The 110,676-nt window shown below is 73.4% G+C and carries 107 protein-coding genes and 7 tRNA genes (1 of these 114 running past the window's edge); 35 read left to right on the forward strand and 79 right to left on the reverse strand.

Annotated elements, in window-relative coordinates:
- Positions 1-71: 71 nt before the first annotated feature.
- The 3 genes from AC07B0_RS29590 to AC07B0_RS29600 all read left to right on the forward strand — a co-directional run bounded on the left by AC07B0_RS29590 (position 72) and on the right by AC07B0_RS29600 (position 4,630).
- Positions 72-2,276, forward strand: a complete 2,205-nt coding sequence (locus AC07B0_RS29590; protein ID WP_356880397.1) for an elongation factor G-like protein EF-G2 — start codon at positions 72-74, stop codon at positions 2,274-2,276.
- 221 nt (positions 2,277-2,497) lie between these two features.
- Positions 2,498-4,177, forward strand: coding sequence for a hypothetical protein (locus tag AC07B0_RS29595; RefSeq protein WP_356880399.1), 1,680 nt, complete (start codon positions 2,498-2,500; stop codon positions 4,175-4,177).
- Positions 4,178-4,228: 51 nt separating this feature from the next.
- Positions 4,229-4,630, forward strand: coding sequence for a DnaJ family domain-containing protein (locus AC07B0_RS29600; protein WP_356880401.1), 402 nt, complete (start codon positions 4,229-4,231; stop codon positions 4,628-4,630).
- Positions 4,631-4,639: 9 nt separating this feature from the next.
- Here the strand turns inward: AC07B0_RS29600 and AC07B0_RS29605 are convergent, their stop codons facing one another.
- Together AC07B0_RS29605 and thrS are read right to left on the reverse strand one after the other, a co-directional pair.
- Complete coding sequence (locus AC07B0_RS29605) at positions 4,640-5,200, reverse strand: HIT family protein (protein ID WP_356880403.1); 561 nt, start codon at positions 5,198-5,200, stop codon at positions 4,640-4,642.
- 80 nt (positions 5,201-5,280) lie between these two features.
- The gene (gene thrS, locus AC07B0_RS29610; protein ID WP_467294449.1) at positions 5,281-7,257 is read right to left on the reverse strand and encodes a threonine--tRNA ligase; all 1,977 of its coding nucleotides are present in this window, start codon (positions 7,255-7,257) and stop codon (positions 5,281-5,283) included.
- Positions 7,258-7,464: 207 nt separating this feature from the next.
- On the opposite strand from thrS, the gene AC07B0_RS29615 reads away from it, so the two are divergent.
- Positions 7,465-7,971, forward strand: a complete 507-nt coding sequence (locus tag AC07B0_RS29615) for a GNAT family N-acetyltransferase (RefSeq protein ID WP_469385013.1) — start codon at positions 7,465-7,467, stop codon at positions 7,969-7,971.
- Between the two features lie 331 nt (positions 7,972-8,302).
- Here the strand turns inward: AC07B0_RS29615 and AC07B0_RS29620 are convergent, their stop codons facing one another.
- Both AC07B0_RS29620 and AC07B0_RS29625 read right to left on the reverse strand, forming a co-directional pair.
- Positions 8,303-9,526, reverse strand: a complete 1,224-nt coding sequence (locus tag AC07B0_RS29620; protein WP_356880067.1) for a hypothetical protein — start codon at positions 9,524-9,526, stop codon at positions 8,303-8,305.
- Positions 9,526-10,104: a DUF4365 domain-containing protein gene (locus AC07B0_RS29625; RefSeq protein ID WP_356880069.1), complete on the reverse strand. Its 579-nt coding sequence runs from the start codon at positions 10,102-10,104 to the stop codon at positions 9,526-9,528. The genes AC07B0_RS29620 and AC07B0_RS29625 overlap by 1 nt, the downstream gene beginning before the upstream one ends.
- A 220-nt stretch (positions 10,105-10,324) precedes the next feature.
- On the opposite strand from AC07B0_RS29625, the gene AC07B0_RS29630 reads away from it, so the two are divergent.
- On the forward strand, positions 10,325-11,050 hold the full coding sequence (locus AC07B0_RS29630) for a 3'-5' exonuclease (RefSeq protein WP_356880071.1): 726 nt from the start codon (positions 10,325-10,327) through the stop codon (positions 11,048-11,050).
- A 59-nt stretch (positions 11,051-11,109) separates the two neighbouring features.
- On the opposite strand, the gene AC07B0_RS29635 is transcribed toward AC07B0_RS29630, so the two are convergent.
- A tRNA-Val gene (locus AC07B0_RS29635) sits at positions 11,110-11,181 on the reverse strand.
- Between the two features lie 38 nt (positions 11,182-11,219).
- A complete protein-coding gene (locus tag AC07B0_RS29640) occupies positions 11,220-11,693 on the reverse strand; it encodes an SRPBCC family protein (protein WP_356880073.1) in 474 nt (157 codons plus the stop codon).
- Between the two features lie 129 nt (positions 11,694-11,822).
- Between AC07B0_RS29640 and AC07B0_RS29645 the strand changes: the two genes are divergently transcribed.
- Complete coding sequence (locus AC07B0_RS29645; RefSeq protein ID WP_478899296.1) at positions 11,823-14,165, forward strand: SCO7613 C-terminal domain-containing membrane protein; 2,343 nt, start codon at positions 11,823-11,825, stop codon at positions 14,163-14,165.
- A gap of 106 nt (positions 14,166-14,271) precedes the next feature.
- Here AC07B0_RS29645 and AC07B0_RS29650 read toward each other — a convergent pair.
- Both AC07B0_RS29650 and AC07B0_RS29655 read right to left on the reverse strand, forming a co-directional pair.
- A tRNA-Val gene (locus AC07B0_RS29650) sits at positions 14,272-14,343 on the reverse strand.
- 66 nt (positions 14,344-14,409) lie between these two features.
- Entirely contained in the window at positions 14,410-14,868 is a 459-nt protein-coding gene (locus tag AC07B0_RS29655; protein WP_356880077.1) for a TIGR02611 family protein, read from the reverse strand.
- A 177-nt stretch (positions 14,869-15,045) separates the two neighbouring features.
- Here AC07B0_RS29655 and AC07B0_RS29660 point away from each other — a divergent pair, with 177 nt between their 5' ends.
- On the forward strand, positions 15,046-15,459 hold the full coding sequence (locus AC07B0_RS29660; RefSeq protein WP_030011909.1) for an SsgA family sporulation/cell division regulator: 414 nt from the start codon (positions 15,046-15,048) through the stop codon (positions 15,457-15,459).
- 238 nt (positions 15,460-15,697) lie between these two features.
- The gene (locus AC07B0_RS29665) at positions 15,698-16,324 is read left to right on the forward strand and encodes a CGNR zinc finger domain-containing protein (RefSeq protein WP_469383811.1); all 627 of its coding nucleotides are present in this window, start codon (positions 15,698-15,700) and stop codon (positions 16,322-16,324) included.
- Here AC07B0_RS29665 and AC07B0_RS29670 read toward each other — a convergent pair.
- Positions 16,265-16,465: a hypothetical protein gene (locus AC07B0_RS29670; protein ID WP_467294742.1), complete on the reverse strand. Its 201-nt coding sequence runs from the start codon at positions 16,463-16,465 to the stop codon at positions 16,265-16,267. The two genes, AC07B0_RS29665 and AC07B0_RS29670, sit on opposite strands and share 60 nt — an antisense overlap.
- 143 nt (positions 16,466-16,608) lie before the next feature.
- On the reverse strand, positions 16,609-17,067 hold the full coding sequence (locus AC07B0_RS29675) for a hypothetical protein (RefSeq protein WP_469383814.1): 459 nt from the start codon (positions 17,065-17,067) through the stop codon (positions 16,609-16,611).
- A gap of 204 nt (positions 17,068-17,271) precedes the next feature.
- On the opposite strand from AC07B0_RS29675, the gene AC07B0_RS29680 reads away from it, so the two are divergent.
- Complete coding sequence (locus AC07B0_RS29680) at positions 17,272-17,766, forward strand: DsbA family protein (RefSeq protein ID WP_467294461.1); 495 nt, start codon at positions 17,272-17,274, stop codon at positions 17,764-17,766.
- A 5-nt stretch (positions 17,767-17,771) separates the two neighbouring features.
- Here the strand turns inward: AC07B0_RS29680 and AC07B0_RS29685 are convergent, their stop codons facing one another.
- Genes AC07B0_RS29685 through AC07B0_RS29695 form a run of 3 tightly spaced genes read right to left on the reverse strand, consistent with a single transcriptional unit; the run spans position 17,772 to position 20,511 of the window.
- Entirely contained in the window at positions 17,772-18,596 is an 825-nt protein-coding gene (locus AC07B0_RS29685) for a GNAT family N-acetyltransferase (RefSeq protein ID WP_356880085.1), read from the reverse strand.
- Positions 18,597-18,628: 32 nt separating this feature from the next.
- Positions 18,629-19,447 carry an aminotransferase class IV gene (locus tag AC07B0_RS29690; protein WP_478899299.1) on the reverse strand — a complete coding sequence of 273 codons (819 nt, stop codon included), beginning with the start codon at positions 19,445-19,447 and terminating at the stop codon, positions 18,629-18,631.
- Entirely contained in the window at positions 19,444-20,511 is a 1,068-nt protein-coding gene (locus AC07B0_RS29695) for a chorismate-binding protein (protein ID WP_478899300.1), read from the reverse strand. The genes AC07B0_RS29690 and AC07B0_RS29695 overlap by 4 nt, the downstream gene beginning before the upstream one ends.
- A 181-nt stretch (positions 20,512-20,692) precedes the next feature.
- Here AC07B0_RS29695 and AC07B0_RS29700 point away from each other — a divergent pair.
- The 5 genes from AC07B0_RS29700 (at position 20,693) to AC07B0_RS29720 (ending at position 21,176) form a co-directional block, all read left to right on the forward strand.
- A tRNA-Gly gene (locus tag AC07B0_RS29700) sits at positions 20,693-20,765 on the forward strand.
- Positions 20,766-20,806: 41 nt separating this feature from the next.
- Positions 20,807-20,880, forward strand: a tRNA-Cys gene (locus AC07B0_RS29705).
- 1 nt (position 20,881) lies between these two features.
- Positions 20,882-20,953, forward strand: a tRNA-Val gene (locus tag AC07B0_RS29710).
- Between the two features lie 19 nt (positions 20,954-20,972).
- Positions 20,973-21,044 (forward strand) — tRNA-Val (locus AC07B0_RS29715).
- A 60-nt stretch (positions 21,045-21,104) separates the two neighbouring features.
- A tRNA-Val gene (locus AC07B0_RS29720) sits at positions 21,105-21,176 on the forward strand.
- 64 nt (positions 21,177-21,240) lie between these two features.
- Here AC07B0_RS29720 and AC07B0_RS29725 read toward each other — a convergent pair.
- The 3 genes from AC07B0_RS29725 to AC07B0_RS29735 form a co-directional block, all read right to left on the reverse strand.
- Positions 21,241-21,549 carry a TFIIB-type zinc ribbon-containing protein gene (locus tag AC07B0_RS29725; protein WP_356880091.1) on the reverse strand — a complete coding sequence of 103 codons (309 nt, stop codon included), beginning with the start codon at positions 21,547-21,549 and terminating at the stop codon, positions 21,241-21,243.
- Positions 21,550-21,614: 65 nt separating this feature from the next.
- The gene (locus AC07B0_RS29730; RefSeq protein ID WP_356880093.1) at positions 21,615-22,652 is read right to left on the reverse strand and encodes a phosphotransferase; all 1,038 of its coding nucleotides are present in this window, start codon (positions 22,650-22,652) and stop codon (positions 21,615-21,617) included.
- A gap of 287 nt (positions 22,653-22,939) precedes the next feature.
- Positions 22,940-23,125 carry a hypothetical protein gene (locus tag AC07B0_RS29735; RefSeq protein ID WP_356880095.1) on the reverse strand — a complete coding sequence of 62 codons (186 nt, stop codon included), beginning with the start codon at positions 23,123-23,125 and terminating at the stop codon, positions 22,940-22,942.
- 549 nt (positions 23,126-23,674) lie between these two features.
- Between AC07B0_RS29735 and AC07B0_RS29740 the strand changes: the two genes are divergently transcribed.
- Entirely contained in the window at positions 23,675-24,841 is a 1,167-nt protein-coding gene (locus tag AC07B0_RS29740; protein WP_356880097.1) for a serine/threonine-protein kinase, read from the forward strand.
- Positions 24,842-24,893: 52 nt separating this feature from the next.
- On the opposite strand, the gene AC07B0_RS29745 is transcribed toward AC07B0_RS29740, so the two are convergent.
- The 9 genes from AC07B0_RS29745 to AC07B0_RS29785 form a co-directional block, all read right to left on the reverse strand.
- Positions 24,894-25,709 (reverse strand): TrmH family RNA methyltransferase, encoded by an 816-nt coding sequence (locus AC07B0_RS29745; protein WP_356880099.1) that lies wholly within the window; start codon positions 25,707-25,709, stop codon positions 24,894-24,896.
- Between the two features lie 42 nt (positions 25,710-25,751).
- Positions 25,752-27,035 carry a uroporphyrinogen-III C-methyltransferase gene (cobA, locus tag AC07B0_RS29750; RefSeq protein ID WP_356880101.1) on the reverse strand — a complete coding sequence of 428 codons (1,284 nt, stop codon included), beginning with the start codon at positions 27,033-27,035 and terminating at the stop codon, positions 25,752-25,754.
- Positions 27,036-27,530: 495 nt separating this feature from the next.
- On the reverse strand, positions 27,531-30,941 hold the full coding sequence (gene cobT / locus AC07B0_RS29755; protein WP_478899302.1) for a nicotinate-nucleotide--dimethylbenzimidazole phosphoribosyltransferase: 3,411 nt from the start codon (positions 30,939-30,941) through the stop codon (positions 27,531-27,533).
- A gap of 237 nt (positions 30,942-31,178) precedes the next feature.
- A complete protein-coding gene (gene cbiE, locus AC07B0_RS29760; RefSeq protein ID WP_356880105.1) occupies positions 31,179-32,402 on the reverse strand; it encodes a precorrin-6y C5,15-methyltransferase (decarboxylating) subunit CbiE in 1,224 nt (407 codons plus the stop codon).
- 79 nt (positions 32,403-32,481) lie between these two features.
- Entirely contained in the window at positions 32,482-33,198 is a 717-nt protein-coding gene (locus tag AC07B0_RS29765; protein WP_356880107.1) for a GNAT family N-acetyltransferase, read from the reverse strand.
- Positions 33,199-33,428: 230 nt separating this feature from the next.
- Positions 33,429-34,298: a MetQ/NlpA family ABC transporter substrate-binding protein gene (locus AC07B0_RS29770; protein WP_356880109.1), complete on the reverse strand. Its 870-nt coding sequence runs from the start codon at positions 34,296-34,298 to the stop codon at positions 33,429-33,431.
- A gap of 103 nt (positions 34,299-34,401) precedes the next feature.
- Positions 34,402-35,070: a methionine ABC transporter permease gene (locus AC07B0_RS29775; RefSeq protein WP_356880111.1), complete on the reverse strand. Its 669-nt coding sequence runs from the start codon at positions 35,068-35,070 to the stop codon at positions 34,402-34,404.
- The gene (locus AC07B0_RS29780; RefSeq protein WP_356880113.1) at positions 35,067-36,131 is read right to left on the reverse strand and encodes a methionine ABC transporter ATP-binding protein; all 1,065 of its coding nucleotides are present in this window, start codon (positions 36,129-36,131) and stop codon (positions 35,067-35,069) included. The genes AC07B0_RS29775 and AC07B0_RS29780 overlap by 4 nt, the downstream gene beginning before the upstream one ends.
- Before the next feature lie 393 nt (positions 36,132-36,524).
- Entirely contained in the window at positions 36,525-37,172 is a 648-nt protein-coding gene (locus tag AC07B0_RS29785) for an HAD-IA family hydrolase (RefSeq protein WP_356880115.1), read from the reverse strand.
- Positions 37,173-37,240: 68 nt separating this feature from the next.
- Between AC07B0_RS29785 and AC07B0_RS29790 the strand changes: the two genes are divergently transcribed.
- Entirely contained in the window at positions 37,241-37,609 is a 369-nt protein-coding gene (locus AC07B0_RS29790; protein ID WP_356880117.1) for a hypothetical protein, read from the forward strand.
- On the forward strand, positions 37,602-38,024 hold the full coding sequence (locus AC07B0_RS29795) for a hypothetical protein (protein ID WP_356880119.1): 423 nt from the start codon (positions 37,602-37,604) through the stop codon (positions 38,022-38,024). The genes AC07B0_RS29790 and AC07B0_RS29795 overlap by 8 nt, the downstream gene beginning before the upstream one ends.
- A gap of 54 nt (positions 38,025-38,078) precedes the next feature.
- On the opposite strand, the gene AC07B0_RS29800 is transcribed toward AC07B0_RS29795, so the two are convergent.
- The 3 genes from AC07B0_RS29800 to AC07B0_RS29810 form a co-directional block, all read right to left on the reverse strand.
- Positions 38,079-38,585 (reverse strand): GNAT family N-acetyltransferase, encoded by a 507-nt coding sequence (locus tag AC07B0_RS29800; protein WP_356880121.1) that lies wholly within the window; start codon positions 38,583-38,585, stop codon positions 38,079-38,081.
- Positions 38,586-38,622: 37 nt separating this feature from the next.
- Positions 38,623-39,165 (reverse strand): sigma-70 family RNA polymerase sigma factor, encoded by a 543-nt coding sequence (locus tag AC07B0_RS29805; protein ID WP_478899303.1) that lies wholly within the window; start codon positions 39,163-39,165, stop codon positions 38,623-38,625.
- A gap of 73 nt (positions 39,166-39,238) precedes the next feature.
- Positions 39,239-40,411: a glycerophosphodiester phosphodiesterase gene (locus tag AC07B0_RS29810; protein WP_478899304.1), complete on the reverse strand. Its 1,173-nt coding sequence runs from the start codon at positions 40,409-40,411 to the stop codon at positions 39,239-39,241.
- A gap of 300 nt (positions 40,412-40,711) precedes the next feature.
- Between AC07B0_RS29810 and AC07B0_RS29815 the strand changes: the two genes are divergently transcribed.
- Entirely contained in the window at positions 40,712-41,341 is a 630-nt protein-coding gene (locus AC07B0_RS29815; protein ID WP_356880127.1) for a lysophospholipid acyltransferase family protein, read from the forward strand.
- Positions 41,342-41,348: 7 nt separating this feature from the next.
- On the opposite strand, the gene AC07B0_RS29820 is transcribed toward AC07B0_RS29815, so the two are convergent.
- From AC07B0_RS29820 to AC07B0_RS29830, 3 genes are all read right to left on the reverse strand, one after another.
- A complete protein-coding gene (locus AC07B0_RS29820) occupies positions 41,349-42,833 on the reverse strand; it encodes a membrane-associated oxidoreductase (protein ID WP_478899305.1) in 1,485 nt (494 codons plus the stop codon).
- 77 nt (positions 42,834-42,910) lie between these two features.
- Positions 42,911-44,455: an MFS transporter gene (locus AC07B0_RS29825; protein WP_356880131.1), complete on the reverse strand. Its 1,545-nt coding sequence runs from the start codon at positions 44,453-44,455 to the stop codon at positions 42,911-42,913.
- The gene (locus AC07B0_RS29830) at positions 44,455-45,003 is read right to left on the reverse strand and encodes a TetR/AcrR family transcriptional regulator (RefSeq protein ID WP_356880133.1); all 549 of its coding nucleotides are present in this window, start codon (positions 45,001-45,003) and stop codon (positions 44,455-44,457) included. The genes AC07B0_RS29825 and AC07B0_RS29830 overlap by 1 nt, the downstream gene beginning before the upstream one ends.
- Before the next feature lie 89 nt (positions 45,004-45,092).
- Between AC07B0_RS29830 and AC07B0_RS29835 the strand changes: the two genes are divergently transcribed.
- Both AC07B0_RS29835 and AC07B0_RS29840 read left to right on the forward strand, forming a co-directional pair.
- Positions 45,093-45,608: an HAD domain-containing protein gene (locus AC07B0_RS29835; RefSeq protein WP_469383844.1), complete on the forward strand. Its 516-nt coding sequence runs from the start codon at positions 45,093-45,095 to the stop codon at positions 45,606-45,608.
- A gap of 233 nt (positions 45,609-45,841) precedes the next feature.
- Positions 45,842-46,261, forward strand: a complete 420-nt coding sequence (locus tag AC07B0_RS29840) for a hypothetical protein (RefSeq protein WP_356880137.1) — start codon at positions 45,842-45,844, stop codon at positions 46,259-46,261.
- Between the two features lie 66 nt (positions 46,262-46,327).
- Here AC07B0_RS29840 and argH read toward each other — a convergent pair whose 3' ends face one another.
- The gene (argH, locus tag AC07B0_RS29845; RefSeq protein WP_356880139.1) at positions 46,328-47,755 is read right to left on the reverse strand and encodes an argininosuccinate lyase; all 1,428 of its coding nucleotides are present in this window, start codon (positions 47,753-47,755) and stop codon (positions 46,328-46,330) included.
- 290 nt (positions 47,756-48,045) lie between these two features.
- Here argH and AC07B0_RS29850 point away from each other — a divergent pair, with 290 nt between their 5' ends.
- Complete coding sequence (locus AC07B0_RS29850) at positions 48,046-48,741, forward strand: L,D-transpeptidase family protein (RefSeq protein WP_478866612.1); 696 nt, start codon at positions 48,046-48,048, stop codon at positions 48,739-48,741.
- Between the two features lie 19 nt (positions 48,742-48,760).
- On the opposite strand, the gene AC07B0_RS29855 is transcribed toward AC07B0_RS29850, so the two are convergent.
- The 9 genes from AC07B0_RS29855 to AC07B0_RS29895 form a co-directional block, all read right to left on the reverse strand.
- On the reverse strand, positions 48,761-49,297 hold the full coding sequence (locus AC07B0_RS29855; RefSeq protein ID WP_356880141.1) for an arginine repressor: 537 nt from the start codon (positions 49,295-49,297) through the stop codon (positions 48,761-48,763).
- A 7-nt stretch (positions 49,298-49,304) separates the two neighbouring features.
- A complete protein-coding gene (locus AC07B0_RS29860) occupies positions 49,305-50,516 on the reverse strand; it encodes an acetylornithine transaminase (RefSeq protein ID WP_469383849.1) in 1,212 nt (403 codons plus the stop codon).
- On the reverse strand, positions 50,513-51,445 hold the full coding sequence (gene argB, locus AC07B0_RS29865) for an acetylglutamate kinase (RefSeq protein WP_356880145.1): 933 nt from the start codon (positions 51,443-51,445) through the stop codon (positions 50,513-50,515). Before argB ends, AC07B0_RS29860 begins: the two co-directional genes overlap by 4 nt.
- Positions 51,442-52,614, reverse strand: a complete 1,173-nt coding sequence (gene argJ / locus AC07B0_RS29870) for a bifunctional glutamate N-acetyltransferase/amino-acid acetyltransferase ArgJ (protein WP_356880147.1) — start codon at positions 52,612-52,614, stop codon at positions 51,442-51,444. Before argJ ends, argB begins: the two co-directional genes overlap by 4 nt.
- On the reverse strand, positions 52,611-52,733 hold the full coding sequence (locus AC07B0_RS29875; RefSeq protein WP_356880149.1) for a hypothetical protein: 123 nt from the start codon (positions 52,731-52,733) through the stop codon (positions 52,611-52,613). Before AC07B0_RS29875 ends, argJ begins: the two co-directional genes overlap by 4 nt.
- Complete coding sequence (gene argC / locus AC07B0_RS29880) at positions 52,730-53,758, reverse strand: N-acetyl-gamma-glutamyl-phosphate reductase (RefSeq protein ID WP_356880151.1); 1,029 nt, start codon at positions 53,756-53,758, stop codon at positions 52,730-52,732. Before argC ends, AC07B0_RS29875 begins: the two co-directional genes overlap by 4 nt.
- A gap of 67 nt (positions 53,759-53,825) precedes the next feature.
- The gene (locus tag AC07B0_RS29885) at positions 53,826-54,638 is read right to left on the reverse strand and encodes an MBL fold metallo-hydrolase (protein WP_469383853.1); all 813 of its coding nucleotides are present in this window, start codon (positions 54,636-54,638) and stop codon (positions 53,826-53,828) included.
- Positions 54,639-54,780: 142 nt separating this feature from the next.
- A complete protein-coding gene (locus tag AC07B0_RS29890) occupies positions 54,781-55,593 on the reverse strand; it encodes an SGNH/GDSL hydrolase family protein (RefSeq protein WP_478899306.1) in 813 nt (270 codons plus the stop codon).
- Positions 55,580-56,158 (reverse strand): PadR family transcriptional regulator, encoded by a 579-nt coding sequence (locus AC07B0_RS29895; RefSeq protein WP_356880157.1) that lies wholly within the window; start codon positions 56,156-56,158, stop codon positions 55,580-55,582. The genes AC07B0_RS29890 and AC07B0_RS29895 overlap by 14 nt, the downstream gene beginning before the upstream one ends.
- An 89-nt stretch (positions 56,159-56,247) precedes the next feature.
- Between AC07B0_RS29895 and AC07B0_RS29900 the strand changes: the two genes are divergently transcribed.
- A complete protein-coding gene (locus AC07B0_RS29900; protein ID WP_356880159.1) occupies positions 56,248-56,682 on the forward strand; it encodes a nuclear transport factor 2 family protein in 435 nt (144 codons plus the stop codon).
- Positions 56,683-56,774: 92 nt separating this feature from the next.
- Here the strand turns inward: AC07B0_RS29900 and AC07B0_RS29905 are convergent, their stop codons facing one another.
- Positions 56,775-57,230: a hypothetical protein gene (locus AC07B0_RS29905; RefSeq protein WP_478899307.1), complete on the reverse strand. Its 456-nt coding sequence runs from the start codon at positions 57,228-57,230 to the stop codon at positions 56,775-56,777.
- 184 nt (positions 57,231-57,414) lie between these two features.
- Here AC07B0_RS29905 and AC07B0_RS29910 point away from each other — a divergent pair, with 184 nt between their 5' ends.
- On the forward strand, positions 57,415-57,981 hold the full coding sequence (locus AC07B0_RS29910; RefSeq protein ID WP_356880163.1) for a chitin binding peritrophin-A domain-containing protein: 567 nt from the start codon (positions 57,415-57,417) through the stop codon (positions 57,979-57,981).
- On the opposite strand, the gene AC07B0_RS29915 is transcribed toward AC07B0_RS29910, so the two are convergent.
- Entirely contained in the window at positions 57,939-58,751 is an 813-nt protein-coding gene (locus AC07B0_RS29915; RefSeq protein ID WP_478866596.1) for an N-acetyltransferase, read from the reverse strand. The two genes, AC07B0_RS29910 and AC07B0_RS29915, sit on opposite strands and share 43 nt — an antisense overlap.
- A 52-nt stretch (positions 58,752-58,803) precedes the next feature.
- Positions 58,804-60,453 carry an aminotransferase-like domain-containing protein gene (locus AC07B0_RS29920; RefSeq protein WP_478899309.1) on the reverse strand — a complete coding sequence of 550 codons (1,650 nt, stop codon included), beginning with the start codon at positions 60,451-60,453 and terminating at the stop codon, positions 58,804-58,806.
- On the opposite strand from AC07B0_RS29920, the gene AC07B0_RS29925 reads away from it, so the two are divergent.
- A complete protein-coding gene (locus tag AC07B0_RS29925; RefSeq protein ID WP_478899329.1) occupies positions 60,437-61,240 on the forward strand; it encodes a DMT family transporter in 804 nt (267 codons plus the stop codon). The genes AC07B0_RS29920 and AC07B0_RS29925 overlap by 17 nt on opposite strands.
- 61 nt (positions 61,241-61,301) lie before the next feature.
- Positions 61,302-61,502 carry a DUF1918 domain-containing protein gene (locus tag AC07B0_RS29930; protein ID WP_356880170.1) on the forward strand — a complete coding sequence of 67 codons (201 nt, stop codon included), beginning with the start codon at positions 61,302-61,304 and terminating at the stop codon, positions 61,500-61,502.
- A 15-nt stretch (positions 61,503-61,517) separates the two neighbouring features.
- On the opposite strand, the gene AC07B0_RS29935 is transcribed toward AC07B0_RS29930, so the two are convergent.
- Complete coding sequence (locus AC07B0_RS29935; protein WP_469383895.1) at positions 61,518-62,783, reverse strand: glycoside hydrolase family 10-like protein; 1,266 nt, start codon at positions 62,781-62,783, stop codon at positions 61,518-61,520.
- 155 nt (positions 62,784-62,938) lie between these two features.
- On the opposite strand from AC07B0_RS29935, the gene AC07B0_RS29940 reads away from it, so the two are divergent.
- Positions 62,939-63,841, forward strand: a complete 903-nt coding sequence (locus tag AC07B0_RS29940) for a 3-hydroxybutyryl-CoA dehydrogenase (protein WP_478899311.1) — start codon at positions 62,939-62,941, stop codon at positions 63,839-63,841.
- On the opposite strand, the gene AC07B0_RS29945 is transcribed toward AC07B0_RS29940, so the two are convergent.
- From AC07B0_RS29945 to infC, 10 genes are all read right to left on the reverse strand, one after another.
- Positions 63,826-64,386, reverse strand: a complete 561-nt coding sequence (locus AC07B0_RS29945; RefSeq protein WP_467294512.1) for an NUDIX hydrolase — start codon at positions 64,384-64,386, stop codon at positions 63,826-63,828. The genes AC07B0_RS29940 and AC07B0_RS29945 overlap by 16 nt on opposite strands.
- A 53-nt stretch (positions 64,387-64,439) precedes the next feature.
- Positions 64,440-65,777, reverse strand: coding sequence for a transcriptional regulator (locus AC07B0_RS29950; protein ID WP_478866598.1), 1,338 nt, complete (start codon positions 65,775-65,777; stop codon positions 64,440-64,442).
- 388 nt (positions 65,778-66,165) lie between these two features.
- A complete protein-coding gene (locus AC07B0_RS29955; protein ID WP_356880178.1) occupies positions 66,166-67,251 on the reverse strand; it encodes a PP2C family protein-serine/threonine phosphatase in 1,086 nt (361 codons plus the stop codon).
- A 184-nt stretch (positions 67,252-67,435) separates the two neighbouring features.
- The gene (gene pheT, locus AC07B0_RS29960; protein WP_356880180.1) at positions 67,436-69,964 is read right to left on the reverse strand and encodes a phenylalanine--tRNA ligase subunit beta; all 2,529 of its coding nucleotides are present in this window, start codon (positions 69,962-69,964) and stop codon (positions 67,436-67,438) included.
- Positions 69,964-71,091, reverse strand: a complete 1,128-nt coding sequence (gene pheS, locus AC07B0_RS29965; RefSeq protein ID WP_356880182.1) for a phenylalanine--tRNA ligase subunit alpha — start codon at positions 71,089-71,091, stop codon at positions 69,964-69,966. Before pheS ends, pheT begins: the two co-directional genes overlap by 1 nt.
- Before the next feature lie 152 nt (positions 71,092-71,243).
- Positions 71,244-72,455, reverse strand: a complete 1,212-nt coding sequence (locus tag AC07B0_RS29970) for a sensor histidine kinase (RefSeq protein WP_356880184.1) — start codon at positions 72,453-72,455, stop codon at positions 71,244-71,246.
- A gap of 55 nt (positions 72,456-72,510) precedes the next feature.
- Positions 72,511-73,368, reverse strand: coding sequence for a TrmH family RNA methyltransferase (locus AC07B0_RS29975; protein ID WP_356880186.1), 858 nt, complete (start codon positions 73,366-73,368; stop codon positions 72,511-72,513).
- 111 nt (positions 73,369-73,479) lie between these two features.
- Entirely contained in the window at positions 73,480-73,866 is a 387-nt protein-coding gene (gene rplT, locus AC07B0_RS29980; RefSeq protein WP_007263143.1) for a 50S ribosomal protein L20, read from the reverse strand.
- Positions 73,867-73,967: 101 nt separating this feature from the next.
- Positions 73,968-74,162, reverse strand: a complete 195-nt coding sequence (gene rpmI, locus AC07B0_RS29985; protein ID WP_030387121.1) for a 50S ribosomal protein L35 — start codon at positions 74,160-74,162, stop codon at positions 73,968-73,970.
- A gap of 104 nt (positions 74,163-74,266) precedes the next feature.
- On the reverse strand, positions 74,267-74,977 hold the full coding sequence (infC, locus tag AC07B0_RS29990) for a translation initiation factor IF-3 (RefSeq protein ID WP_356880191.1): 711 nt from the start codon (positions 74,975-74,977) through the stop codon (positions 74,267-74,269).
- Between the two features lie 322 nt (positions 74,978-75,299).
- On the opposite strand from infC, the gene AC07B0_RS29995 reads away from it, so the two are divergent.
- Positions 75,300-75,689, forward strand: coding sequence for a DUF1844 domain-containing protein (locus AC07B0_RS29995; protein ID WP_356880187.1), 390 nt, complete (start codon positions 75,300-75,302; stop codon positions 75,687-75,689).
- A gap of 338 nt (positions 75,690-76,027) precedes the next feature.
- On the opposite strand, the gene AC07B0_RS30000 is transcribed toward AC07B0_RS29995, so the two are convergent.
- From AC07B0_RS30000 to AC07B0_RS30010, 3 genes are read right to left on the reverse strand one after another with little or no spacing between them, the layout of a single operon-like run.
- Positions 76,028-76,774, reverse strand: a complete 747-nt coding sequence (locus tag AC07B0_RS30000) for an SseB family protein (protein ID WP_356881615.1) — start codon at positions 76,772-76,774, stop codon at positions 76,028-76,030.
- Positions 76,775-76,776: 2 nt separating this feature from the next.
- On the reverse strand, positions 76,777-78,015 hold the full coding sequence (gene mycP / locus AC07B0_RS30005) for a type VII secretion-associated serine protease mycosin (RefSeq protein WP_478899313.1): 1,239 nt from the start codon (positions 78,013-78,015) through the stop codon (positions 76,777-76,779).
- Positions 78,012-78,833: a hypothetical protein gene (locus tag AC07B0_RS30010; RefSeq protein WP_469384855.1), complete on the reverse strand. Its 822-nt coding sequence runs from the start codon at positions 78,831-78,833 to the stop codon at positions 78,012-78,014. The genes mycP and AC07B0_RS30010 overlap by 4 nt, the downstream gene beginning before the upstream one ends.
- Before the next feature lie 144 nt (positions 78,834-78,977).
- Between AC07B0_RS30010 and AC07B0_RS30015 the strand changes: the two genes are divergently transcribed.
- Positions 78,978-80,171 (forward strand): amino acid deaminase/aldolase, encoded by a 1,194-nt coding sequence (locus AC07B0_RS30015; protein ID WP_356881621.1) that lies wholly within the window; start codon positions 78,978-78,980, stop codon positions 80,169-80,171.
- A gap of 49 nt (positions 80,172-80,220) precedes the next feature.
- Here AC07B0_RS30015 and AC07B0_RS30020 read toward each other — a convergent pair whose 3' ends face one another.
- The 4 genes from AC07B0_RS30020 to AC07B0_RS30035 all read right to left on the reverse strand — a co-directional run bounded on the left by AC07B0_RS30020 (position 80,221) and on the right by AC07B0_RS30035 (position 85,241).
- On the reverse strand, positions 80,221-81,516 hold the full coding sequence (locus tag AC07B0_RS30020) for a haloacid dehalogenase-like hydrolase (RefSeq protein WP_478899315.1): 1,296 nt from the start codon (positions 81,514-81,516) through the stop codon (positions 80,221-80,223).
- A gap of 131 nt (positions 81,517-81,647) precedes the next feature.
- Positions 81,648-82,433 carry a 3-oxoacyl-ACP reductase gene (locus AC07B0_RS30025; protein WP_356881626.1) on the reverse strand — a complete coding sequence of 262 codons (786 nt, stop codon included), beginning with the start codon at positions 82,431-82,433 and terminating at the stop codon, positions 81,648-81,650.
- Positions 82,434-82,438: 5 nt separating this feature from the next.
- Positions 82,439-83,818: an aldehyde dehydrogenase family protein gene (locus AC07B0_RS30030; protein ID WP_478866603.1), complete on the reverse strand. Its 1,380-nt coding sequence runs from the start codon at positions 83,816-83,818 to the stop codon at positions 82,439-82,441.
- A 49-nt stretch (positions 83,819-83,867) separates the two neighbouring features.
- Positions 83,868-85,241, reverse strand: a complete 1,374-nt coding sequence (locus AC07B0_RS30035; protein WP_356881630.1) for a glutamine synthetase family protein — start codon at positions 85,239-85,241, stop codon at positions 83,868-83,870.
- A gap of 77 nt (positions 85,242-85,318) precedes the next feature.
- On the opposite strand from AC07B0_RS30035, the gene AC07B0_RS30040 reads away from it, so the two are divergent.
- The 3 genes from AC07B0_RS30040 (at position 85,319) to AC07B0_RS30050 (ending at position 88,604) form a co-directional block, all read left to right on the forward strand.
- Positions 85,319-86,065, forward strand: a complete 747-nt coding sequence (locus AC07B0_RS30040; protein WP_356881631.1) for a FadR/GntR family transcriptional regulator — start codon at positions 85,319-85,321, stop codon at positions 86,063-86,065.
- 197 nt (positions 86,066-86,262) lie between these two features.
- Positions 86,263-87,741, forward strand: a complete 1,479-nt coding sequence (eat, locus tag AC07B0_RS30045; RefSeq protein WP_356881634.1) for an ethanolamine permease — start codon at positions 86,263-86,265, stop codon at positions 87,739-87,741.
- Between the two features lie 128 nt (positions 87,742-87,869).
- Positions 87,870-88,604: a gamma-glutamyl-gamma-aminobutyrate hydrolase family protein gene (locus tag AC07B0_RS30050; RefSeq protein ID WP_478899316.1), complete on the forward strand. Its 735-nt coding sequence runs from the start codon at positions 87,870-87,872 to the stop codon at positions 88,602-88,604.
- Positions 88,605-88,711: 107 nt separating this feature from the next.
- Here the strand turns inward: AC07B0_RS30050 and AC07B0_RS30055 are convergent, their stop codons facing one another.
- Positions 88,712-89,635, reverse strand: a complete 924-nt coding sequence (locus tag AC07B0_RS30055) for a LysR family transcriptional regulator (RefSeq protein ID WP_356881638.1) — start codon at positions 89,633-89,635, stop codon at positions 88,712-88,714.
- Between the two features lie 70 nt (positions 89,636-89,705).
- On the opposite strand from AC07B0_RS30055, the gene AC07B0_RS30060 reads away from it, so the two are divergent.
- Positions 89,706-90,836, forward strand: a complete 1,131-nt coding sequence (locus tag AC07B0_RS30060) for a TDT family transporter (RefSeq protein WP_356881640.1) — start codon at positions 89,706-89,708, stop codon at positions 90,834-90,836.
- 28 nt (positions 90,837-90,864) lie between these two features.
- Here the strand turns inward: AC07B0_RS30060 and AC07B0_RS30065 are convergent, their stop codons facing one another.
- From AC07B0_RS30065 to AC07B0_RS30075, 3 genes are all read right to left on the reverse strand, one after another.
- Positions 90,865-91,584 carry a helical backbone metal receptor gene (locus AC07B0_RS30065; protein ID WP_478899318.1) on the reverse strand — a complete coding sequence of 240 codons (720 nt, stop codon included), beginning with the start codon at positions 91,582-91,584 and terminating at the stop codon, positions 90,865-90,867.
- 4 nt (positions 91,585-91,588) lie between these two features.
- Positions 91,589-92,137 (reverse strand): helix-turn-helix domain-containing protein, encoded by a 549-nt coding sequence (locus AC07B0_RS30070; protein ID WP_356881697.1) that lies wholly within the window; start codon positions 92,135-92,137, stop codon positions 91,589-91,591.
- A 240-nt stretch (positions 92,138-92,377) separates the two neighbouring features.
- Positions 92,378-94,360: a Dyp-type peroxidase gene (locus tag AC07B0_RS30075; RefSeq protein WP_478899319.1), complete on the reverse strand. Its 1,983-nt coding sequence runs from the start codon at positions 94,358-94,360 to the stop codon at positions 92,378-92,380.
- 374 nt (positions 94,361-94,734) lie between these two features.
- On the opposite strand from AC07B0_RS30075, the gene AC07B0_RS30080 reads away from it, so the two are divergent.
- From AC07B0_RS30080 to AC07B0_RS30090, 3 genes are all read left to right on the forward strand, one after another.
- Entirely contained in the window at positions 94,735-95,640 is a 906-nt protein-coding gene (locus AC07B0_RS30080; protein ID WP_467294727.1) for a 5'-3' exonuclease, read from the forward strand.
- Positions 95,641-95,689: 49 nt separating this feature from the next.
- Complete coding sequence (locus AC07B0_RS30085) at positions 95,690-96,538, forward strand: siderophore-interacting protein (RefSeq protein ID WP_478899321.1); 849 nt, start codon at positions 95,690-95,692, stop codon at positions 96,536-96,538.
- A gap of 230 nt (positions 96,539-96,768) precedes the next feature.
- A complete protein-coding gene (locus tag AC07B0_RS30090; RefSeq protein WP_478899323.1) occupies positions 96,769-97,749 on the forward strand; it encodes a pseudouridine synthase in 981 nt (326 codons plus the stop codon).
- A 170-nt stretch (positions 97,750-97,919) separates the two neighbouring features.
- On the opposite strand, the gene AC07B0_RS30095 is transcribed toward AC07B0_RS30090, so the two are convergent.
- The 13 genes from AC07B0_RS30095 to AC07B0_RS30155 all read right to left on the reverse strand — a co-directional run.
- Positions 97,920-98,576 carry a TetR/AcrR family transcriptional regulator gene (locus AC07B0_RS30095; protein ID WP_356881648.1) on the reverse strand — a complete coding sequence of 219 codons (657 nt, stop codon included), beginning with the start codon at positions 98,574-98,576 and terminating at the stop codon, positions 97,920-97,922.
- A gap of 90 nt (positions 98,577-98,666) precedes the next feature.
- Positions 98,667-101,519: a DEAD/DEAH box helicase gene (locus tag AC07B0_RS30100; RefSeq protein WP_469384668.1), complete on the reverse strand. Its 2,853-nt coding sequence runs from the start codon at positions 101,517-101,519 to the stop codon at positions 98,667-98,669.
- Between the two features lie 46 nt (positions 101,520-101,565).
- Positions 101,566-102,453 (reverse strand): diacylglycerol kinase, encoded by an 888-nt coding sequence (locus AC07B0_RS30105; RefSeq protein ID WP_467294548.1) that lies wholly within the window; start codon positions 102,451-102,453, stop codon positions 101,566-101,568.
- Positions 102,454-102,470: 17 nt separating this feature from the next.
- Complete coding sequence (gene tatC, locus AC07B0_RS30110; protein ID WP_356881654.1) at positions 102,471-103,427, reverse strand: twin-arginine translocase subunit TatC; 957 nt, start codon at positions 103,425-103,427, stop codon at positions 102,471-102,473.
- 56 nt (positions 103,428-103,483) lie between these two features.
- A complete protein-coding gene (gene tatA / locus AC07B0_RS30115; RefSeq protein ID WP_356881656.1) occupies positions 103,484-103,780 on the reverse strand; it encodes a Sec-independent protein translocase subunit TatA in 297 nt (98 codons plus the stop codon).
- A 220-nt stretch (positions 103,781-104,000) separates the two neighbouring features.
- On the reverse strand, positions 104,001-104,201 hold the full coding sequence (locus tag AC07B0_RS30120; RefSeq protein ID WP_356881658.1) for a hypothetical protein: 201 nt from the start codon (positions 104,199-104,201) through the stop codon (positions 104,001-104,003).
- Between the two features lie 22 nt (positions 104,202-104,223).
- Positions 104,224-104,508: a hypothetical protein gene (locus AC07B0_RS30125; RefSeq protein ID WP_356881660.1), complete on the reverse strand. Its 285-nt coding sequence runs from the start codon at positions 104,506-104,508 to the stop codon at positions 104,224-104,226.
- Positions 104,509-104,523: 15 nt separating this feature from the next.
- Positions 104,524-105,492 (reverse strand): helix-turn-helix transcriptional regulator, encoded by a 969-nt coding sequence (locus AC07B0_RS30130; protein WP_356881662.1) that lies wholly within the window; start codon positions 105,490-105,492, stop codon positions 104,524-104,526.
- Positions 105,493-105,535: 43 nt separating this feature from the next.
- The gene (locus tag AC07B0_RS30135) at positions 105,536-106,492 is read right to left on the reverse strand and encodes a helix-turn-helix transcriptional regulator (RefSeq protein ID WP_356881664.1); all 957 of its coding nucleotides are present in this window, start codon (positions 106,490-106,492) and stop codon (positions 105,536-105,538) included.
- Between the two features lie 126 nt (positions 106,493-106,618).
- Positions 106,619-107,014, reverse strand: coding sequence for an FKBP-type peptidyl-prolyl cis-trans isomerase (locus tag AC07B0_RS30140; RefSeq protein WP_356881666.1), 396 nt, complete (start codon positions 107,012-107,014; stop codon positions 106,619-106,621).
- A 28-nt stretch (positions 107,015-107,042) separates the two neighbouring features.
- Complete coding sequence (locus AC07B0_RS30145) at positions 107,043-107,981, reverse strand: FKBP-type peptidyl-prolyl cis-trans isomerase (RefSeq protein WP_356881668.1); 939 nt, start codon at positions 107,979-107,981, stop codon at positions 107,043-107,045.
- A 134-nt stretch (positions 107,982-108,115) separates the two neighbouring features.
- Positions 108,116-109,477, reverse strand: coding sequence for a Pup--protein ligase (gene pafA / locus AC07B0_RS30150; RefSeq protein WP_356881670.1), 1,362 nt, complete (start codon positions 109,475-109,477; stop codon positions 108,116-108,118).
- A gap of 58 nt (positions 109,478-109,535) precedes the next feature.
- Positions 109,536-110,676: the 3' portion of an MFS transporter gene (locus AC07B0_RS30155; RefSeq protein ID WP_356881672.1), read on the reverse strand. The gene runs 158 nt beyond the window's last position; only the last 1,141 of its 1,299 coding nucleotides appear in the window; its start codon lies beyond the right edge, outside the window; the stop codon is at positions 109,536-109,538.

Genomic DNA, 110,676 nt, shown 5'->3' on the forward strand with positions numbered 1-110,676 from the left:
TGTGACGCCGGTGCAAAGCTCGAAGGACCCCGATCATCCTCCTCACCGCGACACCGGGAGGCACGAGCACCATGGGAGCCACATCACACACAGCCGGGGCCGCCGGCAGGGCACTGACGGCCGACCGCCCCGCTTCCGTACGGAACGTCGTGCTGGTCGGCCACAGCGGCGCCGGCAAGACCACGCTCGTCGAGGCCCTGGCCCTGACCTCCGGGGCCGTGAACAGGGCCGGACGGGTCGAGGACGGCACCTCCGTCTCCGACTACGACGAGATCGAGCAGCGGCGCCACCGGTCCGTCCAGCTCTCGCTGGTCCCCGTCGAATGGGCCGGAATCAAGATCAACATCTTGGACACCCCCGGATACGCCGATTTCGTCGGTGAGCTCAGGGCCGGTCTGCGCGCCGCGGACGCGGCCCTCTTCGTCGTCTCCGCCTCCGACGGCATCGACGGCGCCACCCGCATGGTCTGGGACGAGTGCGAGGCCGTCGGCATGCCGCGCGCCATCGTCGTCACCCACTTGGAGGCAGCCCGCGCCGATTACACGCAGATGACCACCGTCTGCGGGGAGATCTTCGGCGCCGAGGACCCGGACGCCGTCATACCGCTCTACCTGCCCCTGCACGGCCCCGCGGGCGCCGACGGCCACGCCCCGGTCACCGGCCTGCTGGGGCTGCTCTCCCGGCGCGTCTACGACTACTCCTCGGGCGAGCGCGCCGACCGCGACCCGGACCCGGCGGAGCTCGCCCTCATCGAGTCCGCCCGCTCCCGCCTCATCGAGGGGATCATCGCCGAGAGCGAGGACGAGAGCCTCATGGACCGCTACCTCGGCGGCGAGGACATCGACCTGAAGACCCTGGTCGACGACCTGGAGCGGGCCGTCGCCCGCGGCACCTTCCACCCCGTCCTGATGGCCGCCCCCGCGCCCGACGGCGCCCGCCAGGGCCTCGGGACGGTGGAACTCCTCGAACTGATCACGGGCGGCTTCCCCACCCCCCTGGAACGCGCCCCGCTCACCGTCACCTCCCCCGACGGCTCCCCCCGCCCCGCCGCCACCTGCGATCCCGCCGGGCCGCTGCTCGCCGAGGTCGTCAAGACCTCCTCCGACCCGTACGTCGGCCGCGTCTCCCTCGTCCGCGTCTTCTCCGGCACCCTGCGCCCGGAGCAGACCGTGCACGTCAGCGGCCACGGCCTCGCGGACCGCGGCCACGAGGACCACGACCTCGACGAACGCACCGGCACCCTCACCGCCCCCTTCGGCAAGCAGCAGCGCGCCCTCGGCCAGTGCATCGCCGGCGACCTCGCCTGCGTGGCCAAGCTCACCCGCGCCGAGACCGGGGACACCCTCTCCGCCAAGGACTCCCCGCTCCTGATGGAGCCCTGGCAGATGCCCGAGCCGCTGCTCCCCCTCGCCATCGAGGCCCACAGCAAGGCCGACGAGGACAAGCTCTCCCAGGGGCTGGCCCGCCTCGTCGCCGAGGACCCGACCATGCGGCTGGAGCAGAACCCGCACACCCACCAGCTCGTGCTGTGGTGCCTCGGCGAAGCCCACCAGGACGTCGCGCTGGAGCGGCTGCGGAGCCGGTACGGAGTCCAGGTCGACCCCGTCGCGCACAAGGTGAGCCTGCGCGAGACCTTCGGGGCCAAGGCGGCCGGGCGCGGCCGTCACGTCAAGCAGTCCGGCGGCCACGGCCAGTTCGCGATCTGCGAGATCGAGGTCGAACCGCTGCCGCCCGGCAGCGGCATCGAGTTCGTCGACAAGGTCGTCGGCGGATCCGTCCCCCGCCAGTTCATCCCGTCCGTGGAGAAGGGCGTCCGCGCCCAGGCCGCCCGGGGACTGGCGGCCGGCTATCCCCTGGTCGACGTACGGATCGTCCTGCGCGACGGCAAGGCCCACTCCGTGGACTCCTCCGACGCCGCCTTCCAGACCGCGGGCGCCCTCGCCCTGCGCGAGGCCGCCGCCGGCACCCCGATCCACCTCCTGGAGCCCGTCGCGGAACTGGACGTCCTGGTCCCGGACGAGTACGTCGGCCCGGTCATGAGCGACCTCGCGGGACGCCGGGGCCGCGTCGTCGGCACCGAACAGGCCGGCTCCGGCCGGACCCGGGTGCGCGCCGAGATCCCGGAGATCGAGATCGACCGGTACGCCGTGGAACTGCGCTCGGTGTCGCACGGTACGGGCCGCTTCACGCGGGCGTACGCCCGGCACGAACCGATGCCCGCCCACATCGCGGACAAGGTGCGCGAACAGGCCGAGAAGGGAAGCCAACTGACATAGCGCCAGGGCGGCCGCCCACCCAACCCGCTTGCGGTGGGCGGTATTTCCCTGTCCCATGACCACGGGGCGATGTCCGCCGATAGGCTCTTCGGCGCGACAATGAGCACATCACGGGGCGCGGCGCGCGGCACGACACGCGGGCCCGGCACGAAGTACGGCACGAAGTACGGCGCGCGGTACGGCACGGCAAAGAGCACAGTGGCACGGCGATGGGGGCAGCGGTGGCGGACGACGGATTCGACTTCAGGCCCGGAGCACAGATTCCTCTGCAGGGGGGCGGCGGCCAGACCGCGGCGACCAACGCGCTCGCCTCCGCCGCGTACCGCGACGGCGGCAAGGACACCAAGCTGTCCTCCATACTCGGGGCCAACAGCGAGCTGCACCCGGCCTCGGTGAAGGACCCGAAGATCTCCCTCTTCGAACCCAGCCTCGGCGAGGCCTTCTGCCGGGCCGTCGAGGCCCGCACCCTCGGCGCCGGCCGCAAGCCCCTCATCCAGTCGTTCGGCGCCGACCCGCAGACCGTCGTCGAGCACTGTCTGGCCGCCTCGCACATCCGCAGGGAACGCGACCGCCGGCTGCGCATGATCATGCTGGTCTGCGGGGTGCTCTTCCTGCCCGGGCTGCTGCTGTGGCTGGGCCTGTTCCAGCTCCGCAAGATGCTGGCCAAGAAGGAGGGCCGGGGGAGCTCCTGGCTGGGGACCGTCCTGCTCGTCGGTGTCGCCGCCTTCGCCGCGGTCCTCGTGTACCGGATCGTCTACCGGCAGCCGGACAGCGGCTTCCTGGAGCTGTACCTGCTCGGCTCCCTCGTCGCCCCCGTCCTCGGCTGGTACCTGGCGCGCCGGATCTGCGAGCGGACCGCCGCCGACCTGCGCTCCCGCTGGGACGGCCTGCTCGGCGGGGGCGGCGTCGCCGCCAAGATCCCCGACGCGGTGCCGGGAAACCCCGACGAGAAGGCCCGCGAGGACCTGCGCCACCAGCTGGCGAAGCTGACCGCCGAGGACCGCAGCAACTCGGTCTTCTACGCCGGCCCCAAGGGCATCCTCGGCATGGGCACCCGCTGGGGCAGCTGGCAGATGGCCGAGGAGCTGACCCCGGCGACCGAGGGCCACGAGATCCACCCCTTCCGCAGCTGGGACGTCATACGCGCGATCGACACCCAGCTCCGCAAGCTGGAGCGCGGCCCGCTGCACACCGGCGGCTTCCCGGCCGCCTCCATCCAGCACTGGATCGTCACCCCCGTCGGGGAGGGCGCGGGCGAGGTCGCCCGGCCGACCGGCGAGTCCGTCGACACCTTCCTGGTCAAGCCGCACGAGATCACCCGGATCTGCAACGAGCAGCAGTTCAGCGCCGGCAACCGGCACTACCTGGGCATCCAGTACCCGCTCTGGGACGGCCAGCTCGTCATCACGATGCTGGTCACCGTGACCGTGCTCTACAAGACCCTGCGCGTCGACGTCACCGCGCACGCCCTCGGCCCGGTCCACGGCCTGTTCACCACCAAGTCCAAGGCCCCGGTGGTGGAGGTCCCGAAGTCGGTGCGCTTCTGGGAGACCGTCGAGCGCCCGCTCCCGCTCGTCGACGCGTCCGAGGTCGTACGCCTGGCCGTGCGCGCCCCCCTGACCTGGTACCCGCCGCTGCTGGAGTACTTCGGCGGCAAGCTGGTCCTGCCCGAGCCGTTCGGCCTGCGGCACGTCTGGGCGGGTTCCATGTGGCGCCACCGCTTCATGGCGGACGACGCCCTGCGCACGGTGGCGCCGGTCCTGCGGTCCGTGCACGCGGCGACCTTCAAGGTGCTGGAGGAGAACGGCGTCGACACCGACCGCTTCACGAACCGCTCCTCGATCATGAGCGGCCTCATCCAGGAGCCGTCCCCGCGCAAGGCCGACGTCTACGACGCGTAGGTACGCTGGAGGAACCCCCGCCGGTGGGCGGGGCGGCCCGGAGGAGGGACCGTGACCGAGCGCAAACCGCCCGGCGTCAGCTTCGAGTCGTTCGTGGACCGGCAGATCCAGGAGGCCGCCGCCCGCGGGGACTTCGAGAAGCTCCCGGGCTGGGGCAAGCCGCTGGCATCGCTCGACGCGCCGTACGACGAGCTGTGGTGGATCAAGGGCAAGATGCACCGCGAGGGGTTCGCCGCCCTGCCCCCGGCGCTCGCGCTGCGCAAGGAGGCCGAGGACGCCCTGGAGACGGCGCTGGCGGCCCGCTCCGAGCGTCAGGTGCGGGCGGTCCTCACGGAGATCAACGAGAAGATCGCCGCGGCCCTGCGCATGCCCCCGCCGGGCCCGCCCCTGAACCTCACCGAGTACGACGTCGAGGCCGTACTGGCCGACTGGCGGGCCGCCCGTCCTGCCTAGCCGTCCTGGCTAGTCGACCGGCCAGGCGTCCGCGAGCATCTGGCGGGTGTCCGCGAGGAGTTGCGGCAGCACCTTGGTGTGCCCGACGACCGGCATGAAGTTCGTGTCCCCGCCCCAGCGGGGCACGATGTGCTGGTGCAGGTGCGCGGCGATGCCGGCCCCGGCGGCCGCGCCCTGGTTCATGCCGATGTTGAACCCGTGCGCACCGGAAGCCTTGCGCAGCGCGGCCATGGCCCGCTTCGTCAGGTCCGCGAGCTCGGCGGTCTCGGGCCCGTCGAGCTCCGTGTAGTCGGCGACGTGCCGGTACGGGACGACCATGAGGTGGCCGCCGTTGTACGGGTAGAGGTTCAGCACGGCGTAGACGTGCTTGCCCCGCGCGACGACCAGCCCGTCCTGGTCGGACATCTCCGGAATCCCGCAGAAGGGACAGCCGTCCCCGGCCTCCGGGCCGGTCGGCTTGTTCTCCCCCTGGATGTAGGCCATCCGGTGGGGCGTCCACAGACGCTGGAACGCGTCCTGCGTGCCCACACCGATCTGCTGCTCCGGCTCAATCGTCATGGGATGCAGCATATGACCTCGCCCGCGCGTACGAGGAAGGCCCCCGGAAAGTGATCACTTTCCGGGGGCCCGCCGTGCCGTGCGGCCCGGGATCAGACCTGGACGCGGTCGGCGACGACCTTGGCCAGCTTGGCCAGCGCCTCGTCCTTGGCGATGCCGTTCTCCTGCGAACCGTCGCGGTAGCGGAAGGAGACGGTGCCCGCGGCCATGTCCTCGTCACCGACGATGATCATGAACGGGACCTTGAGCTTCTGGTGGTTGCGGATCTTCTTCTGCATGCGGTCGGAGGAGGCGTCCACCTCGACCCGCAGACCCTGCTTCTTCGCCGCGGCGGCGAACTCCTGGAGGTACTCGACGTGCCCGTCGCCGATCGGGATGCCGACGGCCTGGACCGGGGCGAGCCACGGCGGCATGGCGCCCGCGTAGTGCTCCAGCAGCACCGCGAAGAACCGCTCGATCGAGCCGAACAGCGCACGGTGGATCATGACCGGCCGCTGGCGCGAGCCGTCCGGGCCGGTGTACTCCAGGTCGAAGCGCTCCGGCAGGTTGAAGTCGAGCTGGACGGTCGACATCTGCCAGGTACGGCCGATGGCGTCCCGCGCCTGCACCGAGATCTTCGGGCCGTAGAAGGCCGCGCCGCCCGGGTCGGGGGTCAGCGGGAGGCCCTGCTTCTCGGCGACCTGCTGGAGGACGGCGGTGGCCTCCTCCCACACCTCGTCCGAGCCGACGAACTTCTCCGGGTCCTTGGTGGACAGCTCCAGGTAGAAGTCGGTCAGGCCGTAGTCGCGCAGCAGGTTCAGCACGAAGGTGAGCGTGCGGTCGAGCTCCTCCGCCATCTGCTCACGGGTGCAGTAGATGTGCGCGTCGTCCTGGGTGAAGCCCCGGGCGCGGGTCAGGCCGTGCACGACGCCCGACTTCTCGTACCGGTACACGGTGCCGAACTCGAAGAGGCGCAGCGGCAGTTCGCGGTAGGAGCGGCCGCGCGCGTCGAAGATCAGGTTGTGCATCGGGCAGTTCATGGGCTTGAGGTAGTAGTCGGTACCACCGTCGAGCTGCATGGGGGGGTACATGCCCTCCGCGTACCAGTCCAGGTGGCCGCTCTTCTCGAAGAGGGCGCCCTTGGTGGCGTGCGGGGAGTAGACGAACTCGTAGCCCTCCTCCTCGTGCCGGCGGCGCGAGTAGTCCTCCATGACCCGGCGGATGATGCCGCCGCGCGGGTGGAAGACGGCGAGGCCGGAGCCGATCTCGTCCGGGATGGAGAAGAGGTCGAGCTCGTTGCCGAGCTTGCGGTGGTCGCGCTTCTCGGCCTCGGCGAGGAAGTCGAGGTGGGCCTTCAGCTCCTCCTTCGAGGGCCAGGCGGTGCCGTAGATGCGCTGGAGCATCGGGTTCTTCTCGCTGCCGCGCCAGTAGGCGGCCGCGTTGCGCATCAGCTTGAACGCCGGGATGTTGCGGGTGGTCGGCAGGTGGGGGCCCCGGCAGAGGTCCTTCCAGCACAGCTCGCCGGTCTTGGCGTCCAGGTTGTCGTAGATGGTCAGCTCGCCGCCGCCCACCTCGACGTTCGCGCCGTCGTCGGTCGACGCGGAGCCCTTGATGCCGATGAGCTCCAGCTTGTACGGCTCGTCGGCGAGCTCCTCGCGGGCGGCCTCGTCGGAGACCACGCGGCGGGCGAACTTCTGCCCGCGCTTCTGGATCTCCTGCATCTTCTTCTCGATGACCTTGAGGTCTTCGGGGGTGAAGGGCTTGGCGACGTCGAAGTCGTAGTAGAAGCCGTCCCGGACCGGCGGGCCGATGCCCAGCTTGGCCTCGGGGAAGAGCTCCTGCACGGCCTGCGCCATGACGTGCGCGGTCGAGTGGCGCAGGATGTTCAGGCCGTCCTCGGAGGAGATCTCCACCGGTTCGACGGTCTCGCCGTCCTTCACCTCGTACGCGAGGTCCTTCAGCTCACCCGCGATGCGCGCGGCGACGATGGTGCGCTCGCCGGCGAAGAGCTCGGCCGCCGTAGTGCCCGTGGCCACCACGCGCTCGTCCCGCTCGGAATCGCGTTGGATGATCACACGGACGTCTGACACCGGTCTCTCCTGACTCAGGGGGTGCGCGAGCGATCACTGCGCTCGTGAATCGTACCGAGCCGAGGGGCCGCGCCGCGAAACGGTTACCGGGCGGGGCGCATCCCCGGGCCCCGGCCCGCCCGGGCCCGCCGCCCGCATGGGTAGCGTGGGCCCCCGCCCCTTCCGTACCGGCGGCCTTGTCCGGCCCTCCCCCCGAAGGAATCCCGCATGCCGAGCCCGCCCGTCCGTCCGCTCGTCCGTCCGCTGGACCTGGCCGACGAGGCCACCGCCGCGGCGGTGCACCGGATCGGCCGCGCCTCCTACGCGGTGGAAGCGGCCCTGATCGGCTTCGACGGCATCCCCGCGCTGCGCGAGGACCTCCAGGAGATGCGGGACCGTCCGCTCCGCTGGCTCGGGGCCGTGTCCGGCGGCGGTGAGATCGCGGGCTTCCTCGCCTGGGCCGAGGAGGACGGCGGCGGCATCGGCGTCGACCGGCTGTGCGTGGACCCGGCGTGGTTCCGCCGGGGCGTCGCCTCCCTGCTGATGCGCCACCTCCTCGCGGAGTCCTTCCCGGAGCGCGCCGTCGAGGTGAGCACCGGCGCGGCGAACGCCCCGGCGGTGGCCCTGTACGAGGGCCTCGGCTTCCTCCGGGGCGAGGACTTCTCCCCGGTCCCGGGCCTGCGCATGGCGCACTTCACCCGCCCCGCGCCCACGGGGCGGGAGGAAGCGTCCTAGGGCCTGTCGTCAAACTCCCGTCTGCCCCGCGACGCCTGGCACGCGCTCTCGCCGCACCGGGCGAAAGCCAAGTACGTCCAGTACGCGGGCTTCCGCCCGGCGCACCGAGAGCACGCACCAGACGCCGCAGGGCCGCCCTCCGGGCGACGACGGGAGTTTGACGACAGGCCCTAGTGCCGTGACCGGAAAGGTCCACCGGGTCGCGACGCCCGGCACGGCACCTCTCCGCGTTGTCGGACCACGGAGGTACGTCCAGTACGAGCCGCGGCCCTCCGCCTTGAGATGCACCGCACCGGACGCCGCGACCCGGCAAACCTTCCCGGCCACGGCACTAGTCGTCCGAGGGCAGTACGTCCTCCGGGTCGAAGGCCGAGTCCAGGGACTTCATCAGCCGGTCCCGCTCGACCTCGTCCAGCGGGACCGGCGTCACGTCCGTGGCGTCGGTGAGCCGGCGGAAGCCGCCGCGCCGCTGGAGGCGGCCGCTGACCCGGACCGGGAGGCCGACCAGGTGGGCGTGGCCCGCGATCCGGTACGCCTCCTCGTCGAGCGCGGCCCGTACGTACGGCACCTCCGCGCCGGACAGCACGCGCAGCCGTACGGTGCCCCCTCCCCCGGCGGCGGAGCGGCGCATCCGCACCACGGCCCCGGCGACGCGGACGGCGACGGCCGGCTCGTCCCGGGTGTAGCGGTCGGCGGCCTCGCGCAACACCGGCAGGTCGCCCGGCGAGAACTCGACCGGCTCGGGCCGGGCCGCGCACCCGGCCGGGACCCCGGCCGCCGGCGCCCAGGCCAGTGCGATCCGCACCCCTTCCGATCCCCGCACCAGGGCGATGAGGGCGTCGGCGAGCTCCCGGCTGACCCCCGCCGCGACGGCCGCGTCGAAGGCCTCCATGCCTCCGGTGGCCCGGCGGTAGTCCACGGCCTCGCGGGCCGCGTGCAGGGCGTGGTGCAGCCGGGTCACCGGGCCGCGGCCGCCGCCGACCGGGACGTAGGCGGTGAGCCTGCGCCCGCCCGGGGAGGGCCCCACCAGCACCCCGTCCAGGGTGCGTTCGGCCTGGGCGCGGTGGCGGGCCCCGTAGTACCCGGCCCGGGCGCGGTCGGCGAGGGCTCCGGCGAGCAGCATCCGGCGGGCGGCCGAGCGCAGCTGCTCCTGCACGGTCCAGACGGCCTCGCCCTGGCGGCCGTAGGGGCCCTCGGGGATGATCTCGCGTTCCCAGCGGACCTCGTCGCTGGGCACGCTCAGGCCGAACAGCACCTCCCGCGCGGACGGCAGGGCGCTGCGCGAGAGCGCGGTCAGCGCCTCCTCCAGGAGGTCGGAGCAGTCGGGGAAGGCCCGGTTCTCGGGGACGAGCAGGCTGGTCCCGACGACGCCCGGCGCGTGGGCGGGGGGCGGGGTCCAGCGTCCGTAGCGGCCCGCCGCGCCGCCGCGCCGCAGCCAGCCGTGGCGGCGCAGCAGCGCGCCGAGCACCTGGGGGTCGACCTGGGCGGGATCGGGAGCGCCCGGTTCCGGCTCCGGGGACGACAGCGGTTCGAGGTGCGGTGACTGCCGGTTCATCAGGGTGTCCCTCCCGACCCGACCCGGGTCATGATCTCGCACAGGGCCCGGTCGTCGAAGATCCGCGTGGTCGGGATCCGCACGGTGGTCCGGCGCCTGCCGGTCACGGGGGTTCCGGCGAGGTTGGTCCAGTAGCAGCAGTGCCTGAGGTCGAGCCGGTCGTGTCCGGCGCTGAGCCACTGCTCGCGTTCCCTCGGTACGAGCATCACGACGAGGATCTTGGGGACGGCGACGGGCGTGCGGGCCAGCTTCACCAGGTGCTCGTTGTCGAGGGTGAAGCCGAAGGTGGCGCCGGCGGGCCTCGGCGGTACCTGGTAGGTCGCCTTCAGCTGCACCTTGACGGTCACCTCGTCGTCGACGACGTGTTCGGGCGCGCCGTGGCTGACGTGCCAGTCGATTCCGTTGTCCGGGAAGGGCTGGGACAGCGAGCAGCCGGCGGCGGCCGCGACGGCGTGGAGGTAGCCCACCTGGAGGGTCTCCATGCAGGCGGTGGTGGCGAGTGTGCCGCGCAGCGGTCCGGTCTGCGGACCGGTCCGCGTCTGCAGCACCCCGCCCGGTTCGGGCTGTGCGAGCGCCATGGCCGGCTCCCCATGCCTTCCGGGCCCTGCCGTGAGTGGTGTGGGGTGACGACCGGTCATGTGTACGGCCCCCCTGTGGAGTTGTTGCCGCACCCGGGGGGCCGCAAACGGCGTACGGGGCAAACAGCCCGGGTATCACGGATTCGGGCGGGGGTGGCACGCTCCGAGGCGACGGCGCCCGGGTGCTCCCCATCTGCCGACCGGGGACGAGGAGTTCGCCATGACGCGCTGGTACGAGGGCCCGCTGGCCGCATTCGACACGGAGACGACCGGAGTGGACGTCGAGCAGGACCGGATCGTGTCCGCCGCGCTCGTCGTGCAGGAGTGTGCGGGGGGCCGGGTCCGCACCACCCGATGGCTCGTCAATCCCGGCGTCCCGGTACCTCCGGGAGCGACGGAAGTGCACGGGCTGACCGATGAGCACCTCCAGCGCAACGGCCGCTGGCCGGCGCCGGTGGTGGAGGAGATAGCCCGCGCGCTGGGCGAGCAGCAGGTGGCGGGGCGGCCGGTGGTGGTGATGAACGCGCCGTTCGACCTGACGCTGCTGGACCGGGAGTTGCGCCGGCACCGGGCGTCGTCGCTGGCGCGGTACCTGGACAACAGGCCGCTGACGGTGCTGGATCCGCGGGTGCTGGACAAGCACCTGGACCGCTACCGCAAGGGCCGTCGCACGCTGACGGACCTGTGCGCGCACTACGGGATAGAGCTGGAGGGCGCGCACGACGCGTCGGTGGACGCGCTGGCTTCGCTGGAGCTCGTCCGGGCGGTCGGGCGCAGGTTCGCGGGGCGGCTGGAGCGGCTGACGCCGGCCGAACTGCACACGCTGCAGGCGGTGTGGCACGCGGCACAGGCGCGGGGCCTCCAGGCGTGGTTCGCCCGGCAGGGCACTCCGGAGTCGGTGGATCCGCACTGGCCGCTGCGTCCGGAGCTGAACCAGGCCGCGTAGTGCGGGACCCCGTACATGCGGAAGGCCGGTCCGTCATCAGACGGACCGGCCTGTCCCGGTGGGCGATACTGGGATCGAACCAGTGACCCCTTCGGTGTGAACGAAGTGCTCTCCCGCTGAGCTAATCGCCCGGGAACGGACTGAACAATACAAGAGGCGCGGGGTCTGTTCAAACCGCTTCCGGTCCGGCCGTCAGGCGGGCCGCGAGACCGCGCCGCCCGGCCCGCATCATCAGGGCGTGGTTGAGCCGGAACAGCGGCCGCCCGGGCACGGCGAACCTGCGCAGCAGGGGCGCCCGTACGTCGACCTCCTGCTCGTACAGCGCCCGGGTGCGGGCGGCCGCGGGCCCGCCGCGCGGGCGTACGGTCCACCGCGCCCAGCCGTCGATGTCCCCGCGCAGGGCCACCTCCAGCACGCCCCGGGCCGGGTCGCGGAGCAGGCCGGTGAGGCTGACGCGGATGCCGTACGGGAGGGCCGAGCGGATCAGGGCGGTGCCGGTGCCCTCGCCGGCAGGTTCGACCCGGCGGACCTGGGGCCACCAGGCGGGGTACTGCCCGGGGTCCTCCAGCAGGGAGAAGACCAGGGCGGGCGGGGCGTCGAGGTCCCACACGCTGCGGAAGCGGTAGTGCGTCCAGCGCTGCATGGCACCAGTGTGGCGCGCCGGGCGGCGCCGTGCGGGCGGTTCGGCGGAGCGCGCCCCTCCCGTGTACTCAGGACGATCTGAGTACGCCCGCCCATGTCCTGATGCCGTGACGGGCGCCACACTCCGCTTATGAACACCCCCCTGTCGCCGGCCGAGGAGCTGGCGCTCATCGACCAAGAGCTGGTCCAACTCGACGCCCGGCGGCTGTACTTGCTGTCCCGGCGGGACTGGCTGCTGCGCGTCCTGCTCCACCCGGTGCCGAGCGGGGCCGTGCCGCCCGGCTTCCCGCCCGCGTCCGCGCCGAAGGCGGCCGCGCCGCGCAGCGCCCAGAACGTGCTGCTGACGCTGGGCGCGGTGCTGCTGGCGGTGGCCGCGCTGGCCTTCACCCTGGTCAGCTGGGGCTCTCTCGGGATCGCCGGGCGCTCGGTGGTGCTGGCCGTGGTGACGGGGGCCGCGCTGGCGGCGCCGGTGGCGCTGCTGCGCCGGGGGCTGCGCTCCACCGCGGAGTCGGTGGCGGCGGTGGGGCTGCTGCTGACGGTGCTCGACGCGTACGCGCTGCACGCGGCCGGGCTGCCGGGGGTCGACGGCGTCGCGTACGCGGCCGGCGCGACGGCGGCGCTGGCGGCGCTGTGGGCGGGCTACGGGTCGGCGCTGGCCCGGCTGCGGCTGCCGCTGCCCGTCGCGGTGCTGGCCGCGCAGCTGCCGTTGCCGCTGGCCGCCTACGCGGCGGGGGCGGGCCCGGTCGGGGGTGGCTGGGCGGTACTGGCGACGGCCGCGCTGGACGGCGGGCTCGCGGTGGCGGTGACCCGGCGTCCGGTGCGGGTGACCGCCTGGGTGACGGCGGCGGTGGCGGGCGCGATCGCGCTGCTGACGGGGCTGGCGGTGTCCCTGGACGAGCCCGGGGCGGCGGGTCCCGCGCTGCTGCTGGCCGCGGGGGCCGCCCTGGGCGTGGCGGTGGCCTGGCGCGAGCGGCGGGCTTCGGCGGCCGCGCTCGTGGGCGGCCTGGCCGCGGTGGCGGCGGCCGGGTCGCTGGTTCCGGCCGGACACGCGGCCCGGGGGGACATGTGGCCGGTGGTGGTGCACCTCGTGGCGGCGCTGCCGCTGCTGGCGGCCGTACGGGCGGCCGACCTCCCGGAGCAGGTCCGGCGCGGCCTGCTCCGGGCGGGGGCGGCGGTGGCCGCCCTGGCGGCGGTGACGGCGGTGCCGGCGGCCGGGTCGGTGCTGGCCTCGCGGGCCGGGGTGCTGGACGAGGTCTGGGCGCCGACGACCCCCGCCTCCGGTGCGGCGGGGGCCGGGGCGGCGCTCGCGGTGGTGCTGCTGCTGGTGGCGGGGGCGGGCTGGTGGCTGGCCCGGGAGCTGCCGCGCCGGGAGGCGGCGGTGGTGGCCGTGGTGGCCGGCTGGGCGGGGCTGTTCACGGCGCCGCTGCTGCTGGGCCCGCCGGTGCCGGTGGTGCTGGCGGCGCAGCTCGCGGTGACGGCGGCGGCCGGGGTGCTCGCGCTGCGGGCTCCGGAGCGTGCCGTGGGGTGCGCGGCCGCGGTGTGCGCGGCAGCCGGGGCGCTGAACGTGTCCGTGGCCGCCCTGGACGGCCGCGTGGCCACCTTCGCGGTGTTCGGGCTGCTGGGGGCCGGGGCGGCGCTGGGAGCGGCGTACGGGCGCGCCTGGGTGCCCGTACGGGCCGGTGCGGCGGCGCTGGCCGTCGGGTACGGGGCGGCGCTCGCGCTGTCGCTGGCGGCCCTGGCCGGGCTCGCGGTGTCCTGGCAGGGGGTGGCGGTACTGGCGGCTCCGGCGGCGGCCCTGGCGGCGGCGCCGCGGCTGGGTCCGGTGCGGGTGGCGGCGGAGGCCGCCGCGGCGGCCTCCGGGGTCGTGGCCGTGGTCCTCGCGGCCGGTGATCCGCCGGTGCTGGCGCTGGTCCTCGCGCTGGGCGGGGTGCTGTGCGCGGGGGCGGCGCTGCGGGCGGACCGGCGTCCGCTGGGCTGGGCGGCCGGGGCGCTGTTCGTGGCGGCGTCCTGGGTGCGGCTGGCCGCTTCGGGGGTGGGCGAGCCGGAGGCGTACACCCTGCCGGTGTCGGTGCTGGCGCTGGCGGTGGGCTTCCTGCGGCGCCGCAGGGATCCGGCGGCCTCCTCCTGGACGGCGTACGGGCCGGGGCTGGGGGCGACCCTGCTGCCGAGCCTGGCCGCCGCCTGGGCCGACGCCCACTGGCTGCGCCCGCTGCTGCTGGGCCTGGCGGCGCTGGCGCTGACCCTGGCCGGCGCGCACCGGCGGCTCCAGGCTCCGCTGCTGCTGGGCGGCGCCACGCTGGCGGCGGTGGCCCTGCACGAGCTGGCCCCGTACGTGGTGCAGGTCGTCGGGGCGCTGCCGCGCTGGCTGCCGCCGGCCCTGGCGGGCCTGCTGCTGCTGGCGGTGGGGGCGACGTACGAGAAGCGGCTGCGTGACGCCCGGCGGCTGCGGGCGGCGCTGGGCAGGCTCCACTGAGGCACGGGTCCGGGGCCGGGAGCGGCGGAAACGCCGGGAGTGCCGGAAACGGGGGAAACGCCGAGGGCCCGGAGACTCTTTCGAGTCTCCGGGCCCTCGGTCCGGGTGGGCGATACTGGGTTCGAACCAGTGACCCCTTCGGTGTGAACGAAGTGCTCTCCCACTGAGCTAATCGCCCGGACGCACCGCAAACATTACCGCATGTCAGCGGTGCTCCAGGACCATGCCCGCCGGGCCGGTCCGGTCACTGGTCCTTGAGGTTCCAGGGCAGCGTGAGCCCGTACTTCCACAGGTAGAAGCCGATCAGCGCACCGGCGATGACGAGGCCGACGCTGGTCAGGATGATGTTGCGGCGCCGGACCTTGGGGTCGAGCGCCTTCTGCGCGGCCTCGCTGACCTTGCGCTTGGTCCAGCGCAGGACGAGGTGGGCCCAGGCGAACTCGGTGGCCCAGATCGCCAGGCCGGCGAAGATCGCCACCCAGCCGGGTCCGGGCAGGACCAGCATGGCGATGCCGGCGCCGATGACGGCCAGGCCGACGATGAAGACGCCGACCTGCCAGCTCAGGTGGAGGCTGCGGTTGGCCTTGATGAAGGCGGGCGCCTTCGACACGTGCGGCGCCTCTTCCGGCACGTGCGGCGTTCCTTCGGCGGGCGTCCCGCCGGTCGCGGACTCATTGGTCTCGCGGTCACTCCCCGTATTCATGCCGCCGAATCTACCGGAGGCCGAAGCACACGTGAACGCCGCTTTGGATCCGCCGTCCGAGGGACCCAGAGGTCCGCAAAACGGTCAGAGGGGTTTACAACGCCACCGTAGGTGGCATGTCGATTTCGCCGACGTGCGAATCCCCGAGCGCACACTGAGCGAAAGGCCCTGGCGCTTATGAACACCACGGTCAGCTGCGAGCTGCACCTGCGCCTCGTTGTGTCGAGCGAGTCCTCACTGCCTGTTCCCGCGGGCCTGCGGTATGACACGGCCGACCCCTACGCCGTGCACGCCACCTTCCACACCGGCGCCGAGGAGACGGTCGAATGGGTATTCGCCCGCGACCTCCTCGCTGAGGGCCTCCACCGGCCCACCGGAACCGGCGACGTCCGCGTCTGGCCGTCCCGCAGCCACGGCCAGGGCGTTGTCTGCATCGCCCTGAGCTCACCGGAGGGAGAAGCACTGCTCGAAGCCCCCGCACGAGCACTCGAATCGTTCCTCAAGCGGACGGACGCCGCGGTTCCACCCGGGACCGAGCACCGGCACTTCGACCTCGACAAGGAGCTCTCCCACATCCTGGCCGAAAGCTGAGCCAGGCCTACAGCCGCTCGACACCGTCCGACTCGGGGCGACGGTGTGGGTCGGACAACCACATACGGTCGTGCCGGCGCTGTTCTCGCGGAAGCCAACCGCGAGGGCGGCGCCGACGCGCTTGCGGCTCGGGCGCGGCCCGATCCTCCCGGTAACCCCTTGCGGGGAGGCGCTAGAGTCGGCCACCAGCGGCGGCGGCCGACCGTCGCGGCAGGCCCGGCCTTCAGGGAGCGACCCCGTGCAGATCCCCCACGACACCCGTCGCGCGCTCGACGTCGTCGTCGCGCTGGTGAACACCGCGGCCGAACCGGACCAGCCCGACGGCCTCTCGGACATCGGCGCGCTGCGCGGCTTCGTCCAGGAGTACGCGATCAGCGACGTCGGCGAGCTCGGCGTCCGCGACCTCGCCGGCGTCCGGACCGTGCGCGGCAAGTTCGCCCAGGTCTTCGCGGCACCGAACCCCCGTGCGGCGTCCGTACTGATCAACGAGCTGGTCGCCACGGCCGGCACCACCCCGCAGCTGACCGACCACGACGGCTACGACTGGCACGTGCACTACTTCGCGCCGGGCGCCTCGGTGGGCGACCACCTGGCGGCCGACGGCGGCATGGCCCTGGCCTTCATCGTGGTCTCCGGCGAGCAGGAGCGGCTGCGGCGGTGCGAGGCGCCCGACTGCCGGCGGGCCTTCGTGGACCTGTCGCGGAACCGGTCGCGCCGCTACTGCGACAGCCGGACCTGCGGGAACCGGCTGCACGTGGCCGCGTACCGGGCGCGCCGCAAGGAGGCGGACGCCCACCCCGAGGCCTCAGAGCAGGAACAGGTCGTGCACGGCGGCGAGCAGCAGCAGGGTCCCGATCACCCCTAGGAAGATCATCAAGGGGGGCTGGGAAAGGGCGAACAGACAACCGCGCCCTTCCTCGGCGAGGGGGGCCTCGGCGACGGGGGCGGGAGCCGGCGGATCGCCCGGCGATGTTTCGAGCATGTCGGGGCGATGATCGCGCAGCACGCCCCGAATCTGCCCCCAACACGCCAGTACGGACGCGTCAGTTCGCCCGCACTCGTCAGTTCAGGTGGTTCCCGGGCGCTTCTCCCCCGGCGGGGACCCCGCTTCCGCTACGGCGGCCGGCCGCGGACCCGCGCGGGCCCGTGTCAGATGCCGTGCTTCTTGAGGATCGCCTCGATGTCGGAGAAGTCGTCCGCCGGAGCGGCCGCGGCCGGTCGGGCCTGCGGCGCCGGGCGGGAGCCGGATCCGAGGGAGGGCGCGGAGGCCGTGGGGGCGACCGCGTCGCGGCCCCGTCGGCCCTTGGCCGCCTTCGGAGCCCCGGCGGCCGCGGCTTCGGGGTCCTTGCCGAGGCGGCGGCGCTCGACGGTCCGCGTGGTCACGAAGAGCAGCCAGGCCAGGCCCAGCAGCCCGAAGCCGATCCAGACGGACGGCTTGAAGACCATCCCCGACACCCAGCCCACGACACCGGTCAGCACCAGCCCGGCCGGCACCAGCGCGTACGCGGCGATGCGCGTGGCGGTCAGGAACCGCCTGCGGTACGCGGTGACGGCCGCGATGCCCAGGCCGGACGCTGACACCGCGGAACATATGGTCTCGGCAAGCATGCGGTCCTCCGGCGGTGGTCGGACGGGCGGTCTGTCCCCTCCATCCTGCACCGCCCACCGCCGCCCCGGCCATGCCCGGCACGCCGCACCGCCCGATCTCCGGGACATCTCCGGGTCCGGCCTCCTCCCCAGGGTCCAGTGCGCGGGGCCCCGGGGCACCGGTCCGGTTCGGGTGCGCGGGTGCGGGGCTGGGAGACTGTCCCCATGACCGATTCCGTGATCCTCGACGTCTGGTGCGAACTCCAGTGCCCGGACTGCCACAGCGCCCTGGACGACGTACGGGCCCTGCGCGCCCGCTACGGCGACCGGCTGGACATCCGGCTGCGCCACTTCCCGCTGGAGAAGCACAAGCACGCCTTCGCCGCGGCGCAGGCCGCCGAGGAGGCCGTGGAGCAGGGCCGGGGCTGGCCGTACGCGGAGGCGGTACTGGCGCGGACCGCCGAGCTCGCCGAACGGGGCGAGGCGCTGCTCCTCGACGTGGCGCGTGAACTCGGTCTGGACGCGGAGGAGTTCGACACGGCCCTGATCGACGGCCGGCACATCCTGATCGTCGACGCCGACCAGGCCGAGGGCAAGGCCATCGGCGTCACCGGCACCCCCACCTACGTGATCGACGGCGAGCGCCTCGACGGGGGCAAGAGCCAGGAGGGCCTGCGCGCCCGCATCGAGGAGATCGCCGACCGGCTGCTCGCGGGCTGACCGGCCTAGATCAGTTCCTTGGCGAGGTTGGAGGACGTGGTCCGGTAGCCCAGGGACTCGTACAGCCGCAGGGCCGGGGTGTTGGCGGTGAAGACGTGCAGCGCCAGGACCCGGTGGCCCGCCGCGAGCGCGGCGCGTTCCGCCAGGAGCATCAGGTCCCGCCCGTGGCCGCGGCCCCGGTACCCCTCGGAGACCTCGACGTCGAAGACGTACGCGTTCCCGTCGCGCTGGGCGACCCACACCTGGCCGACGGGGGTGCCGGCCGCCTCCAGGACGTTCAGGCTGGCGCCGGGGGTGTCCAGGCCGCGCGGGAGCTGTTCGTCGTGGTCGGCGGCCGACTTGCGGGCCGCGGCCTCGGGCGTCAGGCCCCGGCCGACCCAGGTCGCGGCGTACGCCTCCCGGGCGCGGGCGATCCAGACCTCGTACTCGGCCGCCGTCATGGGGCGGCCGAGTACTCCGGCGGGGAGGGCCGGGGGCCCGTCCGGGAGCTCCTTGGCCATGTTGCGGCTGTATTCGGCGTACCCGAGGGCCGCGGCCAGCCGCAGTCCGCCCGCCGAGCCGGCCGGGACGGCGATCCGTACCTGTCGGCAGCCCCAGCCGCGCAGCACCTCCTCGGCGGCGAGCGCGGCGACCGTCGCCCGGCCGCGGCCGCGGTCCGGCGCGTCGATGGCCAGGTCCCGGATCTCGCCGACCGTCGGCCCGAAGGGCGTGTCGGCGGCGATCAGGAGCGCCCCGACGCGCCTGCTGTTCACGCGGACCTCGTAGGGGCGCGAGCGCGCGCCGCCCTCGCTCTGCTGAAGCGGCCCGCTCGGCCGCAGGGTGGTGGTCATCGTCGAGTTCTACCCGCCCCGCGGCCCCGTGGCTACGGGTCGAGGTCCGAGGCCGCGCGCTCGTCGAAGACCCGCATCGCCTTGGCGGTCACGGGGCCGGGGGCGCCGAGGACGCGCCCGTCGATCCGGTGGACGCCCTGGACGTCGCGCAGGGTGGAGGTGAGGAAGACCTCCTCGGCGCGTTCCAGTACGTCGAAGGGGAGGTCGCTCTCCTTGGCCCCGGTCCATTCCACGGCGAGGGCCCGGGTGATCCCGGCGAGGCAGCCGGAGGCCACGGGCGGGGTGTGCAGTTCGCCGTCGAGGACGACGAAGACGTTGGAGCCGGTGCCCTCGCAGAGCTGTCCGACGGTGTTGGCGAAGAGGGCCTCGGAGGCTTCCTCCTGGTGCGCGCGGGCCAGGGCGACCACGTTCTCCGCGTAGGAGGTGGTCTTCAGGCCGGCCAGCGGGGAGCGCTCGTTGCGGACCCAGGGGACGGTGACGACCGCGGTGGTGTCGGGGCGGCGGGTGGTGCCGCCGAGGGCGACGACCAGGGTGGGGCCGGTCTCGCCGCGGTCGGAGCCGAGCGGGGACAGGCCGCCGGTGTAGGTGATCCGCAGCCGGCCGAGCGGCACGGGGTTGGCCTCCAGCACGGCGGCGCAGGCGCGGCGGACCTCGTCGAGGTCCGGGTCGGGCAGGCCGAGACCGCGGGCGGAGCGGGTCAGCCGGTCGAGGTGGCGGGTGAGGGCGAAGGCCCGGCCGTCCTGGGCCTTGAGCGTCTCGAAGACGCCGTCGCCCACGGTCAGTCCGTGGTCCAGTACGGACACCTTGGCGTCCTCGGCGTCCCGCAGTGCTCCGTCGAGCCAGATCCTCACCGTACGGTCCCTCCACTCAGGTCGTGCGTCTCGTGTCTGCCCGACGCTACCGCGAGCAGCCGGGCGGCCTTCAGCTCCGTCTCGGCCCATTCGCGGTCGGGGTCGGACCCCCAGGTGATCCCCGCCCCGGTGCCGAAGCACAGCCGGGGTCCGCCGGGGGCCTCGCGGTCGATCCAGAACGTACGGATGCCCACGGCGAGCCCCGCGGTCCGCCGGTCGGCGTCGACCCAGCCGATGCCGCCGCAGTAGGGGCCGCGCGGGGCCGTCTCCAGTTCCTCGATGATCCGCAGCGCGGAGGACTTGGGGGCGCCGGTGACCGAGCCGGGCGGGAAGGTGGCGGCCAGCAGCTCGGGCCAGCCGGCGCCGTCGGCGAGTTCGCCGCTGACGGTGGAGACGAGGTGGACCAGACCGGGGTGCTCCTCCACGGCGCACAGCTCGGGGACGGTGACGGACCCGGTGGCGCAGACCCGGCCGAGGTCGTTGCGGACGAGGTCCACGATCATGACGTTCTCGGCGTGGTCCTTGGGGAGCAGGTCGGCGGCGGTGCGGCCGGTGCCCTTGATCGGTCCGGACGCGACGCGCGAACCGGAGCGGCTGAGGTAGAGCTCCGGGGAGGCGGTGGCGATCTCCACGCCGCGCGCCGGCAGCCGAATCGTTCCGGCATAGGGGGCCGGGTTGCCGCGCGCCAGGAGGCTCGTCAGGGCGTCGACGTCGGCGGCGCCCGGGTCGGGCAGCGGAGCGGACATCACGCGGCAGAGGTTGGCCTGGTAGACCTCCCCGGCCGCGATGTACTCGCGGATCCTGCGGACGCCGGTGACGTACGCGGCGCGGTCGAGGGAGGAGGACCAGTCGTCGGGATCGGGCCCGGACCAGGCGCCGGGCACGGGCGGGGGCACGGGATCGGGGCGTATGTCCCCGAAGCGCGCGCAGACCAGCCGCCCCTCGAAGTCGGCGGCCACCGCCCAGAACCCGGTGGAGTCGAGGGCGGAGGGGTCACTGGTGACGTCGCGGAGGTCGGTCGCGAGGAGGCCGCCGAAGCGGGCCAGGGGAGGCAGGTCGTGCACGGCTGCGAGTCTATGACCGGTGACGCGATGGCGCCGGTGAGGTGACGGACGGGTGACCGGCGGTGATCGTGCGGCAGCACGCTGCGGAAACGCGTTTTTGAGCTGGCCCGGGAATCCGCTAGAGTTCAACACGTCGCCAGGGAGCGAAGGGGCCGAAACCCCGGAGCGAACACGGTGACCTGCGGACGTAGCTCAGTTGGTAGAGCACCACCTTGCCAAGGTGGATGTCGCGAGTTCGAGTCTCGTCGTCCGCTCGAAGTGGGGGATTTCTTCCCGAGAACCCCCGCAGCTCCATGGTGGAGTGGCCGAGAGGCGAGGCAACGGCCTGCAAAGCCGTCTACACGGGTTCAAATCCCGTCTCCACCTCCAAGGACGATTAGCTCAGCGGGAGAGCGCTTCCCTGACACGGAAGAGGTCACTGGTTCAATCCCAGTATCGTCCACTGATCCGCAAGGATCCCCGCGCGATTAGCTCAGCGGGAGAGCGCTTCCCTGACACGGAAGAGGTCACTGGTTCAATCCCAGTATCGCGCACGCAGTTCATTGCATGACTTGTAGTACTGTTTGACCCGCGGCGTTCGAGCCGTGGAGCCCGCGCGATTAGCTCAGCGGGAGAGCGCTTCCCTGACACGGAAGAGGTCACTGGTTCAATCCCAGTATCGCGCACAGTCCGGAAGCCCCGGCCGTCTCGACGGTCGGGGCTTCCGCGTGTTCCGGCGGCGCCTGGGCCTCAGGACGAGAACAGCATCCGGCCGAAGCCGCCCTTGTGGTGGCCGTGGTGACCGTGGTGGCCGTGCCCGCCGTGCTGCGGAGCTCCCCAGGCGGGCGCCGGGGCGGCGTGCGGGGCCGGGTAAGGGGCCGGCGGCGCGGCGGGCGGGGGAACCTGCCCGTACTGGGCCGTGTACTGGGACTCCAGGCGGGTCAGCGCCTCCAGCTCGCCGTAGTCGAGGAAGATGCCGCGGCAGCCGCTGCACTGCTCTATCTGGACGCCGTTGCGGTTGTACGTGTGCATCATCGCGTGACACTTCGGACACTGCATGACCGGATCAACTCCTCGCCGTTCGCGTCGACACCGGATGCATGCCCGGTGGCGTGGCCCTCACCCTACGACGGGGGGTGCGGAGCCAACTCGGGCGGGAGAGTGGCGATTCGGGCACAGGACTCCACCATCAGCCGCTCCGCCCCGTCGAGCGGACGCCGTGCCGTCGCCGCCTTGGACAGGGCGAGGGCCGCGCCCTGCACGGTCAGCGCCCGCGCGGCGAGGTCGAGTTCCGGCCAGGGGTCGGTGCCGGGCGGCCCGGCGGCCGGGCCGCCCGCGGCGCGGTAGGCGTCGAGGAAGCGCAGCCACGCCTCCGGTGCGAGCAGCCCCGCCGCGTACCAGGCCGCGGGGCGGGCCAGGTCCCAGGCGGGGGTGCCGAGGCCGAGGTCGTCCACGTCGATGAGCCGCCAGGGGCCGACCGGGGCGGGGTGGCGCACGAGCTGCCCGAGGTGGAGGTCGCCGTGGCACAGCGCCCCGCCGGGCGGAGCCACCGCCTCGCCCCGGGCCCATCGGGGCAGGGTCGCGGCGGCGGCCAGGACGGCCCGGGCGGCCCGGGGGTGTTCCGGCGGGGGGTGCGGCAGCGCCACGGCGGGCACGGGCGGGCGGGGGTGTTCGCGTGGGTCCGGCACGGGGTGCGGGGGCGCGGCCCCGGGCTCGGTGCGGTGGGCGGCCGGGAGGGCCCGGGTCAGGCGGCGCAGGGCCCGGGCCAGTTTGGCCGGGCCGCGCATCGGGGGGACCGGGCCGGGGACGGCGTCCGGCGGGGTGCGGTGCAGTGCCGCGAGCAGCCGGGCGGCGGCCTCCCAGGGGGCGTCCTCGGGGCGCTCCGGGTCCACGGGGGTCCCGTAGGGCCAGAGCGAGACGGGGCGGCCCTGGAGGGATCCGGTCCGCAGCGGGGGCAGCAGCACCCCGGCCAGCGCGTCGGCGCCGGCGATCCGCAGCCGCAGCGCGAGGGCCTCCCCGTCGGCGTCCCCGGCGTGGGCCTTGGCCACGGTGTCCCCGCAGCGCACCACGGTGCCGTCGCGCCGGTCGGCGAGGAGTTCGTACGGCCGTCCGCTCGCGCCGGAGCCCCAGGCCGCGAGCGCGGCGGGCAGTGCGGGGGTCATGCGGCGGCCCGTTGCGCGCGGGTCGCGGGAGCGCCCGTCCGTACGGCCGTGAAACCGCCCGGCGTCGCGTACCGGATCATCGCGCCCCCCTTCTCCCACCTGGAGGGTACGGGGCTCCCCCGGCATTCCGCCGTCGGCCGGGCGGGTACGACAAAGGGTGCTGCCCGTCCGGCTCCCCAGCCGTACGGGCAACACCCTTCACCTGCCGTCCGTCGCGCCCCCGTCCCCACGGGGTTCGACAGGCCGATGTCCCGGCCCGGGCCGCTCTCCCGGGCCTGGTGCGCCGCTCAGCGCCCCAGCATCACGCCCACGGACGACGCCTGTGCCGCCACCTGATCGAATCCTCCGAAGACGAAGAGCAGGAGGGCGGCCAGGGGGAGCACCATGGCCGCGGCCACCAGCGGGTGACGCGTACCGGACTCATGGCCGTTGAACGCGAATGCCTTGCGTCCCTGCCGTGCGATGTCCGCCATGGTCCTCTCCCTGTCGTTTGGCAGCGGCGGGTTTGACCTCGGGGGACGAGTGCGCCACCCGCCGCTTGTCTTCAACACTAGGCGGGCGGAAGGCCCCTGGCCTCATGCCCTCGTACCCATTGCCGGGCCTCCGGGAGGATGACGTCCCCGCCCCCGACTACTCCCCTGGGTGGAGACCGCTCCCCCGATGTGGGGGTCTTCCCGGAGGGGATGACCGGAGGGTAGTGACTTCGCTCACTTCCGTCACTCCCCGCGCACGCGTGTCCTCGTACCGGGCGTTGACGCGCCCCTGCGGCCGTTCGGGCGGAAGCGGACCGCGCCCGGCCGCCCGGAAGGACCGGCGAGGTGCCAATCGCCTTGCCGCGAGGGCCCTTTGGGGAATGACACGGGTTCGGGACAAAGACTGCCCGATCGGGCGGATGAACCCCCAAGTGGCCTGCCCCGTACTGACAATCGAATCCTGCGGCGAGGGCGCGGCCTCTGAGCGCACATGGCGGATGGTCCGTAAGCTGTGCCAGGTCAACAGGACGACCGGTCAGCGGGGTGGACATGGCGATGATGCGGCTCCGGCGCGAGGACCCGCGTGTCGTCGGCTCGTTCAGACTGCACCGGCGGCTCGGCGCCGGCGGCATGGGCGTGGTCTACCTGGGCTCCGACCGGCGCGGACAGCGCGTCGCCCTGAAGGTGATCCGGCCCGATCTGGCCGAGGACCAGGAGTTCCGCTCGCGCTTCGCGCGCGAGGTGTCCGCCGCCCGGCGGATCCGCGGCGGGTGCACGGCCCGGCTGGTGGCCGCCGACCTGGACGCCGAGCGGCCGTGGTTCGCCACCCAGTACGTCCCCGGCCCCTCGCTGCACGACAAGGTGGCCGAGGAGGGCCCGCTGACGGCCGCGCAGATCGCCGCCATCGGCGCGGCGCTGTCCGAGGGCCTGGTCGCCGTGCACGAGGCGGGGGTGGTCCACCGGGACCTCAAGCCCTCGAACATCCTGCTGTCCCCCAAGGGGCCGCGGATCATCGACTTCGGCATCGCGTGGGCCACCGGTGCGAGCACCCTCACGCACGTGGGCACCGCCGTCGGCTCCCCCGGCTTCCTCGCGCCCGAGCAGGTGCGCGGCGCCGCCGTCACCCCGGCCACGGACGTCTTCGCGCTCGGCGCCACCCTCGCCTACGCGGCCACCGCCGATTCGCCGTTCGGGCACGGCAGTTCCGAGGTCATGCTCTACCGCGTGGTCCACGAGGAGGCGCACCTCCAGGGGGTGCCGGACGCCCTCGCGCCGCTGGTGTCGGCCTGCCTGGCCAAGGACCCGGAGGACCGGCCCACGACCCTCCAGCTGTCGATGCGGCTGAAGGAGATCGCCGCCCGCGAGGCGCAGGGGCTGGGCGACGGCCGGCCGCCGGCGCAGCGCGCCCGGGCGGAGCGGCCGACGGGACGGCTGGCCGACGAGTACGCCGAGCAGCGCACGGAGCGCCGTACGGGAGGCGGTACGCCCACGCCCCGCGCGCAGGCCCCGCACAGCGGGCCGCACTCGCGGCCCTCGTCCCCGCGGAACCCCGGGTCCACGGCGGGGCGCACGGGCGGGCGTCAGGCGCCGCGGACGACCGGGGCGGGACGGCGGCCTTCGCGGCCGGATCCGAAGCTGATGCGCCAGCGGCTGATCGTGTTCGTCGTGGTGACGCTCATCGTGGCCCTGGGCATCGCCCTCGCGCAGCGGCTCTGAGCGCTTGCGTGCGGACCGGTCCGGGCCGGTCCGCACGGGTGGAACGCGCGCTCTACGCGCGGCCGGCGCCGGCCACCGCGTAGAAGGCGACGGCCGCGGCCGCGCCCACGTTGAGCGAGTCGACGCCGTGCGCCATGGGGATGCGCACCCATTCGTCGGCCGCGACCAGGGCCTGCGTGGACAGGCCGTCGCCCTCGGCGCCGAGCATGAGCGCGACCCGGTCCAGGGACTTCGGTGCGGCCTCGTCGATGGGTGAGGCCTTCTCGTGCGGGGTGAGGGCGAGCAGCTTGAAGCCCGCTTCGCGCACCGAGTCCAGGCTCTTGGGCCAGGCGTCGAGGCGGGCGTAGGGGACGGAGAACACGGCGCCCATGGAGACCTTCACCGAGCGGCGGTAGAGCGGGTCCGCGCAGTCCGGGGACAGCAGGACGGCGTCCATGCCGAGGGCGGCGGCGCTGCGGAAGATGGCGCCGATGTTGGTGTGGTCGTTGACGGCCTCCATGACGGCCACGCGGCGGGCCGAGGAGAGCAGTTCCTCGGCCGTGGGCAGGGGCTTGCGCTGCATGGAGGCGAGGGCGCCGCGGTGCACGTGGTAGCCGGTGACGCGTTCGGCGAGCTCCGGGGTGACGGCGTAGACGGGGGCGGGGAGCTCGTCGATGACGTCGCGCATGACGTCGACCCACTTGGCGGAGAGCAGCATCGAGCGCATCTCGTACCCGGCGTCCTTGGCCCGTCTGATGACCTTCTCGCCCTCGGCGATGAACAGGCCTTCCGCGGGCTCGCGCCGACGGCGGAGTTCGACGTCGGTCAGGCCCGTGTAGTCGCGCAGGCGCGGGTCGTCGGGATCCTCGACGGTGATGAGATCAGCCACAGGGTGATACTGCCTTGTCCTGGGTGTGGTGCCAACGGCCTGTCAGGCGCCGGCGGTGGGGACTGCGGGGGTGGTGGGGGTTCCGGGGGTGGGCGTACCGGGCGTTCCGGGGGTGCCCACGCGGACGACCTCGCCGATCACGATGACCGCGGGCGGGCGGACCTCCTCGGCGCGGACGGTCGCGCCGACGGTGGCCAGGGTGGCGTCCACCCGGCGCTGGGTGGCCGTGGTGCCCTCCTGGATCACCGCCACCGGGGTGTCGGCGGAGCGGCCGTGGCGGACGAGGGCCTCGGCGATCAGGCCGATCTTGTCGACGCCCATCAGGATCACCAGCGTGCCGGTGAGCTTGGCGAGGGAGGCCCAGTCCACGAGGGAACGCTCGTCGTCGGGGCCCACATGGCCGCTGACCACGGTGAACTCGTGCGCGACGCCGCGGTGGGTGACCGGGATGCCGGCCGCGCCGGGCACGGAGATGGAGCTGGAGATCCCGGGGACGACGGTGCACGCGATGCCCGCCTCGGCGAGGGCCTGGAGCTCCTCCATGCCGCGGCCGAAGACGTACGGGTCCCCGCCCTTGAGCCGGACCACGGCCTTGCCGGCCTTGGCGTGCTCGATCAGGGCGTTGTTGATGGCCTCCTGGGCCATGAACCGGCCGTACGGGATCTTCGCGGCGTCGATGACCTCGACGTGCGGGGGGAGTTCGTCGAGGAGGTCGCGGGGGCCGAGCCGGTCGGCGATCACGACGTCGGCCTCGGCGAGCAGGCGGCGGCCGCGGACGGTGATCAGGTCCGGGTCGCCGGGGCCGCCGCCGACGAGGGCGACGCCGGGGGTGTTCTTGTGGCGGTGGGCGGGGGCGACGAGGGAGCCGTCGCGCAGGCCCTCGACGATGGCGTCCCGGACGGCGGCGGAACGACGCGGGTCGTTGCCGGTGAGCACGGCGACGGTGACGCCCTCGACGCGGCCGGTGGCCGGGGTCCAGGCGGTGGCGGCCTCGGCGTCGTCGGCGCGCACGCACCAGACGCGCTTGGCCTCGGCCTCGGCGGAGGCCAGGTCGTTGGCCTCGCGGTCCCGGGTGGCGATGAGGGCGTACCAGGTGTCGGTGAGGTCGCCGTCCTGGTAGCGGCGGCGCTCCCAGCGGATCTCGCCGGTCTCCGCCATCGCGTCCACGGAGGGGGTCGCGGAGGGGGAGATGAGCAGGACGTCGGCGCCGGACGCGATGAGGGCGGGCAGTCGGCGCTGGGCGACCTGGCCGCCGCCGATGACGACGACGCGGCGCCCGGCCAGGCGGAGACCTACGGGATAGGCGGGGTGTGCCGGGTTTGCCATGGCGGTTGCGGCTCCTGGTGCGGCGGGTCTGGGCTGGTGGAGCCGCTGCTGCGCTGGAGCGGCTTGACGGGTGTGAGGTGCGGGTTTCCTCCGTCCGGGACCACGATACGACCCGGCGGGGGCGGGGGGCTCGGGGGGCGGGGGGCTGCGGGTGCGCCGGGGGCGGGGGGATGCGGGGGCTGCGGGTGGGGCCGGGGTCGGGGACGGGGTGGGGTGTCGTCCGGGACGGGCATGATTTATGGCGCCCCGTCCGGAGTGTGTTGCCGGTCGGGACAGGGCGCCAACAAATCACGTTTTAGTCCCGGACGACACCCCACCCCGTCCCCGACCCCGACCCCGGCCCGCAGAACGCTGCCACGGACCCCGTGAAGCGGCCTCCGTGCAGCGGCCTCCGTGGGCGACCGGTCGTCCGGGCCCCGGGCGCTCGGCCCGACTGCGATCGAGGCGCGGGGGTGGGCCCCAGGGGCTGTCCTGGGGCCGGGGGCCGGGGGGTGGCTACTTCTCGGTGACGCCCGCCGAGTCGAAGGTGGCCACCTCGTGCATCGCGCGGGCCGCGCTCTGGACCAGGGGGAGGGCCAGCAGCGCGCCGGTGCCCTCGCCGAGGCGGAGGTCCAGGTCGACCAGCGGGCGCAGGCCGAGCTTGTTCAGGGCGGCGACGTGACCCGGCTCCGCGCTGCGGTGGCCCGCGATGCAGGCGGAGAGGGACTCGGGGGCGATGGCGCGGGCCACCAGGGCGGCCGCGCCGGCGCTCACGCCGTCCAGGATGACCGGCGTGCGGAGGGAGGCTCCGCCGAGGAGCAGGCCGACGATCGCCGCGTGCTCCAGGCCGCCGATGGCCGCCAGGACGCCGATCGGGTCCGCCGGGTCGGGCTGGTGGAGTTCCAGGGCGCGGCGTACGACCTCGACCTTGCGGGCGTGGGTCTCGTCGTTGATTCCGGTGCCGCGGCCGGTGACCTCCGCCGGGTCGACGCCGGTGAAGACCGAGATCAGGGCGGCGGAGACCGTGGTGTTCGCGATGCCCATCTCGCCGGTGAGGAGCGCCTTGTTGCCGGCGGCGACGAGGTCGCGGGCCGTCTCGATGCCGACCTCGATGGCCGCGACCGCTTCCTCGCGGGTCATCGCGGGGCCGACGGACAGGTCGGCCGTGCCGGGGCGGACCTTGCGCGGGAGGAGGCCGGTGGTGGCGGGCAGGTCGCCCGCCACGCCGACGTCGATGACGCAGACCTCGGCGCCGACCTGGTTGGCGAAGGCGTTGCAGACGGCTCCGCCGCCCAGGAAGTTCGCGACCATCTGGGTCGTGACCTCCTGCGGCCACGGGGTGACGCCCTGGGCGTGGACGCCGTGGTCACCGGCGAAGATCGCGACGGCGGCGGGCTCCGGGATCGGCGGCGGGCAGACCCGGGAGAGACCGGACAGCTGGGCGGAGATGATCTCCAGCATGCCGAGGGCCCCGGCGGGCTTGGTCATGCGCTTCTGCCGCTCCCACGCCTCGCCGAGCGCCTTCGCGTCGAGCGGGCGGATGCTGGCGACGGTCTCCGAGAGGAGGTCGTGCGGCTCCTCGCCGGGCAGCGCGCGGCGTCCGTACGTCTCCTCGTGGACGACCCAGGACAGCGGGCGGCGCTGGGACCAGCCGGCCTGCGCGAGCTCGGGCTCCTCGGGGAACTCGTCGACGTAGCCGACGCACAGGTACGCGACGACCTCCAGGTGCTCCGGGAGGCCGAGGGCGCGGACCATCTCGCGCTCGTCGAAGAAGCTGACCCAGCCGACGCCGAGGCCTTCGGCGCGGGCGGCGAGCCAGAGGTTCTCGACCGCGAGGGCGGAGGAGTACGGGGCCATCTGCGGCTGGGTGTGCCGGCCGAGGGTGTGGCGGCCGCCGCGGGTGGGGTCGGCGGTGACGACGATGTTCACCGGGGTGTCGAGGATGGCCTCGATCTTGAGTTCCTTGAACTGCTTGGCCCGGCCCTTCGGCAGCGACTTGGCGTAGGCCTCGCGCTGGCGCTGGGCGAGCTCGTGCATCGTCCGGCGGGTTTCGGCCGAGCGGATGACGACGAAGTCCCAGGGCTGCGAGTGGCCGACGCTGGGGGCGGTGTGGGCCGCCTCCAGGACGCGGAGCAGCACCTCGTGCGGGATGGGGTCGGTGCGGAAGCCCTTGCGGATGTCGCGGCGCTCGCGCATGACGCGCAGGACGGCCTCGCGCTCGGCGTCGGCGTACCCGGGTGCGGCTTCGCCGGCGGAGACGGCGGGGGTCTCGGGGAGTTCCGCGGCCTCGGGGGCTTCGGGGGCCTCGACCGGTACGGCCGGCTCGGCCGGGGGCTCGACGGGGGCTCCGGTGGCCTCCGGGGCGGCCTCGGCGGCGGTCTCGGCCTCGGGGGTGGGGACGGGCTCGGGCTGCGGCTCGGCGGGGGCCTGGACCACCGTTTCTGCGGCGACCGGCTCGACCGGCACCTCGGCCACGGGCTCGACGGGGGTCTCGGCGGCCTCGGCGGGGGCCTCGGGGGCCTGGGCGGCGACCGGCTCGGCCGGGGCCTCGACGGGGGCCGGGGCATCGGCGGCCTCGGGCTGCGGGACGGGCTCGGCGGCCGGCTCGGGCTCGGCGGCCGTCGCGGCCTCGGGGGCCACCTCGGCCTCGGGGACCTCCGGGGCCGGCTCCGGTACGGGCTCCGGCTCGGGGGCCGCCACTACGACGGGCTCCGGCGCGGCCTCGGGCTCCGCCACCGGCTCCGGTACGGGTTCGGGCTCCGGCGCGGCCTCGACGGCCGGCTCGGGCGACGGCACGACGGCCTGCTCCGCGACGGGCTCCGCGGCTGGCTCCGGCGCCGGCTCGGCGGCTGCGGTGACGGCGGGCTCCGCGGCGGCGGGCTCGGCGACGGGCACGGCTTCGACGGCGGGCGCGGGGCCGGCGGCGGGCTCGGCTGCGGCGGCCGGGGCCTGGTCCGGCGCGGGCACGGGCTCGGCGGCGGGTGCCGGCTCGGCCGCGGGCGCGGTGGCCGCGGCGGGTTCCGCTGCGGGGACCGGCTCCGCGGGCCACGGGGCGTCCGCCGGGGCCGGGACCTCGCCGGGCTGCTGCGGGGCCGCCTGGGCGGCCTCGGCGCGCGGGACGTCCAGGTACTCGGGGCCGGTGGTCGGCGGCCCCGCGTGACGTACGGGCATGGGCTGGGGCATCGCCGCCAGGCTGGGCGCGGCGGCGGGCACCGGCTCGGGAACGGGCGCCGGGGCCGGGGCGGGCGCGGCGGCCGGGCCGCGGTCGGCGAGGGAGCGGACGACTCCGCCGGTGGCCTCGGGCACGGGCGGACCCATGTGGAGCGGGCGGCGCGCCGGGATCACCGGGGCCGCGGCCTGCATCGGGGAGGCCGGCGGGGGCACCACGAGACCGCCGAGGTCGAGGGCGCCCGAGTCACGGCCCCCGGTTTCGTGGGCGCCGGCGCTGTAGGCGGCGGGCTCGGCGTACGCGTCGGGGTATCCGGCGTCGGGGAAGGAGCCGTCCGGGAAGGCGCCCTCGGGGAGGGAGCCGTCGGGGAAGCCGTTGCCCGGCCGGGCGGGCTCGGCCTGCGGGTAGCCCGCGTCGGGGAAGCCGGGGTGGACGGGCTGCGGGTAGCCGGGTGCGGGGGGCTGCGGGTACTCGGTGTAGACGGGCTCGGCCGCGAAGTCCGCCGGGAAGGCCGGGACCGGCGGGACGACCTGCGGGTCGCTCCAGGAGCCCTGGGCGCTCGGCATCAGGAGCAGTTCCTCGTCCTCAGCCTCGGCCGGGTCGTCCACGAGGTCCTGGAAGGCGTAGCCCGCCGGAACCTGGGGCGGGACGGGGGGCAGCGGGGGAAGGGGCGGGACCGGAGCGGGGATGCCCTGCTGATCCACCATGCCCGCGTTGTCCGGGTGACCCTCGCCCGGGACCTGGCCGGTGTCAGTCATGCGTACCCCTCGCCCATCGATGTTGCCTCTTCGATCGCCCGGCGCCCACATGACCAACGAGCGTGGTTGCCGTGCGACGCGTTCGTCTCACCCGCGTCCGCACAACAACTCCTGAGCATTGTCGCGCTCGTCGGCCGCCGTGTCGGCCAGAAACCGGCACGGCCGGCTGTGGACTGCGCCACGTCGTGCGCGCTGTGGGGCAGTACGACGATCGGCCAGCCTACCCCGGGCCCGGCACTAGCGGCTCGGGGGGCGTTCGGCTGCCAGGAGGAACACGACGGAACGGTCCTGTTCGGCCCAGGTGCGGGTGTCGAGGCCGACGGACTGGAGCAGGGCGCACTCGACGGCGTACCCGTGTTCGGTGAGGGTGCGGCCGATGGCCTCGGCCTCGTCGCGCGTGGAGGCGTGGCTGACGATGCGTTCGGGGCGCCGGTCGGCGACGGCGGCGACGACCTCCGCTCCCCCGCCGGCGACGCGGACGACGTCGGGTTCGGGCAGGTTCTCCAGTACGAGCGGTGCGCGGCCGGGTACGACCTGGAGCTGGACACCGCGCTTGCGGGCGGCGGCGGTTACGCGTTCGCAGGCGCGCGGGTCGGCGTCGACTGCGATGACGGCGGCGCCGAGGGCGGCGGCGTCCACGGCGAGGGCACCGGAGCCCGCTCCGATGTCCCAGACGAGGTCTCCGGCGCGGGGGCCGAGCCGGGCGAGCTGGGCGGCGCGCAGGTGCGCCGACTCGCCCTCGCCGGTGGGTGCGGCGCCCGCGGGGAGGTCCTGGGGGCGGGCCCAGCCGCGGCCGGCGGCGAGGGCGGGGTTGCGGCCGAGCAGCCAGGCGGCTTCGGCGGGGTCCGCGGAGTGACCCGCGCCGCCGATGACGATGACGACGTTGGGGTCGCGCCAGGTGTGGTCGGCGGCCTTGTCGGAGGTGAGGACGGTGACGCGTTCCCGGTCGGTGCCCAGTTCCTCGCAGATGACGAAGGTGCGGTGGACTCCGTCGAGGAGCAGGGCGAGTTCGGCCGGTCCGGCGCCGGGTGAGGTGAGGACGGCGACCTTGCCGTGGGCCCGGCAGACGTTGACGGCGCGTCGGAGGGTGCGGGGGTGGGCGACGACGACCTGGGCGTCGTCCCAGGGCATGCCGGCGCGGGCGAAGGCGGCGGCGACGGCGGACACGGCGGGTACGACCTCTACTTCGAGGCCGTGCTCGGGGGCGCGCAGGGTGCGTACGACGCCGAAGAACCCGGGGTCTCCGTCGGCGAAGACCACGGCGGTGCCGCGGTGTCCGGCGATGCGGCGGGCGGCGAGGCCGAGGCTGCCGAGGCGGATGCGTTCCGCGGTGGGCGGGACCTCGGGCAGCGCGAGGTGGTGGGCGGCGCCGGCCACCAGGGTGGCGGCGGAGAGGGCGGACCTGGCGGCCGCGGTCAGCGGCGAACCGTCCCAGCCGATCACCGTGACCCGGTCGGCCATCGTCGTCAGTCTCCTGGGGTGGGGGGCAGGCGAAGCTTCGTCTGGGGGTCGGGCACGGTGAGACTACCTGGTCATCGGGTCAGTTCCAGTCGGCGCCGACGGGGTGGCCGCTCGCGTCGGCCCGCTGTCCGAAGGGGTACCGGGCGTCGTCGCCGGGGCGGCTCTCGTAGGCGTCGTACCGCTCGTAGCCGTCGTACCCGTCGTATCCGTCGGCGTCGTCGAGGTCCTCGGGGACCAGGCTCCAGACGATGAGGTCGGTGCGGGTCTCCTGCCAGCTGCCGTCGGTGTCCTGGGTGCGCACTATCCAGGCGTTGCGCAGGACGCCCTCGCTGATGCAGCCGATCTTCTGGGCGACCTGCTGGGAGGCGGTGTTGTCGGCGGCGGTGCGCAGTTCGAGGCGTTCGAAGCGCTGGTCGCGGAAGAGCCATTGGGCGATGGCGAGCACGGATTCGCTGGCGTAGCCCTCGCCGCGGGCCCAGGGCGCGGTGACGTACCCGACCTCGGTGGTGCGGGTGTGCCAGTTGGTGTTCTGGAGGTGCACGATGCCGACGAGGCGCTGGGTGAGGAATTCGGTGACGGCGAAGACGATGCCGCGGCCCTCGGTGCGTTCGGCGTGGGCGTGCCGGGTGGCCCAGCCGTGGGCGTCGGCGTGGGTGTAGGGGTGCGGGGCCGAGGTCCAGGCGGTGATGTGCTCGTCGTTCATCATCTCGGCGAGCGCGGTGACGTCCTCTTCCTCGAAGGCGCGCAGCACCAGCCGGTCCGTGCTGATGGTGACGTCCGGGAAGGTGGTAGTCATGCGCAGCTCCATGCCTGAGACCGTGGGGCGACCGTGGTGCGGGACCGTTCGTGCGGGTCGTAGGCCACAGCATGCAGCATCGGCCGGGGGATGTGCAGGGCCGGGCTGCCCGGAAGCGGGCAGCCTCCGGGCAGACTTCGGCCCCGCGCGCCCTGGCGGGTGCGCGGGGCCGGGAATCCGGCGCCGACCAGGCGGTCTTCCGTCGGCGGGCCTTCCGTCGGCGGGGTGCGTCAGGAGGCGGCGGGGGCGCCGAAGGCCGGGGTGACCGAGCCCTGGTACTTGTCCTCGATGAACTTCTTGACCTCGTCGGAGTTCAGGAGCTTGGCGAGCTTCTGGACGCGCGGGTCGTTCTGGTTGCCGTCCTTGACCGCCAGGAAGTTGGCGTACGGGTTGCCGTCGGCCTTCTCCAGGACCAGGGCGTCCTTGGCGGGGGCGAGGTTGGCCTCCAGGGCGTAGTTGCCGTTGATGATCGCGGCGTCGACGTCGCCCAGGGCGCGCGGGACCGTGGCGGCCTCCAGCTCCTTGAACTCCAGGCCCTTCTTGTCGGTGATGTCGGACAGCTTGGCGCTGGTGCCGACACCCTCCTTGAGGGTGATCAGGTTGTTCGCGGCGAGCAGCTGGAGGGCGCGGCCCTCGTTGGTGGTGTCGTTGGGGACGGCTATGGTCTGGCCGGCCTTGATGTCGGAGAGGGCCTTGACCTTCTTCGAGTAGAGGCCGAGGGGCTCCAGGTGCACGTTCACGACGGGCACGATGTGCGTGCCGTTCTTCTTGTTGAAGTCGTCGAGGTACGGCTTGTGCTGGAAGTAGTTGCCGTCGACCTGGCCCTGCTCGGTGGCGGTGTTGGGCAGGACGTAGTCCGTGAACTCCTTCACCTCCAGCTTGAGGCCGTCCTTGGCCGCGAGCTTGTCCTTGACGAAGTTCAGGATGTCGGCGTGCGGGCTCGGGGAGGCCGCGATGACCAGCGGCTTGCTCTCGTCGACCTTGCCGCCGTCGGCCTTGGTGGACGAGGACGGGTCCGAGGAGCTGCCGCAGGCGGTGAGGCCGAGGGCGAGGGCGGCGGAGGCGGCGGCGAAAGCGGTGAGCTTGATGTTCTTGCGCACGAAGAGTGCCTTTCTTGCTGCGGGTACGGGGTACGCGCGGGGGTGGTGGCCCAAGCACGACAAGTGCGGGCCTTCTTGGGGTGGAGAGGTCTTGCGGGCCGGTTCAGGCCGTCCGGCCGCGGCGGGACAGGACGCGGACGACGCCGTCGCCGATCAGCTGGACCACCGTGACGAGGGCGATCAGGATCACGACGGTGGCGATCATGAAGCCGGTCTCGAAGCGCTGGAAGCCGTAGGTGATGGCCTTGGAGCCGAGTCCTTCGCCGCCGACGGCGCCGGCCATGGCCGAGTAGCCGATCAGGGTGATCAGGGTGGTGGTGACGGCGGCGATCAGCGAGGGCAGGGCCTGCGGGAGCAGGACCTTGCCGACGAGGGTCGGGATGCCGCCGCCCATGGACTCGACGGCCTCGACCAGGCCGTGGTCCACCTCACGGACGGCGGTCTCGACGAGCCGGGCGAAGAAGGGGATGGCTCCGATGGACAGCGGCACGATCATGGCGGTGGGGCCGATGAAGGTGCCGACGACCGCGGTGGTGAAGGGGATCACGGCGATGAGCAGGATGATGAACGGCAGCGAGCGGCCTATGTTCACGATCACGCCGAGGACCTTGTTGAGCGGCTGGTTCTGCAGGAGGCCGCCCTTGTCGGTGAGGACCAGCAGGACGCCGATGGGCAGTCCGCCGAGGACGGTCACCAGGGTGGACCACAGCACCATGTAGAGGGTGTCGTACGTGCCCTGGGTGAGCAGGGGCTGCATCTCGGACCAGGTCACTTGGCACCATCCTTGACCAGTGCGGCCAGCTCGGAGTCGACGTCCGGCGTCGTGGGGGCTTCGTCGACGACGTCGACCTGGAGGCCCTGCTCGCGCAGGAAGCCGACCGGGACCACGTTCTCCTCGTAGCGGCCCGGGAGCTCGATGCGCATGCGGCCGACCTGCCGGCCCGCGACGGTGTCCATGGCGGCGCCGAGGATCGAGATGTCGATGTTGTAGGTCCGCGACAGCTGGGAGATGACCGGCTGGGTGGCGGCGTCGCCGTGGAAGGTGACGTCGACGACCGTGCGGTCCGGGCCGGTGGCGGTGCCGCTGACCGGGAAGAGTTCCCCGGCGAGCTCGGAGCCGGGGGTGGCGAGGAGCTCGGCGACGGTGCCGGACTCGATGACCCGGCCCCGCTTCATCAGCGCGGCGGAGTCGCAGACGGCCTTGACGACGTCCATCTCGTGCGTGATGAGCAGGACGGTCAGGCCGAGCTGGCGGTTGAGGTCGCGCAGCAGCTGGAGGATGGAGCGGGTGGTCTCGGGGTCGAGGGCGCTGGTGGCCTCGTCGGAGAGCAGCACCTTGGGGTCGCCGGCCAGGGCGCGGGCGATGCCGACGCGCTGCTTCTGGCCGCCGGAGAGCTGGGCGGGGTAGGCCTTGGCCTTGTCGGCGAGGCCCACGAGGTCGAGGAGTTCGGCGGCCTTGCGGGAGCGCTCGCGGCCGGAGACCCCGAGGATCTCCAGGGGCAGCTCGATGTTGGCCTGGACGGTGCGGGAGGACAGCAGGTTGAAGTGCTGGAAGACCATGCCGATGCGGCTGCGGGCCTCGCGGAGTTCCTTGCCGGCGCGGCGGCCGCGGCCGGCCAGCGCGGTGAGGTCGACTCCGTCGACGGTCACCGTGCCGGTGGTGGGGCGCTCCAGCAGGTTCACGCAGCGGATGAGGGAGGACTTGCCGGCTCCGCTCTGGCCGATGACTCCGTATACCTCGCCCTCGCGGACGTGGAGGTCGACGCCGTCCAGGGCGGTGACCTCGCGGCCACGGGACTGGTAGACCTTCGTGAGGCCCGATGTGGTGATCACAGGAATTCCGTCGCTGTCGAGTGCACGGCGCAGCGGGTGCCGGGCACGGGGCAAACATCTGGGGACGCGATACGGGCCGAACCGTCACAAAGGGATGGCACCGGCGCGTGCGCGGGGCAGGAGCGGTCCGTAGGGCCGGTCATGGGGTGACGCGGTGTGCGGAGCGGCTCGGCCGGTCTCGCTTCGGGGCGCGAGACTGCAGGAAAGGGGCCCTCAGAAGGCGCACATTCGACACATACAACGAGCACCGGGCGTCATCGTCGCCTCGGTCGCAAGGGTGCGGCTGCTCGTCGTGGTCATGTGCCCAAGTAAAGCAGACATGGCGACTCACCGATCAATGCTGTCCGGATAGCGGACGTAATCCGACCGCATTACGGACAACACCGGTCACCTTCAGCCGGTCGTCTCAAGCGTCACTCCGGCGTCCGTGACCAGTGCGGACACGGCCGAGAGGTCCCGTACGACCACGTCCGCGTCGAGCTCCGCGGCGGTGTGCGTTGTGGTCAAGGCCACGGTCGTCATGCCGGCCGCGCGGCCGGCGGCCAGGCCCGCCGGGGCGTCCTCGAAGACCACGCAGCGCGCCGGGTCCACGCCCAGACGCCGCGCGGCGAGCAGGAAGGGCTCCGGGTCGGGCTTGCCGCGGGTGATGTCGTCGGCGGCGACCAGCTCGGGGAAGTCGATGCCCACCTCGCGCAGGCGGGCCTCGGCCAGCGGGCGGGTCGCGGAGGTGACCACGGCCCAGCGGTCCGCGGGCAGCGCGGACAGCAGTTCCTTGGTGCCGGGGAGCAGGACGACACCGCCGGGGACGTCCTCCACCTCCAGGTTCTCGATGCGGACGAGGGCCCCGGCCCGGGCCTCCTCTGGCAGCAGCTCGGCGATGATCTCCGTCGCGGGGCGGCCGTGCAGTTCGACCCGGGCGAACTCCTCGTCGGTGATGCCGTGCTCCCGGGCCCAGCGGGCCCAGCAGCGGTGCACGGAATCCATCGAGGACACGAGGGTGCCGTCGTTGTCGAACAGCAGGGCTTCGGCATGCAGCTTCATGCCATCCAGCAAAGCCCGGGACCAGGGGTGAGCGCATCGGGTCTTTCGGCCCGTAATACCCTCGCTGCATGCTCGTCGCCCTGACGGTCGCCATCGGTGCGGCCGCCCTCGCCCTCGCCGCCTGGTGCGGCCACGCCGCATGGCGGGACCAGCCGACCAAGGACTGGCACTTCATCGGCATGGCCGTGGTGACCGTCCTGGTCCTGGCCCAGCTGGTGGTCGGGCTGGTCCAGCTGGCCCGGGGCGAGAAGCCCGGCCAGGGCACGGTGATCTTCGTGGCCTACCTGCTGGGCGCCTTCGCGGCGGTCCCGGCCGCCGGGATGCTCTCGCTGACCGAGCGGACGAAGTGGGGTTCGGTGACGGTGGCCGCGGGCGCGGTCGTCCTCGCCGTGCTCGAAGTACGGCTCTACGACATCTGGGGAAGCACCGGTGCCTGACACCCACACGACCGCGACCGAGCCCGCGGGACGCAAGCGTCTCGTCTCCGGCCCGGGACTGCTGCTGGTCTGGCTCTACGGGGTCATGGTGGTCGGCGCGGTCTCGCGGTCGGCCTACCAGATCTCCACCGAGTTCGACCGGGCCCCGCTGGCGTACTCGCTGTCCGGGGCGGCCGCCCTCGCCTACGCCTTCATCACGTACTCGCTGGTGCGGGGCGGGGAGCGGGCCCGCAAGGCGGCACTGGTGTGCTGCGCCGCCGAACTGGCCGGCGTCCTCGCCGTGGGCACCTGGACCCTGGTGCGCCCCGAGGCCTTCCCCGACGCGACCGTGTGGTCGGACTTCGGGATGGGCTACCTGTTCATCCCGGTGGTCCTGCCGGTCACCGGGATGCTCTGGCTGCGCGCCAAGCGGTGAGAACGGCCCCGCGCGGCGGGACCGTTCGCACCTCGCGCATCGACGGGGCGGGGGTCAGGCGCTGACCGCGAAGTCGGTGGCTTCCTTGGCTTCCTTCTCCAGGATCACCAGCCGCACCCCGTCGGAGGCGGTGCGGTTGCCGACCGCCAGGTAGCCGGCCTTGCGGTAGAGGCGCAGGTTCGACTCGCTCTTGTGGCCCGTGTGCAGGCGGAACCGGTTCGTGGAGCCGCGGCCCGCGAGAGCCTCCTCGACCGCGCGCAGCAGGCGGGCGCCGAGGCCGTGGCCCTGGAGCCGCGGGTGCACGCACAGCTTGGCGATGCTCGCCGTGCCGTCCTCGCCGAGCCTGCCGCGCACCGTGCCGACCACCTCGTCGCCGAGCCGGGCCACGAGGACGGTGTCCGCCGCCAGCTCCGCCTTCAGGGAGTCCAGGGACTGGGTGAGCGGCTGGATCAGGTAGTTGCCGTAGAGCTCGGCCTCCCGCTGGAACGCCAGATACTGCAGCTTGAAGATCTGCTCGGCGTCCTCGGCGGTCGCCGCCGAAATGGTCACGCTCATGCCCATGTGCGCATGCCTCCCGCTCACCTGGTGGCCCTCTGGTCTACCGCTCCCTTCCCCGAAGGCCAGGAGCGCCAACCTCTGCAGCGAGCATTCTGCGCAGACATCCCAGGCATCGGGAACGGACGGGCCCCAAACTTCCTTGTGAGATACCCAACTCTCCTGCGATTTCACGGTAGGTAAGGTCCCTCGGCGAAAGAAGTGCCCCTATGAGTTCCGGACAGCGTCCGGGCAACCGGGCGACCGCCGATCGGAGGGCCCGCTTCTCCTCGCCGTGCACCAGCGCGCCTTCCGGCTCCCCGACTTCGTCCGCAGGGGAGCCGTCGTACGGGACCTCGCGCCGGGCCCGCCGCCGTGCGAGCCGGGCTTCGGCCCGCACCGCCCGCCGCAGCCAGCGGGCCCGTCCGGTGGGGCCGGGGGAACCGGTGGGGCCGGGGTCGCGCGGTCCGTGCTCCAGCAGCCTGACCCAGACGGCCTGTTCCAGGTCGGCGGCGTCGACGCCGGTGCCCGGGGCTTCCGCTGCGGCCTCGGCGGAGAGCAGCGGGCCCAGCTCGTTCAGGAGGTCGGAGTCCTTCATGAGGTCCATGCCGGGCGGGACGCGGGTGCCGGGCCGGGCGGTTTCCGCGCCGGACCCGGAACACCCGTACGGGTCCCGGGGCCTAGCGGTTGACGCCGCGTCCGGGGCGGAAGGCCTCCGCCGCGAGCAGGCCGGTGTCCGGGTTGTCGGTGAAGATCCCGTCGATGCCCTGTTCGAAGTACTTCGCGAAGGCGCCGAAGGCGTCCCCGTACGCGGCCGGATCCGTGCCCTTGCGGTACTCGGCCGGCAGGAAGCTGTTCTCGTTGCGCGCGGTGTAGGGGTGCAGCAGCAGGCCCCGGGCGTGGGCGTCCTTGACGAGGGTGGTGGGGGTGCCGAGCTTTCCGGCCGCGTCCCGCGGGATGACCAGGTCCAGGGTGGGCCCGATGCCCTGGGCGAATCCGGCGATCCACTTCAGGCCCTCGGGCTTGACGAGGTCGGCCACCGTGCGGGGGTCCTTCGCCACCTCGAAGTCCCAGGGCCGGGTGTTCGCGGCGGAGAGCAGCACCACGCGCGGCGCGGAGACCAGCCGCGAGAGCCGCTGGATGCTGGAGGGTTCGAAGGACTGGAGGAAGAGGGCGGCGTCCCGGCCGTCGCGGCCGTAGCGGCGCAGGAGCCGGGCGAGGGGCTCCTCCAGGCCGAGGCCCAGGGACCGGAAGTAGGTGGGGTGCTTGGTCTCCACGTGCAGCCAGACCTGCTTGTCGCGGCGGCGGCTCTCCCTGTTGGCCCAGCGCAGCACCTCTTCGAAGGTGGGGACGGCCCACCGGCCGTCGTAGAGCGTGTTGCGCTGGCGGACGGCGGGGATGCGCTCCTTCGCGCGCAGGGTCTTCAGCTCGGCGAGGGTGAAGTCCTCGGTGAACCAGCCGGTGACGGAGACCCCGTCGACGGATTTGGTGGTGCGCCGGGCGGCGAACCCGGGGTGGTCGGCGACGTCGGTGGTGCCGCCGATCTCGTTCTCGTGGCGGCACACCAGGTGGCCGTCCTTCGTGGGGACGAGGTCCTGTTCGATGACGTCGGCACCGAGGTCGAGGGCCAGCTGGTACGAGCCCAGGGTGTGCTCCGGCCGGTAGCCGCTGGCGCCCCGGTGGCCGATGACCGTGGGGACCGGCAGGTCCCGGTAGCCTCCCCCGCCGTGTCCCCCGTCGGACGCGGCGGGGGCCGCGGAGGCCGTTCCCGCCCCGAGGGCGGTGATCGAGGTACCGGCCGCCAGGACCGCCGCCCCCAGGACCGTGCGCCGCGCTGCCCCACCCTGTGTCATCCGTGCCACTCCTCGGTCTGAAAGGGGCTCGCTGTCCCGGGGTTCCGGGTGTCCCGCGGCCCGAATCGGCGTGCCGATGGTAGGCAAGGGAGGGTGTCGGGGACGGGGTCCGCGGCGGAACATGGCGGAAACGTGCGTCAACATCGCGTATCCACCGCGTGAACCCGATGTGCGATCAGCCCTGACCCGCGAGTATCGTCCTCACCTGCACTACCGCCGTGTGGTGCGAAGCCGCTTTTCGATGCCGGAGGGCTCACGTTGTTCCGTACCGCGCTCATCAAAGCCACTGTCGGACCGGTCATGCGCATGATGTTCCGCACCCGCGTGGAGGGCATCGAGAACATCCCCGGCACCGGTCCGGTGATCCTGGCGGGCAACCACCTCACCTTCATCGACTCGATGATCCTTCCGCTGATCTGCGACCGTACGGTCCACTTCATCGGCAAGGACGAGTACGTGACGGGCAAGGGCCTCAAGGGCCGGCTGATGGCGTGGTTCTTCACCGGCTCCGGCATGATCCCGGTCGACCGTGACGGCGCCAACGGCGGGGTCGCGGCCCTGATGACCGGCCGCCGCATCCTCGAAGAGGGCAAGATCTTCGGCATCTACCCCGAGGGCACCCGCTCCCCCGACGGCCGCCTGTACCGGGGCCGCACCGGCATCGCCCGCCTCACGCTGATGACCGGCGCCCCCGTGGTCCCGTTCGCGGTGATCGGCACGGACAAGCTCCAGCCCGGCGGCGCGGGCATGCCCCGCCCCGGGCGGGTCACCGTCCGCTTCGGCGAGCCGATGGAGTTCTCCCGCTACGAGGGCATGGACCGGGACCGCTACGTGCTGCGCGCCGTCACCGACTCGGTGATGGCCGAGGTCATGCGGCTGTCGGGCCAGGAGTACGTCGACATGTACGCCACCAAGGCCAAGGCCGCCTGACGCCCGATCACTGGCGCTGGAGGGACCGGCTGACGCCCGCCGCCGTCGTGGTGGCGAGGATCCAGCCGGTCACGACCAGCAGGTACGACAGCCACTGGTACCAGCCGCCCGGCGCGTACGCCGCCTCCTGCCCGAAGCCGACGATCGGCACCATCAGGTCGATCGTGTAGAACACCGGGTTGAAGTCGGGGGCCTCCCCCGGCTTCAGGGCCCGCGGCGGATGCGTTCCGTAGGCGACGGCCCCGGTGAGCAGCAGCGCCGCCAGCCAGCCCGCCGCGCGCAGCGGCCGGAAGCCGTAGCCGACGGTGACGTCCTGGATCAGCCCCCACAGCCGGGCCGGGCGGGGCAGGGTCCGGCGGTGGCGGCGGAGCTTGGCCAGCTGGACGGTCCGGGCGGCCGCCTCGTCGCCGGCCGTGCGGTAGGCCGCCGCGAGCTGTTCGTAGGCGTACGGGAGGTAGCCCGACTCCTCCCGTTCCAGCGCGGGCAGCCGTTGCTCGGCCGGGAGGTGCGGGGCGAGGGTGCGGTAGGTGAGGCCGTCCATGCGGATCCGGTCGGGCCAGATCTCGGGCAGCACGTGCAAGAGGTCGAACTGGGAGCGGCGCAGGTTCACCGTCCCCCGGATGCGCTCGCAGCGCCGCAGCCACATCTCGCCGATGACGCAGCTGGAGGCCCGCAGGGCGACCCCGTCGGGGTTCGCGAACGAGGCGTGGCCGAAGTAGACCTGGCCCGGTATCCGGGCCCCCGTGAGGTTGACCAGGCCGCGCGCCTCCATCCGTGCGGCGCGCAGGTCCGTGCCGACGGCGAGGGTCTCGGCGTGCAGGGCGACGCCGCCGGGGTTGAGCAGCCGGGCGTCGTCCAGGTCGATCCGCCCGCCGACCGTGGAGCCGTTGAAGCGGGTCTCCCCGTGCACGGTGGCCCCGAGGGCGATGACGTCGGTGCCGATCTCGGCGTGGTTCAGCTGGAGCGGCGCCTCCGCCGCCTCCTGCGGGTCGCCCTCGCCCGGCGGGACCCCGATGACGGACCGGGTCAGGAAGAGGCCGCCGGCTATCCGGGCCCCGGTGAGGCGGACCGGGCCGGTGAGGCGGCAGCCGGACAGCTTGAGCGCGCCGTCGACGCGGACCACGCCGGCGGTCAGCCCGGGCAGGGTGGAGGCGTTGACGACGAAGGCCCGCAGCTGCGCCCCGTAGAGCACGGGCCGGAGCTCGAACCAGCAGGCGCGCAGCCGGACGGGGTGGTCGACGACGGCGTACTTGAGGTTGAACGGTCCGGTGATCCGGACGCCCTTGAGGTTGAGTCCGGCGACCTGGCCCTCGATCCGGGGGCCGTTCAGCAGCAGGGCGGTGAGCACCTCGGCGCGTACGGTCCGCTCGGGGCCCCAGGACGCGCCGGCGGCGGCGCTCTCCCCGGGATCCGGCCGGAAGTCGACGCGGGCGCCGCGGGGGAAGGCATCCCACACGCGGCGTTCGGCCGGGGTCAGGTCGTTGATCTCCATCGCCGGGATGGTGTCCCGCGGTTCCGCGCGCTGTCAACCGCGTTCGGGGCACCGCCCCTTGGTGTGCTGACGGGGGGTCAGTGTCCGACACCGTCCTGGAGCTTCTGGCCCCTGAGGAGGTACCAGGCGGCCGCGGCGGTGGCGAGGAGGACGGCGGCGCCCACGCCGGAGGCCAGCCGCAGTCCGTCGACGAAGGCCTCCTGGGCGGAGCCGACCATCTGGGAGGCGGTCTGCGGGTCCAGGGTCCTGGCGGCTTCCACGGCGCCGCCGAGCGATTCGTGCGCGGCGTCGGCGACGGGGGCGGGGACGCCGGCCGGGGCGGTGAAGCCCTGGTAGACGCCGGTCACGATGGAGCCGAGCAGGGCGATGCCGAGCGCGGCGCCGAGTTCGTACGCGGTCTCGGAGACGGCGGAGGCGGAACCGGCCTGCTCCTTGGGGACGCTGGAGAGGATCACGTCGGCGGTGACGGTGAAGGAGAATCCGGCTCCGAGGCCGACGACGAGGAGGGCCGCGCCGAGCAGCGGGTAGCCGGTCTCCTTGTGGATCACGGTGAGCACGGCGAGGGCCAGCCCGATGGCGGCCAGGCCGCCCGCCACGATGCCCCGTACCGAGTACCGGCGGGCGTAGCGGCCCGCGACCAGTCCGGTGGCCACCGCGCCGATCGCGGCGGGCAGTTCGGCCAGGCCCGCTTCCAGGGGGTCGCGGCCCTGCACCAGCTGGAGGAACTGGGAGAGGAAGAAGACCAGGCCGGAGAGGCCGAAGACGGTGAGGAGGTCGGCGAGTACCGCGCCGGAGAAGCCGCGGTGCTTGAAGAGCCGCATGTCGAGGAGCGGGGAGGGCAGGGTGAACTGGCGCCGGACGAAGGCGTAGAGGCAGCCGGCGCCGATGACGGCGGCGGCCCAGACGCCGCCGGTCAGGCCGTGGGTGGCGGCTTCCTTGACGGCGTAGACCACGCCGATGACGCCGACGAGCGACAGGGCGACGCTGACGAGGTCCCAGGGGCCGGCGACCGGGTTCTTGGACTCGGGCAGCAGCTTGATCCCGACGAGGACCAGCGCGATCATGACGGGCAGGTTGATCAGGAAGACCGAGCCCCACCAGAAGTGCTGGAGCAGGGCTCCGCCGACGACGGGCCCGACGGCCGCGCCGGCCGAGGCGGTGGCGCCCCAGATGCCGATGGCGAGGCTGCGCTCCTTCGGGTCGTGGAAGATGTTGCGGATCAGCGCGAGGGTGGACGGCATCAGGGTGGCGCCGGCCACGCCGAGCAGGGCCCGGGCGACGATCATCATCTCGGGGCTGGTCGCGTAGGCGTTGAGGACCGAGACGGCGCCGAACGCGGTGGCGCCGACGAGCAGCAGCTTCTTGCGGCCGATGCGGTCGCCGAGGGAGCCCATGGAGACGAGCAGTCCGGCGATGACGAAGGAGTAGATGTCGCCGATCCACAGCAGCTGGGTGCCGGACGGCTTGAGGTCCTCGCTCAGGGCGGGGGTGGCGAGACCGAGTACGGTGGCGTCCACCGCGACCAGCAGTACGGCCAGGACGAGCACGGAGAGCGCCAGCCAGCGGCCGCGGCGCTTGTCCTCCGCCCCTGTCCGCCGGTTCAGCTGTTCGGTACGGCTCATCACTCCACGCTCCGTCGTGCGCCACCGAGCAGCAGCTCGATGATCATGTACTGGAAGTCCTTGGCGGCGACCCGGCCGTCCATGACGGCCCAGGCGCAGGTGCCCACGAGGCCGTAGAGGGCCTCCGTCAGCCAGGCTGGGCTCAGGTCGATCCTGATGTCCCCCTCCTGCTGGCCGCGCCGGAAGAGGGCGCTGACGCGGGCGTCGAGGCGGGCCCAGCCCTCGTTGACCTGGTCGCCCTCGAAGAGCTGGTTCTCGGTGACGAGGAAGGCCAGCAGCTGGGCGTTGGGCTCGATCTCGGCGACCAGGCGCCGCAGCACCTCCACCGCCGTGCCCTCGTCGAGGCGGGCGTTGTCGAAGGCGACCTCGAACTCCCGGATGCCGAGTTCCTCCAGGGCGCGCACGAGGGCGTCGCGGCCGGCGAAGTGCCGGTGGAGGGTGGCGCGCCCGATTCCGGCGGCGCGGGCGACCTCGTCCATCGTCGCGGTCGATTTGCGGGAAAGCAGGGCGGCCGCGTCGCGGAGCACCTGGTCACGATCCATGGCCATGAGACAAGCATAACCCGAATGAGACGCCGGTGTCTCATTCATAGGAAAAACGGGCTGCCGTACGGGCAGCCGGAAGGGAACATGAGCCGATGAGGCCACTCCTGCTGATCGACGTCGACGGACCGCTGAACCCCTACGCCGCCAAGGCGCAACGCCGCCCCGAGGGCTACGCCACCCACCGGATGCGGCCCACGGGCTGGCGGGAGGCCGAGAGCGCGAAGCCGCTGCGGGTCTGGCTGAATCCCGCGCACGGCGCGGAGCTGCTCGCGCTGGCGGACGCGTACGAGCTGGTCTGGGCGACGACCTGGAAGGACGAGGCCAACGACTGGATAGGCCCGCACCTGGGACTGCCCCGGCTGCCGTTCATCGACTGGCCGCAGATGCACGGCCGGGCGCCGCGCGGCACCTTCTGGAAGACCCAGTACGTCCTGGAGTACGCGGGCGGGCGGCCCTTCGCCTGGATCGACGACGACATCACGGCCATGGACCGCGAGTACGCCGACCTCCACCACCCGGGCCACGCGCTGCTGCTGCGGATCGACGAGCGGATCGGCCTGACCAGGGCGGACTTCGACGACCTGGCCACCTGGGCGGACGCACTGTGATTCGATGACCACTACCCGTGTTCGCCGCGTGTCATGCCGGGACGTCAACGGGCCGGGCCGAAGAGTCCCCCGTCGAACGAACGCTCCCCCGGCGGGCCGCTGTGATCATTTGGAGTGACCGCGCCCGCGAGACCTTCCCCGGCCGGTCGCGGAACTGGGAGTCTCCTCTCCAGTGAGCCCTTACCCGGGGCGGGTTCACCTGCATCGATTCCGTCTTCGGCAGGGAGAGAACCATGAACGGATCAAGGAAGCTGGCCCTCGGCGCCACGGTGACGGCACTCGCGATCGGAGGCGCCCTCGCGGTGTCCTCCGCGTCGGCCGAGCCGCAGCAGGCACAGCGGGCCGCCGCGACCACCACCGCCTGGGCCAAGATCGCCGCGAACGGACAGTTCCTCGGCGGACAGGGCATCGGCGGGATCAACAAGTTCGGCATCGGGCGCTACAACGTCACCGTTCCCTCCGGCCTCAACGGGTGCGCCCTCCTGGGCACCGTCAACACCAACGGCGGGAACGACCCCGGGCCGGGCAGTTCGTCCATCCTGGTCGGCCAGGTGAACTCCAACACCCTCTTCATCCGCACGGCGACGCCGTCGGCCGGCGGCACTGCCGCCGTGGACAGCGACCGGCCGTTCTCGATCACGGTCATCTGCTGATCCCCGGTCATGCCGGAGGGGCGGGGGGAACCGGCCGGTTCCCACCGCCCCTGCGGGCACGGGGTGCTACTGCTTGTGGATCGCCCACGCGTGCTGGATGACCAGGTCGGCCTTCAGCTCGGTGAGCTGGACCGCGACGGCCGACGGGGCCGTGCCGCCCCGGCCGTTGCGGGAGGCCAGCGCGCCCTTGACGTTCAGGACGGTGCGGACCTCGGGGGTCAGGTGCTCCGAGATCTTCGCGAACTGGTCGTCGGTGAGCTGGTCGAGCTCGATGCCCTCGGCCTCGCAGACCTTGACGCACTCGCCGGCCACCTCGTGCGCCACCCGGAACGGCACGCCCTGCTTGACCAGCCACTCCGCGATGTCCGTGGCGAGGGAGAAGCCCGCCGGAGCCAGCTCCTCCATCCGCTCCCGGTTGACCGTGAGGGTCGCCATCATGCCGGTGAAGGCGGGGAGCAGGACTTCCAGGGTGTCGCAGGAGTCGAAGACCGGCTCCTTGTCCTCCTGGAGGTCGCGGTTGTAGGCGAGGGGCAGCGCCTTCAGCGTGGCCAGCAGGCCGGTCAGGTTGCCGATGAGGCGGCCCGACTTGCCGCGCGCCAGCTCCGCGATGTCCGGGTTCTTCTTCTGCGGCATGATCGACGAGCCGGTGGAGAAGGCGTCGTGCAGGGTGACGAAGGAGAACTCCTTCGTGTTCCAGAGGATGATCTCCTCCGCGATCCGGGAGAGGTTGATCCCGATCATCGCGGTCACGAAGGCGAACTCGGCGACGAAGTCGCGGGAGGCCGTGCCGTCGATCGAGTTGCCGACCGAACCCCGCTCGAAGCCCAGGTCGGCGGCGACCTGCTCCGGGTCCAGCCCCAGCGAGGAACCGGCCAGCGCACCCGAGCCGTACGGGGAGACCGCGGTGCGGGTGTCCCACTGCCGCAGCCGCTCCGCGTCCCGGGACAGGGACTGCACGTGGGCCAGTACGTGGTGGGCGAAGAGCACCGGCTGCGCGTGCTGGAGGTGGGTCCGGCCGGGCATCGCCACGTCCGCGTGGGCCTCGGCGAGGCCGATCAGCGCGTCCTGGAGGTCGGCGATCAGGCCGCCGACGATCCGCGCGTGGTCGCGCAGGTACATCCGGAAGAGGGTGGCCACCTGGTCGTTGCGGGACCGGCCCGCGCGCAGTTTGCCGCCGAGGTCGGCGCCGAGCCGCTCCAGCAGGCCCCGCTCCAGGGCGGTGTGCACGTCCTCGTCGGCGATGGTGCCGGTGAACGAGCCGTCGGCGACGTCGGCCTCCAGCTGGTCCAGGCCGGCGGTCATGCGGTCGAGTTCCTCGGCCGTGAGCAGTCCGGCCTTGTGCAGGACGCGTGCGTGGGCACGGGAGCCGGCGATGTCGTACGGCGCCAGGCGCCAGTCGAAGTGGACCGACGCGGAAAGCTTCGCGAGGGCCTCGGAAGGGCCGTCGGCGAACCGGCCGCCCCAGAGCCGGACGTCACCGTTGTTGCTGCTCACAGCTACTGCTCCTTATGAGGGTGGTGGTACGACGGCCTCCCCGTCGCGGAGGTAACGGGGAGGCCGTCTCGTACTGCGTGGTGCGGACGGCCTGGTTCAGGCGGGGTCGCGCGGCGTGCCGACGGCACGGTGGGCACGATCCATTCAACGACAGGCATAACTATGCACTACTCCGTATGTTTCGTCAATCGAGCGCATGCGGAAAGGGCGGCCGGAAGAAGGCCGGACCGGGTGTCGACGGCCTGCCTGCGCGGCCCGCGCCCCTCGCGCCCCGTACCGTCGGACGCGTGCTGCGTACCGCTCTCGTCACCGGCTCGCTGATCGTCGCCGCCCTGCTCCCGCAGGGCCCCTGGAACCAGGACCCGCTGCCCGCCCGCCTCGCCGACACCGGCGGCGGGAGCCAGCTGATCACCGCCGTCGCGCCCGACGCGGGATCCACCACGGGCGTGCTGACCTGGTGGGACCGGCGCGCGGGCCGCTGGTACGAGGCCGGCAGCGCGCCCGCGCGGTTCGGCGCGAACGGGCTGACCGAGGGCGAGACGCGGACGCAGGGCACGAGCACCACTCCGACGGGCCTGTACGCGCTCCCGTACGCCTTCGGCATCGCGCACGCGCCGGCCGGGACGTCCTACCGGTACCGGCGGGTGACGGACCGTTCGTGGTGGTGCCAGGACAATGCCTCGGCCGACTACAACCGGTGGGTCGAGCCGCTGCCCGCCGACTGCGCGCCGGGCGAGGCGGAGCACCTGGTGACGTACGCGCGCCAGTACGCCCACGCCCTGGTCGTCGCCTTCAACTACGAGCGGCCGGTGCGCGGCCGGGGCGCGGGCATCTTCCTGCACGTGAACGGCAAGGGCGCCACCGCCGGCTGCGTGTCCGTACCGGAATCCGCCATGCGCAGGCTCCTGCGCTGGGCCGACCCCCGCCGCGGCCCGCACCTCGCGATCGGCACCCGCTCCGGCCCGTTGGCGGTGACGAGATACTGAATGAGGCGGGCCCCGGGGCTCAGCCTTCCTTCTGGGCCAGGCGCAGAAGGTGGTCGGCGAGGGCCTGGCCGCCGGCCGGGTCGCGGCTGATCAGCATCAGGGTGTCGTCGCCGGCGATGGTGCCGAGGATCGCCTGGAGTTCGGCCTGGTCGATCGCGGAGGCGAGGAACTGGGCCGCTCCGGGCGGGGTGCGCAGGACCACGAGGTTCGCGGAGGCCTCCGCCGAGATCAGCAGTTCCCCGGAGAGGCGCCGCATGCGCTCCTCCTTCGCGGACTCGCCGAGCGGGGCCTGCGGGGTGCGGAAGCCGCCCTCGCTGGGGACCGCGTAGATCAGCTCGCCGCCGGTGTTGCGGATCTTCACCGCGCCGAGCTCGTCGAGGTCGCGGGAGAGCGTCGCCTGGGTGACGCTCAGCCCGTCGTCGGCGAGCAGCTTGGCCAGCTGGCTCTGGGAGCGGACCGGCTGCCGGTTGAGGATGTCCACGATCCGGCGGTGGCGTGCGGTGCGGGTCTGCGGGACGGACTGGCCGTTCTGCTCGTGTTCCTGCGCCTGGCTCATCGTCGTCTCATTCTCCGGATCGTCCCGCTGTGTCGAGGATGCCGGGCAGTGCCCCGAGGAACGCGTCCACCTCGGCCTCCGTGATGACGAACGGCGGCATCAGCCGTACGACGTCGGGGGCGGGCGCGTTGACCAGGAATCCGGCTTCCTGAGCCGCCAGCTGCACCTTCGGCGCGAGCGGCTCCGTCAGCACGATACCCAGCAGGAGTCCGGAGCCGCGGACGTGGGAGACCAGCGGGTGGCCCTGGCCGCCCTGGAGGCCCTCGATTCCGGAGCGCAGCCGCTCGCCGCGTGCCTTGACCTGGTCGAGGAGTCCGTCGGCGGCGATGGTGTCGATCACGGCGAGGCCGGCGGCGCAGGCGACCGGGTTGCCGCCGAAGGTGGTGCCGTGCTGGCCGGGCTGGAGGAGGCCGGCGGCCTCGCCGAAGGCGACGACGGCGCCGATCGGCAGGCCGCCGCCGAGGCCCTTGGCGAGGGTGACGAGGTCGGGCGCGACGCCCTCGTGGGCCTGGTGCTCGAACCACTGGCCGCAGCGGCCGATGCCGGTCTGGACCTCGTCGAGGGCGAGGAGCGTGCCGGTGGCGCGGGTGATCTCGCGGGCGGCCGTCAGGTAGCCGGCGGGCGGGACGACGACGCCGTTCTCGCCCTGGACCGGCTCGATGAGGACGAGCGCGGTCTCCTCGGTGACGGCGGCCCGCAGGGCCTCCACGTCGCCGTAGGGGACGTGGGTGACGTCACCGGGCAGCGGCAGGAAGGGGCCCTGCTTGCCCGGCTGGCCGGTCAGCGCGAGGGCGCCCATGGTCCGGCCGTGGAAGCCGCCGGTGGTGGCGACCATGTGGGTCCGGCCGGTGAGGCGGCCGATCTTGAACACGCCTTCGACGGCCTCGGCGCCGGAGTTGCAGAAGAAGACCCGGCCTTCGCGGCCGAAGAGCTGGAGCAGCCGCTCGCCGAGGGCGAGGACCGGCTCGGAGGCGTAGAGGTTGGAGACGTGGCCGAGGGTGGAGACCTGTGCGGTCACCGCCGCGACGACCGCCGGGTGGGCGTGCCCGAGGGCGTTCACCGCGATCCCGCCGACGTAGTCGGTGTACTGCTTGCCGTCCGCGTCCCACACCTGGGCGCCCTCGCCGCGTACGAGGGCGAGCGCGGGGGTGCCGTAGTTGTTGGTCAGGGCGTTCTGCCAGCGGGCGCCGTAGCCCTCGTTGCCCGTTGCCGTCGTCATTCCGTTCCCCCTTGCTGTCCGTCGTGCCGTCCGTCGGGCACGACCATCGTGCCGATTCCCTCGTCGGTGAAGATCTCCAGCAGGATCGAGTGCTGGACCCGCCCGTCGATCACGCGGGCGGTGCCGACGCCGCCGCGGACGGCGTGCAGGCAGCCCTCCATCTTGGGCACCATGCCGCTCGACAGCTCGGGCAGCAGCTTCTCCAGCTCGCTGACGGTGAGCCGGCTGATGACCTCGTCGCTGTTCGGCCAGTCCGCGTAGAGGCCCTCGACGTCGGTGAGGACCATGAGGATCTCCGCGCCGAGTGCGGCGGCGAGCGCCGCGGCCGCGGTGTCGGCGTTCACGTTGTACACGTGGTGGTCGTCGGCGCTGCGGGCGATGGAGGAGATGACCGGGATCCGGCCGTCGGCGAGCAGCGCCTCGATCGCGCCGGTGTCGATGGCGGTGATCTCGCCGACCCGGCCGATGTCGACGAGTTCGCCGTCGATCTCCGGGCTGTGCCGGGTGGCGGTGATGGTGTGGGCGTCCTCGCCGGTCATGCCGACGGCGAGCGGCCCGTGCTGGTTGAGCAGCCCGACCAGCTCGCGCTGGACCTGGCCGGCCAGGACCATCCGTACGACGTCCATGGCCTCGGGCGTCGTGACGCGCAGGCCCGCCTTGAACTCGCTGACCAGGCCCTGCTTGTCGAGCTGGGCGTTGATCTGGGGGCCTCCGCCGTGCACGACGACGGGCCGCAGGCCGGCCTGCCGCAGGAAGACCACGTCCTGGGCGAACGCCGCCTTGAGGTCCTCGTCGATCATGGCGTTGCCGCCGAACTTGATCACGACGATCTTGCCGTTGTGGCGGGTGAGCCAGGGCAGGGCCTCGATGAGGATCTCCGCCTTGGGGAGGGCCGTGTGCTTGCGGGCACTTCCGACGGCGCCGCTCATGAGGAGTACGCGCTGTTCTCGTGGACGTACTCGGCCGTCAGGTCGTTGGCCCAGATGACGGCCGATTCGGTGCCGGTGGACAGGTCGGCGGTGATGTGGACCTCCCGGTCCTTCATCGAGACCAGGTCGCGGTCCTCGCCGACCGAGCCGTTCCGGCAGACCCACACGCCGTTGATGGCCACGTTCAGCCGGTCCGGGTCGAAGGCCGCCTTGGTGGTGCCGATCGCGGAGAGCACCCGGCCCCAGTTGGGGTCCTCGCCGTGGATGGCGCACTTGAGCAGGTTGTTGCGGGCGATGGACCGGCCGACCTCGACCGCGTCGTCCTCGGTGGCCGCGCCGACGACCTCGATGCGGATGTCCTTGCTCGCGCCCTCGGCGTCGCCGATCAGCTGGCGGGCGAGGTCGTCGCAGACGGTCCGTACTGCCTCGGCGAACTCGGCGTGCGCGGGCACGCGGCCGGAGGCGCCGGAGGCGAGCAGCAGCACCGTGTCGTTGGTGGACATGCAGCCGTCGGAGTCGATCCGGTCGAAGGTGGTGCGGGTCGCGTCGCGCAGCGCCCGGTCGAGGGCGGCGCCGTCCAGGTCGGCGTCGGTGGTGAGCACGACGAGCATGGTGGCCAGGCCCGGGGCGAGCATGCCCGCGCCCTTGGCCATGCCGCCGACGGTCCAGCCGTCCTGGGTGACGGTGGCCGTCTTGTGCACGGTGTCGGTGGTCTTGATGGCGATGGCGGCGGCCTCGCCGCCGTCGGCGCCGAGGGCCGCCGCGGCCTTCTCGATGCCGGGCAGCAGCTTGTCCATGGGGAGCAGTACGCCGATCAGGCCGGTCGAGGCGACCGCGATCTCACCGGCGTTGAACTCCGTGCCGAGGCCCTGTGCGTTGAGGACCTCGGCGGTCTTCTCGGCGGTGGTGTGGGTGTCCTGGAAGCCCTTGGGGCCGGTGCAGGCGTTGGCGCCACCGGAGTTGAGGATGACGGCGCCGACGGCGCCGCCCCGCAGGACCTGCTCGGACCAGTGCACGGGCGCGGCCTTGACGCGGTTGGAGGTGAAGACGCCCGCGGCGGCCAGTCGCGGCCCGTGGTTGACCACGAGGGCCAGGTCGGGGTTGCCGTTCGCCTTGATCCCGGCGGCGATGCCCGCCGCCGTGAATCCCTGTGCTGCCGTGACGCTCACTGCATCTCCTCGTTCGGTCCGCCGCCGGGGCGGCTGGTGTCGCTGTCGGCGGTGCCCGCCCGGCCCGGGCGGGCGGGCGGCGTCGTCCGTGGTCCGGTGGCCGCGCGTGCGGGGCTCACGGAGCGACTCCGACGGCGGAAAGGCCCAGGGCCTCGGGCAGGCCGAGGGCGATGTTCATGCTCTGCACCGCGCCGCCGGCGGTGCCCTTGGTCAGGTTGTCGATCGCGCTGATGGCGATGACGCGCCGGGCGGAGGCGTCGTAGGCGACCTGGATGTGAACGGCGTTGGAAGCGGTGACGGACTTGGTGGTCGGCCAGGTGCCCTCGGGGAGCAGGTGGACGAAGGGCTCGTCGGCGAACGCCTTCTCGTAGGCGGCGCGCAGGGAATCGGCGGTGGTGCCGGGCCGGGCCTTGGCCGAGCAGGTGGCGAGGATCCCGCGGGGCATGGGCACGAGGTGCGGCGTGAAGGAGACGCTGACGCGCTCTCCGGCGAGCGGGGAGAGGTTCTGCACCATCTCGGGCGTGTGCCGGTGGACGCCGCCGACTCCGTAGGGGGTCGCGGTGCCCATCACCTCGGAGCCGAGCAGGTGCGGCTTGAGCGCCTTGCCCGCGCCGGAGGTGCCGGTGGACGCGACGACGACGGCTTCCGGTTCGGCGAGCCCGGCCTGGTAGGCGGGGAACAGCGCGAGCGAGACGGCCGTGGGGAAGCAGCCGGGCACGGCGATGCGCCTGGTGCCCTCCAGGGCGGCCCGGGCGCCGGGGAGTTCGGGCAGACCGTAGGGCCAGGTCCCGGCGTGCGGGGCCCCGTAGAAGGCGTCCCAGTCGGCGGAGTCCTTCAGCCGGTGGTCGGCTCCCATGTCGACGACGAGGACCTCGTCGCCGAGGCGGGCGGCGACGGCCGCGGACTGGCCGTGCGGCAGGGCGAGGAACACGACGTCGTGGCCGGCGAGGACCTCGGGCGTGGTCGCCTCCAGTATCCGGTCGGCGAGCGGTACGAGGTGCGGCTGGAGCAGGCCGAGCGGCTGTCCGGCGTTGGAGTTGCCGGTCAGCGCGCCGATCTCCACCTCGGGGTGCGCGAGGAGGAGGCGCAGGACCTCACCGCCCGCGTACCCGCTCGCTCCTGCCACCGCTACACGTACCACCATCGGATCCTCCTCATCGATGGCATGACTATACGTATCTACGCAGGTTTATGCAAAGCTTTGATCTCCTTCAGGCGGCCTGCCGACCGGGTTCGAACCCGGCGAGCATCTGCTCCAGTGCGCGCTGGTCGGGGCCGGTGAAGGGGTCGGCCTGGGGAGCGGCGCTCACCGTGTCGAGCAGCCGGGCGGTGATCCCGGTGGCGGGCGGAAGGTGGGTCGAGAGTACGGCCTGCGGGTCCATCTCGCGCAGGGGCTGTACCGAGGCGAGATACTTCCTCCGGTCCACCTCGTGCACCCACGGGCTGTCCACCGCCGCCCACAGCAGCTGCCCGGCCCGGAGCTCGGCCGGGTCGACCGCACCGGCGTCGCCGCCCGCGGCGAGGTCCGCGTCCGGCAGGGGCGCGCCGAAGCAGTCGGAGCTGAAGCAGGCGCGGGAGCGGTCGTCGTAGAAGCCCACGGTCGCGGGGTTGTCGAACAGGGGAGGCCGGAAGCCGGTCAGGGAGCGGTCGCCGACGTCCAGGGTCTGGCCGGGGTTGAGCAGGAAGACGCGGTCCATGGGCAGCGGCCGCTCGGTGGACATGATCCCGGCGCCGAGGTAAGTGGTGACGACCCGGGCCCGCGGGGCCGCCTCCAGCAGGGCGAACAGTCCGCCGGTGTGGTCCCGGTCGGGGTGGGTCAGCCAGATCCACCGGACGTCGGCCGGGTCGATGACGGAGCCCAGGTCCGCCAGGAAGTCCCGGTCGGGCAGGCTCAGGCCGGTGTCCACGACGACCGGCTCCGTCGCGTGCAGTACGAAGGTGTTGACCGGCAGGAATCCGATGCCGGGGACTTCGATGGCGTCCCCCAGGACGGTGACGTCCCGGCCGATCCGCTGGTGCGTCATGGCGCAGCGCTCCCTTGCCCCCTGGGCGATAAGCGCTCGCGGCCGCGCGGGAGGGGCAGGGCGGCTCGCCCGCCCTCCCCCTCCATCCTCCTCGCGACGGACCGCGCGCGCACCCGAGACGGGGGCGCGGCCGTGGAGCGCCCTACGAGGGCCCGGGCGCGGCCTCCAGGGCTCCGGTCGCGGGGCCCGCCGGCAGCAGTACGGGGCGCTTCGCGCTGCGCCCGTCGCCGGAAGAGCGGCCGCGCAGGCGGCGGCCCAGCCAGGGCCCGAGGAAACCGGCCGCCCAGGCCAGCTCGGCGGCGACGGCCCGGGCGGGCGAGGGGGCCGGGAGCGGGGGCAGGGGATGTGTCCAGCTGTCGTCGCTGCCCGGTACGCCGACGGCTTCGGCCAGGGCGGCGGCGATCCGCGCGTGGCCCAGCGGGCTGGCGTGGAGCCGGTCGGCGGTCCACAGGCGCGGATCGGCGCCGACGGCGTGCACGCCGGTTTCGGCGACCAGGACTCCGTGCCGGGCGGCGGCCTCGCGGATGCGGTCGTTGAGTTCGTGGAGGCGGGGCCGCAGCGGGCGGGCCGCGGGGGCTATCTTGCCGATGTCGGGGAAGGTGACGGTGGCCACCGTCGCCCCGGCCGCGGTGAGCGCGGCGAACATCTCCTCCAGCCGTCCCGCCACCTCCGCCGCGTCGAACCCGGGGCGGAGCAGGTCGTTCACCCCGGCGACGACGGTGGCCAGGTCGGGGCGCAGCGCGAGCGCCGGTTCCAGCTGTTCGGCGCGGACCTGTCCGGCCAGGCGGCCCCGGACGGCCAGGTTGGCGTAGAGCAGGCCGGGGTTCGCGGCCGCGAGGTGCTCCGCGAGCCGGTCGGCGAAGCCCCGCAGGCCCGCCGCGTCGGTCCCGTCGCCGACCCCCTCGGTCTGGCTGTCGCCCAGCGCGACGTAGCGCCGGTACTCACCCTTCGGCATGTCCGTCCCCCTCTTCTCCTCTGTGCCGCAGGACGGTCGCCGCCCGCAGGCACCAGTCACGGTGTCCCTCTTCGAAGGCCACGCCGCGCAGGCAGGTCAGGTAGCCCCCGATCCGCTCCCCCCGGCGCAGGAACTCCTCCTCGTCCAGGTCCCCGCGCATGTTCCGCAGCAGCCTGCCGAGGAATTCGAGCTTGCGGTCGGCGGCCGCCGCCCGCTCTTCGAGCTGCGCGATCACGGCGGCGGACCCGATGCGGTCGGCGGCCTGGACCTTGACGAGGAGGTCGTCGCGGATGACGGAGGGCTTCGACTCGGCCACGGCGAAGGCCTCCAGCTCGGCGCGGCCGCTGTCGGTGACCCGGAACAGGCGCTTGTTGGGCCGGGATTCCTGGACCACCTCCCGGCCCGCGACCAGTCCGGCCTTCTCCAGCTTGGCGAGTTCGGCGTACACCTGCTGGGGCGAGGCGTGCCAGAAGTTCGCGACTCCGACGCCGAAGTCCTTCGCCAGCTCGTAGCCGCTGAACTCGTCGTCCAGCAGGGCCGCGAGTACCGCGTGCCGCAAGGCCATCGAGGCTCAGCCCCTTCCCTTTTCCGGTCCGTGCGCCGCATGATACTCAAGAAAGTGATTAGTCATATTCATGAGTACGAGGAGGGGTCATGGAGACTGCCGAACGCTTCCGCGCCGCCGTGGAGAAGCAGGACCTGGGCGCGCTGGACGACCTGTTCGCCGAGGACGTCCGCCTCTACAGTCCGGTCAAGTTCAAGCCCTTCGAGGGCAAGCCCGAGGTCATGGGGCTCTTCGGGGTCCTGCTGCGCACCTTCGGGGAACTGCGCTACCTCGGGCGGCTCGACGGCGCGGCCGAGACCACCGCGGACGGGCAGGAGGCCCCCTCGGTGGTCCTGCCCTTCCGGGCGCTGGTGGGCGGCAGGCAGATCCACGGGATCGATCTCCTCCAGTTCGACGAGGAGGGCCGGATCAAGGAGTTCACGGTCATGGTCCGCCCCCAGTCGGCCGTGCACGCGCTGGGTCAGGCGGTCCTGGCCGGCCTGGTCGAGGACGGCCTCGTACCGGCTCCCGGCACCGGGGGCTGACCCGGTACGCCGCCCTCCGTCCGGGGGGCTCCGCCCCGCGCAGGCCGGACCCCCCGGCCGGCCGGGGTGACGCCCCCGGAGCGGCGCGGCCCTCAGGGCGCGCGCCACCAGAAGCCGGGGACGGTCACGATCGCCGCGACCAGCAGGGCTCCGGCCCCGGCGAGGACGGCCGCGGCGACGGGCCGGCGGCGCGGGTCGGCGAGGGCGGCCAGCCACAGCAGCGGGGCCGAGAGGAAGAAGACGTACATGCCGCCGAGGGAGCCGAGCACCGACCAGGGCAGCAGCACGGCCCCGGCGACGGCGGCGGCCCGCACGAAGGACGTGCGGCGGCGGCCCAGGAACAGCGGCAGCGCGACGACGGCGACGGTCACCGCACAGGCCACGCGGTAGCCGGGCCGGTCGAAGAAGGCGTCGGAGCCGAGCGCGGGCGGTACGGGGGCCAGTACCGCGCACACGGCGAGCGCGTACTGCCACGGGTGGGCCCACTCGCGGGCGCCGCGGCCGTGTCCGGCGTGCGCTCCCCCGCCCGTCACCGCTCCGGCCGCCATGACCGCCCCCTCACGTCCTGCCGCGCACCCATACCCGCCGGTGCCCGTGAACACGTTGAATTGAACGCGTTCAAGCTACCGGACGTTCGTACGGGCGAGCTACCCGGGGCGCCGTTGTGCCCACCGGGCGGCCGTGCATATAGTCACTACGCATCCAGTCTGTTACTCAGGGTTACAGGGGGCAATGGTGTCACGCATCCACCGGGGACTCGCCGCGGCGGCCGCAGGAGCGCTCCTCGCACTGGGGCTGGCCGCCGCGCCCGCCACCGCCGCCACGAGCGCCGCGTGCGGGGCCGACGGAAGGCTCCCGAGGCCCCAGGACCACCGGTTCTACGTGCAGTGCACCGCCGGTGTCGCCACCGTGCACCCCTGCCCCGCCGGCCAGGTCTTCGCCGCCGTCCCGCAGGTCTGCGACTCCCCCGACCGGGTCCGGCCCGCCGCGGCCACGGCGGCGGCCGCCGGGCCGGCGAAGCTGAACGGCCTGCTGTTCGGCGTGAAGAACCTGAACGCCACCGTCCGGATCGCCGACGCCCCCGCCGGGCTGGACGGCGTACCGGTCACCTTCACGACCGTCGGCGGCAGGCCGCTGTGCACCGCCGTCACCGACCAGTTCGGGGCGGCCCGCTGCGACAGCCCGGCCCGGCTCACGATCCCGCTGGACGAGATCCTGCGCGGCTACCGGGCGAGCTACGCCGGCATCGGCGGCATCTACCTCGCCTCCTCGGCCACCGCCCCGGTCTCGCTGCTCTGAGGCGCCCGCGCCGGCCCGGCCGGGCCGAGGGCGTGCCGCACCCACACGTTCGGCTCCACGTAGACCGCGTAGCCGCGCTCCGGTTCGCAGTGGACCGGGGCCAGTGCGCCGGGCACGTACACCGGGCCGGCCTCGTCGAAGGGCAGTCCGGTCCACTCCCGCCACTCGGCGAGCGTGCCGTTGACGGTCATGGACAGCGGGGCCACCGAGTCGATCACGGCTCCCGCGCGGACGTGGACCCGTAGCCACGGGTCGTACGGCAGGCCGTCCTCGCGGGTCCGGTACGCGTACTCCGCCATCGGACTGTCGGGCTCGGCGGGCTTCCCGCTCGGCCGGACCGGGGCCACGAGCTCCGCGAACCCGGCCGCGCGGGCGCCCTCGCGCATCGCGGCCAGCATCCGGCCGGAGAGGCCCTCGCCCTGGCGGCCCTTGGCGACGGTGATCTCCAGGGCGCTGACCGTGTCGGGCCGCACGCCCCGGCGCTGGTCGGAGAAGGCCCACATGAGGACCCGGTCCCAGCCCTGCGCGGGCAGCGCCCCGTCACGGCCCGGCGCGTGCAGGGCGAAGGGCAGGCTGAACGCGCGGGCCACCACCTCGTCGCCGTCGGTGGCGATCCAGACGTACTCGGGGAACTCCGCGACCATGCGCGGGTAGAGCAGCCAGGCCAGGGAGTCGTGTCCGGAGAACTCCGGCCAGGAGTCCTCCATGTCGTAGATGCGGGGCGCCAGTTCCGGGCGCCGGGCGAGCGGGGTGATCTGTATGCCGGTCATGTGCGCAGGCTAGGAGGGGTGCGGGACCGCCTCAACAGGGTTTTCGCCGGGGTCAGCCGTCCCGGTCGAGGCCGGCCCTCAACCGCTGGACGGCCTCGACCAGTTCGCCGGGTCCGGGCACTCCGGCGAAACTGAGCCGGACGTACGGGGCCGGCGGCTCCGCGCAGAAGTAGGGGCGGCCCGGGGCGACGGCGACTCCGGCGCGCAGGGCCGTCGCCGCGAACGCGGAGTCGTCCCCGCCGCCCCCGGGGCGCACCCACAACTGGTATCCCCCGGCGGGCAGATGGGGCAGTTCGACGGCGGGCAGCTCCCGGCGCAGGGCCCCGGCCAGTACGTCCCGGCGGTGGCGCAGCTCGGTGGCGACGGCCCTCAGGTGGCGGGGCCAGGCGGGTGCGCCGACGAGTTCGAGGGCGGCTTCCTGGAGCGGGCGGGAGACGAAGAAGCTGTCCACGACCTGGATGGCCCGCAGCCGGTCCAGGACGGGTCCGCGGGCGGCCAGCGCGCCCACCCGCAGACTGGCCGAGGTGATCTTCGTCAGGGAGCGGACGTGGACCACGACCCCGTCGGCGTCCTCGGCCGCGAGGGCGGCGGGCAGCGGGCCGCAGTCCTCGTGGGCCAGGGACCGGGCGTAGTCGTCCTCCACCACGAAGGCCCCGGCGGCCCGGGCGATCCGCAGCACCTCGGGCCGCCGCGCGGCGGAGAGCACGGCGCCGGTCGGGTTCTGGAACAGCGGCTGGCACACGAAGACCCGCGCGCCCGTCGCTTCGAACGCGGCCGCCAGCAGCTCCGGCCGGACCCCTTCGGCGTCCACCGGGACCGGTACGGGCCGGCAGCCCGAGGAACGGGCGATGGCGAGCAGTCCGGGGTAGGTGGGCGACTCGACCAGTACCGGACTCCCGGGCGGGGCCAGCGCCCGCAGGGCGGTGGTCAGGGCGCTCTGCCCGCCCGCGGTGACGAGCACGTCGGCGGCCCCCACGGACCCGGAGGCCCCGCCGATCTCCCGGGCGAACCAGTCCCGCAGCTCGGGCAGCCCCTCCACAGGCGGGCGCCCCCACGCCCCGGGCCGGCGTCCGGCCCGGGCCAGGGCCGCCGCCATGGCCCGTTCGGGCTGGAGCGAGGGGTGCAGGTAGCCGCCGTTGAGCTCGATGACCCCGGGCGGCGGCGCGGCGAGCGAGATCAGCACCCCGGAGGCGTCCACGGAGCGCGGCACCACCTCCCCGGCACCCTCGGCGCTGAGGGCGACCTCCTGCCAGGAGGTGTCGGCCGGTGCGGGGTCCGCCGTACGGGGCCGGGCGCGGAAGGCGCCGGAGCCGGGCCGGGTGACGACCAGCCCTTCGGAGGCGAGCTGGGCGAGGGCCCGGCTGACGGTGACGGGACTGACCCGGTAGCGCTCCACCAGGGCCCGGCTCGACGGCAGCTTTCCACCCACTGGATAGCGGTTGACCTCGGAACGCAAGGATTCCGCGAGTTCCGCCACACTGCTACGCTCGTACATGACAGCACAGAATAGCGCTACTCGCCCCCTCTCGATAGCGGTCCGGCCTGCGTCCGGTCCGACGGCCCCGGCGGCCGGTGCGGGGAGCGGCGCGGACCACGGTGGGAGCGGCGCGGACCACGGCGGGAGCCCCGCCGCCGGCAACCGTTCGGGAACGCTGCTCGCCCTGCTCGGAGTCGTCGCCTTCTCGCTGACCTTCCCCGCCACCGCCTGGGGCCTGGAGAGCTTCGGCCCCTGGTCGCTCGTCGCCCTGCGCAGCGTCCTCGCCGCCGCCGTCGCCGGGGTCTTCCTGCTGGCCGGCCGGGTCCGGCCGCCGGCCCGCGAGCACTGGGCGGGGCTGGCCGTCGTGGCGGGCGGGGTGGTGGTCGGCTTCCCGCTGCTGACCACCCTGGCGCTGCGGTCCTCCACCACCTCGCACGCGGCCGTCGTGGTCGGCCTGCTGCCGCTCACCACCGCCGCACTGTCGGCCCTGCGGACCGGGGCCCGTCCGTCGCGGCGGTTCTGGGCCGCGGCCGTCACCGGGGCCGCGATCGTGCTGGGCTTCACCCTCGCGCAGAGCGGCGGCAGCCCCTCCGCCGGTGACGCCTACCTGTTCGGGGCGCTGCTGGTGTGCGCCGCCGGGTACACCGAGGGCGGCCGGCTCGCGCGGACGCTGCCGGGCTGGCAGGTGATCGGCTGGGCCCTGGTGCTGTGCCTGCCGCTCAGCCTGGCCGGTTCCGCGCTCGGTCTCGCGTACGAGCCGGTGCACCTCACCGGCCACGGCCTGGCCGGACTGCTCTGGGCGGCGGCCGGGTCCACCTTCCTCGGGCTGTACGTCTGGTACCGGGGCATGGCCGCCATCGGGGCCCCGCGCGCCAGCCAGCTCCAGCTCGCCCAGCCCCTGCTGACCCTGTTCTGGTCGGTGGTCCTGCTGGGCGAGGAACTGTCCCCGGCCACCCCGCTGGCCGCGTGTGCGGTACTGGTCTGCATCACCGCGACCCAGCGGGTCAAATAGCCGCGAACCGCCCTAAACTGCTAACACCGGATCGGATCGGACCGCCATCGAGGAGGTCACTATGCGCGCTACCGAGGGCGACCAGCTCGTGCAGCACGGCAGGGTGGTCGGACAGAACGACAAGGTGGGCGAGATCACCCAGGTCCTGGGGGAGAACGGAACCCCGCCCTACCGGGTCCGCTTCCAGGACGGGCACGAAGCGCTCATGGCTCCCGGACCCGACTGCGTGGTCCGGCACCCGGTCGACCCCGCCGCAGGCTGACGGGCGGAACCGGATTCAGCGCGGCGGCACGGCCGTCGGATAGTGATCGGCGACGACCGTGGCCATCGCTCCGTTGGGGTCCGCGGCGACCTGCTTCGCCGAGAAGTAGGAGTGGCCGCGGACCTCGGGGTGCCTGCGGGCCAGCCGCAGGTGCCGCGACAGCTCCGCCGGATCCCGCCAGGCCGCGATGGGGCTGTCGGCGTCGCAGCGGTACAGCGCCTCCCCCACGTACAGGTCGACGCCCGTGCCGGCGACCGTCCGGGCCCACCAGGGCACGACGGCGGCGTAGTCGGCGGTCGGGTGCCCGATGTGCCAGTACGCCTGCGGGGCGATGTAGTGGAGCCAGCCCTCGGTGACCCACTTGCGGGTGTCCGCGTAGAGGTCGTCGTAGGTCGCCACTCCGGCCCGGGTCGCCGAGCCCTGCGGGTCGACGTCGCCGTTGCGCCAGACCGCGAACGGGCTGATGCCGAACCGCGCCGCGGGACGTACGGTGCGCAGCCTCTCCGACATCTCGCGCACGAGGGTGTCGGTGTTGTGCCGGCGCCAGTCGGCGCGGGAGGCGAAGGAGCCGCCGTACTCCGCGAAGGCCTCGTCGTCGTCGAAGTACTCTCCCGCGACCGGGTACGGGTAGAAGTAGTCGTCCCAGTGCACCCCGTCCACCGGGTACCGGGCGACGGCGTCGAGCATCGCCTCCTGCACGAAGGCCCGCACCTGCGGCAGGCCCGGGTTGTAGTAGAGCTTGCCGCCGTACGCGACGGTCCAGCCGGGATTGCGGCGCGCGGGGTGCGAGGCGACCAGCCGCCGCGGATCGGTGTGGTTGGCGACCCGGTACGGGTTGAACCAGGCGTGCAGTTCCAGGCCCCGCGCGTGCGCCTCGGTGACCGCCGTCCCCAGCGGGTCCCAGCCCGGGTCGCGGCCCTGCTGCCCGGTCAGCCACTGCGACCAGGGCTCCCGCGCCGAGGGCCACAGCGCGTCGGCCGCGGGCCGGACCTGGAGGATCACGGTGTTGAGCCGGCGCTCGACCGCCGCGTCCAGCAGGGACAGCAGCTCCGCGCGCTGCGTCGCGGCGGACAGCCCGCTCCGGGAGGGCCAGTCCACGTTCTCCACCGTGGCGATCCACATCCCCCGGAACTCGGGTCCGGTCCCCCGGGCCGCGCCCGCCCCCTCCGGCGCCGCTCCCGCCGCCGGCCGCCGCACCGCTGCCGCCGCCGGGCCCGCCGCGGTGGCGGCCAGCACCCCCGCCGCCGCGGCCAGCAGCCGCCGCCGTCCGATGTACCCCATGTGACGACTCCATTTCGTTCCGTGACATTGCTCCGCGTGCGATCAGCATGCCCGCCCCGGCCCGCCACGGGCGTCAAGGACGGGGGTAACGTCGGGGGGCGTGGCGGGCGCCGGAACGCAGTTACCACTGCCGAAGTACGGGGGACCCGCGATGGATGAGCAGCGAAAGGCACGACGTGACGGACCTCTCTACCCTCCCGACCGACATCGCCCGGGTCGGCGTGGTGGGCTGTGGCCAGATGGGCGCGGGCATCGCCGAGGTGTGCGCCCGCAGCGGTCTTGAGGTGAAGGTCGCCGAGACCACCGGCGAGGCGCTGGAGATCGGGCGGACCCGGCTGCACAACTCCCTGACGAAGGCCGCCGAACGCGGCAAGATCAGCGAGGAGGAGCGGGACGCCACCCTGGCCCGCCTCAGCTTCACCACCGACCTCGGCGAGTTCGCCGACCGTGACCTCGTCATCGAGGCGGTCGTCGAGAACGAGCAGGTCAAGACGGAGATCTTCCAGGTCCTCGACCAGGTGATCACCCGGCCGGACGCGATCCTGGCCTCCAACACCTCGTCCATCCCGCTGGTGAAGCTGGCCGTCGCGACCTCGCGCCCGGACCAGGTCATCGGCATCCACTTCTTCAACCCGGCCCCGGTCCAGCAGCTCGTCGAGCTGATCCCCGCGCTGACCACCGGCGAAGAGACCGTCAAGCGGGCCGAGGCCCTGGTGCGGGACGTGCTGGGCAAGCACGCGATCCGCGCCCAGGACCGTTCCGGCTTCGTGGTGAACGCGCTGCTCATCCCGTACCTGCTGTCCGCGATCCGGATGTTCGAGTCGGGCATCGCGAGCCGCGAGGACATCGACAACGGCATGGAGCTGGGCTGCGCCCACCCGATGGGCCCGCTGAAGCTCGCGGACCTGATCGGCCTGGACACCGTGGCCTCGGTCGCCGACAGCATGTACGCCGAGTTCAAGGAGCCGCTGTACGCCGCTCCCCCGCTGCTCCAGCGGATGGTCGACGCGGGCCGCCTCGGCCGCAAGACCGGTTCGGGTTTCTACCCGTACGGCTGATCCCCGGACCGGCCGCCGCCCAGCCGCAGGTGGTGCAGCAGGAGCAGCCCGGCCGCCATGTTGGCGGCCGGGATCTCCCCGCGCGCGATCATGTCCGGTACGAGTTCCAGCGGGACCCATTCGCGGCGCGAGGACTCGAACGCGTCCTGCGGGTGCCCGGTGTAGGTCGCGCCGTCGGCCCAGTACAGGTGGTGGCGGGCGTCCGTCAGGCCGTTGGAGGGCTCCACCGTCATCAGGTGGTGCAGCGGGCCCGGCCGCCAGCCCGACTCCTCCTCCATCTCCCGGGCCGCCGCGCACGCGATGTCCTCGCCGTCCTCCACGACCCCCGCGGGCAGCTCCCAGCCCCAGCTGTCAGTGATGAACCGGTGCCGCCACAGCAGCAGCACCTCGTTGGCCCCGTTGACGGCGGTGGCCACCGCCACCGGCCGCAGCCGGATGACGAAGTGGTCCAGGTGCCGGCCGTCGGGGAGTTCCACGTCGGCGAGGTTCACGTCGAACCAGCGGTTCTTGTACACGGTCTGCTCACTCAGGTTCGTCCACTGCACGGTATTGCCACCTTCCGCTTCCGTTGGTGGCAACATCGCAGCAGTTCACGTGCTCAGAGGGGAACGCGCAGCGCCTCGTCGATGAGCAGCGCGGTCTCCTCCGCGCCCGCCGAGCCGCAGGTCAGCAGCTGTTCGCGGACCGTCCGGAGCCGGTCGCGCAGCCGCAGCGACTCCATCCCCTTGGCCCGCTCGGCCATTTCGGCCGCGGCCGCGACCGCCCCGTCCGCCTCGCCCTGCCGCAGCTGGATCTCGCACAGCATCGCCAGCCGGTGCACGCGGCCCCGGTCGTGCGCCGGGGTGCCCACGGCCTGGGCTGCCTGCGCGTGCGCCGCGCTCAGGTCGCCCAGGCTCAGCAGCGCCTCGGCGACCTGTACGTTCACCAGCCCGGGCTGGACGTAGCCCGTCTCGTCGGGCTCGGTGCCGGGCCGGATCTGCCCCGCCGCCGATTCTGCGCGCCGGATGCAGGACAACGCGGCCGCCGTCTCGCCGAGTTGGGCGTACGCCTTGGCCTGCATCGCGTACAGGTCGGCGGACAGGGCCGGGGTGGTGTGCCGGCCGGCGGCGCGCAGCGCGGCCTCGGCGAAGGCGACGGCCTGGCGGTACTCCCGCAGGTGCAGCGACTGGTTGACCAGCAGGGCGATCACGTACGCCCCGAGCCCGCGGTCCCCGCTGGCCTTCGCGAGCCGCAGCGCCTGGTGGAAGTAGCGCTGGGCGAGCCCGTGGGCGTCGGAGTCGTACGCGCAGATCCCCGCGACCGCCACCAGCGAGCCGGTGGCCCGGTACAGCAGGCGCCCGACCGGGTCGGGGTAACTGCCGCGCAGCATCGGGGCCGTCTCGTTGCCGAGGAAGCGGACGATGCGGGCCCGGGTGGCGACGCCCCCGGCCCGCCGGTACATCAGCTCGTAGTGCGCGCGGGCCGCCCGCAGGATCTCGATGTGCTCGGGTCCGATCCGGTGCGGGCCCTCGCGGGACACGTCCGCGTCCTCGGGCGGGTTCTCCCACTCCCACACCGGGATCACGGCCGGGGTGCCGGTGACGGCACCGGCGGTGAGCTGCCCGGGGCGGCCCAGCTCGTCGGAGCGCCACAGGGCGGTGGCGCGGTCCACGAAGCCGCTGAGCCGGGCCGTGTCCGGGCCCGGCAGGCCGGGTACGCCGAGCCCGATGTCGTCGAGGCCGACGGGGCGGTGCAGGCGGCCCCCGAGGACCTCGCAGATCAGGTCGGGCACCTGGCCGCGCGGCCGCTGCCCCTTCAGCCACCGGGACACCGCGGTGTGTTCGTAGCGCAGTGCGAGTCCGCGGGTGCGGCCCGCCTGGTTCACGTGCGCGGCGAGTCCGGCGTGGGACATGCCCGCCTCGGCGAGGAGGGCGTCGAGCAGGGCGTTGGGCTGCATGGGCCCCTCCATGGGCTCGTCGGAATTCAGGCTAGCGGGTGCGCGGTTCACACGGGGTGTGAACCAAGTACGCGCATAAATGCGATACGCACCCTGCCGCGGAGGGGCTCCGGGGCGCTTCACTGAAGAGCCTCGCCAAAGAGGCCGCTCGGGTCGTCGGCTCCCCCTCGTACAGTGCGACGACCCGGCACCGCGCCGCCCGCCTTGCTGTCTGCCCGACACTCCATGGCAGGCGGGCGGCGCGCCACGGCTGCTGCTGGCTCCGGTTGGTCGCCGGGCCCCCGGCAGCCGGGCCGTATCCGCACCGGGCCCGTCCACCGGCCCGGTGCGGAGCGGCACCACCGGTACGGGTGCGGACGACCCGGACGGGTGGGCACGGCCGGGCCGTTCAGGGGCGGTCGTTGCGCAGGACGAGCAGGGCGACGTCGTCGGTGAGCCGCCCGCCGGTATGGCGCAGCAGCGCCGCGTGCACGCCCGCCACCAGCCGCGCGGGCGTGAGCGCCGGTGCCTGCGCGAGGACCCGCCCGAGCGGGAAGAAGCGGCCCTGCCGGTCCCGGGCGTCCTCGGCCCCGTCGGTGTGCAGGACGAGCGTCTCGCCGGGCCGCAGCGTCCCGCAGTCCTGGGGTCTGAGGTCGTGGGGCAGCGGCACCACCCCGAGCGGCGGCAGCGTCTCGCCGCCGGCGAGCGGCGCCACCGAGGCCCGTCTCGGGGGCCCTTGGGCGGTGCCCGCCCGGTGGCGGGGCGGGCGGGAGTCGCCGCCGCCGCACAGGGCGGGGTGGAAGGCCCCGCAGGGTTCCGGCTCGGCGTGCTCGGCCGCGGGCCGGATCCGCAGCGGCCAGGGGTGGCCGCAGTTGAGGGCCACAACGGAGCCGCCCGGCGCGATCTGGAGCAGCAGTACCGTGACGAACTCCTCCGCCGCGGGCGACTGCGGTTCGGCCGGGCAGGACGCGGGGTGCTCGGAGCGGGCGCGGTCGCGCACGTGCCGGCCCAGCGCGCGTTCCATGCGGCGCAGGACCCCGCCCAGCGAGGGCTCGTCGTACGCCGCCTCCCGGAAGGACCCGAGCACGGCCGCGGCCGCCCCGAGCGCGGGCAGCCCGTGGCCCCGTACGTCCCCGATCACCACCCGGACCCCGTAGGGCGTCGGCACCGCCTCGTACAGGTCCCCGCCGACCGCCGCGCCCCGGCTGGCGGACAGCTGGGCGGCGGCCAGCGCCAGACCGTCGATCCGTCCCGGCAGCGGCCGCAGCAGGACCCGCTGGGTGGCCCCGGCGATCTCCCGCGAGCGGCGGAGCTCGGCGCGCAGCCCGCGCCGGACGTGCAGGGCGCAGCCCGTGGCCAGCAGCAGGAACGCCGCGCAGGTGGCGAGGCTCGCCGGCCACCGGCCCGGGGACGCCAGTTCCCAGGACACCGCGACGGCGCCCCAGGCCAGGAGGCACGCCCGGCGCGTCAGGGGCATCTCCCCGCGCGTGATCATCCGTAGGTCGCTCCCCTCCGGCTCTGCGGCCGGAACGATTGTGTCGACCTCCAGACGTACCGGACACGGCGCGTCGGGCTTCTCACCCGAACGAGTGAGGCGGGGCATCCGGCGCCCGACATGGCGAAAGGGGCGCGTCCGGTGGTCCGGACACGCCCCTCTCGGCCGCTCTACGGCAGCGCGGTCACGCGCCGCGCAGCACCGCTCCGGTCCGCTCGGCGGCCAGCGCCACCGCCGCGTCGCGGGCGGCCGTGGACTCCTCGGCCGTCAGCGTGCGGTCGGCCGCGCGGAAGCGCAGCGCGTAGGCCAGGGACTTCTTGCCCTCGCCCACCTGCTCGCCGGTGAACACGTCGAACAGCCGCAGGGACTCCAGGAGTTCACCCGCGCCCTTGCGCAGTGCGGCCTCCACGGAGGCGGCCGGCACGGACGCGTCGACGATCAGCGCGACGTCCTGGGTCGCCACCGGGAAGGTGGAGATCCGGGGCGCCTGGAGGGCCTCTCCGCCGGCCGCCGCGAGGCGGTCGAGGTCGAGCTCCATCGCGCTGGTGCGGGCCGGCAGGCCCATCGCCTTGACGACGCGGGGGTGCAGCTCGCCGGCGTGGCCGATGACCGTCTCCACCCCGTCCAGGGTGACGAGCAGTTCGGCGCACCGGCCGGGGTGCCAGGGGCCGTACTGGCCCTGACGGACGACCAGTTCGGCGCCGGCCTCGACGGCCAGCGCGCGGGCGGCCTGGACCGCGTCCGCCCAGTCGGCCGGGCGGCCCTTGCCCCACCAGCCGGCCTGCTCGCGGCCGCCGGCCAGCACGACCGCGGCGTACCGCGGCTGCGCGGGCAGGGCCGCGTTCAGGGTCTCGATCTCCTCGTCGGTGGGACGCCGGTCGACGCCCAGCCGTACGGCGACGCCCGGCTGGGCGGCGGCCCTGAAGACCGAGCCGGTCTCGAAGAGCGCGAGGTCGTGGCTGCCCCGGCTGTCGTTGCGGCGCAGCGCGCCGAGCAGACCCGGCAGCAGCGTGGTGCGCAGCGCCGGCTCCTCGTCGGAGATCGGGTTGACCAGCTTGACGACCTGGCGGGTGGCGTCGTGCGCCGGGAGCTGGAGCTGGTCGAAGACCTGCTCGCCGATGAACGGGTAGCTCAGGGCCTCGACGTAGCCGGCGCCGGCCAGGGCGCGGCCGACCCGGCGGTGCAGCTGCTGCCGGGCGGTCAGACCGCGGCCGGAGGGGACCTGCGGGAGGGTGGAGGGGAGGTTCCCGTAGCCCTCCAGGCGGATGACCTCCTCGGCGAGGTCGTTGGGCTCGGCGAGGTCGGGCCGCCACGAGGGGACGGTGACGACGAGCTCGTCCTGGCCGTAGACGTCGCAGCCGACCTCCTGGAGGCGGCGGACGACGGTCTCGCGGCCGTAGTCCATGCCCGCGACCCGGTCGGGGTGGTCGGCGCTCATCGCGATGGTGCGCGGGGCGCCCGGTGCGGTGAGCTCGGTGACCCCGGCCTCGGCGGTGCCGCCCGCGAGCAGCACGAGCAGGTCGACGGTCCGCTGCGCGGCCGCGGCGGCGGCCTGCGGGTCGACGCCCCGCTCGAAGCGCTTGGAGGCCTCGGAGGAGAGCTTCAGGCGGCGGGCGGTGCGCGAGATCGACACGGAGTCGAAGTGCGCGGCCTCGATGACCACGTCCGTGGTGCCCGTGACCTGGCCGGTGTGCGGGTCGGTCACGGAGTCGGCGATCTCGGTGTCGGCGCCGCCCATGACACCGGCGAGCCCGATCGGGCCGCTGTTGTCGGTGATCACCAGGTCCTCGGAGTCGAGCGTGCGCTTGACCCCGTCGAGGGTGGTGAACTTCTCGCCCTGCTCGGCACGGCGGACGCCGATCGCGCCGTCGAGGCGGGAGCGGTCGTAGGCGTGCAGCGGCTGACCGAGCTCCAGCATCACGTAGTTCGTGACGTCGACGGCCAGCGAGATCGGGCGCATGCCCGCCTTCTGGAGGCGGCGCGTGAGCCAGATCGGGGACCGGGCCTCGGGGTCGAGGCCCGTCACCGTACGGGCGGTGAAGCGGTCGCAGCCGGCCGGGTCGTCGATCTTGACCAGGTAGCCGTAGGAGTTGGGCGCCGGGACGTCGAGCAGCGCCGGGTCGCGCAGCGGCAGGCCGTAGGCGGTGGCGGCCTCGCGGGCCACGCCGCGCATCGACATGCAGTAGCCGCGGTCCGGGGTGATGTCGATGTCGAGGACCTCGTCGACGAGCTGGAGGAGCTCGATCGCGTCGGTGCCGACCTCGTACTCGTGCGGCAGCACGATGATGCCGTGCGTGCCGTCGTCGCCCATGCCGAGCTCATCGCCGGAGCAGATCATGCCGTGCGAGGTCTTGCCGTAGGTCTTGCGCGAGGCGATCGCGAAGTCCCCGGGCAGGACGGCTCCGGGCAGGACCACGACGACCTTGTCGCCGACGGCGAAGTTCCGGGCGCCGCAGACGATCTCCTGCGGTTCGCCGGTGCCGTTGGCCTGGCCGACGTCGACCGTGCAGAAACGGATCGGCTTGCGGAAGCCCTCGAGCTCCTCGATGGTCAGCACCTTGCCGACGACGAGGGGGCCCTGGAGGCCGCCGCCGAGCTGCTCGACGGTCTCGACCTCAAGACCGGCGTCGACCAGCTTGGCCGCCACGTCGCGGCCGGTTTCGCCCGCGGGGAGGTCGACGTACTCCCGCAGCCAGGAAAGCGGGACGCGCATCAGATCTCACTCCCGAACGGCCGGGTGAAGCGAACGTCACCCTCGACCATGTCTCGCATGTCTTCTACGTTGTGACGGAACATCAGCATCCGCTCGATGCCGAACCCGAAGGCGAACCCGCTGTACTTCTCCGGGTCCACGCCGCAGGCGGTCAGCACCTTGGGGTTGACCATGCCGCAGCCGCCGAGCTCGATCCAGCCCTCGCTGGAGCAGGTGCGGCAGGGGCGGTCGGGGTTGCCCACCGACGCGCCGCGGCACACGTAGCACTGCATGTCCATCTCGGCGGACGGCTCGGTGAAGGGGAAGAAGTGCGGGCGCAGGCGCGTGGTGGTGCCCTCGCCGAACAGCTCCTGGACCATGTGGTCCATGGTGCCCTTGAGGTCCGCCATGGTCAGGCCCTCGTCCACGGCGAGCAGCTCGACCTGGTGGAAGACCGGGGTGTGCGTCGCGTCGAGCTCGTCGGTGCGGTACACCCGCCCCGGGCAGACGATGTAGACGGGGGGCTTGCGCTCCAGGAGCGAGCGCGCCTGCACCGGGGAGGTGTGGGTGCGCAGCACGACGCCGGACTCGTCGCCCTCGGTGCCTTCCGGCCCCCGGACGAAGAAGGTGTCCTGCATCTGGCGCGCCGGGTGGTCGGGCGTGAAGTTGAGGGCGTCGAAGTTGAACCACTCCGCCTCGACCTCGGGGCCCTCGGCGACCTCGTACCCCATGGCCACGAAGATGTCCGCGATGCGGTCCATCAGCGTGGTCAGGGGGTGGCGGGCGCCGGCGGGGACCCGGTCGTAGGGCAGCGTGACGTCCACCGCCTCCTCGACCAGCACCCGCTCGTCGCGCTCGGCCTCCAGCTCGACCGTGCGGGCCCCGAAGGCCTTGTTCACGGCGCCGCGGGCCTGGCCGACGCGCTTGCCCGCCTCGGCCTTGGCCTGGGGCGGCAGGGCGCCGATCTCGCGGTTGGCGAGCGCCAGGGGCGAGCGGTCGCCCATGTGCGCGGTCTTCGCCTCGCGGAGCTCGTCGAGGTCACCTGCGGAGGCGAAGGCGGCGAGCGCCTCGTCCCGCATGCGCTCGATCTCTTCCGGTTTCAGTGCCTCGACCTCGACAGGGTCGTACGACTTGTTCGGTGCCGACATCTCTTCCCGTACTTCCGATGGCTGGCTGGTGGGTCCCCGCACGACTCGATCGACGTGATCGGCACAAGGACACAAAGGTGCCAAAGGACGAGTCTAAAGGTCGCTGGGGGTCTGAGGAGCCCGTGGGCCGCCTGGCGAGATACCGCGCAGGGTTACTGCGTGAGGTAGGCCGGGGCGGCGACGGGCAGGATAAATCGGAACCGGGCCCCGCCACCGGGGCCGCGGCCCACCGTGATGGTGCCGCCGTGGGCCTCCACGATGCCCTTGACGATGTACAGGCCCAGGCCGGTGCCGCCGCGCTTGCTCCCCCGCCAGAAGCGGGTGAAGACGCGGCCCATCGACTCCTCGGGGATCCCGGGGCCTTCGTCGGTCACGGTGACGGCGGTTCCCTTCTCGTGCGGCGACACGTCGATGGTGACCGTTCCGTCACCGTGGCGCACCGCATTTTCGAGGAGGTTGCCGAGGATCTGGTCGATCTTGTCGGGGTCGGCCCAGCAGTCGGGCAGGGGACGGACGACCCGGACGAGGAAGCGTTCGGGTGCCTGGCCGTTGGCGGTGAGGGCCTGGACGTGCCGGCCCACGGCTGCGGCGAGGTCCACCGGCTGGCGGCGGACCTCCAGGCGTCCGGAGTCGATGCGGGAGATGTCGAGGAGTTCGGCGATCAGCCGGGTGACGCGGTTCGCGTCGGCGTCGACGGTCTCCAGCATCAGCCGCTTCTGGTCGTCGGTGAACCGCTCCCACTTGGCGAGCAGGGTCGCGGTGAACCCCTTCACGGAGGTCAGGGGGGAACGCAGCTCGTGGGCGACGGTCGCGATCAGCTCGGCGTGGCTGCGCTCGGTGCGCCGGCGGGCCTCGGTGCCGCGCAGGGTGACGACGAGGCGGCTGAGGGGGCCGGTCGGGTGGGTGCGCACGTAGCGGGCGGAGACGAGCACCTCGCGGCCGCCGGGCAGCAGCAGGTTGCGCTCGGGCTGTCCGCGCCGGGTGGCGAGGCCCCCGTAGGGGTCGGTCAGCGCCCACCAGCGGCGGCCTTCGAGGTCCTCCAGGGGCAGCGCGCGGTCGATGCGGCTGCCGAGGGCCTGGCGGGGGTCGGTGGCCGTCATCCGGGCGGCGGCCCGGTTGAAGCAGATGACCCGGCCGGCGTGGTCGGCGACGACGAGCCCGTCGGGCAGGTCGTCGGGGTCCAGGCCGTACCCGGCCGCCGCGCCGCTCACGTCCCCGGCGCGCGGGGCGCTGCCCTGGTGGGGTACACCGGGCAGGCCGGCGGGGGCGGCGGCGTCCGGGCCGTGGGGTCCGGGGGCGTCCCCGGCCTCGGCCGCGTCCGCGGCTCCCGCGGCCCCCGGCGGGCTGTTCGTACCGACGGTCATGTCCCCGTACCCCACATCTCCGAGTACCGCAGTGGGCCCCCGGGCGGTCACATTACTAGCTGGGGGTCACGGAGCGGCACCCTCCGGGCGCCCGCTGTGCACGCGCGGACGCGTAGAGACACACGGCGGCGGCCGTCGCGAGGTTCAGGCTCTCCGCCTTGCCGTGGATCGGTACCCGTACCACGGCGTCCGCAAGCGCCCTGGTCTCCTCGGGCAGGCCCCAGGCCTCGTTGCCGAAGACCCAGGCCGAGGGACCGCCCATGGTGCCCGCGTCCAGCTCGGCGTCGAGGTCGTCCTGGCCGGCCCCGTCGGCCGCGAGGATCCGTACGCCGGCCGCCCGCAGCCCGTCCACGGCCTGCTCGACCGGTACGCCGACGGCGACGGGGAGGTGGAAGAGGGAGCCGACGGAGGCCCGTACGGACTTGGGGTTGTACAGGTCCACGGAGGCGTCGGTGAGCACCACCGCGTCGGCGCCGGCGGCGTCCGCGCAGCGCAGCACCGTACCGGCGTTCCCGGGGTCGCGGACGTGCGCGAGGACGGCCACCAGCCTGGGCCCGGCCTTGAGGATCTCCTCGAAGGGGGAGTCGAGGAAGTGGCAGACGCCGACGAGGCCCTGCGGGGTGACGGTCTGCGAGACCTCGGCGAGCACCTCGTCGGAGGCGTAGTGCACGCGGGCCCCGGAGAGCAGCGCGGCCTCGACGATGTCGGCATAGCGCTCGGCGGCCTCGACGGTGGCGAACAGCTCGATCAGGGTCGGTCCCTGGGCCCCGCGGTGCTCGACGGCCTCGCGGACGGCCTGCGGGCCCTCGGCGATGAACCGGCGCTCCTTGGTGCGGAAGTTGCGCCGCGCCAGGCGCCTGGCGGCGGCCACCCGCGGGGATCGGGGGGAGATCAGCTCGTCGGGGTAGCCCATGGGTCTCAGCGGTTCTCTCTACGGGGGTCCGGGCGGGGAAAGCACGCGGACCCGCAGGCGAGAAGCCTGCGGGTCCGCGGGTGCCGGCCGCGTGGCGCGGCCGGCGAGGCTTTAGGCAGCGGCCTTCGGCGCGTTGACGTCGGCCGGGAGGGCCTTCTGCGCGACCTCGACGAGGGCGGCGAACGCGTTGGCGTCGTTGACGGCCAGCTCCGCGAGGATCTTGCGGTCCACCTCGATGTTGGCGGCCTTCAGACCCTGGATGAGGCGGTTGTACGTCATGCCGTTCTGGCGGGCAGCGGCGTTGATGCGCTGGATCCACAGCTGACGGAAGTCGCCCTTGCGCTTCTTGCGGTCGTTGAAGTTGTAGACCAGCGAGTGGGTGACCTGCTCCTTGGCCTTGCGGTACAGGCGCGAACGCTGACCGCGGTAGCCGGAGGCCGCCTCGAGGATCGCCCGGCGCTTCTTGTGGGCGTTTACTGCCCGCTTGACGCGTGCCACTTTTTAACTCCTTGTAGCGGGGCCGTGGTTGTCTTCACACGGCCCGAATTCGATGGGGTCCCGGTCTTGACGTCCCGCTCCCGGCACGGGAGCGGAGGACGTCACTTGCCGAGAAGCTTCTTGATCTTCGCGGCGTCGCCGGGGGCCATCTCCGCGGTGCCGGTCAGGCGGCGGGTGACACGGGACGACTTGTGCTCGAGCAGGTGGCGCTTGCCGGCGCGCTCACGGAGCACCTTGCCGGAGCCGGTGATCTTGAAGCGCTTCTTGGAACCGCTGTGCGTCTTGTTCTTCGGCATAGCGCCGTTATCTCCTCGTCGGTAACGCTCCCACCGGTCCGGAACGGGACCGGCTTACGGGAGCGTCATGTTGTGTCGATGATCCGGGACGGGCTGCCCCGGAATCAGGCCTCGGCGTTCGCCTCAGCAGAGGGAGCCTCGTCGGAGGCGACCTCGGTGGTCTCCGCCTCGACGGCGGCGGTCTCCTCGGAAGGAGCCTCCTCGTCACCGGCGACGACACCCTGGCGCTCGGCCTTGCGGGCGGCCTGCGCCTCGCGGGCTTCGGCCATCGCCTCGGTCTTCTTCTTGTGCGGACCGAGGACCATGATCATGTTTCGGCCGTCCTGCTTCGGGTTCGACTCGATGAACCCGAGGTCCTCGACGTCCGAAGCGAGGCGCTGCAGCAGTCGGTAGCCGAGTTCCGGCCGGGACTGCTCGCGACCACGGAACATGATCGTGATCTTGACCTTGTCGCCCTGCTTGAGGAACCGAACGACGTGACCCTTCTTGGTGTCATAGTCGTGCGGGTCGATCTTCGGCCGGAGCTTCATTTCCTTGATGACCGTGTGCGCCTGGTTCTTGCGCGCCTCACGGGCCTTCATGGCCGACTCGTACTTGAACTTGCCGTAGTCCATGAGCTTGCAGACCGGCGGGCGTGCGGACGCCGCGACCTCGACCAGGTCGAGGTCGTACTCCTGCGCCAGCTCAAGCGCCTTGGCAAGCGGCACGATGCCGACCTGCTCGCCGCTGGGACCGACGAGTCGTACCTCGGGAACGCGAATCCGGTCGTTGATGCGGGGCTCGGTGCTGATGGATCCTCCTCGGTAGCACCACACGGCTGTCTGGCAGACAGCCGCTGACGTCATTTGTCGTCAGACCTACCGCGGCGGAGAATGAAAAAAGCCCCGCCGGGCACAGGCAGGGGCTCCAAAACAACCGGAGCACCGCCGCGTGCGAACCGCGGGGCGCAGACTCGGGCAGCTTTCCATCGTCCGTACGGAACGATGGATGCCACCTGACCGGATGACCTGCCTCCCCGAAGGGTGGTCAGGTGGGAGGGAGCCTCCACTTGTGGGCCGGGCACACAGGTGTCCGGCCGGTCGAAGTACATACTAGCACCCGCGTTGCAAGCCCGCCGCACGGCATATCGTGGGGCGTATGACTGACGCGACGCCCTCCGATTCCACTTCCGTCTCCCCCGGCCCCTCCGACGCCCCCGACTACGACGAGATGACCCGCGACATCGCGGACGTCCCCGCCGTCGAGGTCATCACCACGGTGGCCGTCCACCTGCTGAGCGCCGCGGCGGTCAACCTGGGACTGGACAAGCCGGACTCGGAGCACAAGGACCTCGACGAGGCCCGCAAGCTGATCAACGCCCTCGCGGGCCTGGTCACGGCGAGCGCCACCGAGATCAGCTCCTTCCACGCGGCTCCGCTGCGCGACGGCCTGAAGTCGCTCCAGCTGGCGTTCCGCGAGGCGTCGATCGTCCCGGACGAGCCGGGCCAGGGGCCGGGCGAGAAGTTCACCGGTCCCGTGTACGCCTGATCCGCCCCGTTCCCCCGCGTTCCCCACGTTTCCGCACGGGCGAGGGCCCGGGCTCCTGGAAGGTTCCAGGGGCCCGGGCCCTCTCTCGTTCCCTGTGCGGAGCGGCCGGCGGCACTGGTGCCGTGGCCGGGAAGGTGTGCCGGCGGCCCTTTCCGGTCACGGCACTAGGGCCTGTCGTCAAACTCCCGTCGTCGCCCGGAGGGCGGCCCTGCGGCGTCTGGTGCGTGCTCTCGGTGCGCCGGGCGGAAGCCCGCGTACTGGACGTACTTGGCTTTCGCCCGGTGCGGCGAGAGCGCGTGCCAGGCGTCGCGGGGCAGACGGGAGTTTGACGACAGGCCCTAGCGGCTGAAGAGCGGTTCGCCCGGCGGTACGGGCCCCTGCTGCGGGAGCAGCGCCAGGTCCAGGCCCCGTACGAGCCTGCCGCGCAGGGTTTCGTCGGCGGCGAGCGCCCCGGCCACCCGGCGGGCGGCGGCCGAAGCCCGCTCGCGGTCCTCGTCGGAGAGCACGACGGCGAGGGTGCCGTCGGAGCCGGGGCCGCCGGGGACCAGGTGGGCGCGGAGCACGGCGGGCTCGGCCGCCACGGCGGCCCGTACGGCCTCGCGCACGGCGGGGTCGGCCAGCGGGTCCGCGTCGGTGCGGCCCTCGGCGAGCGCGAGCAGAGCGGAGCCGGTGAGCTGGTACGGGACGGGGCCGGCGAGGTCGACGACGATCGTGTCGGCCTTCTCGTGCGCGGCGGCGGCGAGGGCCTGGTGCAGCGGGACGGCCACGGGCCGGGCCGCCGGGTCCCACAGGGCGAGCGAGGCGATCGAGGTGAAGGCGGGCAGGGCCCGCCGGTTCCCCGCCGTGAGGGTGGGGACGGCCATGTCGCTGGTCTTCTCGCGCTTCAGGCCGGTCTCGGGGTCGGTCTCGACCTCGCCGAGCATCGCCACGACGGGCACCAGCAGGCGGGCGTCCTTCAGGGCCGCGAGCACCTGCGGTTCGGCCGCCCGGTCCGCCGCCCAGGCGGCCAGGGCCGCGCTCAGCCGGGGATCGGCGGTGCCGTCGTCGTCGGAGAAACCGGGATCGGGAATGTTCTTGGTCGCCACAGTTACCCGAGCCTATCCCGCCGTGCGGTGCGCGGGCGCCGGGCCAGGACGCCGGCCACCCCGAGCAGGGCGATCCCCGCGACGGCGGCGGCCGGGGCGCCGAGCCGGGCGGGCCGCTCGGCGGGGCGGACCGGCTCGGGGCCGGGACCGAACCAGTGGCCCGCGGCCGGGACGGGGGACGGCACCGGCGCCTCGGGGCGCAGTGCGTCGGCGGCCTGGAGGGCGGCGACGGGGTCCACGGTGCCGTGCCCGCGGGCGTCGTCGCGGCCGCCGGCCGGGCCGTCGGCGGCGGTGTCCTCCAGCAGCTTCTTGACCTGGGCCGGGGAGAGGTCCGGGTGGGCGGCCTTGACCAGGGCCGCGGCTCCGGACACGAAGGCGGCGGCGGCGCTGGTGCCCCAGCCCTCGTAGTAGGAGCGGTCCGGGTCGGCGATGACCACGTCGACGCCGGGGGCGCTGACGGTGGCGTACCAGTGCCGGGTGGAGAAGGGTGCCTTGTGGCCCTGCCGGTCGACGGCCGCGACGGCGATGACGCCGGGGTAGGCGGCGGGGTAGGAGGTGTGGTCTCCGCGCTCGCCGCCGTTGCCCGCGGAGGCGACGACGACGACGCCCTTGCCGAGGGCGTACTGGACGGCCTCGTCCTCGGCGGATTCGTGGTGGGCGGAGTCGCTGTCGTCGCCGAGCGACAGGTTGATCACGTCGGCGCCGTGGTCGGCGGCCCAGCGGATGCCCTCGGCGAGGGCGCCGGACTTGGCGTCGCGGGCCCGGGCGCGGCCGGGGTCGCCCTCTTCGAGGATCACCCGGACCGGCAGGATCTTCGCCTGCGGGGCGATGCCGAGGACGCCCTGGCCGCGGTGGGGGCCGTGGCCGCGGCCCGCGATGATGCTGGCCATCGCCGTGCCGTGCCGGGCCCAGGCGCGGTCGCCCCGGCCGGCGCCCATGCCGACGAGGTCGGTGCCGTCGAGGACCTGGCCGGCGAGGTCGGGGTGGGTGGAGTCCACGCCGGTGTCGAGGACGGCGACGGTGACGCCGTCGCCCTGGGTGGTGCCCCAGGCCTCCTCGGCGCGCAGGGCGAGCAGGCCCCACTGGCGGTCGCGGATGGTGTCGGCGGCGGCGGGGTGCCCGGCGGTGGCGGCGAGCAGGGCGGCCAGGACCACGACTCCGGCCGCGCGGACGGTCAGCCGGGCGGCCGTACGGGGGCCGCGCGCTCGGGGGGTGGGCGGGGTGGTGGGGGTGGGGGTCATCGGGCGGCCGTCGCGGTGGGTGGGGGCGTGGAGGCGGGCGGGGCCGCGAGGGTGGCCAGGCCGCGCTCGAAGCGGGCCGCGAGGGCCTTGGCCTCGTGACCGAGGCCCGCTTCGGCGACGACCCCGGTCGCGCCCTGGGCCGCCGCCTCCTCGGCGGGGACGGGCGCGTCCATGCTGCGGCCGTCGGCGAAGGCGGAGACGGTGTAGACGAGGACCGGGGCCCCGGCGACGACGGCGGTGCTCCAGGCGGCGCGGCGGGTGTCGGCGTACGCGTAGGCGGGCGGGGCCGGCAGGCGGCCGCGGAGGCCGTCCATGGTGGCGGAGTCGGCGGGGGTGAAGACCAGGCCGACGGTGATCAGGGAGCTGCGGGTGGAGTCGGTGTAGGTGGCGCGGAGTACGCGGGTGCAGCCGGCGGCGGCGAGCGCGGCCCGCCAGTCGGGGGCGAGGGCGGCCCCGCAGTCCGCGTCGGGCGCCAGCGCGGTCCGGGTCCAGCTGCGGGCGGCTCCGCCCGGACCGGCTTCGGGTCCGTCGAGCACGGGCGGGAACAGGCTGTCGACGGGGGCGGACCGCCACAGCGAGGCGGCCTGGCGGTAGGCGGCGTCCGGGGGCAACGGCCGGTGCGCGGCGCGGTGTTCGCTCCAGGCGGTGGCGGCGGCTCCGGCGAGCAGGCCGGTGCCGAGGAGGGCGCTCAGGACGGCGGCGGCGACGTGGCCGGGGCGGCGCGGCGGGCGGGCCTCGGGTGCGGGCCGGGGGTGGGGCTCGGGCTCGGGCGGGCCGGGCTCGCCGAGGAACGCGGCCTGTGGTGTCGACGTGGTCATCCGGCGGCTCCGCCCCCCGTTCCGTACGGCTGCCTGCCCGTACTCTACGGGGCCCGCGCCCCGGCGGGGACGGGGAAGGGTGCGGCCACCGCGCCCCGCGCCGGGGCCTACCCACCGGTAGAGGCGTCTGGCAAGCTGCCGGGCATGACTTCCGACCGGGCCCGGTACGACCGGGCGACGGCGCACCTCGAAGCGCCGCTGGCCATCGTCGACCTCGACGCGTTCGACGCCAACGCCGACGACCTCGTGCGCCGGGCGGGCGGGAAGCCGGTCCGCGTCGCGAGCAAGTCCGTGCGCTGCCGGGCGCTCCTCGAACGGGTCCTGGCGCGGCCCGGGTTCGCCGGGATCATGTCGTACACCCTCGCCGAGTCGCTGTGGCTGGCCCGGTCCGGCTTCGAGGACGTGCTGCTCGCCTACCCGTCTGCGGACCGGGCGGCCTTCGCGGAGCTCGCCGGGGACCCGAAGCTGGCGGAGGCCGTGACCGTGATGGTCGACGATCCCGCGCAGCTGGAACTGATCGACCGGGCGCGGGACGGCGGGTCGCAGGAGATCCGGGTCTGCCTGGAGCTGGACACCGCGCTGCACCTGCTCGGCGGCCGGGTGCGCGTCGGGGCGCGGCGCTCGCCGCTGCGGGAACCGGAGCAACTGGCCGGGCTGGCGCGGGCGGTCGCGGCGCGGCCCGGGTTCCGTGTGGTGGGGCTGATGGGCTACGAGGGGCACGTCGCCGGGGTCGGGGACGCGCTGGCCGGGCGGCCGGTGCGGTCGCGGATGATCCGGCTGATGCAGGGCGCGGCCCGCAAGGAGCTGGCGGCGCGGCGGGCCGAGGCGGTGCGGGCGGTCCGGTCGGTGGTGCCGGACCTGGAGTTCGTCAACGGCGGCGGCACGGGGAGCGTGCAGCAGACGGCCGCGGAGGAGGCGGTGACGGAGATCGCCGCCGGGTCGGGGCTGTACGTGCCGCGGCTGTTCGACAACTACACCTCGTTCCGGGGCCGGCCCGCGGCGCTGTTCGCGCAGCCGGTGGTGCGCCGGCCGGGGGTGGGCGTGGTGACGGTGCTCGGCGGGGGCTATCCGGCGTCGGGGGCTCCGGGTGCGGACCGGCTGCCGGTGCCGTACCTGCCGGAGGGGCTGCGCTACGACCCCCAGGAGGGGGCGGGCGAGGTGCAGACGCCGTTGCTGGGGAGCCCGGCGGACGATCTGCTGATCGGGGACCGGGTGTGGTTCCGGCACGCCAAGGCCGGTGAACTGTGCGAGCGGTTCGAGGCCCTGCACCTGGTCGAGGGCGACCGGGTGACGGCCACCGCCCCGACGTACCGGGGCGAGGGCCGCACCTTCCTGTAGCGGGCGCGCCGGCGGCGGGTGCGCCGGCAGGACGTGCGCGGTCACGGCACTAGAAGACGGTGTCCGTCTGGTCGGGGATGACGCCGCCGTCGCCCCGGCGGACGGGTCCGGGGGTTCCGTCGTGGTCGACGTAGCCCGTCGTGGAGCAGGGGTAGGGGCTGGTCTTGCGGGACTTCGGGTCGATGAACATCGGGTTCACGATCCACTTGCCGTCGCCGTTGTCGTAGGCCCGGCACATGAGCTCGTTCTTGTTGCGGTTGACGACCAGGCGCAGGGCGGTCGCGTCGCGCAGGAAGGAGATGTCGGTGTCGGAGTCACCGGCGGCGAATACCTGTCGGCTGGCCGCGGGCTGGACCTTCTCGGCGGCCGCGCCGCGGACGCCGAAGACCTCCTTGTTGATCCAGCAGCGCTTGCCGTCGATGTAGGTGATCATCGTGTCGGCGCCGTCCTCGACGGTTCCGCAGCCCTGGAGGTGCGGGGTGAACGTGCCGCCGCGGGTGGTGGTGTTGCGTATGCCGATGACGCGGTCGGCGCCGATGCCGACGCCCCGGGCCCAGACCTCGACGACCGGCTGTGGTGAGGCGGAGCTGATCCAGACGTCGAAGCCGGCCCGTCGGAGCTGTGCGACGAGGTCCTTCTGCTGGTCGTAGTAGCGGACCCAGCCGGTGGCGGTGCCGGTGCCGACCCGCTGCGTGGCGCCGACGGGCGCGGCGAGGTTCTCGGTGCGGGCGGCGGCCGCGAAGCCGCGTACCTCGCGTGCGGTCCAGCCCTGCATCAGCTGGGGCAGCCAGGCGTACGCGGGTTCGGTGGTGCGGCGGTCCCAGCCGGCGAAGGCGGCGGCTCCGGTGCGGGTGGCGGCGGTGCCGTAGACGGCGTTGATCTCGTCGGCGCAGGCCGCGCCCGCCGGGGTGCCGGTGGGCAGGGGGGTGCCGGGGCGGGCGAGGGGGCCGCAGGCCGCGGCGAGGGCCCGGGCGGCCGCCGGGGTGAGGTGGCGGCTGGTGGTGGCCCAGTTCCCGCCGGCGGGCTGGCGGATCTTCCCGTTGCGCAGCAGCCAGAACATGGTGGCGTCGCCGACGTCGTTCTTGACGACGGTGTTGTCCCAGTCGAAGACGGCGACGGGCTTGGCGCGGCCCGGGCGGTGCGGGCCGCAGCTGCCGTACCGGTCGATGAGCTGCTGGAGCCGGGCCTGGTTGTCGCCGTACCAGCCGGCCGCGAGCTTCGGGGTGGTGCAGTGCGCGGCGGGGCGGGCCGCGTGGGCGGCGGGCCCGGCGGCGAGGAGGCCGCCGGCGGCCGCGACGGCGGCGGCGAGGGCCTGGAGGCGCCGGGTGGTGCCGGTTCTGGTCACGGGGTGGACGCTCCTGATTCCGGTGAAGGTCGTCGGGGACGGTGGAGCACGACAGCCGGGCGTCGTGCGACGCCCGGCTGTCGGGAGGTGCGGTACGGGTGGACGCCCGGGGCGGCGTCCGGTGGGGCGGGCTACAGGGGGGTGACGTAGGCGCCGGCGATGCCGCCGTCGACGAGGAAGTCGGTGGCGTTGACGAAGGAGGAGTCGTCGCTGGCGAGGAAGGCCACGGCGGCGGCGATCTCGGTGGGTTCGGCGAACCGGCCGAGCGGGATGTGCACGAGGCGGCGGGCGGCGCGCTCGGGGTCCTTGGCGAAGAGTTCCTGGAGGAGGGGGGTGTTGACCGGGCCGGGGCACAGGGCGTTCACGCGGATGCCCTCGCGGGCGAACTGCACGCCGAGTTCGCGGGACATGGCGAGGACGCCGCCCTTGGAGGCGGTGTAGGAGATCTGGGAGGTGGCCGCGCCCATGATGGCGACGAAGGAGGCGGTGTTGATGATGGAGCCGCGGCCCTGGCGCTGCATGTAGGGCAGGGCGGCCTTGCAGCACAGGTAGACGGAGGTGAGGTTGACGTCCTGGACGCGGCGCCAGGCGTCGAGTTCGGTGGTGAGGATGGAGTCGTCGTCGGGGGGCGAGATGCCCGCGTTGTTGAAGGCGATGTCGACGGAGCCGTAGGTGTCGTAGGCCGTCTTGAAGAGGGCGTCGACCTGTTCCTTGTCGGTGACGTCCACCTGGACGAAGGTGCCGCCGACCTCTTCGGCGGCGGCCTTGCCGGCGGCCGGGTCGATGTCGGCGCAGACGACGTTGGCGCCTTCGGAGGCCAGTCGGCGGGCGGTGGCCAGGCCGATGCCGCTGCCGGCTCCGGTGATGACGGCGGTGCGGCCGACGAGGCGGCGGCAGATGATCTCTTCGTTCGACATGCTGGTCAGGCCTCCGTGCTGATGAAGACGTTCTTGGTTTCGGTGAAAGCGGTGAGGGCGTCGGGTCCGAGCTCGCGGCCGAGGCCGGACTGCTTGTATCCGCCGAAGGGGGTCCAGTAGCGGACGCTGCTGTGGGAGTTGACGGAGAGGTTGCCGGCGGCGACGGCGCGCGAGACGCGCAGGGCGCGGCCGACGTCGCGGGTCCAGAGGGAGCCGGAGAGGCCGTACTCGGTCGCGTTGGCCAGGCGTACGGCGTCCTCCTCGTCCTCGAAGGGGAGGACGACCGCGACCGGCCCGAAGACCTCCTCGACGGCGACGGGCGCCGTGGGGGCGACGTCGGTGACGAGGGTGGGCGGGTACCAGAAGCCGGGGCCCTCGGGGGCGGTGCCGCGGACGGCGGTGAGGTCGTCGGTGACGTACGCGCGGACGCGGTCGAGTTGCGCGCGGGAGATGAGCGGGCCCATCTGGGTCTTGTCGTCGAGCGGGTCGCCGACGCGGACGGACTCGACGGCGGGGGTGACGAGCGCGAGGAAGCGGTCGTAGACGGAGCGCTGGACGAGGATCCGGGTGCGGGCGCAGCAGTCCTGGCCGGTGTTGTCGAGGAAGGCCATGGGGGCGGCCGCCGCGGCGGCTTCGAGGTCGGCGTCGGCGAAGACGATGTTGGGGCTCTTGCCGCCGAGTTCGAGGGTGACGCGCTTCACCCGGTCGGCGCACTTGGACATGATCTGCTTGCCGACGCGGGTGGAGCCGGTGAAGACGATCTTCGCGATTCCGGGGTGCTCGACCAGTGCGTCTCCGGTGACCGCTCCGTGGCCGGGGAGGACCTGGAAGAGGTGCTCGGGGATCCCGGCTTCGAGGGCGAGTTCGGCGAGGCGCAGGGCGGTGAGCGGGGTGGTTTCGGCGGGCTTGAGGATGACGGCGTTGCCCGCGGCGAGGGCGGGGGCCAGGCCCCAGGCGGCGATCGGCATGGGGAAGTTCCAGGGGGCGATCACGCCGATGACGCCGAGGGGTTCGAGGAAGGTGACGTCGATGCCGCCCGCGACCGGGATCTGGCGGCCGGAGAGGCGTTCGACTCCCCCGGCGGCGAAGTCGAGCAGGTCGCGGACGTTGCCCGCTTCCCAGCGGGCGTTGCCGAGGGTGTGGCCGGCCTCGCGGACCTCCAGGAGGGCGAGTTCCTCGACGTGCGCGTCGACGGCCGCGGCGAAGCGGCGCAGGACTCTGGCCCGGTCCGCGGGGGCGGCGGCGGCCCAGCCGCGCTGGGCGGCGGCGGCTCTCAGGACGGCCGCGTCGACGTCGTCCCGTGTGGCGGCCGGGACGGTGGCGACGACCTCCTCGGTGGCCGGGTTCAGCACGGTCAGGTGGACGGGGGCCCGCTCGTCGGACACGTGGTGCCTCTCTGGTTCTTCGGGTGGGGCGGTGCGTGGGGTGCGGCCGTTACAGGCGTTCGAAGGAGCGGCGCAGCTCCCAGTCGGTGACGGCGGAGTCGTAGGCGTCGAGTTCGACGCGGGCCATGTTGCGGTAGTGGGCGACGACTTCGGGGCCGAAGGCGGCCTTGGCGATCTCGCTGTTCTCCCAGAGTTCCGCGGCCTCGCGCAGGGTCGCGGGGACGTGCGCGTAGTCGGCGGTGTAGGCGTTGCCCGGACAGGACTCGGGGAGTTCCAGGCGGTTCTCGATGCCGTAGAGGCCGGCCGCGACCAGGCCGGCGACGGCGAGGTAGGGGTTGACGTCGCCGCCGGGGAGGCGGTTCTCGAAGCGCATGGAGCGGCCGTGGCCGACGACGCGCAGGGCGCAGGTCCGGTTGTCGACGCCCCAGGCGACGGCGGTCGGGGCGAAGGATCCCGGGCGGAAACGCTTGTACGAGTTGATGTTCGGGGCGTAGAGAAGGGAGAAGTCGCGCAGCGCGGCCAGCTGGCCGGCCAGGAAATGACGCATCACGGGTGACATGCCGTGTTCCTGGCCGTGTCCGTCGCCGGCCATGGCGTTGTGCCCGTCGGCGTCGGCCAGGGAGAGGTGGATGTGGCAGGAGTTGCCCTCGCGCTCGTCGTACTTGGCCATGAAGGTGAGCGAGACGCCCTCCTGGGCGGCGATCTCCTTGGCTCCGGTCTTGTAGACGGAGTGCTGGTCGCAGGTGGTGAGCGCCTCGTCGTAGCGGAAGGCGATCTCGTGCTGGCCGAGGTTGCACTCGCCCTTGGCGGACTCGACGACGAGCCCGGCGGCCTGCATCTCGTTGCGGATGCGCCGCAGGAGGGGTTCGACGCGGCCCGTGCCGAGCACGGAGTAGTCGATGTTGTACTGGTTGGCGGGGGTCAGGCCGCGGTAGTTGGCGTTCCAGGCCTGCTCGTAGGTGTCCTGGAAGACCATGAACTCCAGCTCGGTGCCGACCATCGCGGTGTAGCCCTGTTCGGCGAGGCGTTCCAGCTGGTGGCGCAGGATCTGCCGGGGGGCGGCGACCACGGGCGTGCCATCGCTCCAGGCCAGGTCGGCGAGGAGGAAGGCGCTGCCGGGGTTCCAGGGGATGCGGCGCAGGGTGGCGAGGTCGGGGTGCATGGCGAAGTCGCCGTAGCCCCGGTCCCAGGAGGACATCTCGTACCCGTCGACGGTGTTCATGTCGGTGTCGACGGCGAGGAGGTAGTTGCAGCCCTCGGTGCCGTGGGCGAGGACCTCGTCGAGGAAGAACTGTGCGGCGAACCGCTTGCCCTGGAGCCGCCCCTGCATGTCGGGGAAGGCCAGGACGACTGTGTCGATCTCACCGCTGGCGACGAGGGCACGGAGCTCCTCGGGCGCGAGCGGCGGCTTGCGGTCTACCACTGGAATCTCTCCTTCGGTGAGCCGAGTGCGCCTAAGGTATTGAACAGAACCATTGCTTGGGAAGGGGAGGAGCCGAGATGACCGACACGGCGAGCGAGGACGGCGCGATCGCGCGGCTGAATCCCGTGCTGCGGCAGGTGCGGGCGGGCAACGGTTTCGAGGAGGCGCTGGAGCAGATCCTCCAGGTGGTCCGGCTGGGTCTGGTGCCGGGCGGGGAACGGCTTCCGCCGGAGCGGGAACTGGCCGAGCGGATGGGGATCAGCCGGGTGACCCTGCGCGAGGTGCTGAAGGTGCTCCAGGACCAGGGCCTGGTAGAGGCCCGGCGCGGCCGGTACGGCGGAACGTTTGTGCTGGCCCGCCCGGACACCCCGGCGAGCGGCGCCGAGGAGGAGCTGCGGCGGCGGGTCGCCGGTGTGGACATCGAGGACGCGCTGCGGTTCCGCGAGGTGCTGGAGGTGGGCGCGGCCGGGCTGTGCGCCGCGCACGGGCTGACCGAGGAGGGCTCCGAGCGGCTGCTCCGCGCCCTGGCGGCCACCCACGACGCCCCGCTCGCCGACTACCGCCGCCAGGACACCCTCTTCCACCTGACCCTGTGCGAGCTGGCGGGCTCCCCCACGCTGACGGCCCAGTACGCGGCCGTCCGCGCGACCGTGAACGACCTGCTCGACTGCATCCCGCTGCTGGTGCGCAACCTGGAGCACTCCCAGCAGCAGCACACGGCGCTGGTGGAGGCGGTGCTGGAGCGCGACGCCGACGGGGCGCGCGAGACGATGCGCGAGCACTGCTGCGGCACGGCGGCCTTGCTGCGCGGGTTCCTCGCGTGAGGGCGGGCTTCCGCGCGAGGGGGCCGGCTTCCCGGCCTCCCCGCGTCCGCCCCGGCGCGCACTCCCCGTGACGAGGGGTCGGCAGCCGGGTGACGGGAGAGGTTTTCGTAACCCCTGTTTAACGCACGGGTCTTGCGCGCTCCACTCACCTGACGCAAAGGTACGCCTCACAACCATTGCCCTAGGCAGGAGCGCACATGGCCGACGACATCGCACCCGTGCCCGTCAAGACACCCCCCGGGTCCGGCTCCGGCTCCCCCGGCGGCGCTGACGCGGAGTACCTGCAACGCCGCACCCTGCGCCGCGGCAGCGCCGGCTGGCTGCTGCTGACCGGACTCGGGGTGGCTTACGTGGTCTCCGGGGACTTCTCCGGCTGGAACGTCGGCCTGGACAAGGGCGGGTTCGGCGGCCTCGCCATCGCCACCGTCCTGATGGGCGTCATGTACGCCTGTCTGGTGTTCTCCCTCGCCGAGCTGTCCACGATCCTCCCGACGGCGGGCGGCGGCTACGGCTTCGCCCGGCGGGCACTGGGCCCCTGGGGCGGCTTCCTGACCGGTACCGCCATCCTGATCGAGTACATCCTGGCCCCGGCGGCGATCGTCATCTTCATCGGTGACTACGTCGAATCCCTGGGCCTGTTCGGGCTCACCTCCAGCTGGCCCGTCTACCTCGGCTGCTTCGTCGTCTTCATCGGCGTCCACCTGTGGGGGGTGGGCGAGGCCCTGCGCTTCAGCCTGGTGGTCACCGCCATCGCCGTCGCCGCGCTGCTGATCTTCGCGATCGGGGCCTTCACCGAGTTCGACGCCTCCTCCCTGAACGACATCGCGGTGGACACCAGCGCGTTCGGCGCCGGCTCCTGGCTGCCCTTCGGCGTCCTCGGGATCTGGGCCGCCTTCCCGTTCGGCATGTGGTTCTTCCTCGGCGTCGAGGGCGTGCCGCTGGCCGCCGAGGAGGCCAAGGACCCCGTCCGCTCCATGCCGAAGGCCCTCGCCATCTCCATGGGCATCCTCGCCCTGCTCGCGCTGATCACCTTCTTCGCCGCGACCGGCGCGCAGGGCGCCGACGCCGTGAGGACCGCCGGCAACCCGCTGGTGGTGGCCCTGGAAGGGGACGGCGGGCCGACCGCGCTGAGCCGGTTCGTCAACTACGCGGGCCTCGCGGGTCTGGTCGCCTCCTTCTTCTCCCTCATCTACGCCGGTTCGCGCCAGCTGTTCGCGCTCTCCCGGGCCGGATACCTGCCGCGGTTCCTGTCGCTCACCTCGAAGCGCAAGGCCCCGTACCTCGGTCTGGTGATTCCCGGTGCGATCGGTTTCGCCCTCGCGGCGTCCACCGGCAACGGCGCCCGCATGCTGAACATCGCCGTGTTCGGCGCGACGATCTCGTACGCGCTGATGGCCCTCTCGCACATCGTGCTGCGCCGCCGCGAGCCCGGCCTGGAGCGCCCGTACCGCACCCCGGGCGGCGTCCTGACCTCGTCCGTCGCCTTCGTGCTGGCCCTGTCGGCGCTGGTCGCCACCTTCCTGGTCGACAAGGACGCGGCGTTCATCGCGGTCGCCGTGTACGCCGTCGCGCTGGCCTACTTCGCCTTCTACAGCCGGCACCGGCTGGTGGCCTCGGCTCCGGAGGAAGAGTTCGCCGCGCTGGCGGAAGCCGAGGCGGAGTTGACCCGCGACTGAAATCCTGGGCCCGACCGGCAGGCCCGGACCGGCCCCGGCAGAACCGTCCGCAGATCCGTCAGCGGGCCCGTCGACGGGCCCCCGACCCCTGAGCCCCACCGTTCGGCACCACCTTCGGAGGTAGAACCGTGCCCAGGCCGCTCATCGGCATCACCACGTACGTGGAGGAATCCACCCGCTACGGCGTGTGGGACCTGCCCACGTCCCTCGTCCCCACCGGGTACCACGAACTCGTCCAGGCGGCGGGCGGCTCGGCCGTGCTGCTGCCCCCGGACGAACCGGGGCGGGCGGCGGAGGTGCTGGAGCGGGTGGACGGCCTGGTCGTCGCGGGCGGACCCGACGTGGACCCGGTCCACTACGGCGCCCCGCGCGACCCGCGCACGGGCGCCCCGGCGACGGTCCGCGACACGTGGGAACTGGCCCTGCTCGCGGCCGCCCTGGAATCCGGCCTGCCGGTCCTGGGCATCTGCCGGGGCATGCAGGCGCTGAACGTCGCCCTGGGCGGCACGCTGGTCCAGCACATCGACGGCCACGTCCACACCCCCGGCGTCACCTCCTGGCACCCGGTCCGGCCGGTCCCGGGCACCCGGTACGGGGCGCTCGTCCCGGAGGAGGCGGACGTACCCACCTACCACCACCAGGCGGTGGACCGCCTGGGCCGGGACCTGCTCGTCTCCGCGTACGCCCTGGACGGCACGGTGGAGGCCATCGAGCTCCCCGCCCCCGGCCCGTGGGTGCTCGGCGTCCAGTGGCACCCGGAACGCGACAAGGACACCCGCGTGATGGCGGCCCTGATCGAAGCGGCCGCCGACCGCTCCGCGCGCACGGACACCCCGGTCCTCACGGGCGCCACCGCCGGCTGACCCGGCCCGCCGGATCACGCGCACCGCCCGCGGGGATCCGGCGGCCGCGCGCCGGACCCGGGCCGGAACCTCCCGCGGGCCGCGGGCCGGGGCCGGAACTACCGGAACTAGGGGCGGGCCCGGGTCAGTGACAGGAGGTCTCGGGCCGGGCCCGCCGGGCGGGAGCCGGTGGGCCACACGGCGCGCAGCGCCCGGTCCAGCCCGGCCCCGGCCACCGGGACCGCCACCAGCCGGCGCCCGGCCAGTTCGTCCCCCAGCGCGAGCTCCGACAGCACGCACGGCCCGGCGCCGCTGACCGCGGCCGCCTTCACGGCCGTGGTCGACGCCAGTTCCAGCAGCGGATCCGCCAGCCCGCCGCAGCCGGCCAGCGCCGCGTCCAGGACCTGCCGGGTGCCCGAGCCCCACTCCCGCAGGATCAGCGGGGTCTGCGCCAGCTCGGCCGCGGACACCGGCCGGGTGCGCCGCGCCCAGGGGTGCGAGGGGGCCACGGCCACCACGAGCCGGTCCTGCGCGATGACCGCCGAGTCCAGTCCCTCCGGCACGGACAGCCCCTCCACGAAGCCGAGGTCCGCGCCGTGCGCGAGGACCCGCTGCGCCACGTCCGCCGAGTTCCCCGCGTACAGGGACACCGCCGTTCCGGGCCGCGCCCCGCGTAGGGCGATCAGCCACCCGGGCAGCAGGTACTCGGCGATGGTCATGCTGGCCGCCACCCGCAGCCGCGAGTCCCGCCGGCCCCGTAGCGCCTGCGCCCCCGCGTCGAAGGCCTCGGCCGCCTCCACGACCCGCCGGGCCCAGTCCGTGACCAGCGCGCCCTCCGCCGTGAGGGTCGACCCGCGCGGGGAGCGGTCCACGAGCGCCACGCCCAGCCGGACCTCCATCGCCCGGATCCGGCTGCTCGCCGCGGGCTGCGTGATGCCCATCCGCCGCGCCGCCCCGCTCAGACTGCCGACGCGCGCGACTTCGAGCAGCAGCTCCAGCGCACCCAGGTCCGGCACGCGGTGCGCAAGCGGAACCCACTCCTCATTACCCATAACATCAGTTTATGGCCTCATAGGGATGCGACCTCTGCCCGCCCGCTCCCGCCGGGGCGACGCTGGACCCATGGCCACCACCCTCGCGCCGACCCGCGCCACCCGCACCACCCGCACCGCCCCCCGGACCCACAAGGTCCCGGCCCTGCGTCACCTCGGCCCCAACTGGTACGCCTCCGTCATGGGCACGGCCATCATCGCCAACGCCGGCGCGACCCTCCCGTACCAGCTCCCCGGCCAGCGCCTGGTCTGCCAGGGCATGTGGGCGCTGTCCGCCCTCGCCCTCGCCGTCCTGCTCACCGCCCGCGCCGGGCACTGGCTCCACCACCGCGACCAGGCCCGGGCCCACCTGCTCGATCCCGCCGTCGCGCCCTTCTACGGCTGCCTGTCGATGGCACTGCTGGCCGTCGGCGCGGGCACCCTGCTCGTCGGCAAGGACCTGATCGGGGAGCCCGCAGCCCTCGCCGCCGACGCCGTGCTGTTCTCCGCCGGAACCGCGATCGGCCTGGTCATGGCCGTCGTGGTGCCCTACCTGATGGTGGTCCGCCACAAGGTCGAGGCCTCCCAGGCCACCCCCGTCTGGCTGCTGCCCGTCGTCGCCCCCATGGTCTCCGCCGCCGTGGGACCCCTGCTGATACCCCACCTGCCCGCGGGCCAGGCCCGCGAGGCGATGCTGCTGGCCTGCTACGCCATGTTCGGCGTCAGCCTGCTGGCCACCCTGCTGCTGCTCCCCCTGGTCTTCGGCCGGCTGATCGTCAGCGGTCCGCTGCCGCTGGCGCTGACCCCCGCGCTGTTCCTCGTACTGGGCCCCCTCGGCCAGTCCACCACCGCCGTGAACCAGCTCGCCGACGTGGCCCACCAGTCCATCCAGGGCCCCTACGCGGCCGCGTTCGGCGCCTTCGCGGTCGTCTACGGGGTCCCCGTCATGGGCTTCGCCCTGCTGTGGCTGGCCCTCGCGTCGGCGATGCTGGTCCGCGCCGCCCGCGCCGGAATGCCCTTCGCGATGACCTGGTGGGCGCTGACCTTCCCCGTCGGCACCTGCGTCACCGGCGCCGCCGGACTGGCCCGCCACACCGGCCTGACCGCCTTCTCCTGGCTGGCCGCGGCCCTCTTCCTCGGACTGCTCACCGCCTGGCTGCTCGCCGCCGGTCACACCCTGCGCGGCCTGTTCAGCGGCCGGCTGCTCGCCGCCCCGCGCTGACCGCCCCCGCGGACGCCCCGGGAGGGATTCAGCGCAGCGCCGCCCGCAGGGCCGCCGCCAGTACCGCCGGAGCCTGCGCCAGCGAGGGCCCGTACCAGGTCAGGTGGCGGCCGCTGAGCAGCGCCGCGGGCAGGCCCGGGAAGGCCTCGGGCCCGTCGTCCGCGGTGAACCGGTAGGGCTCGTCCGGGAGGACCACCAGGTCGCAGCCGCTCGCGGCGAGCTCGGCCGCCGCGACCTTCGGGTACCGCTCGGCGTGCCCGGCGTAGGCGTTGCGGACCCCGAGCCGGGCCAGGAGGTCACCGGCGAAGGTGTCCCGGCCCAGCACCATCCAGGGCCGCCGCCACACCGGTACGAAGGCCGTGAGCTCCCCCACCGGCTCCGCCCGGGCCCAGGCCTCCTCGGCGTCCGCCAGCCACGCGGGCCGCTCCAGCCCCAGCGCCCCCACGAGGACCCGGTCCAGTTCGGCCAGTGCCTGCGGGAGGTCCCGGACCTCGGTGACCAGTACCTCCGCCCCGGCATCGCGCAGCGCCGCCAGGTCCGGGGCCCGGTTCTCCTCCTCGTTGGCGATGACCAGGTCGGGGCGCAGTTCCAGGACGGCCCGTACGTCCGGGTTCTTGGTCCCCCCGATGCGCACCGCGCCCCCGAGGTCCGCCGGGTGCGTGCACCAGTCGGTCACCCCTACCAGCAGGCCCGGCGCACTCACCGCGACCGCCTCGGTCAGCGAGGGCACGAGCGAGACGACGCGCACGGGCTCAGTTCCCGGGCGAGGGGGGCTCGGACGTGGCGTGGATGTGGTCGCCGACCGCCACGACCAGGATCCGGGTGTCCTCGCCGGCGGCCCGCCAGCGGTGGCGCACCCCGCCCGACAGGAAGAGGGCGTCGCCGCTCTCCAGCCGGTACGCCCGCCCCTCGGCCTCCACCTGGCAGGAGCCGGAGACCACGTACATCAGCTCGTCGTTGCGGTGCTGGTACTCCCGTCCGGCGTCCTGCTCCCCGGTGAACTCCAGGGCGTGCAGCTGGTGGTGTCCGCGGACGAGGGGGCGCACACCGGGCACCGGTGTGAGCGCGGATTCGTCGCCCGCCCGTACGAGGTCCACGGTGCGGGCGGTGTCGGAGGCGGCCAGCAGCTCGACGGCAGTGGTCTCCAGGGCGTCGGCGACCCGCTCCAGGGAACGCATGCTGGGGCGGGCCCGCTCGTTCTCTATCTGGCTCAGGAAGGGCACCGACAGGCCGCTGCGGGCCGACACGGCGGCCAGCGTCAGGTGCAGGGCGCGGCGCCGCTTGCGGACGGCCACTCCCACCCGGAGCGGTTCCTTGGAGTCCTTCTCCTTGTCGTTTCCGACGGCGGGCCCGTTCCCGAAGCTCCCGCCGTCCGTGCCGTCCGCGATGTTCCCGTCTTCCTTGTCGTTCATGTCGGGGCTGCCCTCCCCTGTCCTCGGCGCACATCGGTGTGCTGTAAGCACCTTACGCAGCAACCGCCCCCGGATTCGCGTGCAAGAGCGGACCGGACCCCGCCCCGGCGACGTCCCGCGCCTCCTCGGTCACCCTGCGTGGCCGTCGGGGGCCCGCCACAGCACACGGTCGCCGTCGACGATCACCACGTCACCCTCCGGCCGGACGAGCAGCCGGGCCCCGGGGTGGCCGCCGGTGCCGCTGCTCCACACCGTCCGGGCGGCGTCGTCGCGCACGGCCAGCTCCCCGTCGCGGAAGACGGCGTCGTGCCCGCCGCCGCCGGTGCCCGCGCTCCAGGGGCGGCCGCCCTCGGGGTCCAGCAGGACGAGGTCGCCGTCGGCCCCGAAGGCCAGGCGGGCGTCGCCCGCGTCGAGGACGTCGCCGGCGCGCAGGACGGTGCCGGGGTGGACCTCGACGGAGGCGTCGAGGTCGCCGTCGACGAGGGCGCGGAGGGTGGGCAGGGAGGGGGTGAAGGCGTAGAGGGCGCCCTCGGTGCGGACGAAGCGGCCGAAGTGCAGGGGGGTCGCCCGGCTGCCGCTCTGCGCGGGGGTCTCGAAGGTGGCCGGGGTGTCGGGGCCGAGCACGGGGTCGGCGCCGACGCGGGGGTTGCGGCCGGGCGGGAAGTCGGCGTCGTTGATCCACCGTTTGGCGACGAACTCGAACTGCTGGACCAGGTCGGCCTGGTAGCCGATGAACAGCAGGCCGCGCGGGGTGTCCGGGCCGCCCTCGCCCTCCTTCGCGGCGGGATCGTAGGCGGGGCCGAAGGGGATGCCGCGCCGGATGATGCGGCGCCCGTCGAGTTCGGCGGCGGCGAGCGGGGGCCGGCCGGGGACGGTGACGAGGCCGTCGCGCGGGTTGCCCTTGCGGATGTGCGCGAAGAGCGGGGTGCGCCAGCCCTGCGGGTCGTCGGCGTACGCGAGGTCGGCGTCGGGGTCCCGGCCGGGCGGGCCGGGCCGCTCGGCGGCCGGGCAGCCCGCGATGGGGGTTCCGCCGGGCCAGCGGCCCACCATGCGGGCGGCGAACCAGGTCGGGTCCGCCTCGGGCGGCGCGGCCCCGGCCTTCTTCAGTCCGGCCACCAGTTCCCCGGCCTGCCTCCACCACCCGGGGACGTCCTGCGCGAGCCGGCGGACCACCTGGAAGGAGCCTCCGGTGGCCCAGGCCGGCAGCCCGGCGGGCCGCTGCCCCGCCTTCTCCTGCCCTACGAGGAACTCCCCGGCCGGCACCAGCCGGGTGCCGGGCTTCCCCAGGACGGTGGCCGTACTCGCCGGGTCGGGGGCGTCGAAGCCGCGTACGCCGGGCTGGCTGATCCCGTCCGCGAAGCCGAAGTGCTCGTGCCCGCGCAGGGCTCCGGTCAGGGTCGCCCCGTCCTGCCGGAACACGACCGAGCCTCCACCCGCTCTGACGGCGTCCCTGTGGCGGGCCACGGCTTCGGCGAGCCGGTCCGGTTCGTCGGCGGCCAGGCTGAGGACGGCGTGGACGGCGCGTCCGGGTTCCTCGGCGCCGAACAGCCAGGAGTCGGGGGCGCTGGCGCCGGTGTCCCCGAGGGCCTCGGCCCGCTGGGCGGCGCCCTGGCTGAACGCCTCGGCGGTGCCGCCGGCGGGCAGGGCCGGGAAGGGGTCGCGCCCGGCGAGCAGGCGCAGCCCGGGGTGGGTGAGGGACAGGCCCGTCCAGAGCGCGGACAGGGAGGCCGGGTCGGTGCCGCCGGACTTCACCCGGGCCGCGCTGAAGGCGGCGTTGAAGCGGGCCATCTCCTCGGTGGTGGAGATCTCGGGCAGCAGCCGGCCGAGCCAGCGGCGGGCCATGGCCGCGCCGCGGAAGTGCAGGAGCAGCAGGCAGGCGTGGTCCTTGCGGGAGCCGGCCAGGATGTCGCCCTGGCTGTCGCGGTCGGCGCGCAGCGGCAGTTCGGCGGCGGCCGCGCGCCCGTCGGCGCGGACGGCGGCGGGCGCCGCCGGCGGGGCGGCCGCGGGGACGGCCGCCGCGGCGGCCCGGGGGCACGCCGTGAGGGCTGCGGTGGCGGCTCCGGCCACCAGGACGGATCTGCGGGCGGGGCCGAAGGGCGGGGCGGCGTCCATGAGGGCTCCTGGGTGGGGGGCGGGGGAAGAGCGGCGACGCGGAGGAACGGGGTGCGCGGCCGGCGACCGGGACGGGCCGCGCCTGCCGGGGGCCGGCGCGCGGGGCCACCCGGCGGTTCCGGCCGCCAAGTCGCCGTCGGCGACGGCGGGATGACGGGACGGCGGGGCCGTCTCGATGGCGGGGACGGGCGTCGGGACTCCTCGCGTCGGGGGCCGGGCGGGCAGGACCTCCCGGCAGTGATCACACCCTCCGGGAAAGATCGCGGACGCGCGCGGCGGACGACCTGTTGGAGTGACGAAACGATCACCCCGGGTGACCCGCGGGGCGGTGCGCACGGTGCGGCATCATCGTCTGCGTGACGACACGACGCCTGATGCTCCTCGACACCGCCTCCCTCTACTACCGCGCCTACTTCGGCGTCCCGGACTCCGTGAAGGCCCCCGACGGCACCCCGGTCAACGCCGTGCGCGGACTCCTCGACTTCATCGGCCGGCTGGTCCAGGACCACCGCCCGGACGACCTGGTGGCCTGCATGGACGCCGACTGGCGGCCCCACTGGAGGGTGGAACTGATCCCCTCCTACAAGGCGCACCGGGTCGCCCTGGAAACGGAATCCGGGCCCGACGTGGAGGAGACCCCGGACACCCTCGCCCCCCAGGTGCCGATCATCGAGGCGGCGCTGGACGCCTTCGGCATCGCCCGCGTGGGCGTCGCCGGGTACGAGGCGGACGACGTGATCGGTACGCTCACCGCCCGGGCGACCGGCCCGGTCGACATCGTCACCGGCGACCGGGACCTGTACCAGCTGGTGGACGACGCCCGTCAGCGCCGCGTGCTGTACCCGCTCAAGGGCGTGGGCACGCTCCAGGTGACGGACGAGGCCTGGCTGCGCGAGAAGTACGGCGTGGACGGCCCCGGATACGCGAACCTGGCGCTGCTGCGCGGCGACCCGAGCGACGGCCTTCCGGGGGTTCCCGGCGTCGGCGAGAAGACCGCCGCCAAGCTGCTGGACGCGTACGGTGACCTGGCCGGGATCATCGCCGCGATCGACGATCCGAAGTCGAAGCTGACCCCCACACAGCGTAAGCGGCTGGACGAATCCCGGCCGTATCTGGCGGTGGCCCCCAAGGTCGTCCAGGTGGCCTCGGACGTACCCCTTCCGGCCTTCGACCCCGCTCTCCCACGGGTTCCGGCGCAGCCCGAGGTGGTCGACGCGCTCGCCCATCGGTGGGGTCTGGGCGGAGCGATCTCGCGCCTGAGCAGCGCACTGCTCCCATGAGGTGCTAACTTAGGTAATCCTAAGTTTCAGGGGAGTCCAGGGAGACGCCGTGGCAGAAGGACGCGCCCGCACAGTCGGCACCGCAGTGGTCGTACGCACCGAGCGGCTGACGCCGCACATGGTCCGGATCGTGCTGGGCGGTGACGGACTGTCCGGCTTCGGCGCGGGCATCCACACCGACCACTACGTGAAGCTCCTGTTCGCGCCGGAGGGCGTGCGGTACGCGGAACCCTGGGACCTGGAGCGGATCCGCGCCACCCACCACCGGGAGTTCTGGCCGCGCCAGCGCGCCTACACGGTCCGCGCCTGGGACCCGGCGCACCAGGAGCTGACCCTCGACTTCGTCGTCCACGGCGACGAGGGCCTGGCCGGCCCCTGGGCGGCCCGGGTGCAGCCCGGCGAGACGGTGCGCTTCCTCGGCCCCGGTGGTGCGTACGCGCCCGACCCGACGGCCGGCTGGCACCTGCTGGCCGGTGACGAGAGCGCCCTGTCGGCGATCGCGGCCGCGATGGAGCGGATGCCGGTGGGCGCGCGGGTGCACGCCTTCGTGGAGATCGACGGCCCGGCCGACGAGCAGAAGGTCGCCACCCCCGACGGGGTGGTACCGGTGTGGCTGCACCGCGGCGACCGTCCGGTGGGCGAGGCCCTGGTGGAGGCGGTGACCGGCCTCGACTTCCCCTCGGGGGACGTGCACGCGTTCGTCCACGGCGAGGCGGGCTTCGTGAAGGAACTGCGCCGGCACCTGCGCCTGGACCGGGGCGTCCCGCGGGAACGCCTGTCGATCTCGGGCTACTGGCGCCAGGGCGAGACGGACGAGGGCTGGCGCGCGATCAAGCGCGACTGGAACGCCTCGGTCGAAGCCGAACAGGACCTCCACCCCACCCGCGCCGCCGCCTGAGCCCCTGAGCCCCTGAGCCCCTGAGCCCCTGAGGGAACCTTTCCCCGGACCGGCCCCGGCCCCCGAGCCCGCGGCCCCACCGGGGAAACCCCGGCCACGCCCCCCGTGCCGAGTCCCGGGCGGACCTCCGCCGACCGGCGGAGCCGAAGGGCGGGCGCGGGGGGTCCGGCGGGACGGTATGCATACGCTCCGCGTCTTCACCCGGAGGCAGCCGCCTACCCTGGTCCCTGATGACCCGCAGATCCCACGTGCCGCCCTCGCCCCTGCCCCAGCTCTCCGGCATCGACCCGGTCCGGCTGCGGCTTCCCCCCGACCCGGAGGGCAGGTGGCCGGCCCTCGGCGCCTACCTGGCCGAGCGTTACGCCGGCACCCGCGGCGCCGAGTCGATGGCCCGGCTGCTCGCCGCGGGCCGGGTCCTGGGACCCGGCGGCCGGGTGCTGCGCCCCGAGGACCCGTACGAGCCGGGCGGCTGGATCTTCTTCCACCGGGACATGCCGCCCGAGCCGCGGGTCCCCTTCCCGATCCGCGTCGTGTACCGGGACGGGCACCTGCTGGTGGTGGACAAGCCGCACTTCCTGGCGACCACCCCGCGCGGCAGCCACGTCTTCCAGACCGCGCTGGCCCGGCTCCGCGAGGAACTGGACCTGCCCGCCCTGAGCCCGGCGCACCGGCTGGACCGGATGACGGCCGGGCTGGTGATGTTCAGCATCCGGCCCGAGGACCGCGGCGCCTATCAGCTGCTGTTCCAGAACCGTCAGGTGCGCAAGGAGTACGAGGCCCTCGCGGTCCACGACCCGGCCGTGGAACTCCCCCGCACGGTCCGCAGCCACATCGAGAAGGTCCGCGGCGTCATGGCGGCGGCCGAGGTCCCCGGCGCGGAGCCCAACGCGGAGAGCCGGGTCGAACTCACCGCGGTCCGCGAGGGCCTGGGCCGCTACCGGCTCACCCCGCGCACCGGCCGCACCCACCAGCTGCGGGTGCACATGAACGCCCTCGGGCTGCCCATCCTCGGCGACCCGGTCTACCCGGTGGTCGCGGAGCCCGCCGACCCGGCCGACTACCGCCGGCCGCTCCAGCTCCTGGCGCGGACCCTCGCCTTCACCGACCCGGTGACGGGCCTGTCCCACCAACTGGAAACGGGCCTCACCCTCCAGGCCTGGGACGACCGCCCCGGCTGGGAGACCGGCCCGTTGCCGGAAGAGACGGTCTAGGGCCTGTCGTCAAACTCCCGTCTGCCCCGCGACGCCTGGCACGCGCTCTCGCCGCACCGGGCGAAAGCCAAGTACGTCCAGTACGCGGGCTTCCGCCCGGCGCACCGAGAGCACGCACCAGACGCCGCAGGGCCGCCCTCCGGGCGACGACGGGAGTTTGACGACAGGCCCTAGGCCGGCTCCGAGACGCCGGCGATCCGCAGCGCGGCGTCCGCGGCGGCCTCCGCGAAGGCGGCCACGGGGCGGGCCGGATCGGAGCGGTGGATCAGCATGACGCCCTCGATGAGTCCGAAGACGAGGTCGTTGCGCAGCGTCAGCCCCGCCCTGTCCCCGGCCAGTTCGGCTCCGACCGAGGTCCCCTTCAGCAAGGCCCGGTAGGTGTCGCGCAGTTCGGCCCGCATCCGCCGGAACTGCCCGAAGCGCGGCCCCCGCAGCTCGGGGAGGAGGTACAGGGCGCCCAGGTCGTGCGGCCCGCCGCACAGCAGCAGGACGTCCGAGCGGCACAGCTCCCACAGCCGGCGCGCGGCCGGGCGTCCGGTCTCGGCGAGCAGCCGCCGGGACAGCGCCAGGGAGGGCGCGACCGTGGACTCCAGCAGTTCGGCGAGGAGTTCCTCCTTGCCGCGGAAGTAGTGGTACATCGTGGCCTGGCGCATCCCGGCCCGTTCGGCCACCGCCCGTGTGGTGGTGGCCGCGTATCCCCGTACCGTGAACAGCTCGGCCGCCGCGCAGAGGAGTTCCTCGCGCGGCGGCCGGCCGGTGTCCGGTCTCAGCCGGTCGGCGCGTGGCCGACCGACCCGTCTCGGTCCTTCGTCCGTTCCCCCGCTCATACGCCGATCGTCGCACAGCGCGCGGCGAATCGATCATGGCAAGAGATGAGATCCGGCCAGGCCGGGTCTCGGAGGAAGCCCCAAAAGCGCCTAGCCGACGGAGCTGTAGGCCACTACACCCCGAAGCAGTGCGTCCACGGCCTTACGGGCATTTCGCGCCACCGTGCTCCCAGCGGCCGAGGACGGCGGGGCGGAGGACGACGGCGCGGCCGCCGCGATCTGCCCGAGGACGTCGATGACCTGCTTGCACCAGCGGACGAAGTCGCCGGCCGGCATCTCCGCCTCGCGCAGCACCTCGTCCAGGCTCTTGTCGGAGGCCCACTGGTACGCCGCCCACGCGAAGCCGAGGTCCGGTTCCCGCTGGCCCACGCCCTCCGCCTGGTTGATGCGGTGCTCCTCCTCCAGCGCGTCGAGCCGGCCCCAGATGCGGACCATCTCGCCCAGCGCCGCCTTCGCCGCGCCGTTCGGCACCTTCGGTGCCACCGCGTCGTCGGACTGCCGCGATTCGAAGACCAGCGCCGATACGCAGGCGGCCAGTTCGGCCGGGTTCAGGCCCTCCCAGACCCCCTCGCGCAGGCACTCCGACGCCAGCAGGTCGAGCTCGCCGTAGAGCCGGGCGAGCCGCTTGCCGTGCACGGTGACCTCGTCCTCGCGCAGGTAGTCCAGTTCGGTGAGCAGCGCGTGGATCCGGTCGAAGGTGCGGGCGATGGTGTTCGTCCGGCCCTCGATGCGCCGCTCCAGCTGCTGGGTGTCCCGCTTGAGCCGGTGGTAGCGCTCCGCCCAGCGGGCGTGGTCCTCGCGCTCGTCGCAGCCGTGGCAGGGGTGGGCCCGCAGTGCGGCCCGCAGCCGGGCGATCTCCCGGTCGTCCGCCGCCGCGGCCCGGCCGGGCCGGTGCCGTTCGGGCGTGTGGTGGCCCGCCTTGGTGCGCAGGGCGGTGGCCAGGTCCCGGCGGGACTGCGGCGAACGGGGGTTGAACGTCTTGGGGATCCGCATCCGGTCGATGGCCTCGACCGGGACCGGGAAGTCGATCGCGGCGAGCCGTTTGACCTGCCGTTCGGCGGTGAGGACGAGCGGACGCGGCCCTTCGGTGTACTCGTGCCCGCGGTGCCCGTTGACCCGCCCGGCCGGCACGCCCGGGTCCAGGACCAGGGCGAGCCCGGCGAACTTGCCGGTCGGCACGTGGATGACGTCGCCCGGCTTGAGCCGCTCCAGGGAACCGGCGGCCTGCGCGCGGCGCTGCGCCGCGCCCTGCTTGGCCAGGTCGGTCTCGCGGTCCTTGAGGTCGCGGCGCAGCCGCGCGTACTCCTCGAAGTCGCCGAGGTGGCAGGTCATGCCCTCCTGGTAGCCCTCCAGGCCCTCCTCGTTGCGCTGCACCTGCTTGGAGATGCCGACGACGGAGCGGTCGGCCTGGAACTGCGCGAAGGAGGTTTCCAGGAGCTCGCGCGAGCGGTGCCGCCCGAACTGGCTGACCAGGTTGACGGCCATGTTGTAGGAGGGCTTGAAGCTGGAGCGCAGCGGATACGTGCGCGTACCCGCGAGGCCGGCCAGGGCCACCGGGTCCATGCCCCGCTGCCACAGCACCACCGCGTGGCCCTCGACGTCGATGCCGCGCCGCCCGGCCCGGCCGGTCAGCTGCGTGTACTCGCCGGGGGTGATGTCGGCGTGCTGCTCGCCGTTCCACTTGACGAGCTTCTCCAGGATGACCGTGCGCGCGGGCATGTTGATGCCCAGCGCGAGGGTCTCGGTGGCGAAGACGGCCTTGACGAGGCCGCGGACGAAGAGCTCCTCGACGACCTCCTTGAAGGTGGGCAGCATGCCCGCGTGGTGCGCGGCGATGCCCCGCTCCAGGCCTTCGAGCCACTCGTAGTAGCCGAGGACGTGCAGGTCCTCCGTGGGGATGGAGGCGGTCCGCTCCTCGACGATCTCACGGACCTTCAGGCGCGCCGAGTCGTCGTTGAGGCGCAGGCCCGCGTACAGGCACTGCTGGACGGCGGCCTCGCAGCCCGCCCGGCTGAAGATGAAGTTGATGGCCGGGAGGAGGTTGTCGTTCTCCAGCCGTCCGATCACCTCGGGGCGGCCGGGGGTCCAGATCCGGCTGCGGGAGCGGCGTTCGCGCTCGCGGTCGGCCTCGCGGACCATCTTGCCTCGCCGCCGGTCCTTCGGGCTGTAGGTGCGGCTGTTCTCCTCGCGGGCCATGCGCAGCAGGTCGGGGTTGACCTCCCGGCGGGCGGAGCCGCGGCCTCCGTGGTCGGACTCCTCCTCGAAGAGGTCGTAGACCCGGCGGCCGGCCATGACGTGCTGCCACAGCGGTACGGGCCGCTCCTCGGAGACGATGACCTCGGTGTCGCCGCGCACGGTGTCGAGCCAGTCGCCGAACTCCTCGGCGTTGGAGACGGTCGCGGACAGCGAGACGAGGGTCACCGACTCGGGGAGGTGGATGATCACTTCCTCCCAGACGGCGCCGCGGAAGCGGTCGGAGAGGTAGTGCACCTCGTCCATCACGACGTAGCCGAGGCCGAGCAGCGACTGCGAGCCCGCGTAGAGCATGTTGCGGAGCACCTCGGTGGTCATCACGACCACGGGAGCCTCGGAGTTGACGCTGTTGTCGCCGGTGAGCAGGCCCACCTTGTCGGCGCCGTAGCGCTTGACGAGGTCGGCGTACTTCTGGTTCGACAGGGCCTTGATGGGCGTCGTGTAGAAGCACTTGCGGCCCTGCTGGAGGGCCAGGTGCACGGCGAACTCGCCGACGATCGTCTTGCCCGAGCCGGTCGGGGCGGCCACGAGGACGCCCTTGCCCGCCTCCAGTGCCTTGCAGGCCTCGACCTGGTACGGATCCAGGTCGAATTCGTACATCTCGCGGAAGGGGGCCAGGGAGGTGGCCTCTTCGGCGGCGCGGATCCGGGCAGCGGCGTACCGCTCGGCGGGGGAGAGTTCTTCGGTCATCTTGGTATCGAGCCTACCCGCCGCCTCCGACAACAGTCGCGGTCATTTAAGTGAGCAGGCGCAGGGCTCCCGGGACGCACTCGGCGGTCACCGGCAGGGCTCCGAGCGGTTCGCCGTCCGCGTAGGCGGTGAGTCCGGGCGCCTCCAGGGTGACCTTGGCAGCCCGGTGGACCGTCACCGCCGGGTGGCCGAGGTGCGTGCCCTTGTAGACCTGCGGGAACACCCGCAGGAGGGTCGTGCGGGTGCAGTCCCCGACGACCGTGACGTCGAAGAGCCCGTCGTCGGGGACGGCGTCCGCGCAGATGCGCATCCCGCCGCCGTACGAGGATCCGTTGCCGACGGCCACCAGGGCGGCCTCGGTCTCGACGGGCGGCCCGTCGTCGAGGGTGATCCGGTAGGGCACGGGCCGGAAGGCGGCCAGTTCCAGGGCGATGGCCAGGTCGTAGCGGAAGCGGCCGAGCGGCAGCCGCATCCGGTTGCCGCGGTCGTTGACCCGGGAGTCGAAGCCGGAGCACAGGACGGTCCCGTAGAAGGCGCCGTGGGCGCGGCCGAGGTCCACCTCGCGGATCCGGCCCTCCTTGAGGGCCCCGGCGGCCAGCCGCCCGGCCCGCGCGGGTTCCCGTACGGGCAGTCCCAGCGCGCGGGCGAAGTCGTTGCCGGTGCCGGCGGCGACCACGCCGAGGGGGACGTCCGTGCCGGCCAGGGCCTGGAGCGCGAGGGAGACCAGCCCGTCGCCGCCGACCGCGATCACCGCTCCGGTGCCGCCGCGGACGGCCGTGCGCAGCCGGGCGAGCGCGTCGGCGGCGTCGGTTCCGACGACGGTCCGTACGGCGTATCCGGCCGCCCGGAGCGCGGCGGCGGCCGGCTGCGCGGCCTGCGCGCCCCGGCCGCGTCCCGCGGTGGGATTGACGAAGAGGGTGATCTCAGCGGTCACCCTGCGGAATGTACCCGTCAGGTCGCGTCGTCGTAACCGTTGATCCGCTGGCGCCCGCCGTCGGCCTGTTCGGGCAGCGTGGAGGGGGCGGCGACCGGCTCCATCGCGCCGATCGGCGCCGGGGTCAGGTCCAGCGGGGCGGCTTCGTCGTCGTCGAGGCCCGCGTCGGGGTTGTTGCGGGCGCGGCGGCGGTCGTTGACGAGGCAGACGCCGAGCGCGATGAAGTAGAGGGCCACGATCGGGGCGGCCAGCGACAGCATGGTGAGCGGGTCACCGGTGGGGGTCGCGAAGGCGGCGAAGACGGTGATGCCGAGGACCATGGCGCGCCACCAGCTCGCCAGCCGCTTGCCGGTCAGCACACCGGTGAAGTTCAGCAGGATCAGCAGCAGCGGCAGCTCGAAGGCCAGGCCGAAGACGACGACCATGCGCGTGACCAGGTCGAGGTAGTCGTCGACCGGCAGCAGGTTGCGCGCGTGATCGGGGGTGAATTCGAGCAGGATCGTGGCGGTCTGCGGGAGGATCTTGTACGCGAGGACGGCACCGGCGCCGAACAGGGGCGCGCCGATCGCGACGAAGCTCATCGCGTACTTCTTCTCGTGGCCGTGCAGGCCGGGGGCGGTGAACGCCCACAGCTGGTAGAGCCACACCGGAGCGGAGAGCACCACACCGGCGGCGAGCGAGACCTTGAGGGCGATCGAGAACGGCGCGATGAGGCCGTTGACGGTCATGTCGGCGCAGGGGCGGCCGTTGCGCTGCGAGACGACGCCGTCGGTGCAGCCGACGGAGTCCAGCATCGGCTTCAGCATGAAGTCGATGAGGTCCTTGTAGAAGAAGGCCGCCACCACGGTGATCACGAGGATCGCCAGGACCGACTTCAGCAGACGGTTTCTCAGCTCACGCAGGTGCTCGACAAGAGGCATCCGCCCTTCGGCGTCCTTGTCCGCTTTCTCCTGCTTGCGGGCAGACTTGAGCAACCCACGTCCCTTGTCTCGTTGCAGATGACTGGCGTGACGGCGGTGACCGCCGGGTGTCAGCCCTTGGAGGTGTGGTTGGGCTCGCTGACGGGACGGGCGCTGGTGACGTCACCGGGGGCGGCCTGGATGGTGCGCGGGGCCACGGGCTGCTGGGGGGCCTGGTCGGCGACCGGGGCGGACGCGGCCTGGTCCTCGGCCTCGCCGTCCTTCTTCATGGCCTTGGCCTCGCTCTTGAGGATGCGGGCCGACTTGCCCAGGGACCGGGCCATCTCGGGGAGCTTCTTGGCGCCGAACAGCAGCACGATGACAGCGATGATCAGAAGGATCTCAAGGGGCTTCAGATTGCCGATCATGTGTGTCTTCCTTCTCACCGAAACGGCTGGTTGTGGTGGCCTGGCGGCCTCCGGACCAAGATCCGGTGCCGCTCTGACATCGATCGTAACCCCCGAGGGTTAACGCCCGGCAATCCCCAGGGGTACCCGCGCTGGTGCGCGGCTTAGACGGTACGGGTCCGGCCCGGCCTTTTCCATGGGCGTGCGGCCTCGGTCGTACGGGCTCCCCGCGCGCGCCCGCCTACGTGCGGGCGGCCCCGCCCGCCCTGGCCAGGTCGGACGCGGCCCGCTCCAGGTCGCCCGAGGCCTCGGTGATCCGGCGGCTGGCCTCGGCCACCTGACCGGAGAGCCGCCGTACCTCGACGAAGACCCGGACGGCCAGGACGGAGAGGACGGCGACCCCGAGGAAGCCCAGGGCAATTGCGAGCATCGGCCACAGCATGGGCAAGAGCCTATCCCCTGCCTCAGATGCTGCGCAGAGTGCTCACGCCGCCGCCGGTCAGCAGCTCCACGATGCGCTCACCGGCCGGTTTGCGGACCTGGGCGGCGCACTCGGGACAGGTGAAGGAGTAGAAGGTGGTCCGTCGGCTGCCGCCGATGGCCAGCCGCAGGGCGCCGGCCGCGAGCTCGAAGCCCGCCCGGCACTCGGGGCAGGCGGCCTTGAAGGTGACCGGCCCGGCCGCGGCGCCCGCCGCCGGGTCCGGCGCACCGGAGGTCCGGCCCGCCCGGGGCCCAGATGTTGCCGCCATCGCTGCCCGCTCCCCCTAGACCTGTTCCCCGTACCCCGCGAGCGCCTCCGCCGCGGCCTTGCGCGCGCTCTGCGCGAGCTCCGGCGGCGACACGATCCGCCCGTCCCGTCCCAGGCGCAGCGCGAGGCGGCGCAGGGAGGCCGGGTCGGGGCTGCGCAGGGTGATCCGCAGGCCGCCGTCGGTCTGCTCCTCGGCGCTGTCGTGCGGGTAGTACTCGGCGACCCAGCGGCCGCCGGGGCCGACCTCGACGACCACTTCCGGGTCCTCGGCGGCGGGCTGGACCAGCCCCACCGACAGGTCCCGGGGTTCGATCGCGGGCGGCTCGGAACGCTCGTCGAGCAGCCGGATCTCGGCCACGCGGTCGAGGCGGAAGGTGCGCCGGGCCTCCGAGAGGTGGCACCACCCCTCCAGGTAGGTGTGGCCGACGGCGAAGAGGCGGATCGGGTCGACGGTCCGCTCGGTCAGCTCGTCCCGCGCGGGCGAGTAGTAGCGCAGCCACAGCCGGCGGCGTTCGGCGATGGCCCGGTCGACGTCGGCGAAGACCCCGCCCTCCGACTCGAAGGTCACCGAGAGCCGGGAGCTGGCGCCCGCCACCTCGCCGGCGGCGGCCTCCAGCTTCGCGGTGGCCCGCAGCAGCGCGTCGCGGTCGCTCTCGCGCAGCCCCGGCAGGGTGGACACGGCGCGGGCGGCGACGAGCAGCGCCGTCGCCTCGTCCGCGGCCAGGCGCAGCGGCTCGGCGGTGGACTCCCCGGAGGCGTCGGGGTTGCGCCACCAGATGCGCTCGCCGTCGGTGTCGATGTCGAGCAGGTCGCCGCCGCGGAAGCTGGTCCCGCACATGGGCAGCACGTCGAGGTCCGAGATGAGCTCGTCCTCGGTGATCCCGAACGCGCGGGCGACGTCGGCGACGTGCGCCCCGGGGCGCTCGCGCAGGTAGGTCACCAGGGACAGCATCCGGCGGGTCTGGTCGATGGCGTTGGCAGCCATGCTGGTACGTCTCCCCCTCAGGGCGTTGCTACGGATGTTCCGGTCAGCCCTGGGCGACGGCGCGCAGCCGGTCCACGACGTCGGCGCGCAGGTCCGCGGGCTCCACCACGACGACGTCCGGGCCGAATTCCACGAGCCAGGCGTCGAGCCCGTGCCCGTAGGGGATCTCCAGCTCGTCCCAGCCGTCCGCGCCCTCGCGGACGGCGGTGGCCTTGGCCCGCAGCGGGTAACCGGCCCCGGCGCGCAGCCGGATCAGCGCCGAGCGTTCGGCGCCCTCCCCGGCCCAGCTCGCCACGGTCTCCCGTACGGTCACCACGTCGGGCACCTCGGCGGTGTACTTCCCGGCCCGGGAGCGGACCTTGCCGGTGATCCGGGACAGCCGGAACACCCGCTCCGCGCCGCGGTCGCGGTCGAAGCCGGCCAGGTACCAGTGGCCGCGCCAGCACTCCAGCGCCCACGGCTCCACCTGGCGGGGCTCGGGGCGGGCGGCGTTGGACTTGCGGTACTCGAAGACCACGGGCCGCCGGTCCCGGCAGGCGAGCATCAGCGGCTCGAACGCCGCCTCGTGGACGGGGATGCGCGGTTCGATGGCGCTGTGCTGGCCCTCGTACGGGTCACCGGCCTCCGGCATGCCGCCGGCGCGCAGTTTCTGCAGGGCGCCGCTGGCCGCGCCCGCGAGGCGGGCCTGCTGCCAGACCTTGGCCGCGAGCCCGAGGGCGGCCGCCTCCTCGGCGTCGAGGGAGACGGGGGGCAGGCGGTTGCTGTCCCGGCGGGCCAGGTAGCCGGTTTCGCCCTCGATGTTCTCCACCGTCTCGATGACGAGGCCGAGTTCGCGCAGGTCGTCCTTGTCCCTCTCGAACATGCGGTTGAAGGACTCGTCGTTGCCCGCTTCGAGGTAGGCCTCGATGGAGCCGCGCAGCTCGCGCTTGCTGAGCGGACGTCGGGTCCCCAGCAGACACAGCGCCAGATTCATCAGCCGCTCGGCCTTGGCAATCGCCATCGACGCCTTCCCCCCGTTCTGTGCACACACTCGTGACCGCCGACCGTACCGTCCCGGCGGTCCCGGACAAAAGCGAGGGCCCCCGCCTGACGGCGGGGGCCCCTCTGCGGATCGCGGTGGCCCGGATCAGCCGACCTTGACCAGGTCGCAGACGAAGATGAGCGTCTCGCCCGGGGCGATGGCGCTGCCCGCGCCGCGGTCGCCGTAGGCGAGGTGCGCGGGGATCGTCAGCTTGCGGCGGCCGCCGACCTTCATGCCCTGGACGCCCTGGTCCCAGCCGGCGATGACGCGGCCGGCACCGAGCGGGAACTGGAGGGCGGAGCCGCGGTTCCAGGAGGCGTCGAACTCCTCGCCGGTGGAGAAGGCCACGCCCACGTAGTGCACGGAAACCTGGTCGCCGGCCTTGGCCTCGGCGCCGTCGCCCACCACGATGTCCTCGATCACGAGGTCCTTGGGCGCGTCGCCCTCGGGGAAGTCGATCTCGGGCTTCTCGAGCTGCTGGCTCACGGAACTTCTCCTCATACGTACGAAACGGTCAACCGGAACAGTCTTACATCACCGCGAGGATGTCGAGGCTGAAGACGAGCGTGGACTTGGCCGGGATGGTGCCCTGCTCCTTGTCACCGAAGCCCTGGTCCGGCGGGATGACCAGCAGGATGCGGCTGCCGGTCTTCTTGCCGACCAGGCCGTCCTTCAGGCCCTTGACCGAGAGCTCGGACATCGGCCAGGTGACCGTGGAGTCCGTGGCGTACGTGCTTTCGAAGGACTTGTCGTCCTTCCAGGTCTTGCCGTTGAACTTGACGACGACGCTGTCGGTGTCCTTGACGACCGGGCCGTCGCCCTCGATCACGTAGTTCGAGACCAGCTTGCCGGGCTCGGCGACGTCCTTCGGGACGGTCACGGAGACTTCCTTGCCGTCCGTGTTGGTGCCGACCTTGGGCAGGTCCTTGTTGTCCTGCGCGACTTCCTTGCCCGTGGCCGAGGCCGGGACGGAGGCGCCCTTGACGATGTCGACGACGAAGACCAGCGTCGCGTTCGGCTTGATCTTCTCACCGGAGCCCTGGGCCCCGTAACCGAGCTCCGGGGGGATCACCAGCTCGACGCGGCTGCCGACCTTCTGGCCCTCCAGGCCCTGGTCCCAGCCCTTGATGACGGCGCCGGCGCCGATGTTCACGTCGAAGGTCTTGCCCTTGCCAAAGCTGGCGTCGAACGGCTCCTTGCCGTCCCACACCTGGCCGGAGTAGTTGACCTGGGCGATGTCGCCCTTCTTCAGCACCGGGCCCTTGCCCTCGCTGATGACCGCCACCTTCAGTTCCTTGGGAGGCGTGCCCTTGCCCTGGGCGAGGGTGGGGGTCTCACCGAACTTGGCGCCCTTCGTGATCGCGGGCACCCCGTTCGTGTTCTCGGCGGAGTCGGAGCCACTGTCTTCCCCGCAGGCCGCCGTGAGCAGCAGCATCGGTACGACAAGAAGGCCGGCAAGTCGGCGCACGTGTTCCTCAGATCTCAGACGGCTGGGCGGTCGCCCGCCACTCTAAGCCGTGACGAGGGCCCCGTACGAGATCCGTACGGGGCCCTGGCCGAGATCAGTGAGATGTCACACTTTACTGTTCTGGCATCCCGCCGCTACATCCCGGCGATCAGCTTCTCCACCCGGTCGTCGACCGACCGGAAGGGGTCCTTGCACAGCACGGTGCGCTGTGCCTGGTCGTTCAGCTTCAGGTGCACCCAGTCGACCGTGAAGTCGCGCCGCTGCTCCTGCGCCCGGCGGATGAAGTCACCGCGCAGCCTGGCCCGGGTCGTCTGCGGGGGCACCGACTTGCCCTCGAAGATCTTCAGGTCGTTGCAGATCCGCGCCGCCTGCCCCTTGCGCTCCAGCAGGTAGTACAGCCCTCGCCGGCGGTGGATGTCGTGGTAGGCGAGGTCTATCTGGGCGACCCTCGGGTTGGACATGGTCATGTTGTGCTTGGCGCGGTACCGCTCGATCAGCTGGTACTTCATGACCCAGTCGATCTCGGTGCCGATCCGGTCCAGGTCCTCCGCCTCGATCGCGTCGAGGGTGCGGCCCCACAGCTCCAGGACCTGCTCCACGACCCCGGTACGGATCCCCCGGCGCTCGGCGAAGTCCAGGGCCTTCTCGTAGTACTCGCGCTGGATCTCCAGGGCGGAGGCCTCGCGGCCACTGGCCAGGCGCACCTTGCGCTGGCCGGTGATGTCGTGGCTGACCTCGCGGATGGCCCGGATCGGGTTCTCCAGGGTCAGGTCCCGCATCACGGTGCCCGCCTCGATCATGCGCAGCACGAGATCGGTGGCGCCCACCTTGAGCAGCATGGTCGTCTCGGACATGTTGGAGTCCCCGACGATCACGTGCAGGCGCCGGTAGCGCTCGGCGTCGGCGTGCGGTTCGTCGCGGGTGTTGATGATCGGCCGGGAACGGGTGGTGGCCGAGCTGACGCCCTCCCAGATGTGCTCGGCCCGCTGGCTGACGCAGTAGACCGCACCCCGGGGGGTCTGCAGCACCTTGCCCGCGCCGCAGATCAGCTGGCGCGTGACGAGGAACGGAATGAGGATGTCCGCCAGGCGGGAGAATTCTCCGTGCCGGGCCACGAGGTAGTTCTCGTGGCAGCCGTACGAATTGCCCGCCGAGTCGGTGTTGTTCTTGAAGAGGTAGACGTCGCCCGCGATTCCCTCCTCGTGCAGGCGGCGTTCTGCGTCGACGAGCAGGCCTTCGAGAATGCGCTCGCCGGCCTTGTCGTGGGTGACCAGTTCGATCAGGTTGTCGCATTCCGGTGTTGCATATTCCGGATGCGAACCCACGTCGAGGTAGAGGCGGGCGCCGTTCCGCAGGAAGACATTGCTGCTGCGGCCCCATGACACAACACGGCGGAAGAGGTAGCGCGCCACTTCGTCAGGAGACAGTCGGCGCTGTCCCCTGAACGTGCACGTGACGCCGTACTCGTTCTCCAGCCCGAAAATGCGGCGGTCCATGACTGAACATTACGCCTTCTGCCCTCTTCTGAAACCGGGTTCGAGAGCGGCGTTCCGATCAGTTTTCGGCGAACGGGTCCGACGGACCCCCGGTACGGGCCCCTTCGGGGCCCTCCACGGGACCTCCGGCGGGACCGGCGGCGGCGCCCTCCGCGGAACCCGCGACCGCCCGGCTGCGGCCCGGCGAGGCCAGCACCCGCTGAGTGGCCGTCAGGACCACCAGGGCCGCGGCCCCCGCGGCGCCCGCGACCGCGAAACCGGCCGCCGTACCGCCCAGTTCCACGGCCGGACCGGCCGCGGCCGTACCCATCGCCGCGCCCACCCCGAAGAAGGTCACCAGCCAGGAGAAGGCCTCCGTCACCGTGCCGGCCGGCGCGTGCCGGTCCACGACGATGAACGCGCACGCGATGGCAGGCGCCAGGAACACCCCGGCGAGCGCCGACAGCGCCGTCATCGCCACCGGACCCACGCTCAGCATCAGCGGCAGGTAGCACACGGCCAGCAGCCCCACCAGCAGCCGCAGCCGCCGCTCGGGAGCCCCCGCCCACTGGCGGGCGCCGTACGTGACGCCGCCGACCAGCGCGCCCAGTCCCAGGGCCGCCATCATCCAGCCGTACACCGCCGCGCCGCCGTGGTCGTCGGAGTACGCGACCGCCGCCACCGTGATGGAACCCAGCGCCGTGCCCACGAAGAAGAACGCGCCCAGCAGGGCCAGCAGCCCGCGCGAGCGCAGCGCCCCCAGCCAGTGGGCCTCGCGCGGCGCGGAGCGCCACGTACGGGACGGCTCGGAGACGACGACCGACAGCGCGCCCAGCACGCCGATGACGTTCAGGGCCACCAGCGCCACGGCCGGGGACCACAGCGCGACGAACACCGTCACCAGCAGCGGCCCGACGGTGAACATCACCTCCTGCGCCACCGCGTCCATCGCGTACGCGGCGTGCACCCGCTCCTCCTTGCCGCCGAGCACGCTCGGCCACAGGGCGCGCAGCCCGCCCTCCAGCGGCGGCGTGAACAGTCCGGCCACCACCACCGCCGTGTAGGCGGCGGCGGCCGACCCGATCCCGGCGAAGGCCAGCCAGATCATGCCGAGCGCCGAGAGCACCGCCGCGGGGAGCTGCACCCGGGGCTGCCCGTACAGGTCCACGGCCCGGCCGAGCAGCGGCTGGCCGACGGCGTTGGCCACGCCGTACGCGGCC

It is taken from the genome of Streptomyces sp. NPDC044704 (assembly GCF_056433525.1).

Bases quoted from the DNA above. Each gene is read 5' to 3' on its own strand.
- AC07B0_RS29685 (WP_356880085.1), bottom strand. From the start codon at position 18,596: ATGACCACCACCCTGCGGCCGAGCGGGCCGCTTCAGCAGAGCGAGGGC.
- pheS (WP_356880182.1), bottom strand. From the start codon at position 71,091: ATGTCGGCACCGAACAAGTCGTACGACCCTGTCGAGGTCGAGGCACTG.
- argC (WP_356880151.1), bottom strand. From the start codon at position 53,758: ATGGTGGTACGTGTAGCGGTGGCAGGAGCGAGCGGGTACGCGGGCGGT.
- AC07B0_RS29675 (WP_469383814.1), bottom strand. From the start codon at position 17,067: ATGCTTGCCGAGACCATATGTTCCGCGGTGTCAGCGTCCGGCCTGGGC.
- AC07B0_RS29955 (WP_356880178.1), bottom strand. From the start codon at position 67,251: ATGATCACGCGCGGGGAGATGCCCCTGACGCGCCGGGCGTGCCTCCTG.
- AC07B0_RS29950 (WP_478866598.1), bottom strand. From the start codon at position 65,777: ATGCAGCCCAACGCCCTGCTCGACGCCCTCCTCGCCGAGGCGGGCATG.
- cbiE (WP_356880105.1), bottom strand. From the start codon at position 32,402: ATGGCCGACCGGGTCACGGTGATCGGCTGGGACGGTTCGCCGCTGACC.
- AC07B0_RS29725 (WP_356880091.1), bottom strand. From the start codon at position 21,549: ATGCAGTGTCCGAAGTGTCACGCGATGATGCACACGTACAACCGCAAC.
- AC07B0_RS30135 (WP_356881664.1), bottom strand. From the start codon at position 106,492: ATGGCGATTGCCAAGGCCGAGCGGCTGATGAATCTGGCGCTGTGTCTG.
- AC07B0_RS30015 (WP_356881621.1), top strand. From the start codon at position 78,978: ATGACTTCCGACCGGGCCCGGTACGACCGGGCGACGGCGCACCTCGAA.
- cobA (WP_356880101.1), bottom strand. From the start codon at position 27,035: ATGGCAAACCCGGCACACCCCGCCTATCCCGTAGGTCTCCGCCTGGCC.
- AC07B0_RS29830 (WP_356880133.1), bottom strand. From the start codon at position 45,003: ATGGCCATGGATCGTGACCAGGTGCTCCGCGACGCGGCCGCCCTGCTT.
- AC07B0_RS30010 (WP_469384855.1), bottom strand. From the start codon at position 78,833: ATGACCACGTCGACACCACAGGCCGCGTTCCTCGGCGAGCCCGGCCCG.
- AC07B0_RS29885 (WP_469383853.1), bottom strand. From the start codon at position 54,638: ATGACGCACCAGCGGATCGGCCGGGACGTCACCGTCCTGGGGGACGCC.
- AC07B0_RS29800 (WP_356880121.1), bottom strand. From the start codon at position 38,585: ATGGGCATGAGCGTGACCATTTCGGCGGCGACCGCCGAGGACGCCGAG.
- AC07B0_RS30060 (WP_356881640.1), top strand. From the start codon at position 89,706: ATGGCCACCACCCTCGCGCCGACCCGCGCCACCCGCACCACCCGCACC.
- eat (WP_356881634.1), top strand. From the start codon at position 86,263: ATGGCCGACGACATCGCACCCGTGCCCGTCAAGACACCCCCCGGGTCC.
- AC07B0_RS29735 (WP_356880095.1), bottom strand. From the start codon at position 23,125: ATGGCGGACATCGCACGGCAGGGACGCAAGGCATTCGCGTTCAACGGC.
- AC07B0_RS29935 (WP_469383895.1), bottom strand. From the start codon at position 62,783: ATGGGGTACATCGGACGGCGGCGGCTGCTGGCCGCGGCGGCGGGGGTG.
- AC07B0_RS29605 (WP_356880403.1), bottom strand. From the start codon at position 5,200: ATGCTGCATCCCATGACGATTGAGCCGGAGCAGCAGATCGGTGTGGGC.
- AC07B0_RS29855 (WP_356880141.1), bottom strand. From the start codon at position 49,297: ATGAGCCAGGCGCAGGAACACGAGCAGAACGGCCAGTCCGTCCCGCAG.
- AC07B0_RS29910 (WP_356880163.1), top strand. From the start codon at position 57,415: ATGGTGTCACGCATCCACCGGGGACTCGCCGCGGCGGCCGCAGGAGCG.
- AC07B0_RS30040 (WP_356881631.1), top strand. From the start codon at position 85,319: ATGACCGACACGGCGAGCGAGGACGGCGCGATCGCGCGGCTGAATCCC.
- AC07B0_RS29620 (WP_356880067.1), bottom strand. From the start codon at position 9,526: ATGAACCGGCAGTCACCGCACCTCGAACCGCTGTCGTCCCCGGAGCCG.
- AC07B0_RS29660 (WP_030011909.1), top strand. From the start codon at position 15,046: ATGAACACCACGGTCAGCTGCGAGCTGCACCTGCGCCTCGTTGTGTCG.
- AC07B0_RS30025 (WP_356881626.1), bottom strand. From the start codon at position 82,433: ATGTCGAACGAAGAGATCATCTGCCGCCGCCTCGTCGGCCGCACCGCC.
- AC07B0_RS29895 (WP_356880157.1), bottom strand. From the start codon at position 56,158: ATGGCCTTGCGGCACGCGGTACTCGCGGCCCTGCTGGACGACGAGTTC.
- AC07B0_RS30125 (WP_356881660.1), bottom strand. From the start codon at position 104,508: ATGGCGGCAACATCTGGGCCCCGGGCGGGCCGGACCTCCGGTGCGCCG.
- AC07B0_RS29730 (WP_356880093.1), bottom strand. From the start codon at position 22,652: ATGACCCCCGCACTGCCCGCCGCGCTCGCGGCCTGGGGCTCCGGCGCG.
- AC07B0_RS29615 (WP_469385013.1), top strand. From the start codon at position 7,465: ATGCCGAGCCCGCCCGTCCGTCCGCTCGTCCGTCCGCTGGACCTGGCC.
- AC07B0_RS30130 (WP_356881662.1), bottom strand. From the start codon at position 105,492: ATGGCTGCCAACGCCATCGACCAGACCCGCCGGATGCTGTCCCTGGTG.
- AC07B0_RS30090 (WP_478899323.1), top strand. From the start codon at position 96,769: ATGACCCGCAGATCCCACGTGCCGCCCTCGCCCCTGCCCCAGCTCTCC.
- AC07B0_RS29970 (WP_356880184.1), bottom strand. From the start codon at position 72,455: ATGACCGTCGGTACGAACAGCCCGCCGGGGGCCGCGGGAGCCGCGGAC.
- AC07B0_RS30140 (WP_356881666.1), bottom strand. From the start codon at position 107,014: ATGAGGAGAAGTTCCGTGAGCCAGCAGCTCGAGAAGCCCGAGATCGAC.
- AC07B0_RS29820 (WP_478899305.1), bottom strand. From the start codon at position 42,833: ATGGAGATCAACGACCTGACCCCGGCCGAACGCCGCGTGTGGGATGCC.
- rpmI (WP_030387121.1), bottom strand. From the start codon at position 74,162: ATGCCGAAGAACAAGACGCACAGCGGTTCCAAGAAGCGCTTCAAGATC.
- AC07B0_RS30080 (WP_467294727.1), top strand. From the start codon at position 94,735: ATGCTCCTCGACACCGCCTCCCTCTACTACCGCGCCTACTTCGGCGTC.
- AC07B0_RS29835 (WP_469383844.1), top strand. From the start codon at position 45,093: ATGAGGCCACTCCTGCTGATCGACGTCGACGGACCGCTGAACCCCTAC.
- AC07B0_RS29740 (WP_356880097.1), top strand. From the start codon at position 23,675: ATGGCGATGATGCGGCTCCGGCGCGAGGACCCGCGTGTCGTCGGCTCG.
- AC07B0_RS29815 (WP_356880127.1), top strand. From the start codon at position 40,712: ATGCGCATGATGTTCCGCACCCGCGTGGAGGGCATCGAGAACATCCCC.
- cobT (WP_478899302.1), bottom strand. From the start codon at position 30,941: ATGACTGACACCGGCCAGGTCCCGGGCGAGGGTCACCCGGACAACGCG.
- AC07B0_RS29590 (WP_356880397.1), top strand. From the start codon at position 72: ATGGGAGCCACATCACACACAGCCGGGGCCGCCGGCAGGGCACTGACG.
- AC07B0_RS29890 (WP_478899306.1), bottom strand. From the start codon at position 55,593: ATGCCGAAGGGTGAGTACCGGCGCTACGTCGCGCTGGGCGACAGCCAG.
- AC07B0_RS29975 (WP_356880186.1), bottom strand. From the start codon at position 73,368: ATGGGCTACCCCGACGAGCTGATCTCCCCCCGATCCCCGCGGGTGGCC.
- AC07B0_RS29805 (WP_478899303.1), bottom strand. From the start codon at position 39,165: ATGGACCTCATGAAGGACTCCGACCTCCTGAACGAGCTGGGCCCGCTG.
- AC07B0_RS29860 (WP_469383849.1), bottom strand. From the start codon at position 50,516: ATGACGACGGCAACGGGCAACGAGGGCTACGGCGCCCGCTGGCAGAAC.
- AC07B0_RS30120 (WP_356881658.1), bottom strand. From the start codon at position 104,201: ATGCTGTGGCCGATGCTCGCAATTGCCCTGGGCTTCCTCGGGGTCGCC.
- AC07B0_RS29905 (WP_478899307.1), bottom strand. From the start codon at position 57,230: ATGGCGGCCGGAGCGGTGACGGGCGGGGGAGCGCACGCCGGACACGGC.
- pafA (WP_356881670.1), bottom strand. From the start codon at position 109,477: ATGGACCGCCGCATTTTCGGGCTGGAGAACGAGTACGGCGTCACGTGC.
- mycP (WP_478899313.1), bottom strand. From the start codon at position 78,015: ATGACCCCCACCCCCACCACCCCGCCCACCCCCCGAGCGCGCGGCCCC.
- pheT (WP_356880180.1), bottom strand. From the start codon at position 69,964: ATGCGCGTCCCGCTTTCCTGGCTGCGGGAGTACGTCGACCTCCCCGCG.
- AC07B0_RS30095 (WP_356881648.1), bottom strand. From the start codon at position 98,576: ATGAGCGGGGGAACGGACGAAGGACCGAGACGGGTCGGTCGGCCACGC.
- AC07B0_RS29995 (WP_356880187.1), top strand. From the start codon at position 75,300: ATGACTGACGCGACGCCCTCCGATTCCACTTCCGTCTCCCCCGGCCCC.
- AC07B0_RS29810 (WP_478899304.1), bottom strand. From the start codon at position 40,411: ATGACACAGGGTGGGGCAGCGCGGCGCACGGTCCTGGGGGCGGCGGTC.
- AC07B0_RS29790 (WP_356880117.1), top strand. From the start codon at position 37,241: ATGCTCGTCGCCCTGACGGTCGCCATCGGTGCGGCCGCCCTCGCCCTC.
- argB (WP_356880145.1), bottom strand. From the start codon at position 51,445: ATGAGCGGCGCCGTCGGAAGTGCCCGCAAGCACACGGCCCTCCCCAAG.
- AC07B0_RS29785 (WP_356880115.1), bottom strand. From the start codon at position 37,172: ATGAAGCTGCATGCCGAAGCCCTGCTGTTCGACAACGACGGCACCCTC.
- AC07B0_RS29915 (WP_478866596.1), bottom strand. From the start codon at position 58,751: ATGACCGGCATACAGATCACCCCGCTCGCCCGGCGCCCGGAACTGGCG.
- AC07B0_RS30075 (WP_478899319.1), bottom strand. From the start codon at position 94,360: ATGGACGCCGCCCCGCCCTTCGGCCCCGCCCGCAGATCCGTCCTGGTG.
- AC07B0_RS29900 (WP_356880159.1), top strand. From the start codon at position 56,248: ATGGAGACTGCCGAACGCTTCCGCGCCGCCGTGGAGAAGCAGGACCTG.
- AC07B0_RS29645 (WP_478899296.1), top strand. From the start codon at position 11,823: ATGAACACCCCCCTGTCGCCGGCCGAGGAGCTGGCGCTCATCGACCAA.
- AC07B0_RS29680 (WP_467294461.1), top strand. From the start codon at position 17,272: ATGACCGATTCCGTGATCCTCGACGTCTGGTGCGAACTCCAGTGCCCG.
- AC07B0_RS30055 (WP_356881638.1), bottom strand. From the start codon at position 89,635: ATGGGTAATGAGGAGTGGGTTCCGCTTGCGCACCGCGTGCCGGACCTG.
- AC07B0_RS29940 (WP_478899311.1), top strand. From the start codon at position 62,939: ATGAGCAGCGAAAGGCACGACGTGACGGACCTCTCTACCCTCCCGACC.
- AC07B0_RS29765 (WP_356880107.1), bottom strand. From the start codon at position 33,198: ATGACTACCACCTTCCCGGACGTCACCATCAGCACGGACCGGCTGGTG.
- AC07B0_RS29930 (WP_356880170.1), top strand. From the start codon at position 61,302: ATGCGCGCTACCGAGGGCGACCAGCTCGTGCAGCACGGCAGGGTGGTC.
- tatA (WP_356881656.1), bottom strand. From the start codon at position 103,780: ATGATCGGCAATCTGAAGCCCCTTGAGATCCTTCTGATCATCGCTGTC.
- AC07B0_RS29630 (WP_356880071.1), top strand. From the start codon at position 10,325: ATGACGCGCTGGTACGAGGGCCCGCTGGCCGCATTCGACACGGAGACG.
- AC07B0_RS29625 (WP_356880069.1), bottom strand. From the start codon at position 10,104: ATGGCGCTCGCACAGCCCGAACCGGGCGGGGTGCTGCAGACGCGGACC.
- AC07B0_RS30100 (WP_469384668.1), bottom strand. From the start codon at position 101,519: ATGACCGAAGAACTCTCCCCCGCCGAGCGGTACGCCGCTGCCCGGATC.
- AC07B0_RS29640 (WP_356880073.1), bottom strand. From the start codon at position 11,693: ATGCAGCGCTGGACGCACTACCGCTTCCGCAGCGTGTGGGACCTCGAC.
- AC07B0_RS29840 (WP_356880137.1), top strand. From the start codon at position 45,842: ATGAACGGATCAAGGAAGCTGGCCCTCGGCGCCACGGTGACGGCACTC.
- AC07B0_RS29655 (WP_356880077.1), bottom strand. From the start codon at position 14,868: ATGAATACGGGGAGTGACCGCGAGACCAATGAGTCCGCGACCGGCGGG.
- AC07B0_RS29825 (WP_356880131.1), bottom strand. From the start codon at position 44,455: ATGAGCCGTACCGAACAGCTGAACCGGCGGACAGGGGCGGAGGACAAG.